Here is a 114,693-nt window from a genome sequence, read left to right on the forward strand (position 1 = left end):
GACTATCCGATTCGCGGCGACGCGAAGATGGACGGCCTCGCACTGTTCGACTGGCTGCACGCCGCACACCCGAAGGTCGGGATCGTCGCGCTGGTCGGGAACGAGAGTCCGGTGCTTTTCCGCTCGATCCTGGCGAAGGGCAGCGCGAGCCTCGTCAGCAAATTCGACGAAGTCGGTCATATCGTCACCGCGATCCATTCGAGCTACAGCGGCGGGCGCTATCAGTCGCCGCTCGTCCGGCGTGCGCTCGACTCGGTCGCCGAGCCCGACCATCCGCCGGTGAAACTGTCGACGCGCGAGATCGAGGTCATACGCCTTTATCTGGCAGGCCTGCCGATCAAGACGATCGCGCTGCGGTTGAACAAGGGCAAGCAGACGGTCAGCGCGCAGAAGATCAGCGCGATGAAGAAGCTTGGCGTGACCAACGACATCGAGCTCGTGCAGCGGGCGGCCGGGATGGGATTCGGCGGTATCGACGCCGTGAGGCGGCTCGGCGGGGCGGGGTAAGCGCGGAAGAAGCCGGGAGAAGCGGGAAGAGGCGGGGAAGAAGCGAGGACGCGCCCCGAACCGCGCAGCGGCCGGCCGCGCATTGCCGGCCCGTCGCGCGAGCTCCGTCGGCATCGGGCGGATGCCGACGGACGAGGCGATGTCAGGCCGGCAACGCGAAACGCGTGACGGCGTCGCGCAGCGCTTCGGCCTGGTCGCGCAGCGAATGCGCGGCCGCCGCGGCTTGTTCGACGAGAGCCGCGTTCTGCTGCGTGACCTGGTCCATCTCGCCCACCGCGCGATTCACCTGCTCGATGCCCGCGCTCTGCTCGCGCGACGCATGGCTGATCTCGTCGAGGATCTCGCTCACGCGCCGCACCGACTGCACGATCTCGGCCATCGTCTCGCCCGCATGCGTGACGAGCGTCGCGCCGTGCTCGACGGTTTCGTTCGACGACACGATCAGCGACTTGATCTCCTTCGCGGCCGTGGCCGAGCGTTGCGCGAGCGAGCGCACCTCGGCGGCGACCACCGCGAAGCCGCGGCCCTGTTCGCCCGCGCGCGCCGCTTCGACGGCCGCGTTCAGCGCGAGGATGTTGGTCTGGAACGCAATCCCGTCGATCACGCCGATGATGTCGCCGATCTTGTGCGAGCGGCCGGTGATCTCGTTCATCGTGCGCACCACATCGTCGACCACCGCGCTGCCGCGCGTCGCGACCTGCGCGGCCTGGCCCGCGAGCGTCGCGGCCTGGGCGGCGCTGTCCGCGTTCTGCTTCACGTTCGCGGTCATCTGGTCCATGCTCGATGCGGTCTGCACGAGCGCGGCCGCCTGTTCCTCGGTGCGCTGCGACAGATCGGTGTTGCCCGATGCGATCTCGCTCGCGCCGACGTTGATGTTCTCCGTGCCCGTGCGCACGCGCGACACCATGTCGATCAGCCCGCTCTGCATCGTATGCAGTGCATGCAGCAGACTGCCGCGATCGTCGTGCTTCACGTCCACGCGCGCGGTCAGGTCGCCCTGCGCGATACGCCGCGCGGCATCGAGCGCCACTTCGAGCTCGCCGCCGAGGTTCGCGCGCACGCTCTTCAGCACGAGCACCATCACGACGGTCGAGATCGCGCCGAGCACGGCCGTTATCGCGAGCCAGCGGCCGACGCTCGCGAGCACGGCCGAACGCACGTCGTTCATGTACATGCCCGTCACGAGATACCAGTCCCACGGTGCGAAGCGCTGCACCGCGCTGGTCTTGTCCTGCGGCTTGTCGGCGCCAGGCTTCGGCCACAGATATTCGACGAAACCCTTGCCGCCATCCATGTTGCCGGCCTTTACGATTTCGACGAACAGGTGCTTGCCGTTCGGATCGGTGAAATTCGACACGTCCTTGCCGTTCAGCTCGGTCTTGATCGGATGCATCACGATCACCGGCTTCGAATCGTTGATCGAAATGTAGCCGTCGGCGCCGTAGCGCATCGCGGCGATCGCCTCGAGCGCCTTCTGCTTCGCGTCGGCTTCCGGCAGCACGTTCTGTTGCGACAGCTTGTAGTAATGGTCGGCGACGTTCGTCGCCTGCGCGACCAGCGACGCAAGCTGGTCGCGGCGGTCCGTGATCATCGACGCGCGCGTCTGCCACGCGCCCACGCCGGCGATCACGAGCAGGCCGAGCCACAGGATGACGATCATCGAGGCGAGTTTCTGGTTCAGGGAAAGGGTGCGCATGGGTAGTGAGGTCGGTCGGTCGAACAAGCGCGCCGGAACGGCGTGACGGGATAACTCTTTGACGGCGCGAAGCCGACGTTGGCGTAGACGGGTAATCCCTTAGAAAGGCGGCGACGCGATACCGGCGAGGGCGGTGCGGGTATCTATGCATATACATATGCGGCATCGCTATACTGTCGGGCGATGGCGATAGCACGTCGTGCCCCGACGGTCGGGCGAGCGGCGGCGGCATCGCACGAACCCGAAAGGAGGCAACGATGCGAATTCTGGTGGTGGGGGCCGGCGCGGTCGGCGGATACTTCGGCGGCCGGCTCGCGGCGGCGGGGCGCGATGTGACGTTCCTGGTACGCGAGGCCCGCGCGGCCGCGCTCGCGCGCGACGGGCTCCAGATCCGCAGCCCGCGCGGCGACCTGACGCTCGCGAACGTACGGACGCTGCGCGCGGGCGATGCGGCCGCGCCGTTCGACCTGGTGCTGCTGAGCTGCAAGGCTTACAGCCTCGACGAGGCGATTGCATCGTTCGCACCGTTCGTCGGGCCGTCGACGCTGATCCTGCCGATGCTCAACGGGATGCGTCATCTCGACGTGCTGCGCGACCGGTTCGGTGCCGGCCAGGTGCTGGGCGGCCTGTGCGTGATCGCGGCGACGCTCGATCGCGAGCAGCGGATCGTGCACCTGAACGACACGGCAGGGCTGTCGTTCGGCGAACTGGCCGGCGGCGAATCGGCGCGTGTGCGCGCGGTGGCCGACGTGTTCGACGGCGCGGGTTTCGACGCGACGCTCAGCGACGACATCGTCGCGCGGATGTGGGACAAGTGGGTGTTCCTCGCCACGCTCGCGGCGAGCACGTCGCTGTTTCGCGGTTCGGTCGGCGACATTCTCGCCGCGCCGGATGGCCGGCACCTGCTCGAGACGATGCTCGACGAAACCAGCGCGATCGCCGCGCACAACGGTTACCGGCCCGATCCGGCCGCCGTCGAACGGATGCGGCGGATGGTTCTGACACCGTCGCCGCTGACCGCGTCGATGCTGCGCGACGTGGAAAACCGCGCACGGGTCGAAGCCGATCACGTGATCGGCGACCTGCTGGCGCGCCGCGACCCGCAGGCGGCGGATGCACTGTCGTTGCTGCGAATCGCGTACAACCACCTGAAGGCGTACGAGGTGCGTGTCGCGCGGGAAAGCGCGGCGGCGTAGCCGCGGCAGCGGCCGTCGACGCCCGGCCGGCGGCCGTTCCGCAGTGCGCACCTGCCCGCCGTCGACGCCCGGCCGCTCGGGTGCCGCACTGCACAATTTTGCGTTTCGTGTCCCTTTTCACGCGTAACGCGCAAAAAAGTATCGAAAATCAGGCGTAAAGTTGGTGGAGCCGCGCACGCGATCGACCTACATTGCTTCCCATGCGACCGGTCGCGTTGCCGCACGACTCCCGCGGCGAACGAGGCGAACCGCCGAACGGCCCGGCCAGCGAGACATGGGAATGGAGACGCCAGCATGATGCATCCCGATCTGGAAGTGGTCGACGTGCGACGCGACGAGTCGTTCAAGGTCTGGTCGCACGGCTATCCGTACCGCACGATCCGCTGGCATTTCCATCCCGAATTCGAGCTGCACCTGATCGTCGCGACACGCGGCAAGTATTTCGTCGGCGACCACATCGGCTCGTTCGGCCCCGGCCATCTCGTGCTGCTTGGCCCGAACCTGCCGCACAACTGGGTCAGCGACATGGCCGAGGGCGAAACCGTCGAGCGCCGCAATCTGGTGATCCAGTTCGATCCGTCGTTCGTGCGCCGCTGCATGGACGCGTTTCCCGAATGCCGCGACGCGCAGGCGCTGCTCGACGACGCGCGGCGCGGCGTGGGCTTCGACGACGACACGAGCGCCGCGATCGCGCCGCTGTTCGACGAATTGCTGGGCGCGCGCGGGATGCGCCGCATCGCGCTGTTCATGACGATCCTCGAGCGGCTGTGCGGCGCGGCCGAACGCACGCTGCTCGCGAGCCCCGCGTACGACCAGGCGCACGTGACGCCGACGCGGCTCAGCCACGCGCTGTCGTACATCGGCAAGAACCTCGCGTCCGAGCTGCGCGAATCCGATCTCGCGCAGCTGACCGGGCAGAGCGTCAGCGCATTCTCGCGCGCGTTCCATCGTCATACCGGCTTGCCGTTCGTCCAGTACGTGAACCGGCTGCGAATCGAATCGGCCTGCCAGATGCTGCTCGCCGACGATGCGAACATCACCGACATCTGCTTCCAGGCCGGCTTCAACAACGTGTCCAACTTCAACCGCCAGTTCCGCGCGGTGAAGGGCATGGCACCGTCCGAGTTTCGCGCGCTGCAACGGTTGAATGCACGCAGCCGCGAGCTCGCGCTGCACGCGCCGCTCACCGGCAATCCGACGCCGCCGCGCGTGGTCACACCCGGACCGCACGGGCTCGTGCCGCAGCCCGGATGATCGCCGGGCGTTCGCCCGCCTGACTTTTCCTGCCGTTTCACCAGGCCGATCGCGCCGTTCGCGTCGCGAGGGGCCCGCTCACCCACGAAAAAACCGCACATAACCGGAGACACCGTCATGACGCACGCATCGCCCGCTTCATCCCGCCGCCGCGCCGCCCGCCTCGCGGCCGTCGCCGCGGCCGCCGTCGCAGCCTGGTTCCCGATAGTCACGCACGCGGCGCCGCTGCGGATCGGCATGACCTTCCAGGAGCTGAACAACCCGTATTTCGTGACGATGCAGAAGGCGTTGAACGACGCGGCCGCGTCGATCGGCGCGCAGGTCGTCGTGACGGACGCGCATCACGACGTCAGCAAGCAGGTGAGCGACGTCGAGGACATGCTGCAGAAGAAGATCGACATCCTGCTCGTGAATCCGACCGATTCGACCGGCATCCAGTCGGCGATCACGCAGGCGAAGAAGGCCGGCGCCGTGGTCGTGGCCGTCGACGCGAACGCGAACGGCCCGGTCGATTCGTTCGTCGGCTCGAAGAATTACGACGCGGGCGTGATGTCGTGCGAATACCTGGCGAAGGCGATCGGCGGCAGCGGCGAAGTGGCGATCCTCGACGGCATCCCGGTCGTGCCGATTCTCGAGCGCGTGCGTGGCTGCAAGGCCGGCCTCGCGAAATTCCCGAACGTGAAGCTGGTCGACACGCAGAACGGCAAGCAGGAACGCGCGACCGCGTTGTCGGTGACGGAGAACATGATCTCCGCGCATCCGAACCTGAAGGGCATCTTCAGCGTGAACGACGGCGGGTCGATGGGCGCGCTCGCGGCGATCGAGGGATCGGGCAAGGACATCAAGCTGACGAGCGTCGACGGCGCGCCCGAGGCGATCGCCGCGATCCAGAAACCGAACTCGAAGTTCATCGAGACGACCGCGCAGTTCCCCGCCGACCAGGTGCGCATCGCGCTCGGCATCGCGATCGCGCGCAAGTGGGGCGCGACGGTGCCGAAGGCGATTCCGGTCGACGTGAAGGTCGTCGATCGCGGCAACGCGAAGGGATTCAGCTGGTGAGCGATGCGAGGCGCGACGTGAAGAGCGGCGGCCCGGCCGACGTCCTTCGCACGGAGAAGCCGATGGATACGATACTGACGCTCAGTCACATCACGAAAAGCTTTCCGGGCGTGAAGGCGTTGTCGGACATTCACCTCGAGATCGCGCGCGGCGAGATTCATGCGCTGCTCGGCGAGAACGGAGCCGGCAAGTCGACGCTGATGAAGATCCTCTGCGGGATCCACCAGCCGGATACCGGCACGATCGAGATCGACGGCAGCGCGCGGCATTTCGCGAGTTATCACGACGCGGTCGCGGCCGGTATCGGCATCGTGTTTCAGGAATTCAGCCTGATTCCGCATCTCGATGCCGTCGACAACCTGTTCCTCGGCCGCGAGCTGCGCACCCGCTGGGGCGTGCGCGATCGCGCGCGGATGCGGCGCGTCGCGGCCGGCATCTTCGCGCGGCTCGGCGTGACGATCGATCTCGACGCGCCGCTGCGTACGCTGTCGGTCGCGCAACAGCAGTTCGTCGAGATCGGCAAGGCACTGTCGCTCGACGCGCGAATCCTGATCCTCGACGAGCCGACCGCCACCCTCACGCCGGCCGAGGCCGAGCACCTTTTCTCGATCATGCGCGAGCTGAAGCGGCAGGGTGTCGCGATGATCTTCATCTCGCATCACCTCGACGAGATCTTCGCGGTGTGCGATCGCATCACGGTGCTGCGCGACGGCCAGTATGTCGCGACCACCGACGTCGCGCGCACGGATGTCGAGCAACTGGTGCGAATGATGGTCGGCCGCCGGCTCGAAAGCAGTTTCCCGCCGAAGCCGCCGCGCGCCGCCGATGCGCCCGCCGTGCTCGAAGTCGACGCGCTGCAGATCGAGCGCGACGGCCCGGTCAACCGCTTCGCGCTGCATGCGGGCGAGATCCTGGGCTTCGCGGGGCTGGTCGGCTCGGGCCGCACGGAGACCGCGCTCGCGGTGATCGGCGCGACGCGCGCATACCGCAAGGAAGTGCGCGTGCGCGGCGCGGCGGCGAAGCTCGCCGATCCGGCCGACGCGCTGCGCGCGGGCATCGGCCTGCTGCCGGAGAGCCGCAAGACGGAAGGGCTCGTGACGTCGTTCTCGATTCGCGACAACATCTCGCTGAACAATCTCGGCAAGTACCGCTCGATGCGCTGGCTGATCGATCGTCGCGGCGAAGCGCGCACGACGCACGACGTGATGCGGCGCGTCGGCGTGAAGGCGCCGTCGATTCACACCGAGGTCGCGACGCTGTCGGGCGGCAACCAGCAGAAGGTCGTGATCGCGCGCTGGCTCAATCACCACGCGACGGTGCTGATCTTCGACGAGCCGACACGCGGCATCGACGTCGGTGCGAAAGCAGAAATCTACGGGCTGATGCGCGAACTCACCGCGCGCGGCTACGCCATCATCATGATCTCGTCCGAGCTGCCGGAGATCGTCGGCATGTGCGACCGCGTCGCCGTGTTCCGGCAGGGCCGCATCGAAGCGACGCTCGAAGGCGACGAGATCGATCCCGACACGGTCATGACCCATGCCACGGCCGGCACGCGAGGAGCGATCCATGAACCTGCCTGATTCTTCTTCCCCGTCTTCCCCGACACTCGCGGCCGCGGCCGGAAACGGCGATGCGCCGCCGCCGCGCGCGACGTGGACGCAATTGCGGCGTTCGACGCTGTTCTATCCGCTCGTCGGGCTGATCGTCGTGTGCATCGCGATGATGATCGCGAGCCCGAGCTTCCTGTCCGCCGCGAACCTGGAGAACGTGCTGCGCCAGGTGTCGATCAACGCGATCATCGCGGTCGGCATGACGTGCGTGATCCTGACCGGCGGGATCGACCTGTCGGTCGGCTCGGTCATGGCGCTGTCCGGCACGCTCGCGGCGGGTTTGATGGTCGCCGGCGTGAATGCGGTCGCAGCGCTCGCGATCGGCATCGCGGTGGGCTTCGGGTTCGGCTTCCTGAACGGCGTGTTCGTCGCGTTCGCGGGGATGCCGCCGATCATCGTCACGCTCGCGACGATGGGCATCGCGCGCGGCCTCGCGCTGATCTATACGGGCGGCTATCCGATCGACGGGCTGCCCGACTGGGTCGCGTTCTTCGGCAGCGGCAAGGTGCTCGGCATCCAGGCGCCGGTGCTGATCATGCTGGCCGTCTATGCGATCGCGTGGCTGCTGCTCGATCGCATGCCGTTCGGCCGCTACGTGTATGCGATCGGCGGCAACGAGCAGGCGACGCGGCTCACCGGCGTGCGCGTCGCACGCGTGAAGCTGATCGTCTACACGCTGGCCGGGCTCACGTCGGCGCTTGCCGCGATCGTGCTGACCGGGCGCCTGATGAGCGGGCAGCCGAATGCCGGGGTCGGCTTCGAGCTCGATGCGATTGCGGCCGTCGTGATGGGCGGCACGTCGATCTCTGGCGGGCGCGGCGCGATTCTCGGCACGCTGGTCGGTGCGCTGCTGCTCGGCGTGCTCAACAACGGTCTGAACATGATCGGCGTGAACCCGTATGTGCAGAACGTGATCAAAGGCGGAATCATCCTGCTCGCGATCTACATCAGCCGAGAACGGTCGCGGTAACGATTCATTCATCAGCCATCCGAATCATCAACGGAAGAGACAACTCATGACGACACCCGAAGCCCAGCCGCGCATGACCGCGGTGGTTTGCCACGGCCCCGAGGACTATCGCGTCGAGCAGGTCGCGAAGCCGCGCGCGGGCGCGAACGAGCTCGTGATCCGCATCGCCGCGTGCGGGATCTGCGCGAGCGATTGCAAGTGCTACACGGGCGCGAAGATGTTCTGGGGCGGCCCGAGCCCGTGGGTCAAGGCGCCGGTGATTCCCGGCCACGAATTCTTCGGCTACGTGGAGGCGCTCGGCGACGGCGCGGCCGAGCATTTCGGCGTCGCGCAGGGCGACCGCGTGATCGCCGAGCAGATCGTGCCGTGCGGGAAGTGCCGCTACTGCAAGTCGGGCCAATACTGGATGTGCGAGGTGCACAACATCTTCGGCTTCCAGCGCGAGGTCGCCGACGGCGGGATGGCCGAGTACATGCGCATTCCGCCGACCGCGATCGTGCACCGGATTCCGCTGGGCGTGTCGCTCGAGGATGCGGCGATCATCGAGCCGCTGTCGTGCGCGATCCATACCGTGAATCGCGGCGACATTCAGCTCGACGACGTCGTCGTGATCGCGGGCGCGGGCCCGCTCGGCCTGATGATGACGCAGGTCGCGCACCTGAAGACGCCGAAGAAGCTCGTCGTGATCGACCTGATCGACGAGCGGCTCGAACTTGCGCGTCAATACGGCGCGGACGTCACCATCAATCCGACGCGCGACGATGCGCGCGAGATCGTTCGCGCGCTGACCGACGGCTATGGATGCGACGTGTACATCGAGACGACCGGCGCGCCGGTCGGCGTGAACCAGGGGCTGGAGCTGATCCGCAAGCTCGGCCGTTTCGTCGAGTTCAGCGTGTTCGGCGAGGACACGACCGCAGACTGGTCGATCATCGGCGATCGCAAGGAGCTCGACGTGCGCGGCGCGCATCTGGGGCCGTATTGCTACCCGATCGCGATCGACCTGCTCGCGCGCGGGCTCGTCACGTCGAAAGGCATCGTCACGCACGGCTTCGCGCTGGAGGAATGGGACGATGCGATCCGCGTCGCGAAGTCGCCCGAATCGATCAAGGTGCTGCTGAAGCCGGCGCGTTGACCTGCGCTCGTGCGATCTCTCACCGGAGACATCATGGAATACGTGATAGGCGTCGACATCGGCACGCAGAGCACCAAGGCGCTGCTCGTCGATCGGCAGGGCGCGGTCGTCGCGCGGCGCTCGGCCGGCTACCAGCCCGACACGCCGCGCCCGCTGTGGGCCGAGCAGTGGCCGCAGGTGTGGTTCGATGCGGTGCTCGAGTGCATCGCGGGCTGCGTGAGCGATGCGCGCGCGCACGGCGTGCCGGCCGATGCGATCCGCGCCGTGTGCGTGAGCGGCCTGTACGGCGGCTCCGGCATTCCGGTCGACAGCGACATGCGGCCGTTGCACCCGTGCCTGATCTGGATGGACCGGCGCGCGACCGCGGCGGTCGACTGGGTGAACGAGAACGTGAACGTCGAGCGGCTGCGCGTGATCACGGGCAATGGCGTCGACAGCTACTACGGGTTCACGAAGATGCTGTGGCTGCGCGAGCAGCGCCCGGACGTATGGGCGAACGTGCGATATTTCCTGCCGCCGAACGCATACGTGATCTATCTGCTGACCGGCGAAGTCGCGGTCGACCACAGTTCGGCCGGCAACATCGGCGGCGTGTACGACGTCGCACGCCGCGAGTGGTCCGACGATGCCCTCGACATGCTCGGTATCCCGGCGACGATGATGCCCGAGCGGCTCGTCGAATCCACTGACGTCGTCGGCGGGCTGCTGTCGCAATGGACGGAACGGCTCGGCCTGCCGGGCGGCACGCCGATCGTCGCGGGCGGCGTGGATGCGGCCGTCGCGACCTTCGCGGCCGGCGCGACGCGCACCGGCCAGCATGTCGCGATGATCGGCACCAGCATGTGCTGGGGCTACGTAAACCAGCACGTCGATGCGCGGCACGGGCTCGTCAGCATGCCCCACGTGTTCAATGGTCAGCGCGACCTGTACGTGTTCGGCGGCGCGATCACCGCCGGTGCATCGGTCGCATGGTTCCGCGATCAGTTCTGTCACGCGGAGATCGATGCGGCGCGATTGCTGCCGCACGGCGATCCGCACGTGCTGCTCGAGGAAGCGGCCGAAGGCGTGCCGCCCGGCGCGGACGGCGTGCTGTTCCTGCCGTACCTGATGGGCGAACGCAGCCCGGTGTGGGACGCGAAGGCGAGCGGCGCATTCGTCGGGCTGAGCCTCGCGCACACGCGCGCGCATCTGTATCGCGCGGTGCTCGAAGGCGTCGCGTTCGCGCTGCGGCACAACATCGAGGCCGGCCGGCAGGGCGCGGTGGCACTGGACGACCGGTTGATCGTCGTCGGCGGTGCCGCGCATTCGGCGCTGTGGATGCAGATCATCGCGGACGTGACGGGTTTTCCGGTATGGACGATCGAGCAGGACGTCGAGGCGGCGATGGGCGCCGCGCTGCTCGCGGGCGTCGGCGCGGGGCTGGTGTCGCGCGGCGACGCGCAGGGCGGCTGGGTCACGCTCGTCGAACGCGCGCGGCCCGATGCCGCGCGCGCGAATGCGTATGCGGCGCGCTTTGCGCTCTATACGGCGTCGTATCCGGCGCTCAAGCCGATCATGCACGAACTGCGCACCTCATCATGAAGACACGATTCGATTTCAGCAGTGCGCGGGTGCTCGTCACCGGTGCGTCGAGCGGGATCGGGCGCGCGTGCGCGGTTGCGCTGGCTCATGCTGGCGCGCGGGTCGTCGCGGCCGGGCGCGATGCGGCCGCGCTCGAATCGCTGGCCGGCGAGATTGCATGCGAAACGTTGCGCATCGATATCGGCGGCGACGAACACGCGATCGATGCAGCGCTCGCCGCGCACGACGCGTTCGACGGGCTCGTCAACTGCGCGGGAGTCGCGTCGCTCGAACCGGCGCTCGAGGTCAGCGCGGCGCACTTCGATCGCGTGATGGCCGTCAATGCGCGCGGCGCGGCGCTGGTCGCACGGGCCGTCGCGCGGAAGATGATCGAACGCGCGGGGCGAGACGCGGCACGCGCGCGGGGCAGCATCGTCAACGTGTCGAGCCAGGCCGCGCTCGTCGGCCTGCCCGCGCATCTGAGCTATTGCGCGTCGAAGGCGGCGCTCGATGCGATGACGCGCGTGCTCTGCATCGAACTCGGCGCACACGGGATTCGCGTGAACAGCGTGAACCCGACCGTGACGCTCACGCCCATGGCGCAGTTCGCGTGGAGCGAGCCGGAGAAGCGTGCACCGATGCTCGCGGCGATTCCGCTCGGGCGTTTCGCGGAGCCGGACGAGGTGGTCGAGCCGATCCTGTTCCTGCTCAGCGATGCGGCGTCGATGATCAGCGGCATATCGCTGCCGATCGATGGCGGGTATACAGCGCGATAGCGGGTGCTCGCGGCGGGGCTCGCAGCGGCGCCGGCACCGGCGCCGGCACGGCACGCGGCTGTCGCTGCCGGGCCGAATGCGGAAGCAGGTCCGAGGGCGCGGGCGGTGGCCGGCTAGACCGGGTCCTTGCTCGGCGGTCCGTCGGGCTGCTGCGGGTTGTCGTGAGGATGCCCCGGCGGCGGTGGTGACAGTGGATCGTCTTCCGGATCGCGGTTCGGGTCGGCCGGGGGCTCGGGCATCGGGGTCGTGTGGTCCATGAGGAACTCGCGCAATGCGTGGTGGCGGTGGCGCGGCGGGTGCGCCTCGTCTCCGTTATAGGCAATCGGGCGCGTGTTTGCAGCGCGATTCTCGTGGCCGCATGCGGATTGCCGCCGACATGCGCGCCTTCGCAGGTATCGTGCCGGGCCGCGCGAAGCCGCGCATTCACGATGCGCGATGCGGCTTGCGCGTGTCGATGTCAGCGTAGATCCGCGGGCGTGTCGACGTCGCGCAGGATGCCGGGATCGTCGACGGCGAGCAGGTTGACCGGCGCGCTTGCGAACAACGCACGGGCACCCGTATCGCCGTCGAGCGCGGCCAGCGCGTCGTAATGGTGCGCGGCGAAGCCGACCGGATGACCGCGTACGCCGCGATGGACGGGGGCGACGATCGATGCGTCGTCGGCGTCGAGCGCGCGCGTGACGGCTTCGTACGTGGATGCCGCGATCCAGGGCATGTCGCCGAGCGCGACCAGCCAGCCGGTTGCTTCGGGCGTCGCGCGGACGCCGGCCGCAAGGCTCGCGCCCATCCCGCGCGTCGCATCGGGCGCATAGACGACCTGGCAACCGGCTTCGTTCAGCAGAATCGCGAGTTTTTCCGCGCCGGGACGCACGACGGCGATCACGTCGGCCGTGGCCGCGGCGAGGCGACGCGCGGCCGCGACCGCAACCGGCGTGCCGTCGGGAAGCAGCGCGAGCAGCTTGCTGTGCAGACCGCTTGGGTCGAAGCGTTGACCGAGACCGCCGGCGAGCAGGACGCCGGTGGCGAGTGACGCATAGGACATCGGCGCGGGGGGAGGGAGGCAGGTGGCCCGATTGTGCGGGAGCGAACGGGGATCGGCAAGTGCGGATGTTACCGATGCGGGGCGTCGTCGTCGGAAAGAATGTCGGCGGGGGCGTTCGTCGGCGAAGGTTTCCTCGACGGGGCGTCATGTCGCGGCGATTCAACCTGCGTCACGGCCCAATGGCGGTCGCCGGACGACCCATGCCAACCATTCCGACGGGTAATCGATGAAACCGGCACCGGTGCATGCGGTGCACGGCGCGTGGTCGGTCATCAGCGATTTCGTTAGACGAATGCCGGCACGCGGGGAGGGGGCGATGGCCCAAGCACATGCACATCGCGCGTGATCGCCGCGACTACGCATCCGCCCACTTCCGCAACAGGTTGTGATAAATCCCCGTCAGCGAAATGACCATCGGATCCTGCGCGCCTTTTTCCGCCGACAGCGCCTGAATCTGCGTATCGAGCTGAAACAGCAGCGTGCGGTCGCCATCGTCGCGCACCATGCTCTGAATCCAGAAGAACGACGCGACGCGTTCGCCACGCGTGACCGGCGTCACATGATGCAGGCTCGACGCCGGATACAGCACGAGATCGCCCGCCGGCAGCTTCGCGCGATGCACGCCGTAGGTGTCTTCCACGCAGAGCTCGCCGCCGTCGTACGCGTGCGGTTCCTCGAGAAACAACGTAGCCGACAGGTCGCTGCGCACGCGAAAATCCGTGCCGCGCAGCAGCCGGATCGCGTTGTCGACATGCGTGCCGAACGTCTCGCCGCCTCCGTAGCGGTTGAACAACGGCGGAAACACCTTCAGCGGCAGCGCCGCCGAGAAGAACAGCGGATGCCGCGCCAGCGCGTCCTGGATCGCATCGCCGACCGCGCGCGCGACCGGCGAGCCTTCCGGCAATTGCCGGTTGCGTTTCGCGAGTGCGGACTGCGCGCCGGACGTCGCGTTGCCGTCGATCCAGTCGGCGGCATCGAGCATCTCGCGGCATTGCGCGACCTGTGCGTGGGTCAGCACGCCCGGGATATGAATCATCATGATTCGGATTCCATACCGTGAGACGGCAACTGCATGGCCGCCGTGCGTAACGCATCGAGCGGCGACGATGCGAGATACGCGCGCATCTTCGCGACGAACGCGGGAGTGGCGGTGGCCGGCACGCGCGCGAGCCAGACGAGGGCTTCGTCGACGCGCCCGCGATCGGCGAGCAGCCGCGCGTAGTTGAACTGGCCGCGAAAATCGCCTGCCTCGGCGGCGCGACGATAGTGGTCGAATGCGGCATCGACATCGACGGCCACGACCCAGCCGTCCTCGTAGAAGCCGCCGATCAGGTTGATCGATTTCGCATGGCCGAGCGCGGCGGCGCGGCGAAACCAGTCGAGCGCGGCGGCGCGATCCTCGTCGACGCCGTTGCCGAGCGCGAGCGCCGTCGCATAGTTGTACATGCCCCAGTCGAGCCCGGCCTGCGCGGCGAGCCGGTACCAGTAGACCGCCACCGGCGCGCACGCGGCCGTGCCCCAGCCGAGTTCGTAGCACCGGCCCAGCATGTTCATCGCCATCGGGTGGCCGGCTCGCGCCGCATGCCGGAACCAGCCGAATGCGGCGGCCGGATCGCGCGCGACGCCGTGCCCGTCCAGCAGGTACTGGCCGTAGACGGCCTGCGCATCGACGATACCGTTGTCGGCGGCTGCCGCGACCCACGCGGCAGCGCGCTCGGGCGGCCCGGCGAGGATGTCGGCGAATGCGCGCGGCGACACCGACGCGAGCGCCTTCAGCGAGACGGTCTCCATCGATCAGTAGCGCGCGTTCAGCGTAACGAACGCCGAGCGGCCCGGCGCGATCGACGCGTAGTGCGCCGGGTACGCCTGATCGAAGTACGTGCGGTTGAACAGATTGTTCACGTTCAGCTGCAAGTCGAGCTTCTTGTTGATCCGGTATTGCGCCATCGCATCGAAGCGCCAGTACGACGGCACCGCGCGCAGGTTCGCGGGATCGCCGAACACTTCCGACATGTAGAACGCGCCGCCGCCGACGGTGAATTTCGGCGTCACGTCGTAGTTCGACCACATCGTCAGGCTGTGCTTCGGCGTATTGGGGAACCGGTGGCCGTTGTTCGCGGCATCCTTGCCGTTGTCGCGCAGTTCGCTCTTCATGTACGTATAGCCGCCGAATACCTGCCACTGCTTCGTGATCTGCCCGGCGACACCGAGCTCGAGACCCTGAACGCGCTTGTTGCCGACCATCGCGTACTGATTGTTCGGCAGCGTCACGCGCGCATTCGTCGTGTCGATCTGGAACAGCGCGGCGGTGAGCGACAGCTTGTCGTCGAGCACGTTCCACTTCGTGCCGACCTCGACGCTGCGGTTTTTCTCGGGCGACAGCTGATCGGCGTTCGAGCCGACGCCGCCGCGGCCCGGCGTGAGCGACTGCGTTTCGCTGCCTTCGCCGAGCAGCATGCCGGCCGGCGTCGACGACGTCGCATACGACGCGTAGATGCTGCCGTTTTGCGCGGGCTTGAACACGAGGCCGGCCTGCCAGTTCACGAGCGTGTCGTCGCGCGTGTAGGTCTTGCCGCCGTTCGCCCGGGTGTCGGTGAAGCGGGTCGAGTAGTCATCGACGCGCACGCCGGCATTCACTTGCCAGCGCGGCGTGAGCTCGATCGTGTCGAAACCGTAGATCGACTTGGTCGTGGTGCGCGCATGCGCATAGTCGTTGTTGCGCGTGATGGAGCCGGCCCACGGATCGTTCGGGTTCGGCGACCACAGGCTCGTGCAGTTGTAGCCGGACGGCGCGCCGATGCCTTGCTGGCAGATCGTGCCCTTGTCGGTCGCGACGGTGTACGAATCGCGCTTGCCCCATTCGCGCGACAGCTCGATGCCGGTCGTGAAGCTGTGCTTGAACGGGCCGGTGCGGAATTCGCCGAACAGTTCGGTCAGGTTCGCGAGGCTGTTGATCGAGCTGTTGCGGTTGTTGTTGCGACGCCAGACCTTGCCGTTGACCACGTTGCCCTGGCTGTCGTCGGGCTGCGTCCAGATGTAGTCCTGGGTCGATTCCGTGTAGCGCGTGGTGTTGCGCACCGTCAGGTTCGGCGTGATGTCGTGCTCGATCCTGATCGTGCTGATGTCGGATGTGGTCTTGCGGAAGTCGCGGTCGACCAGGCCGTAGAAGTTGTGGCGATCGACGGGTGCCGGATAGATCGTGTCGACGTTCGCGGGCTTGTTCGACGTCGTGTAGAAGTACGGAATGCCGCCATCGGGCATGTCGTCGGTGGACAAGTGGTAGTAGCTCGCGGTCACGCGCGTCGGCGTGCCGAGACCGAACGCGATCGACGGCGCGACGCCCCAGCGCTCGTTGTTGACGGCGTCGCGGCCGGCGACGTCGTTGTTGTGGCTCATCAGGTTCAGGCGGAATGCGGCGTGATCGGCGAACTGCCAGTTGCCGTCGGCGGTGAAGCGGCGATAGCGGTCCGTGCCGAGGCCGGCGCTCGCGGCGGCCGTCGTGCCGAGATGCGGCGTTTTCGTGATCAGGTTGATGCTGCCGCCCGCGCCGCCGCGGCCGCCATATGCGCCATCGGAGCCCTTGGTGATCTCGACGCGCTCGGTGTTGAAGATCTCGCGAGTAGTCGCGCCGGTGTCGCGCATTCCGTCGACGAACATGCTGCCTTGCGTGTCGTAGCCGCGGATGAACGGACGATCGCCGAGCGGGTTGCCGCCTTCGCCCGCACCGAACGTGATGCCGGGCACGGTGCGCAGCGCTTCGGTCAGCGTAGCCGCGCCGCTGTTCTGGATCAGCTCCTGCGGGATCACGGTCACGGACTTCGGCGTGTCGACGAGGGGCGCGGTGAATTTCGCGGATGCGGAAAAGTCGGCCTTGTAGCTGTGCTCGGCCTTGCCCTGAACTTCGATCGGCGCGAGATGGTCTTCGGTTCCGACTGGCGCGGCCGGCGGCGTGCCGTCGGCGAACGCAGGGCTCGCGGCGAGCACGCTGCAGAGGGTGGTGAATTTGCCGAGTTTCAGCTCTTCAGGACGGGACTTCATGGTGCGCTTCGACCTCGCGGTGTGGTCCCGGGAACGACGCGCTACGGAAATGTGCATGCCGCCGGGAATTATTACGATTTGTTTTCAGCCGGCATTCTATGTAATTTTTTGGTGAATGAGAAGCGTTCTTGTTCGCGTTTGTGATGGGAATGTTGACGAATGTTGCAGAGGGTTTGAGGGCTCGTGGGGCGGGGCGGGATGGCCGAATGGCCGAGTATGAAGGGCGTGGCGGGCCGATTACAGTGGCGGAATCTCATTCGTCGAAAGTGACAGCGGAGTGCTAAGATGACTGCATTGAAAGCAATCTCGGTGAGGCGCATCATGCCCGTGATCACAGTTCGAAATTTGTCCGACGAGGTGCATCGCGCGCTTCGAATCCGGGCGGCGCAACATGGCCGCAGCACCGAAGCCGAGGTGCGCGACATTCTGGAGCAGGCCGTCCGGCCAGACGGGCGGCCGAGGCTCGGAACGTTGTTGGCCGAGATCGGGCGGGAGGCCGGCGGTATCGATTTCGAGATTCAGCGCGACAGATCGCGCACCGATCCGATGAGCTTCGAATGATCCTGGTCGACACCAACGTCATTTCCGAGCCGTTGCGGCGCGAGCCGAGCGGGGCGGTGATCGAATGGCTCGACGCGCAGATCGTCGAGACGTTGTTTCTTTCCGCGATCAGTCTCGCGGAAATGCGATTCGGCGTGGCAGCGTTGCCGGAAGGGCGCAGGCGGGACTGGCTGGAGCAAAGCATCGAGCAGCGCGTCCTGCCGCTGTTTCGCGGCCGGATCCTGCCGTTCGACGATGCCGCCAGTAAGGCGTATGCGAGCCTTCGCGCGAAGGCTCGTGCGGCAGGCCACGCGCTGGCACCGGCCGATGGCTTTATCGCCGCGACGGCCGAGGCGAACGGCTTGATCGTCGCCACGCGCGACGTCGCGCCGTTCGAAGCGGCAGGCCTGCGCGTGATCGATCCGTGGGCCGGCTGACGCGGGCCGCCCGCTCCCGAATCATCCGCATCGACAATGAAAAACGCGCCGTGCAAGGCGGCGCGTTGCGCATGTCGCGTTTGAGTGCGACGCCGGATGCGCGTCAATCGATCCCGTGAAACACCGCGTCCTCCGGGCCGAGGTACGCCGGCGGGCGCCACGTCGCGTCGCGCATCGAATGCTGAACCAGGTTCTCGACGCCGAGCAACACCGCGAAGATTGCCATCCGCACCGGAATGCCGTTGTCGGTCTGCCGGAAGATCGCGAGCCGCGGATCGCGGTTCAGGTCGACCGACAGGTCGTTCGCGCCGGGCCGGCTGTCGCGCGGCAGCGGGTGCATGATCAGCGTGTCGGGCTTGCAGACGGAGTCGACGAGCGCCTGGTTGATCTGGAAATCCGGCGTGTAGCCTTCGAACGACTCGTCGGTGAAGCGCTCCTTCTGGATCCGCGTTGCATAGACGACGTCCGCGCCGCGCAGCCCGGCCGCGAGATCGTTCGTCTGCTCGATCACGTGGCCGTTCGTCGCGATCTGGTCGATGATGTACGCGGGCATTTCAAGCGTCGGCGGCGACACGAGCGTGAACTTCAGCCCGCGGTACAACGCGAGCAGCTTGGCGAGCGAGTGCACGGTGCGGCCGTATTTCAGGTCGCCGACGAGCGCGATATGCGCGCCGTCGACAATCTTGCCGAGCCGCGAGAACTCGCGCTGGATCGTATAGAGATCGAGGAGTGCCTGGCTCGGGTGCTCGCCCGGGCCGTCGCCGCCGTTGATCACCGGCAGGTTGGTCGCGCGCGCGAACTCGGCGACCGAGCCTTTCTCCGGGTGGCGGATCACGAGCGCGTCGACGTAGCCGGCCATCACGCGGCTCGTGTCGTAGATCGATTCGCCCTTGGCCATCGACGAGAACGTGAAGCCGGTGGTGTCGCATACCGAGCCGCCGAGCCGGCAGAAGGCCGCGCCGAACGACACGCGCGTGCGCGTGCTGGCCTCGAAGAACAGGTTGCCGAGCACGGCACCTTCAAGTACACGCGAGATCTTGTGGCGGCGCGCGATCGGCTGCATCACGTCGGCGACGCGGAACAGTGCCTCGACCGAATCCCGCGAGAACTGGTCCACGGAAATCAGTTGCGGCTTGCTTTCGAACAGGAATTGCTTCGCGAGCCCCTGCTTTTCTACGCTTTGCGTATAGTCCGTGCCTTCCGGTGCCGGGCGGTCGACGATTTCGGACACGAAGCGCTCGACGATCTCGGGCATGCCGCGCGATTCCTGCGAGTCGTCGGGCAACAGCCACGTATCCAGTGCACGTCGGCTTACGCCGATGCGGTTCGCGAACGCTTCGCGGGTCATGTTGAGGCGGCGCATCGCGTCGCGCAGGAAGGCTTGCTGGGGAACGGTCATCGGCGGCACCTGAGGGAAAATATACGCGATGCGTATATTAGTTCGCGCGTGGCCGAAGTCAAGGGAAATCTGCGCGACGGCGCCTGTGGCCGGCGCCAGGCGGGGCGGCCGATACTGGCGCGCGGCCGCTGTCTCCGTATAATCAGGTCAGGCCCCGTGTCCTGCACGCCGCAGGGCGCCACGCCGCATACGATTCGCCCGGTCGGGCATGTTGACTCGAAGGAGAATGAGAATGACGCGTACGATTGCTGCAGTGCTGCTGGTGGTGACCGCCGCGCTCGCCGGTTGCAATACCGTTGCAGGCATGGGGCAGGACATTTCGAAGGGTGGCCAGGCAATTAGTGATACGGCCGAGAAGGCCAAGTAAGCCACCGGGTTCCGGAATGCGGAAGGCGCCGGGCGTCCCACGATCGCGGGACGGCCCGGCGCCTTTTTTTCATGGTGCGCGATGCGGCGGCGTCAGGCGCTTTCCACGAACGCGTAACGGCCGTCGATCTTGCGCGGCGTGAACCAGCCGAAGTCCGGGAACAGCCGGTTGCGCACGAACCACACGTAACCGACCAGGATGATCGTGACCGCGAGGGTCGGCAGCGCGGCCGACGGATCGCGACCGAGATCGGCGATCGTCTTCGGCAGTTGCAGCAGCGACAGAACGATGAACGCGTGATACGCGCCCACGCGATGCGTCGCGAAGCCCCAGATGAACAGCAGCGACAACGGTACCGTCAGGCCGAGGAACAGCATCGCGGCGCCGGCGCCGAGTCCCTCGGCCCGGAGCAGATAGGCGAGCGCGAGGCTGATCAACAACTGCGCGATGCCAAGCGCGATCAGCACCCGCGTATGCACCTTGTTCTTCCTGCACAGTTCGGGGTCGGGGCGCGACGCGATCAGGCGCGCGAGCACGCGATCCTTGAGGCCCTGTCCGGCCAGCTCGGCCAGCACGTCGGCTTTCCTCGTGCCCGCGGACAGCAGCGCCGCGATTCTTGTTCTGGCTTCCTTCTTGTTCATGGCGATGCGAATTGTTGTTCGATGGTTGTCAAATGGCCCGGCCACGCGAATATTGCATCTTGCGCGACGGTACGCAACGATTTTGCCGCGTGCGGACACATTCCTACAGTCGTCGCCGATCGACGAACGGATTAGCCATCGAGACAACCGGCTGACGTGACACGTGCCGGCGGCTCGCGTCGTCGTGTCGCGCCTACCAGCATTCCCGCGACGACGAGTGCGATGCCGAGCAGTTGCGCGCCGCCGAGCGTTTCGCCGAACAGCGCGACCGCGAACAGCACGGCCGAGACCGGCGCGACCGCCGTGAACAGCGCGGCTTCGGTGCCGCTCGTGCGCGCCGAACCCGCGTACCAGCACAGATAGCCGAGCACGGTCGGCACCAGCGCGTAGTACGCGATCGCCGACACCGCGCCGATGTTCCAGCCGGTCGCCAGCGCATGCCATTCGAACGCGGCCGGCACCAGCGCGAGCACGAAGCCGAGGCCCGACATCGCCGTCGACAGCGCGAGCGGCGGCAACGGCGCCGACAGCCGCCGGTTGAGCAGGATGAACACGGCCTCGCAGGCGACGGCGGCCAGCACCAGCGTGTCGCCGGCGAGCGTCCGGAGCGACGGCATGGCCTGGTCCGGCGCGAACGTGACGAACAGCACGCCGGCGGTCGCCAGCGCGGCCGCGCACCAGTCGCGCGGCGTCTGCCGCTCGCGCAGCACGACCGCCGCGATCAGCGTCGACATCGCCGGCAGCGTGCCGAGCATCACGCCCGCATCGACGGGCGACGACAGCTTCGTGCCGCTGATCAGCAGCACCGTGTAGCCGACCCCGCCCGCCGCAGCCTGCACGACCAGCAGCACGGCGTCGCGAATGGAGACCCGCGGCCATCGCATTCGCTGCGCACGCATCAGCGCGAGCAGCAGCGGCGTTGCGATCAGGAAGCGCAGCGCGGTGGCCGCGAACGGCGGCAGGCCGCCGGCCGCGAGGCGGCTCGCGACGACGGTGCTGCCGACCCCTGCCATTGCAGCGGCGAGATAGAGATAGCCGATCAGTCGTGTCTTCATGTGCCGCATCGTCGCGTGCGGCGGCGCGGGCGTCTTGAACGAAATTGCAGCGGCGTCGGCGAGCAACACGCGTGAGCCGGAACGGCAATGTGCTGGAGGGCGCGGCCTGATCGTTCGCGCGCGTCATCGGAAGACGTCGCCGCCGAACGGTGACGATCGGACATCGTCGTGCCGCGGGTGCCACGCCGCGATGGTGGCGCTCGTCAGCCGGCCTGCGTGAATCGTCCGGGCGTGATCCCGAACTGGCGCGCGAAGGCGCGCGTCAGGTGGCTCTGGTCGGCAAAACCGGCTTCGGCCGCGGCATCCGCGATCGGCCGGCCATTCGCGAGCAGTGCGCGCGCGAGCCGCGTGCGCGACTGCATCAGGTACGCATGCGGTGTGATGCCGAGTTCGCGCGCGAATCCGCGCAATAACTGGAAGCGGCTCACGCCGCTCAGGCCGGCGAGTTCCGCCAGCGACACGGGTGCGGCCGGTGCGGCATCGAGCCGCTCACGCGCCACACGGATCGCCGGTGCGACGCCCGCGGGCGGCAACGCGCGATTCGAGTGCCGCGCAAGCAGCCCGGCGACCAGGGTCACGAGCGCTTCGTCGCGGGCGAGCGGCAGCGTGTCGCTAGCGACGATCCGTGCATGCAGCCGGCCGAACGCGGCCGCGAGCCGCGCGTCGCGCACGGCCGGATGCGCGAGCTCGACACCACCGAGGCCTTCTTCCGCCGCGACGCCCGCGACCAGTGCGGGCGCGAGGTACAGCATCCGCCAGCGCCGGCCCGCACCCGTTTCGATCGGCATGCCGTCGTGCATCTCGCCCGGATTGACCATGATCGCGTCGCCGGCCAGCGCGTCGACCTGCCCGCGCCCGCTCCAGGACCGGTGCGCGCCGCTGACGATCACGCCGATCCCGAATTCGTCGTGCGCGTGCCGCGGAAACACGCGGTCGGACTCGAGACTGATTGCCTCGATGCCTTCATCGGTGCGTCGGTAATGGGTGACACGGTGCATGGGCGCTCCTCGGGCCGGCAGCGGCGCGGATCACGTGCACTTTAGCGCGTTCCGGCGCCGCGCGCCCTTCATCCTTTTGGCCGATACCGCGCGGCGCGCGCAGCCCGCACCATGTGCACATGAGCAGCGTACATGGCCCGCCGGGCCTGAAGCTGCGCGGGAGACGGCAGGTGGAACGACAGGATCCGGTATTCATTCAGGTTGGCGCGCTCGCGGACGGCTTCGCGCCGGACGCGAACGTCCTCGCGCCCGTGGACGCGCTCGTCGGGCGCTCGCTGGCCCTCGACGACGCATCGGGCGCATGGCGCGTCTATACGTTCGAGGCCGGCGCGCTGCAATGGCGCGACGCTGCGACCGGCGAGGGCGGCCGTGCGCGTTGCCGTGTCACGCGGCTGCGCGACGATCTGTATTTCGTCGACTACATCGACCCGGCAGCACGCGCGACGTCGGTCAGTCTCGTGATCGACGTCGGGCAGGGCGTGTGGACCTCGGTGATCGGCACGCTGCCGACGGAAACCGAGACGCGCGTCGACGCGTTCACGCGCGTCGCACGCGGGCTGCCGCTGACGGGTGTCGATGCGACGTTCCGGCACGGCACCGTCGGCGGTCATGCACGGCCGGGCCCGCTGCACGGGCCCACGCGCGAACTGATCGGCAAGCGCACGATGTACCGCTACAGCCCGACCGAATGCTACGAGCACATCTACCTGAACGAGAACTTCTATGCATGGCAGTGTCTGCAGGGTGTCGAAGACGGGCTGGCCGACGTAGACCGCTGCCATTACTTCAAGCTCGCCGAGCAGTTGTACCTGTTCGTATGGCGCGAGAAGGTGGTGCCGACGCTCGGGGTCGTGCTGATCGACCTCGCGCAACGCAAGACGGACGGCAAGATCTTCGGATACCAGGGCGGCGATTTCGGCACGCTGTCGAACTTCCCGGTCGGCGCGCATGCGCAGGTGCTGAACGAAACCGTGCATCCGCTCGCCGGCGAGGCGCAGCGATGAACGCCGTGCCGGGCAGCGGCCGCCTGCGTGCGGATTTCAGCGGGCACGTCGTGCTCGTCACCGGTGCCGCGCAGGGAATCGGCGCGGCAATCGCGCGCCGTTTCGCGCAATCCGGTGCATGCGTCGCGCTCGCCGATCTCAACGTCGATGCCGCTGCCGCGCAGGCGGACGCGCTCGTCCGCGCGGGCGGCGATGCGCGCGCGTATCGCGTCGACGCCGCGAGCCGCGACGCGCTCGTCGCGCTCGTCGCGGCGGTCGAGCGCGACGGCGGCCGGCTCGACGTCGTCGTTCACAACGCCGCGTACTTCCCGCTGACTCCGTTCGAGCAGATCGATGCGCCGGTGCTCGAGCGCACGCTGTCGGTCAACCTGTCGGCGCTGTTCTGGCTCGCCCAGGCCGCGCTGCCGGCATTCGAGCGTGCAGGCGCCGGGCGGTTGCTCGTCACGTCGTCGGTGACCGGGCCGCGCGTCGTCTATCCGGGGCTCGCGCACTACGCGGCGTCGAAGGCAGGCGTGAACGGCTTCATTCGCGCAGCAGCGCTCGAGCTCGCGCGCCGCAACGTGACGGTCAACGGCGTCGAGCCGGGGATGATCCGCACGCCGGCCGCCGGCAATCTCGGCGATGCATCGGTCGCCGCGCAGATCGCGCGCGACATTCCGCTCGCGCGAATGGGCGAGCCGGAGGACATCGCCAGCGCGATGTTGTTTCTCGCATCGGCCGATGCGGCGTACATCACCGGGCAGACGATCGTCGTCGACGGCGGCGCGACGTTGCCGGAAAGCGGGGCCGTGCTGGGTGACGGGTAAGCGGGCGCGGGCGCGATCATGCGACCGGAGCGCCGAGCGTGTCGGCTGAACGGCAGCGCGACACGCGCGCGGTCGCGCCTACAGCCAGCCGTTATGAATGAACTCGACGATCGAATACCGGCGCGGTTCGAGTGCGTGCTGCCGGACGGCCTCGACGATCCGCGACACGCCGTCCGCGTAGGGCGACGCGCCATACACGCGGGATTCGAATTGCAGGCTGCATGCGCCGTCCTCGATGCGGATCCGGTGGAACGCATGGCGGCCGAGCTGATCGTCGGGAATCTGCAACGCGTCGCGTTGCTCGGCCGGGTCGCGTACGGAATGGATGTCGTGTGCCGGAACGCCGAGCGAGCGTCCGATACCGACCGCGGTGCCGGGCACGGATGTCTTGGTGGCCTGGTGCGATTCCGTCACGCTGATGTGGCAATCGCGAAACAGATGGCCGCTGGTTTCCAGCATGCTCATGAACTTGAGCATCAGGATGTTCGTGTTCGGACAGAGCACGACGGGGAAGTCGTGCGCGCCGGTTTCGAGGTCGGAGCCGGTGGACAGCTCGACGAGCGGCGAACCCGTTGCACGGCAGAATTCGATCGCGGCAGGCAGTTCGCGGCCCGATCCGGCGTGAACGACGATCGAACGTTCGTCGCCCCGTGCCGGGTCCGACCAGGCCATCACGCGACAGGTTGCCGGGTCGAGTCGGTGCGAGCCGAGCAGTTCGGTTGCCAGCTTGCCGGTGCCAACGACGAGTACTTGCATGGGGTAGAAGACGGGTTGAGGTTCGGGTTTCGATACGGAACGGTCGTGGGCCGTTCAAGCGCCCGGCGCGATCGCGGCGCACGGCGCGGCGCACCGTGATCGCGCATTATGCCCGGCCACGTCCGGTCATGCCTGGCGTGAAGCGCATGACCGGACGCGGCGGATCAACCGCGCAACTTCGTCGATGATCACGCATCCGTCGCAGCACACGGAGCAGCGCGAACGGCGCTACGCTGTCGAAACGCCGGCCGGGCACGTCCGTGTCGCGGCCGGCCGCGCACCGAACCGCGTATCATCCACCTCCCTTCGACCCAGGAGAGCACATCGATGGAACACGACCTGAAAGGCAAGGCAGTCGCGATCACCGGCGGATTCGGCCATCTCGGCGTCGCGACAGCCGCGTGGCTCGGCCAGCACGGCGCTCGCGTCGCGCTGATCGGCCGTGGCGCGGCGCCGGACGCGCAGGCGTTGCCCGGCGTACCGGCCGATGCGCTGCGCATCGGCGGCATCGATCTCGTCGATCCGCACGCAGCTGCGCGCGCGCTCGACAGCGTGAATCGCGAATTCGGCCGCGTCGACGCGCTGCTGAACATTGCAGGCGCGTTCGTGTGGCAGACGATTGCCGACGGCGACGCGGCCACGTGGGACCGCATGTACGACTTGAACGTGAAGACGGCGCTGAATGCGTCGAAGGCCGCGCTGCCGTACCTGGTGGCGAGCCCGGCGGGCCGCATCGTCAACATCGGCGCGGGCGCGGCGTTCAAGGCCGGCGCGGGAATGGGCGCGTATGCGGCCGCGAAGGCTGGCGTCGCCCGACTCACCGAGGCGCTGGCGGCGGAACTGCTCGATCGCGGCGTGACCGTGAACGCGCTGTTGCCGAGCATCATCGACACGCCGCCGAACCGCGCGGACATGCCTGATGCGGATTTCACGCGCTGGGTCCGGCCCGAACAGATCGCCGCGACGATCGGGTTCCTGCTGTCGGCTCACGCGCAGGCGATCACCGGCGCATCGATTCCCGTGAGCGGTCGCGTGGCATAGCGGATGGCGGGCGAGCGCCGTCGATTACGATGCGCGAGCATGCGGCATCTCGCACGCGGAATTGCCGCGATCGCCGCGGTTTCGATCAGCGCTGCGCACGGCCGTCTGCCTGCATGCGACAGCTCGTCACCGTATACTGAGCGTTCGCCATCATGTGACTGAAGCCGTGACCAAGCCTGCCTGCACGGATACGCTCGCCGACGATCCGCGTCCGACCCCGCCCGAACAACCCGAACTGGAAGACTGCTGCAACAGCGGCTGCTCGCCGTGCGTGTTCGACCTGTACGATGAAGCGCTGGCGCGCTATCGCGTCGAGCTGGCCGAATGGGAAGCGCGACACGCGCAACACAAGCATCACGAATGAGCCTGAGGCCCGCAAGCGGCCACCCGTGCCCTGATTGACCACCGGCGATGTTTTATCGGACTCGTGTGGTTATGCGCCGGCCCGCACCCGACGATGCAGCGGCCCCAGTGCGGCCGACAACGCGACGCACGCGAGCAGCACGGCCGTCAGCGCCCACATCGCCGTCCTGAACCCTTGCACGTAGTCGAGCGCCTGCGGTTGCGCGCCGAGCCGCGCGAAGAACAGCCCGCCGAGTGTCGCCGCCCCGCCGGCCGCGCCGATCTGCAACATCGTGCTGACCATGCCCGACGCGACCCCGGCGCGTGCCGCGTCGACTTCCGCGAGTACGATCCGCACGACCGACGGCAGCACGAGGCCTTGCCCGACGCCGATCGCCGCGATGCCCGCGTAAAAGCCCGGGCCGGGCGCGTGTTCGCCGGCCAGTGCGGCGGCGGTCGCGACGCCGGCCGCGAGCATCGCGAAGCCGAGCGTGAGCACGCGGTGACCGCCGAGCCGGCCGACGAGGCGCGGCATCAGCAGCGGGCTCGCGAGGAAGCCGATGCCGAGCGGCAGGATCGCCAGCCCCGACTCGAGCGGCGACCAGTTCAGGCAGCCCTGCAGATAGATCCCGTAGCTGAGGAAAAGCGCGCTCAGCATGTAGAACAGGAATGCGAGCGCGAGCCCGAGCGCGACGACCGGGTTGCGCAGCAGGCGCACGTCGAGCAGCGGGTCGAGGCCGCCGGCGAGCCGGCGCGCTTCGACCGCCAGCAGCGCGCCGAGCATCGGCAGCGCGCCGGCAGCGCACGCGACCATCCACAGCGGCCAGCCCGCCTCGCGTCCGTGCGTGAGCGGATAGACGAGCATCAGCAGGAACAGCGACAGCAGCACCGTGCCGGGCACGTCGATGCGCTGCCCGCGCGGCGTCCGGCTTTCCGGGATGAAGCGCCAGCTGCCGAGCAGCGCGAGGATGCCGATCGGCACGTTGACCAGGAAGATCGCGCGCCAGCCGAGCCCGAACGGATGCAGGCTGATCAATGCGCCGCCGCCCAGCTGGCCGATCACGGCCGCGAGGCCGAACACGAAACCGTAGAAACCCATCACGCGCACCTGCTCGTGCGGGCTGAACACGCTGCGGATCGTCGCGAGCACCTGCGGCGCGAGGATCGCGGCGAACAGGCCCTGCAGCACGCGGCCACCGACCAGCACCGCGCCGCTGCCGGCGAGCCCGCACAGCGCCGATGCGACCACGAAGCCGGCCATCCCGATCATGAACATCCGCTTGCGGCCGTACAGGTCGCCCAGACGCCCGCCGGTGATCTGAACGACCGCGTTCGCGCACGCATAGGCCGACACGACGAGCTGCAGCTCGGCCGGTCGTGCGCCGATGCCGTCGCGAATGGCCGGCAGCGCGAGATTCACGATGAAGTAGTCGAGCGGCGGCAGAATGGCGCCGACCAGCAGGACGACGAGCGCCCAGCCGTGATGGCTGCGCGGCGGTGCCGCGGCGGCCGAGCCGGCCGGCGCGCAATGGGCAAGGGTGTTGTCGGTCATGAACGAAAGTCCGGAAGAATGAGGGCCGTAACGCATGTCGGGACCCGTTGAACCCATATTCTGTGGATTGTCTATGGTTCGGAAAAGCGGGAATTGGTGGTAGCATCCATCGGGTTATTCGATGGATGGAGGCGCGATGCGCGGTTTCGATCTGGATCAGTTGCGCACATTCGCGGCGGTGGCGGATGCGGGCAGCCTTACGGCGGCCGCGCCATTGCTGCATCTGTCACAGTCGACGGTGAGCGAGCAGGTGCGCAAGCTCGAATCGCGCGCCGGGGTGCCGCTGTTCGTGCGCAGCAAGCGCGGCGTGGAGCCGACCCCGGCCGGCACACGCTTGCTGCAGCATGCGCGGCGCATCGTTGCATTGAACGAGGCCGCGTTCGACGAAGTTCGCGGTCAGGCGATCAAGGGCGAGTTGCGCGTCGCGATCACCGATTACTACCGGACGCATGAAGTCGCGGGCCTGCTCGCGCGGTTGCGGGAGTGCTACCCGCAACTGAGCCTGCACGTGAGCGCGATGAAGAGCGCGGAAATCGAAGCCGCGCACGCGCGCGGACAGATCGATCTGGGCGTCGTGATGAACCTGTCGAGCGGTCCGTTCCGGCCCGCATCGGCCGATACGCGCTGGGTGCTGCGGCGCGAGCCGCTGTCGTGGGTCGCGTCGCCGTTGCTCGCCGAGCAATTGCCCGAGCCGTTGCCGCTCGTGCTGTTGCCGGACGACTGCATGATGCATCAGATCGCCGTGCGCTCGCTCGACGAGCAGCATGTGCCGTACGTGCTCGTGCACAGCGCGTCGGGCGTCGCCGGGCTTCAGTCGATGCTGGCGGCGGGGCTTGGCGTCGGCTGTCTGTGCGCATCGGCGATCGGCGAGGGCCTCGTGCGGCTCGGCACGAAATACCGGCTGCCGGCGCTGCCGGACGCCGTGTTCTCGCTGACGCCGCCGATGCCGGGCGAACGCGAGACGGTCACGCAGGCGCGCGAGGTGCTGTCGCGGCAGTTGCTGATGTGAAGCAGGCATGCGCGTCGGCGCGCATGCACGTATTCGACGGGAGTCGGTACCGATGAAAATATCGAGAGATTTCGGAATCGTCGTTCGACGCGCGGCGCTGGCCGAGAAAGCGGTCGACCTGTCCGCGGTCATGCGCGAATTCAATTTCGCCGGCTGTTTCGACGAGTCGGACCGGCTGGTGTCGCTCGGCCCGTTTTTCGGCGGCGATGCTGCCGATGCGTGCATGAGGTCGCTCGAGCGGCTCGGGCTCGTCTACTTCGACGACTTCTTCATCGTCGAGCAAACGTATCCCGGCTGGTGCGAGGTGGAAGCGTTCTGAACGTTGCGTAGCGGGGGGCGATACGCATGAACGACGAACTGAAAGACGAGATGGCCGCGCGGCTGCAGCATGCGCTCGAGCGCGTGACCGACGAACGCACGCTGATTCATTTCCTGCGCGTGCTCGGCCATGACTGGCACAAGGAGCGCCAGCTCGACGCCGACGTGCCGCCGTCGCCGTTCGCGGCCGCCGCGCTCGGCTGGGAAAACCGCTCGATCGGCGAGTACCTGGAGGCAATGGTCGACTGGGCCGAGGCGTCCGAAGACGGGCTGCGCGGCTACGACCCGCCCAACAACCCGTGGCGACGCATGGCCGACATCCTCCTCGCGGGCAAGAACCACGAATAGCGCGCGTCGCGACGATGCGCGTGCGCGCGGTTGCGGACGGCCTAGTCGGCCGTCCCTTCGGCATACGCGCGCAGCCCGTTCGCCACCGCGTCGAACACGGCCCTGCATCGCGGGCTCGCCCGCAGATCCTCGTGCATGACCACCCAGGTTTCCAGTTTCATCGCCGGCCCGTCCGGCAGCACGCGCACGAGCCGCGCGTCGCGCTGCGCGAGCCGGTTCTGGCAGAAGCCGATCCCGTAGCCCGCGCGAATCATCGCGAGCTGCGCGAGATTGCTGTCGGTGCGCAACGCGAACGCATCGCGCTTCCACAGCGGCATCGCGCGCCCCGCCGAGCGGATGAACGGCGTCACCGTATCGAAGCCGATCAGCGCGTGATGCGCGAGTTCGTCCGTCGACGACGGCGTGCCGTTGCGTGCCAGGTAGTCGTCACGCGCATGCAGCGCGACGTCGATCTCGCCGATGCGCCGCGCGACGAGCGCTTCCTGCGCGGGCGGCGCCATTCGCACCGCGATGTCGGCCTCGCGATTCAGGATGTCCTGGATGCGGTCGGTCGGCACCAGTTCGATGACGAGCCCCGGATGGTCGCGCCGCAACTGCGCGAGCATCGACGGCAGCACCTCGACCGCGATCACGTCGCTGGCCGAGATCCGCACGGTGCCGCGCACGCCCGCGCCGTGGCTCGCGGCCGCGCGCTCGAACGCGGCCGCCGCGCTGCGCAGCGCCTCGGCGTGGCCGCGCAGCGCCAGCGCCGCCTCGGTCGGCAGCAGCCCCGACGGCGAGCGCGTGAACAGCGTCTGGCCGAACGCGGCCTCGAGCGCCGCGACGTGCCGGCCGGCCGTCGGCTGCGTGATGCCGAGCGCGCGCGCAGCGCCCGACAGCGAGCCTTCCGTGAGCACGGCGAGGAAGGTGCGATAGCGTTCCCAGTTCAGATCGGCGGTCATACATAAATGTATAGCCGATCGGTTGAGTTCGGCAATTCCTTATCAGGCCGCCGCGCGCCAGAATGCGTGCAGACAACGGTTCATTCACGGAGAACGGCCATGACGGTGAACGCAGGTGGAACGCAACGACAGGCGCTCGTGCTCGGCGCGAGCGGGGGCATCGGCGGCGAGGTCGCGCGTCAGTTGCGCGATGCCGGCTGGCAGGTGCGCGCGCTCAAGCGCGGGCTCGATGCCGGCACGGTGGAGCGCGACGGGATCGCGTGGCTGCGCGGCGACGCGCTCGACCGCGACGCGGTGGTCCGCGCGGCGCGCGGCTGCAGCGTGATCGTGCACGCGGTGAACCCGCCCGGCTATCGGAACTGGTCGACGCAGGTATTGCCGATGCTCGACAACACGATCGCGGCGGCGACGGCGGAGCAGGCGACCGTCGTGCTGCCGGGGACGATCTACAACTACGGCCCCGATGCGTTTCCCGTGTTGCGCGAAGAGGCGCCGCAGCGTCCGGTGACGCGCAAGGGCGCGATTCGCGTCGAGATGGAGCGGCGGTTGCAGGCGGCAACCGCGCACGGCGTCCGCACGATCATCGTGCGGGCCGGCGACTTCTTCGGAGCGCACGCGGGCAACAACTGGTTCGGGCAGGGGCTCGTCAAGGCCGGCCGGCCCGTGGCGGCCATCAACGTGCCGGGCCGGCCGGGCGTCGGCCATCAGTGGGCGTACCTGCCGGACGTCGCACGCACGATGGTCGAGCTGCTGGAGCGACGCGACACGCTGGAGCCGTTCGCGCGCTTCCATCTCGGCGGGCACTGGGACGCGGACGGCACGCAGATGGCGCAGGCCGTGCGGCGCGTCGCGCAGCGGCACGGGATGCAGCCGACGGTGCGGCGATTCCCGTGGTGGCTCGTGTGGGCCGCGGCACCGTTCGTCACGACGATGCGCGAGATGCGCGAAATGCGCTATCTGTGGCGTGAGCCGCTCCGGATGGACAACGCGCGGGTGACGGCGGTATTGGGCCACGAGCCGTTGACACCGCTCGATACGGCCGTGGAGGCGACGCTGGCCGGGCTGGGTTGTCTGCGATAACGTCGAGCGGCGCACGTGGAGGGCGGGCCTGCATGCGGTTCATGCCCTTGTCCGCCTGCGCCGCGCGCCAACATCCATCACGCAACGATCGGCAACACCTCGACCGCATATCGATGCCGAAGACTGCGCCCGAGCACCGGATCGTGCAGTTCCATCTCGAACGCGTCGCCGTCGCCCATCGCGGCGATTGCGCCGTGCACGGCGACCGTGCCGCCGAACATCGCGCAGCGCGCGGGCATCGTGCGTCGGTCGTCGAAGCGCTGCCACAGCGCATCGGGCGCAAGCAGCCCGCTGACGGCGCCGTGCTGATACGCGACGCGTTCGCCGCCGGGCTTGATCAGCCATGAGCGCATCTCGATCGCGTCCCAGTGATCGGCGACGTCCGCATGGCGCCATGCGTCGCGGCCGAGCGGTTTCGCGCATATCTGCTTCGACACCGCGACGCCGTAGGCTTCGACTTCCCGATCCGTATGATCTGAACCGACCGTCACCAGCGTACCGAGCGGGCTGTCGATCAGCACGCACTCGATCTCGCCGCCCGAGCGCGCGCCGAGCACGCCGATCGACGGCGCCTGCGTGAGCAGCGCGGACGACACGCGGTAGAAGCACGGCGTGGTCGACGGCGGCGCGACGCCGAGCGCCGCGAGCTCGTCGATGTGCGCGCGGATCGCGTCCGGGTCGCGGCCGGCCCAGCCGGCGATCACGACGCGTTCGATCTCGACGTCGACCCGGGCCGGCGCGCCGTGCGCGGGCATCACGTTGAACGACAGGGCTTGCATGCGGGTATCCGTTTGAAGTGCGAATGAACGGGACGATCGGCGGGGAGGCTCAATCCGCGAGTGGACGGTGCGCGGTCTCGCGCGCGGCGAGCAGTGCGATCGACGTGACGACGAGCGACGCGGTGACGTACAGCGACACGGCCGTCGTCGTTCCGGTCTGGCGGAACAGCGTCGCGATCACGAGCGGCGCGAAGCCGCCGCCGACGATGCCGGCGAGCGTGTAGGCCAGCGACGAGCCCGCATAACGCACGCGCGTCGGGAACTGCTCGGTGACGAACGCGCCTTGCGGGCCGTACATCACCGCATGGATCACGAGGCCGATCGCAACCGCCGCGACGATCGCGCCCGGCCGCGCGGAATCGAGCATCGTGAAGAACGCGAACGCCCACACGATCCCGGCCATCGCGCCGGCCAGATACACGGGGCGGCGTCCGAAGCGGTCCGACAGCGCGCCGAAGAACGGCACAGCGAGCGCATTGCAGGCCGTGCCGACCATCACGGCCGTCAGCGCGAGCGGACGCGACAGGTGCAGCACGGTCGTCACGTAGGTCAGCGTGAACACGACGATCAGCGCGTACAGCACGTCGGAGCCGATCCGCGAGCCGCCGGCGATCAGCAGGCGCCGCCAGTGGCACTTCAGCACTTCGGCGACGGGCACCTCGGCGGTCGCGTGCGATTGCGCGAGTTGCTCGAACTGCGGCGTTTCGTCGACGCCGCGCCGCAGCCAGAAACCGAACACGACGAGCAGCGCACTGGCCGCGAACGGCACGCGCCAGCCCCAGGCCAGGAAGTTTTCCGACGTGGTCGACAGCGTGACGAGCGCGATGCAGCCCGTGCCGAGCAGCGTGCCGAACGACGGGCCGATCTGTGTCCACGACGCGGACAGCCCGCGCCGTTTCTGGTCGCCGTGCTCGACCGACAGCAGCACCGCACCGGCCCATTCGCCGCCGAGCGCGACGCCCTGCACGAAGCGCAGCGCGACGAGCAGGATCGGGCTCAGGATGCCGGCCTGCGCATAGGTCGGCAGCGCGCCCATCAGCGCGGTCGTCACGCCCATCAGCACGAGCGTGAGCATCAGCACGGCGCGGCGGCCGATGCGGTCGCCGAGGTTGCCGAACACGAAGCCGCCGAGCGGACGCGACACGTAGCCGACCGCATACGTCGAGAACGCGAGGATCGTGCCGGCCAGCGGATCGACCGACGGAAAGAACAGATGGTTGAACACGAGCGCGGCGAGCGTGTTGTAGATCGTGAAGTCGTACCACTCGAGCGACGTGCCGATCATGCTCGCGGTCGCGAGTCGGCTGTTGCGGACGCGGCGGGGCGCGTGGGCGGCGGGCTGGGCGAGAGTGCTCATGGTGTCGGGCATGTCGTTAAGGATGACGGAATGACGCGCGTGCCGGTGACGGACGTCGCGGCTGAAGGCGAAGCCGGCGTTCAGGCGGACAGCGCGGTGGTTGCCGCGTTCGTTTCGGCATCGCGACCTGCGGGCGGCAGCGGCGCGGCGGCGCGCCACAGCAGGTCGAAGGTGCGTACGTCGTCGTGACCGGCGATGGCGGTGGCGACGCGGCGCGTGGCCGCCGCATCGCTGCCCTCGATCAGCACGAGCGCGTCGGCGGCCGCACGCGCGCCCGCATCGGCGCCGATCGGCGCGGACAGCTCGGACACGGTGCGGAACAGCCGTGCCGCATGAATGCCGGCTTCGCTCAGCACCGCGTCGAAGCGCTCGCGCAGGTGCGGCACGTCGATGCGTTCGGGCGGCAGCACGAACAGCGCGAGATGCGTGCCTTCGCCGTCGCCGGCCTCGATCGTCAGTTCGCCGACGCGCCGCTGCGTGCCCGTCATCCGTTCGAAATTCGCGAGCGACCACGCGGTCTGCTTCGTGAATGCGCGCCGATATGCGTCGCCGCGGAACACGTCGAGCGTGTCCGTCACGTACAGCGCGAGGTACTTGCGCGGGCCGCCGTCGGTCGCGCGAAACCGTCGCGCATGCGTGAAGCCGGGAATCGCGACACGCTCCTGCATGTGCTCGCGGTCGTACCACGCGTTGAAATCGGCTTCGTGCGCGGGGTCGATGTCCGTCCAGACGCAGAGCTGGCCGTGTGGAAGGGAAGTGCGGGTCATTGCGGGTTCCTCGTGACGGGTGTGTCTGGAACCGCAGTGTCCCGAAGACGGGCTGCGCCCGTCCAACAAGAAAACAAATTCGCGGTGAACAGGTTTTCTTATGAGCGGGGCGGACGGCGCTTCGCCGGGGTGGCCGGCGGTGCGGATTTCGGCATGCGTTTTGCGGCCGGGGGTCGATTCTTTTTCGCCGGGCGGGCGGGGGATTTGTCGACGATGTCGGCTTCGGCTTCGGCTTCGGCTTCGGCTTCGGTCCTGGCCGTTGCCGACGCGGCGGGCTTCGCATGACTGGAAACCGTCGGCATCGCGCGCGCCACTTCGCTCGCCAGTTCGGCGATGCGGGCGGCGACCGGCAGGCCCTGCGTGCGATACGACGCGACGAGCGGCAGCGCGGGGAAGTCGGGTTCGACGTCGAGCAGTTCGAGCGAGCCTTCCTGCAGTTCGCGCCCGATGATCGCGGGCGGCAGCGCGGCCACGCCGAAGCCGTCGGCGACGAGCCGGATCATCGCGGCGACCGACGTGATGCAGTTGATGCTGGCCGGCCGTTCGACGGCCGCGAACAGCCGCTCGATCGTGGCGTGAGGCCCCGAATGACGCGAGAAGCTGATGATCGGATACGCGGCAAGCCGCGCGACGTCGAGCCGTTCGCCGCCGAGGCCGAGACGCGGGCTCGCCGCCCAGCGCACCGGGAATTCGCACAGCGGCAGATTCGTGAAGTCGGGGCCCGGCACCGGGTCGGTCTGCAGGATCAGGTCGACGCCGTCGGTGCTCATCAGGCGGACCAGGTGCAGCGTCGTGTCGCTCGTGATTTCGACGTCGAGGCGCGGATAGCGCTCGCGCAATTGCGCCATCAGCGCCGGAAACCAGCTGTGCACGATCGACTCGATCACGCCGATCCGGATCAGGCCCGCGTCGCTCGCCGCGTCGATGTCGCGCCGCATCTCGCTGTCGAGCCGCACGATCCGCTCCGCGTACGCGAGCATGCGCCGGCCCGCGGGCGTGAGCGTGGCCGAGCGCGTGTTGCGGTCGAACAGACGCACGTCGAACGCCTCTTCCAGCGACGCGATGCGGCTCGACACGGCCGCCTGCGTCGTATGCAGTTTCTCGGCGGTGAGCCGGAAGTTCTCCAGCTTCGCGAGCCAGACGAAGGTTTCAAGAAACCGGATGTTCATCGCATTCCGAGCGGTGAGGCAGTGCCGCGCGGGGGCGGCGGGATCGGACGATGTTAGCGGATTTCCGGAGCGGCAGAAGTGGGCAGTGTCTGCCCGGGCGCCGGCCGCCGGCCGGCGGTACGCACGTGCTCGACGTTGCGCGGCCGTCTGCAATGCGACGTCACGCGGGCTTCGTGTGTCCGGGCATCACAAGCTCTCGAACGCGAGCGTCGGCACATCGACGACCGTCGCGCCGCCGTCGGCCACGAGTGTTGCGCCGGTCACGAACGATGCGTCGGGCGAGGCCAGGAACGCGCACACGGCCGCGATCTCGTCGGGATCGGCCGCGCGCCGCAACGGCACGTCGGCACTGACGCGCGCGTAGGCGCCGTCGAGCGTGTCGCCGTACGCGGACATCAGCGGTTCCATTTCCGCATCGGCCATCGGCGTGCGCACCCAGCCCGGGCACACCGCGTTCGCGCGCACGCCGTGCGGGCCGTAGTCGCGTGCGAGCGAACGCGCGAGCCCGAGCAGCGCATGCTTGCCGACCGTATAGCCACATACGCCGGGGCCGGCCGCCAGCGCGGCGATCGATGCGACGAGCACGATGCTGCCGCGCCGCGCGATCAGGTCGGGCAGGCACGCGCGCGCGCTGACGAACGCGGTGTCGAGGTTCGCATGCATCGCGTCGCGCCATTGCGCGTCGTCGGTTTCGTCCGCGCGGCCGAGACCGTGGCCGCCCGCGCATGCGACGAGCGCATCGACCGGGCCGAGCCGTGCGGCGATCTCGGGCACGAAACGGGTCCAGTCGTCCGTGCTCGCGGCGTCGCCGGCGAGCGCGAAGCCGCCCGTCTCGACGGCTAGCGCGTCGAGCGGCGCCCGACGCCGCCCGATCAGCACGACGCTGTCGCCGCGGGCGGCGAAGCGGCGCGCGCACGCGGCGCCGATGCCGGTGCCTGCGCCGGTGATTACGATCGTGCGGGGTTGCGGGGGTGCCATGTCGTTCTCCGGAAGAGCATCGTTTCCGGTCACTTTAGGGCGTGCCGACGCACTGCGGTATCCGCCGAAAGGATGAACGGGAACCGGCCGAACGGTCGAGGGCGGTATCCCGCACCGGGTCGCTCGGTAGGTCGCGATCATTTTGCAAAGGCTGACGATGTTCGGCGCCGAATCGCTCTATCCTCCGTATTTTTGCGATAAGTCGCAAAAGCCCGGCAAAATGGCGCGGGCGCGCCCGCGCATCGATGCGTGGCGCGGCGGCCGGCCGATTCCGTCGTGCAAGCGGAGCGGCAGGCGGCAGGATCGGCGTGCGAACGCGCCCGGTCCGGATGCATCGCGTCTGCCGATGGTGCAGTACGCGGTGGCGGATCGCCCGGTCGCGCGTCGCGCGGTCGGACCATCGACAAGAACAGGGAGGGGCCGGCAATGAGGCTGGACGACGAAAGAGAAAGCGTAAACGTCGAGGATCGACGCGGCGGCGGGTTTGGCGGCGGGCGCGCGACGATCGGCATCGGCACGATCGTGGTCGCGCTGGCCGCATCGTATTTCTTCGGGATCGACCCGCGCGTCGTGCTCGAGGGCGCGTCCGCGCTGCAGGGCCGGCAGCAGCAGGCGCAGCCCGCGCCCTCGCAGCACCAGGGCGCGCCGGCGAACGATCCGGGCGCCGTGTTCACGCGCAAGGTGCTCGGCAATATCGAGCGCACGTGGACGGACGTCTTCAATACCCAACTGCATGCGCAGTACCAGCCGCCGAAGCTCGTGATGTTCACGAACTCGACACCGACCGCATGCGGCACCGGTCAGACTGCGATGGGGCCGTTCTACTGTCCGGGTGACCGCAATGTGTACATCGATCTCGGCTTCTACGACGAACTGCGCAAGCGGTTCGGCGCGGGCGGCGATTTCGCGCAGGCGTACGTGATCGCGCACGAAGTCGGCCATCATGTGCAGAACCTGCTCGGCATTTCGGACAAGGTCGATGCCGCGCGCCGCCGTTCGAGCGAAGCGCGCTCGAACGCGCTGTCGGTGCGGATGGAGCTGCAGGCCGACTGCTTCGCCGGCGTGTGGGCGAACAACGCGCAGCGCGCGAACCAGCGGCTGATGGAGCCCGGCGATTTCGAACATGGGCTGAAGGCGGCCGCCGCGATCGGCGACGACCGGCTGCAGCAGCAAGGGCAGGGCTACGTCGTGCCGGAGAGTTTCACGCACGGCACCAGCGAACAGCGCGTGTATTGGCTGCGGCGCGGGATGGAATCGGGAGAAGTGAGCGCCTGCGATACGTTCGCCGCGAACGCGCACTGACGCGTACGGGGGCTTCGCCACGCTTGCGTCGCGAGGCTGCGCGTACAGGCACTTGCGCGCAATTCGCCGATCGTTCTGAATCGCGCGCGATTTGCGTGCGCGATCTGTCACACGGCACGATTGCTGTTGCTGTTGCTGTTGCTGTCGCCGTTGCAGACCGCCGACCCGTCGACCCGTCGCCCCGCCGAGCATGCGGCTGCCGGCGGGGCGATCGCCGATTCACGACGCCGTCGCGATACGGCGAGCGGGATCCTTCCGCCACGCGCGGACGAATTGCCGATTTGTGCTCACCGGCCCATTTCGGCGCCGGTACGCTGGCCCGAACTTCGACGCGTTCGGCCGCCGGCCGCTCTCATCATGCCGACCTCACCCGTTCCCGCCGATCACGAAGCCGCCGACTGGCAGCGCGCGCTGCGCGCGTGCGTCGAAGCGTTCGACGCGTTTGCGAGCCCGTCCGCGATCGTGTTCTACCGGCTCGACCTGAGCGGAGAGCCGGCCGATTTCGAGCTGTTCGGCATGCCCGAGTCGATGCATCGCACCTACATCGCGCGCTACCGGATGCTCGATCCGCTGCACCCGTCGCGCTGCGCGGCCGGCGCTCAGGCGGTCGTGACGCTCGCTTCCCAATTGCCTGACGAAAGACGCGATGCGTCCGCGTACTGGACCCGTTTCCTGCGGCGGCACGATGTCGCCGACGTCGTCGAAATCTGGCTGCGCGACGACGCGGGGCGGACGGTCGGTGCGTTTTCGCTGCTGCGCTTCGGCAAGAGCGACGCGGGCGGCGACTTGGGCAACGGCACGGCGGGCCGGTTCGCGCCGGGCGAGATCGACGCGCTGGCACGGCTGCAACCGGTCGCCGAGGCCGCGCTGGCCCCGTTGCTGCGCGCGCGGCGCGGGATACACCGGATCGGTTGCGACGAGCGGCTGACGTATCGCGAGGAGCAGATCGCCCGCCTCGTGCGCGACGGCCGCTCGAACAAGGAGATCGCGCGCGATCTCGCGCTCGGCCAGCCGACCATAAAGACGCATCTGATGCGCATGTACCGGAAGCTCGGCGTGTCGAACCGAACCGGGCTGGTCGGCGCGCTGTTCCTGTAGTTTTTTCCGCACCCGGACCCGGACCCGCACCCGCACCCGGACCCGGACCCGCACCCGGACCCGCACCCGCACCCGCACCCGCACCCGCACCCGCACCCGCACCCGTACCGCGTCCGCACCGCGTCCGAGCCCGAGCCCGAGCCCGAGCCCGAGCCCGAGCCCGCGCGATTCATCCGACGATAACGCAACCCTCGCACGCCGCCATTCCACATTCCGGAAGTCACCCGCGTTCCGGTCCCGCACGCGGTTGCCAATTTGCGCTCACCGGGCGCGATCCCTCGTCGATACAGTGGTTCGACACCCGCATGCCGGAGCGCACGCGGCCCAACCACGACAATCATCGAGACGCCCATGAGCACCACGAACTTCGTCGCCGTCAGCGACACCGTGCGCACCTTCGTCGCACGCGACTTCGGCCTCTTCATCGACGGTCAAATGCAGCCCGCGCACGCGGGCGCGCGCCTCGACGTGTACGACCCGGCGACGGGCGAGCGGCTCGCGACGGTCGCCGACGCCGACGCGCACGACGTCGAACGCGCGGTCGCCAGCGCAAAGCATGCATTCGACACGCGCGTGTGGAGCGGGCTGCGTCCCGCCGACCGCGAACGCATCCTGCTGAAGCTCGCGGAGCTGATCGAAGCCGACGCCGAAACGCTCGCGCAGCTCGAAACGCTGAACCAGGGCAAGTCGATCCACGTATCGCGCGCGATCGAGGTCGGTGCGAGCGTCGAATACGCGCGCTACATGGCAGGCTGGGCGACCAAGATCACCGGCCAGACGCTCGACGTGTCGATCCCGTTCCCGCCCGGCGCGCGCTATACAGCGTATACGCGCAAGGAGCCGGTCGGCGTGGTCGCGGCGATCGTGCCGTGGAATTTCCCGCTGATGATTGCGGTGTGGAAGCTGGTGCCGGCGCTCGCGGCCGGCTGCACGATTGTGCTGAAGCCGTCGCCGGAAACGCCGCTCACCGCGCTGCGCCTGGCCGAACTCGCCCGCGACGCCGGCGTGCCGCCAGGCGTGTTCAATGTCGTCACCGGCGGGCGCGCATGCGGCGCCGCGCTGTCGAGCCACCCGTCGATCGCGAAGATCTCGTTCACGGGTTCGACTGCGACCGGCAAGCTGGTCGGCGCGGCGGCGGTGCAGAACATGACGCGCTTCTCGCTCGAGCTCGGCGGCAAGAACCCGATCGTGATGCTCGACGACGTCGACGTCGCGCAGGCGCTCGACGGCGTCGCGGCCGGTGCGTTCTTCAACCAGGGGCAGGTGTGCGCGGCCGCGTCGCGCATCTACGTGCACCGCAGCAAGTTCGCGCAGCTCGCGGACGGCCTCGCGGGCGTCGCACAGTCGATGAAGCTCGGCGCGGGCCTCGACACCACCGCGCAGATCAACCCGCTCGTCTCCGCGCACCATCGCGACAAGGTCGTCCAGCACATCGAGGGCGCGCGCCGCGCGGGCCTCACCTTCCTCGCGGGCGGCACGCCGGCCGACGACCTGCCCGGCTACTACGTGAAGCCCGCCGTGATCGCCGATCCGCATCCCGACAGCGCGATCGTGCGCGACGAGGTGTTCGGCCCGGTGATCGTCGTCGTGCCGTTCGACGATGCGGCCGACGCCGTGCGACTCGCGAACGCGTCACCGTACGGCCTCGCCGCGAGCATCTGGAGCAACGACCTGAAACGCGTGATGAACCTCGTGCCGCAGATCGAGGCCGGCACCGTATGGGTGAACTGCCACATTCCGCTCGATCCGTCGATGCCGTTCGGCGGCTACAAGCAGTCGGGCATCGGCCGCGAGTTCGGCCAGTACGCGATCGAGGGCTTCACCGAAACCAAATCCGTGTGCATCGCGCACTGACGCGCGGCGCCCGTTCCGAACACGCGACAACCGCGAACGATCCGAAAGTGGAGAATGCAATGAGCTACAACGAAGCAAAATTCTGGCACCCGATGCTGCACCCGAACGAAATGAAACAGCGCAAGCCGATCCGCATCGTGCGCGGCGACGGCTGCTACGTGTTCGATGAAACCGGCAAGCAGCTGGTCGACGGCGTCGCGGGGCTATGGAACGTGAACGTCGGGCACAACCGCCAGGAAGTGAAGGATGCGATCGTGCGCCAGCTCGACGAGCTCGAATACTTCCAGCTGTTCGACGGCATCTCGCATCCGCGCGCGGAAGAGCTGTCGAAGAAGCTGATCGACATGCTGGAGCCGGAGGGGATGCGGCGCGTGCTGTACAGCTCGGGCGGCTCCGATTCGATCGAGACCGCGCTGAAGATCGCGCGCCAGTACTGGAAGGTGCGCGGTCAGGCCGACCGCACGAAGTTCATCTCGTTGAAGCAGGGCTATCACGGCACGCACTTCGGCGGCGCGTCGGTGAACGGCAATACCGTGTTCCGCCGCAATTACGAACCGAACCTGCCCGGCTGCTTCCACGTCGAGACGCCGTGGCTGTATCGCAATCCGTTCACGCAGGACCCGGAGGAGCTCGGCCGGATCTGCGCGGAAATGCTGGAGCGCGAGATCCAGTTCCAGAGCCCCGACACGGTCGCGGCGTTCATCGCCGAGCCGGTGCAGGGCGCGGGCGGCGTGATCGTGCCGCCGGCCAACTACTGGCCGCTCGTGCGCGAGGTCTGCGACCGCTACGGCGTGCTGCTGATCGCCGACGAAGTCGTGACGGGCTTCGGCCGCAGCGGCAGCCTGTTCGGCAGCCGCGGCTGGGGCGTGCGCCCGGACATCATGTGTCTCGCGAAAGGGATCTCGTCCGGCTACGTGCCGCTCGGCGCGACGGCCGTGAACGCGCGGATCGAGGACGCGTTCGCCGCGAATGCCGACTTCGGCGGCGCGATCATGCACGGTTACACGTATGCCGGGCACCCGGTCGCATGCGCGGCTGCGATCGCCAGCCTCGACATCGTCGTGAAGGAAGACCTGCCGGCGAACGCGGCGAAGCAGGGCGCGTATCTGCTCGAAGCGCTGCGGTCGTTCCCCGAACGCTTCGCGGCGGTCGGCGAGGTGCGCGGCAAGGGTTTGATGCTCGCGCTCGATCTCGTCGCGAACAAGCAGACCCGCGAGCCGATCGACCCGCTTTCCGGCTATGCGAACGCGGTTGCGGAAGTGGCGCGCGAGCACGGTGTGCTGGTGCGCCCGGTCGGCACGAAGATCATCCTGTCGCCGCCGCTCGTGATCCAGCGCGAGCAGCTCGACAGGATCGTCGGCGCGCTCGCGGCGGGCTTCGAGGCCGTGCCATTCGCGTGAGTCCGTGACGCGGGCATCGCACGACGCGGAACCGGCGGTGGAGGGCGGGATTACCCGCTCTTCACCGCCGGTTTGCCGATTTGCGCTATGAACGGATTATTTTGCCTGCGTATTTTTTCGACATCGGATCAGCGTTGGATCGACAGGGGCCGGGCGGCGCAGCGCTGAAGCGCCGCCCCGGCCGACCGCGAAGCACGGAACGGAGCGGGCGCCGCAGCGCCGGCGACGGCCTGAAACAGGGAAGGAGACGAAGATGTCGGGATGGTCTGGAGTGACCGGCGCCTCGGGCGATACGCCCGCCGGTGCGTCGGCTGAAGCAGGCGGCGGCACGGTGCTGAAGGCGGGCGCGGTCGGTTTTCCGACCGCGCTGGCGAGCGCCGTCGGCCTCATCATGGCGAGCCCGGTGATCCTCACCGCGACGTCCGGCTTCGGCATGGGCGGCTGGGCGTTCGCGGTCGCGATGATCATCGCGTTCGTGATGATGCAGGCGCAGGCGACGACCTTCTCCGAAGCCGCCGCGATGTTGCCGACCGCCGGCTCGGTTTACGATTACCTGTCGTGCGGGCTCGGCCGCTTCTGGGCGATCACCGGCACGATTTCCGCGTATTTCCTCGTGCACGTGTTCGCCGGCACGGCGGAGACGATTCTCAGCGGCATCATGGCGCTCGTGAATTTCGAGTCGCTGAACGCCGCGTTCGAGAAGCACAACAGTTCGTGGCTCGTCGGCGTCGGGCTCGTCGTCACGTTCGCGATCACCAACATCATCGGCATCAAGGTGTTCAGCAAGCTCGAGATCGTGCTGACGGCCGGCATGTGGCTGTCGCTGATGATCTTCGGCATCCTCGGGCTCGCCGCCGCGCCGGCCGTGCATCTCGACGGCTGGTTCGGCGGCTCGGAAGTCGGCACGTCGGTGCCGGCCGTGCTGTCGCTGGTCGGGATGGCGATGTTCATGTTCGTCGGCTGCGAATTCGTCACGCCGCTCGCGCCGGAAATGAAGGCGCCGGGCCGCACGATCCCGCGCGCGATGGCGCTCGGCCTCGTCGGCGTCGCGATCTGCATGTTCCTGTACGGCGCGGCGATCCGGCGCCAGGTCGCGAACGTGCCGGTGAGCGCCGACGGCCTCACGCATCTGCTCGACACGCCCGGCGCGATTCCCGCGTTCGCGCTGCAGGTGCTCGGGCCCTTTGGCCGCGTGTGGTTCGGCATCGCGTTCCTGTGCGCGGGCGCCGCGACGATCAACACGCTGATGGCCGGGCTGCCGCGCATCCTGTACGGGATGGCGATCGACGGTGCGCTGCCGCGCTGCTTCGCGTATCTGCATCCGCGCTTCAAGACGCCGGTGGTCGGCATCGTCGCGTCGGCGATCGTGCCGATCTTCCATGCGTGGCTGATCAACGGCAACCTCGACAGCATCCTGCACCTCGTGCTCGCCGCGACCTGCGCATGGGGCACCGCGTATCTGCTCGTCACCGCGTCGGTCGTGATGCTGCGCATCCGTCGCCCGGACCTGCCGCGCCCGTATCGCTCGCCGCTGTTTCCGCTGCCGCAGATCGTGTCGAGCGTCGGCATCGTGCTCGCGATCTGGTACATCACGCCGCCCGGCATGAACGCGCGCGACATCTACGTGCCGTTCGGCGCGATGCTCGGGCTCACCGCGCTGTACGCGCTGTTCTGGACGGTCGTCGTGCAGCGCCGGCACCCGTTCAAAGCGGTGCCGGTCGAGGAAGTGCTGCGCAACGAGCACGTCGCATCGTGAGGCTCGCCTTCGCCCGGTGGCGCACGGCGCCCGACGCACCGCCGCCCGGCCATCGGCCGGGCGCCGTCGCCGCGCGCGTGCTGGCGGACCTCGGCGCGGTACGCGATGCGAACGGCGGCGCTGCCGAGACCCGGGCCCGCCTGCCGAACGGCGCGCACGTGAGCATCGACGAACGCGTCGATCGCCAGTTCCTGATGCACACGGTCAACGTGCGGGTGTCGGTCGACACGGGCGGCCCGGCCGCGGAAGGTCATGCGCGCTTGCTGCAGACCGGCTGGCTGCGGCGCACCGGCATCGCGGCCGCGCCCGCGCCCGGCTGCGACCCCGCATTCGTGCGGGCGGTGGCCGCGCTCGTCGCCGATTCGGCCCTTGCCGGCGCGCTGCGCCCGCTGCATCTGACCGACTGCACGATCGCCGCCCGCGACGGGCGATGGACGCTCGCCGTCGTGCCGTTCGGCGGCAGCGAGATCGTGAACCGGATGCCGTCGTTTCGCCGTTATGTCCGCTTGACCGGCGAGCAGGCCAGCGCGCTGTCGGCGGCCTGCCTCGCGTTCGAAACTGCACTGCGCGGAATTTTGCGCGGGTAAGCTGTGCCGTTGCGCGCCGTTGCGCGCGCAATGTGGATTCAGGGTTTCACCGGAGATGCCGATGCTGTTCGAGTCACGCTCACACGAAGACGTGCACGACCACGGGCTCGCGATCGCGGGTTGGCATCAGGTCTACCGCCAGATGACGCCGGGCCGGTTCAGAGGCACCGTCACGCAGGTCCTGTACGACGACTTCCACTTCTTTCGCGAGACGACCAACCGGCGAGTCGCGCAAACCGGCGTCGCGCCGGCCGGGCGCACGTCGCTCGCGGTGCCGCTGTCGCTGCCGCTCGCCGGCACGTTCCAGGGCCAGCCGGTCGACGGCTATGCGCTGCTCGCGCTGCACGCCGGCGAGGATTTCGAATTCCATACGCCGGAAGGGATGGGTCTCGTCGGGATCAGCGCCGCGTCGGACATGATCGACGAGCTCTGCGAAGCGGAGTTCGGCGCGGCCGGCGTGCGCAAGCTGCGGCACGTCACGCGGCTGTCGGACGCCCAAGGCGTCGCGCTCGGCGCGCGGCTGTCGTCGCTGATCGACGATGCGCAGCGCAACCCCGGCTGCCTCGAATACGCAGCCACGCGCAAGATGTTCCGCGACGCGATGCTCGGCATGTTCCTCGATGCGCTCGACCAGGGCATCGGTGTCGAGCGCCGCGACATCACGCACGCGACCTACAGCGATATCGTCAGCCGTTGCGAGAAACACCTGCGCGAGCGGCCCGAGGAACCCGTCACCGTGCTCGAATTGTGCCGTGCGCTGCGCTGCAGCCGCCGCACGCTTCAGACGAGCTTCCAGCGTGTCGCCGACGTCACGCCCGTCGGCTATCTGCGCACGATCCGGCTGAACGCGGTGCGGCGCCTGCTGCGCACGACCTCGGCACAGCAGCTCGGCGTCGGCGAGGCCGCCGCAAGCTGGGGCTTCACCCATCTCGGTTATTTCGCACGCGAGTATCGCGACCTGTTCGGCGAGCTGCCGTCGCAAACGTTGCGTCCCGAATGACGTTCGCGCACCGCGCCGGTGCGACTGCCGACGCGAGCTGCCGCATGTCGTCCGCTCGCTGCACGGTTTGCTGATTTGGGATAGAGGTCCGGAATTTTCGCTGGATAGAGTCCTGTCACCCATATCGACAACACCATCGATCTGCACTGCGAATCGATGACATCAGAGGGGCGGGACATGAAGATCGGACGAAGACTGGCGGCGGCCGCGGCCACGCTGGGTTGCATGCACGCACATGCGCAAACCTCCGGCAGCGTGACGCTGTACGGCACCGTTGACACCGGCATCATCTATTCGACGAACCAGCAGTTCACGCGCGCCGACGGCAGCACGGGCAGCGGCCATGCGTGGCAGATGGGCGGCGGCAACCTCGTGCCGTCCCGCTTCGGATTCCAGGGCGCCGAGCCGCTCGGCGGCGGGCTCGACGCGGTGTTTTCACTCGAGCAGCAATTCCTGTCCGCGAACGGGCAGGCACTGCAGGGCGGCACCGCGTTCAGCCGGCAGGCGTGGGTCGGGCTGCGCCAGGATTCGATCGGCACGCTCGGCCTCGGCCGGCAATACGATTCGTACACCGACATGCTCGGCGCTTATGTATCGAGCAACAACTGGGCGACGCCGTACGGCTCGCATCTCGGCGACGTCGACAACCTCAATGCCGCGTTCAACTTCAACAACGCGGTGAAGTTCACCAGCGCGGACTTCAACGGCCTCACGTTCGGCGGCACGTTCAGCTTCGGCGGGCAGGCCGGCGACTTTTCCGCGAAGCGCGGCTATGCGGTCGCCGCGACCTACACGCGTGCGCCGGTCGCGTTCTCGGTCGGTTATCTCGACCTGCATCAACCGCTCGACGCGGCGCTCGGCGGCGCGAGCGGCTACATCGGCGACTTCGCGTGCAGCAATCCGGGCGCGATGTACTGCCTGCTCCAGGACGCAGGCTCGATGCGCGCGTTCGGCGCCGGCGGCTCGGTGACGCTCGGCGCGGCGACGGTCGCGCTGACCTACACGCACACGCGCCTCGGCGACAGCCGCTATTTCTCGACCGACGCGCAGCCACGCAAGCAGGCGTTCACGTTCGACATCGGCGAGCTGAACGTCACGTACATGTTCACACCCGCGCTGCAGGGCGGTGTCGCGTACATCTTCAATGCCGCGCACACGGACGGGCGCGGCACGACGCGCTTCCATCAGGTCAACGTCGGCACGAACTACAGCCTGTCGAAGCGCACGGCGCTGTACGCGGTCGCGATCGGCCAGATCGCGAGCGGCACGGGGCTCGGCAGCGATGCCAATGGAAATGCGGTGAACTACGCGCAGATTCCGGTGCTCGCCAACAGCAATTCCAGCCGGCAGCTCGCGGTGATGGCCGGGATTCGCGTGAATTTCTGACGGCGCGCATGTGGCGACGCGGTCGGAGCGGCCGGCTGCGATGGCCGGCCGGGTGCGCCGCGTGCCACAAATTCTTAACGATCGACGTGAACAATGGCGTTCGCTTCGGAGCGCCCGAAGCGACGCCCCGCGTTGCACACGTGTGCAACGCAAAGGCCGACCTGCCACCACGCCGATCGAGAGAGACCACATGACCCTGCTGAGCCGCCTGCGCGCGCTGTCTGCCGCCGTTGCGCTGTCCGTTGCCGCCTCGCACGCCTTCGCGGCGGATCTCGTCATCGCGGGCCGCGACGACATCTATGGCAAGGGGCTCGCCGACGCCGTCGCCGGCTTCATCAAGCTGCATCCGGGCACCGACATCGAGCTGCTCAAGCTGCCGAACGCGAACCTGTACCAGAAGCTGAAACTATCGATGCGCGAGGGCACCGGCACGTACGACCTCGTGATGATGGACGATACGTGGGCGCCCGAATTCATCGGCAACGGCTGGCTGAAGCCGCTGCCGGCCTCGCTCGCGGACGCCGATCTGGTGCCGTCGGCACTCGCGCTCGGCCGCAACGCGGCGGGCGCGTTGTACGCGCTGCCGATCGTCGGCAACGTCGAGATGTTCGCGTACCGGAAGGATCTGCTCGCCAAATACAAGCTGCAGCCGCCGCGCAACTGGGACGACGTGCTGAAGATTGCGCAGACCGTCGGCGGCGCGGACAAGAGCGTGTCGGGCGTCGTGTTCCGCGGCACCAAGGGCAACCCGGTCGTGACGGGCTTCCTGCCGATCCTGTGGGCGTATGGCGGCGACGTGTTCGACCGTGCCGGCAACGTGACGATCGATTCGCGCGAGTCGCAGGCCGCGCTGAAGACCTTTCTCGCGCTGAAGGCTGCCGCGCCGAAGGACGTCGACGTGTACGGCGCCGCCGAAGTGCGCGATGCGCTGCAGCGCGGCACGGCCGCGCAGTCGATCGAGGTGTGGCCGGCGTGGATTCCGGCGCTCGACGATCCGAAGCAGTCGCGCGTGGTCGGGCAGATCGCGCTGCAGCCGCCGCCGGAGCAGACGGCGGGCCCCGCGCCGATGCTCGGCATCTGGCAGATGGGCATTCCGAAGGATGCGCCGCACGCGAAGCTTGCGCAGGACTTCCTGGCCTACCTGAGTTCGCGCGACACGCAAACGCGTCTCGCCGGGATCGGCATTCCGCCGACGCGCCGCAGCGTGTTCGCCGATCCGGCCCTGGTGCGCCAGTACCGCTGGTATCCCGATCAGCTGAAGGCGCTCGAGGCCGGCCGTGCGCGTCCGCGCGTGAAGGACTGGCAGCAGGTCGAGAGCATTCTCGGCGACCAGCTGCAGCTCGCGCTGACCGGGCAGGCCGCGCCCGACGCCGCGCTGCGCCAGGCGCAGCAGAAGATCGCGCAGGCGATGGCCGCGGCCGGCAAGTGATGGCCTGCCGCCACATATCGTCCGGAATCCGCGCATGAAAGTCTTCGGCCGCAGCCTGCCGTTCGTCGCGCTGCTCGGGCCGGCGCTCCTGGTGCTGGCCGCGCTCGCGCTGTACCCCGTCGCGCAGGTGCTGATCGACTCGTTCTGCCGGGTCGACTACACGGCAGGCCGTCGCGCATTCGCGGGGCTCGCGAACTATCGCGCGGTGCTCGGCGACGACGCATTCGCGGCCGGCTTCGGCAACACGCTGCGCTTCACGATCGCGGCGTCGCTCGTCGAAGTCGCGCTCGGCTTCGGGCTCGCGCTGCTGTTCGTGCGCGCGTTTCCGGGGCGGCGCATCGCGTTGCCGCTCGCGATCCTGCCGATGATGCTGTCCACGCTCGTGTGCTCGGCGATCTGGCGCAACTGGCTGAATTTCGACGGCTTCCTCAACGCGCTGCTCGCCGCATTCGGCATCGAAGGCGTGCGCTGGCTGTCCGATCCGCATCTCGCGCTGTGGTCGCTCGCGCTCGTCGACGTGTGGCAATGGACGCCGATGGCGTTCCTGATCGTGCTGGCCGGGCTGCAATCCATTCCGCAGGAACTGTACGAAGCCGCGCGCACCGACGGCGCGAGCGAGTGGCAGTGCCTGCGCGACGTCACGCTGCCGCTCGCGGCGCCGCAGATCGGCCTCGCGCTGCTGCTGCGCTCGATCGATACGTTCAAGCTGTTCGACAAGGTCTATGCGCTGACGGGCGGCGGCCCCGGCAACGCGACGCAGACGCTGTCGACCTACATCTACGACACGGGCTTCCGCTTCTTCAACGTCGGGCCGGCGAGTGCCGCGTCGGTGCTGATGCTCGCGGCGTCCGCGCTGCTCGTTTCGGGGTACGTATGGCAGACGGTTCGCAAGCGGCGCGCATGACGGCGCGATCCACGGGCGTCGCGCACGCGCGGGCCGGCGCTGCATTCGGCCGCGCGGTGCCGTGGATTCTGCGCGTCGCCGCACTCGCGCTGTTGCTGCTGCCGTGCCTGTGGATGGCCGGCGCGGCGTTCATGCCGACGCTCGAACGCCTCGATCATCCATTGCGGATCGTGCCGGCCGCGCCGACGCTCGAGCATTTCGCGTCGGTGTGGTCGAACGGCATCGGCGCGCCGCTCGCCAATTCGCTCGTGGTCGGGTTCGGCACGACGCTGCTCGCGCTGACGCTCGCATTTCCAGCCGCGTACGCGCTCGTGCGGCTGCGGTTTCCGGCGCGGCTGGACGTGCTGTTCCTGATGCTCGTGCTCGCATTGAAGCTGATGCCGCCGATCACGATCGCGGTGCCGCTGTTCGCGCTCGCGAAGCGGCTGCATCTGCTCGATTCGACACTCGGGCTGATGCTCGCTTACCAGATCTACGCATTGCCGATGGCGATCTGGATGCTGCTCGCGTTCGTGCGCGACGTACCGCTCGAATACGAGGAGGCCGCATGCATCGACGGGGCGGGGCTCGCGCGTCGGCTCGTGCAGATCGTGCTGCCGCTGTGCGCGCCAGGGTTGATCGCGACCGCGATCTTCGTGTTTATCGCCGCGTGGAACGAGTTCCTGATCGCGCTGCTGTTCGTGTCGACGCCGAGCCGCTTCACGCTGCCGCTCGCGATTGCCGGCTACGTGACGGAGAACGGCATCGACTGGGGCGACCTGATGAGCGCGGGGTTGCTGGCGTCGTTGCCGACGCTTGCCGTGGCCGGCTACGTGCAGCGCTACCTGCTGCGCGGCTTCGCGGGCGGGCTCAAGTGACGCGGCGCGTTACGCGCAGCTGTGCCGGACCACGTGCGTAACCGGCACGACGCGCATGCGCGATGCGCCGTCGAACGTCTGGATCCGGTCGGCGAGCAGATCGACGGCCGCATGCGCGAGACCTTGCGTGTCCTGGCGCAGCGTCGTGAGCCGATAGGCGTCGTATTCGGCGGCGGGGATGTCGTCGAAGCCGATCACGCGCAGCTCGTCGGGTACGCGCAAGCCGAATGTGCCGCGGGCGGCGTCGATCACGCCGAGCGCGAGCAGGTCGGACGAGCAGAACACGCCGTCCGGGCGCTCGCCGGACGCGAACAATTGCCGTGCGGCGTCGATGCCGCACGCATGCGTGTCGGAGCGCGTATCGATCATGCGGGCGAGCGTCGCACCGAACGCGTCGCCGCGTTGCAGTGCCTGCTCGAACGCGTCCGACCGGGCGCGCGCGCTGTAGCTCGCGCTACGCGGCCCGACGAACGCGAGCCGGCGCGCGCCGGCGCGCACGAGTCGTTGCGCGGCATGGGCCGCGCCCGCCGCGTTGTCGCTGATGACGACATCCGCGCCCGGCAGGTTCGCTTCGCGATTGATCATCACGACCGGAATCCGATGATCGAGATACTGCCGCGCGACCGACAGCGGCGGCGACGCGGAGGTCATCACGAGGCCCGCGATCCGGTAGCTGAGCAGGCGTTCGAGCGATTGCCGGACCTGATGCGGATCGTCCGCATTGGTGACGAGCGGCGTGAACGCCCGTTGACCGAGCACCGCCATCAGGTCGGCCAGCAGCCGCGCGCGGAACGGATTCTCGAACCCGGCCGTCACGACACCGATCATGCTGCTGCGCTGCGTGATCATGTCGCGCGCGATCAGGTTGACCTGATAGCCCAGCGCACGCGCGGCCACCATCACGCGCTCGCGCGTTTCGGGTGCGATGCTCGCCGTCGGCGAGAACGCGCGCGACACCGCGGAGCGCGACACGCCGGCCCGCGCGGCGACATCCGATGCGGTCACCCACGTTTTTCTTTCCTTGTCAGTCATCGATTCATGATTCCTTCGCGACACGAAGCTTCCACGCCGCTGGCCGACTGGATGTCGGCGCTCGACGACGCGCGGCCGTTGCATACGCTGACCCTACCGGGCAGCCATGACACCTGTGCGTATACGGTCGACGATCCGCTCGTGCGCACGCAGCGCGCGCCGCTTGCCGAGCAGCTCGCGCACGGTGTGCGGCTGCTCGACATCCGCTGCCGGCACCGGTGCGATGCGTTCGACATCCATCACGGCGGGATCGCGCTCGGCATGTCGTTCGACGACGTGCTCGCGGACTGCACGCGTTTTCTCGATGCGCATCCGCGCGAGTGCATCGTGATGTCGGTGAAGGACGAATGGCCCGCGCACGCGTGCACGCGCAGCTTCGACGCGACGTTCGATGCGCATCGGACGCGGCACCCGCGGTTGCGCTGGCATGCGGGCGGCGCGCTGCCGGCGCTCGGCGACGTGCGCGGCGCGGTGGTGCTGTTGCGGCGATTCCGCAGCCGCCGGCCGCTGGGCATCGACCTGACCGCGTGGCCCGACAACGCGACGTTCACGATCGATCATCCGGATGCGGCGTTCGTGATCCAGGACGAATACCGCGTGCCCGTTGTCGGGTCGATCCACTACAAGTGGCGCGTGATAGATGCGCTGCTGACCGGCATGCCGTCACCGGACAGCGGCCGCTGGGCGATCAATTTCAGCAGCGGTACGGGAATGGGCGCGAATCCGTCGGTGGTCGCGCGCGGCGACGGCAGGGTGCAGGGCATTCACGCGCGGCTCGCGCAACGGTTGCGCGCGCAACGTGGCTCGTATGGCGCGATGCTGCTCGACTTCTGCGACGACGATGACTGGGCGCTGGTGCGCGCGCTGATCGAGTGCAACGATCACGTGCCCGAGGCGGGTAACGGGCGTCGGCTGGCCGGGTGCGGGTGAAGACGGGAAGGGCAGCCGCGTGGTGGAGCGTTGCGCGATCGGCATCCTGCGTGTTGATGTCGATGCGCGGCCAGCGGCGCGCGGCCTGCCTGCGTCAGCCTCTGCGCGGTGCGTGCCCTGATTCCCGCTTCCCGTGAAGATCGGCACGTTGCCGAATGTGTGACGAGCGGTCCATGTTGCGAATCGAGGCCGGTGGATAAGGTTGAGCCGTCCGTGGCAGGCGCGGTTCGATCGAGTCCGTCGCGGATGTCCGGACGTTTCCCGACTCGGCGGGAGGCGGCCGGCACCGTGTGCCCGGCATCGCGCCGGCCCATGAACGTCGTCGTGGAAAGCGGCACGGATTTGCCGCGAATGGTCCACGACGCAGGACTGCAAGGAGAGAGGTCATGGCAACGCTCGTCAACATCACGAAGGACACCCCGAACGCGGTGCAGATCTGGGGCTTTCACGGCCCGTGCAACGTCAGGGACGTCGCAGCGGCATTGAACACCATCGCGTCCGGATTGAGCGGTGACGGTCACACGATTCACATCATGTCGGGAACGCACGGCTATTGCGCGGGGCAGGTCGGTGCCGTCGCCACGCGCGAGCAGCGCTTCGCGGCGGAAGACCGCGCGCTGGCTTCGCCGAAGACGAAGGACAACAAGCCGGTCGCGCTCGCGGTACACGACTTCAATACCGCGAAGCTGCCCGCGCCGGATTACGTGACGGCGGCGATGGCGAAGCTGAACGGCGACATGCGCGCGATCGTGCAGGGCGACCCCGGCACCGCGACGTTCCTGCTCGCGTATTGCTGCAGCGCCGGGACACCGTAACGCGCCATGATGCGCCGACGGGCGGGCGTGGCGGTCCGCCCCGTTTCGCGATCCGCTTCGCGCGCCAACGTGAGAAACGCACGCCGAGCGTGTGTGCAAAGTTGTATTGCCAGAACGCCTGAATTCTCCTTCCGTCATACCTCTTGCAATAGTCCCAAAATGGGACTATGATTCATTGCATGCGAATCGTTGCCAAAAGAACCCTCGTAACCTTTATCGAGCGCCACGCGCAGTCCGAGCAGCAGTTGCTCGCGTGGTACGCGGAAGCCTCGAAGGCGAACTGGAAGACCCCGCAGGACATCAAGAACCAGTACGCGAACGCCAGCTTCGTCGGCCGGAATCGGGTGGTGTTCAACATCAAGGGCAACGACTTCCGGCTGATCGTCGCGGTCGCGTATCAGATCGGCGTCGTGTACGTGAAGTTTGTTGGAACGCATGCGGAATACGACAAGGCGGATGCAGCGACCGTGGAAATGGAGTAACGATATGGACATTCAACCGATTCGAACCGAGGCCGATTACGACGCCGCCCTGAAGGTGGTGTCCAAACTCGTCGACGCCGACCCGGCACCCGGCACGCCCGAAGGCGATCAACTGGAGATCCTCGCGATTCTCGTCGAGAAGTATGAAGCAGAGCATTTCCCGTTGCGCGCCCCGACGCCCGTCGAGGCGATCCGCTTTCGGATGCAGCAGGCCGGTCTGACAGTGGCCGACATGCGCCCGTACATCGGGAACAGCAACCGTGTGTACGAGGTGCTGAACGGGCGGCGAGAATTGAGTCTGGCCATGATTCGCAGGCTGCACGAGGGGCTGCACATTCCCGCCGACGTCCTGATTGGCACGTAAAGAAATGGCGCCAAGTGGCGCCATTGTCATGGGGGTCTTCTTGTCGTGGGATATCGTTTTGATCCCCGGTATCCCCTCGTCGGCGAGAAAGTCGCAGTACGCGTCGATGTCGACGGTCCAGGCGGCGCGCAGGAGCGCGCGCCGGGTCTAAATGGGCGCACGCACCGGTTTGCGGTTGCCGTGAGCTTCGCTTGCGACGTCGGCGCGTACACTGCAGCAGCACGACCGCGAAGCGCTTCAATGCTGGTGACTGGTTTTTTCTGCGTGGTGGATTACCGCGTGGCGATGACCACGGCGGCGCCCGCCATTGCGGCGGCGCTCGTGCGGTTTGCGATCTTGATCGCGCGCCGCGTGAGGATGAATTTACGTACGCGTGTTGCGACGAACGCCCACGCGCAATCGGCGGTGATCAGCACGGCCAGCATCGTACCGACGAGCTCGGCCCAGCCAATCACATTGACGTGCGTGAGGTCGATGATGGTGGGCAGCAGCGCAAGGTAGAAGAGAACGATCTTCGGATTCCCAAGGGTCACCAACGCGCCGGCCATGAACATGCGCCAACCGGAGCGGCCGCGCGGAATATCCTCTGTCGGCGAATCGGCCGGAGCGGCCCACATCCTCCATGCGAGGAACAACAGGTAGGCTGCACCGGCGAGCTTCAGGATGAAGAATCCGGCCGCGAACGTATGCGCGACGACGGCGAGGCCAGCAACCGCACACGTCAGCCACAGCGCCTCGCCGATCCACATCGCGGCGAGAAACGGCAGCACGTCGCGCACGCCGTTCGTCAGCACGCGCGCGACGAGCGCGGCGACGCTCGGGCCGGGCGTGCCGGCGGTGACGAGCAGGGCGAGGGCGAACACGGCGAGCGCGGACAGCGACATGGCGAACCTCGTGGGCAGGGCGTTCGAAACGTATGAAGTTTCGATTATAGTGACGGCCGTTCCTGCTTGTCTGCCTCGTCGTGATGACAGTATCGATCCGGATTCGTCCCGCCACGCGGGAAGACGCGGCCGCGATGGCCGCCGTGGAAGTGGCCGCCGCCCAGCGCTTTCGCGACATCGGCATGCCCGATATCGCCGACGGCGAGCCGACCGATGCGGCCGACGTGCGGATGCGCATCGACGACGGTCGCGCGTATGTCGCGACGGACGAAGCGGGGACGTGCGTGGGCTTTGCGTTCTACCGGCCGCTCGATGCGCGGCGGCTCTATCTGGAGGAGCTGGATGTCGCGCCGTCGCACGCCGGCCAGCGGATCGGCGCGCGCCTGATCGAACGGATCATGGCGCGCGCCGCGCAAGACGGCATCGCGGAGGTCGTGCTGTCGACGTTTCGCGATGCGCCGTGGAACGCGCCGTACTATGCGCGCCTCGGCTTCGACATCATCGACGACGCATCGCTCGACGACACGCTGCGCGCGATTCGCGCGCATCACGTTGCACGCGGTCTGGACGAGACGCAGCGCGTGTTCATGCGCGCGGACGTGCGCGCATGAGCGTGTGGCCGGCCGTCAGGCCGCGTCGCTGAGCGCCGGGTAGTCGGTGTAACCCGTTTCGCCCTTGGCGTAGAACGTTTCCGGCACCGGCTCGTTCAACGGCGCACCGAGCTCGAGGCGGCGCGGCAGGTCCGGGTTCGCGATGAACAGCTTGCCCCACGCGATCGCGTCGGCCTGGCCGCTCGCGAGCGTTTCCTGCGCCGATTCGAGCGTGAACTGCTCGTTCGCGATCAGCGGGCCGCCGAACGCTTCCTTCAGACGCGGGCTCAAATGGTCGCCCGAATACGATTCGCGCGTGAAGATGAACGCGATCTTGCGGCGGCCGAGTTCGCGCGCGACGTAACCGAACGTCGCGGCCGGATCGGAATCGCCCATCGTATGCGCGTCGCCGCGCGGCGCGAGATGCACGCCGACCCGGCCCGCGCCCCACACGTCGATCGCCGCGTCGACCACCTCGAGCAGCAGGCGCGCGCGGTTCTCGATCGGGCCGCCGTATGCGTCCGTGCGGTGGTTGGTGCTGTCCTGCAGGAACTGGTCGAGCAGGTAGCCGTTCGCGCCGTGGATCTCGACACCGTCGAACCCGGCCTTCTTCGCGTTCTCGGCACCGTTGCGGTACGCGGCGACGATGCCCGGAATTTCATCGAGTTCGAGCGCGCGCGGGGTCACGTACGGGCGCGGCGGGCGCACGAGACTCACGTGACCGCCCGCGGCGATTGCGCTCGGCGCGACCGGCAGGTCGCCGTTCAGGAACATCGGATCCGAAATCCGGCCGACGTGCCAGAGCTGCAGCACGATGCGGCCGCCGGCCGCGTGCACGGCCTGCGTCACGCGCTTCCAGCCTTCCACCTGCTCGTCGGACCAGATGCCCGGCGTGTCCGCGTAGCCGACGCCTTGGGGCGTGACCGAGGTCGCTTCGGTGATGATCAGACCGGCCGACGCGCGCTCGGCGTAATAGCGGGCCATCAGGTCGTTGGGCACGCGCGCGCTACCGGCGCGGGCACGGGTCAGCGGCGCCATCACGACGCGGTTCGGCAGGGTCAGGTCGCCGAGGGTAACGGGATCGAACAGGGTAGGCATGGCAGGTAAACCTCTTCAGAAAGGCGGGATGACCGCCGCGTCGTGCGCGGCGTGCGGCCCGCATGGCCTGGGTCAGAGTTCGCGGCGCAGGGCGTCGAGAAATGCGTCGATGACGGCCTCGTTGCGCCGGAAGAACGCCCACTGGCCGATCCGCGTCGACGTCACGAGGCCCGCGCGCTGCAACGTCGCCAAGTGCGCGGAGACGGTCGACTGCGACAGCCCGCAGCGCGCGTCGATCTGCCCGGCACAGACGCCGTGGTCATACGGCAGCGTCTGCTCCGGGAAATGCGCGCCCGGCGTTTTCAGCCAGACGAGGATTTCCCGGCGCACGGGGTTCGAAAGCGCTTTCAGGATCGCGTCGATGTCGAGTTCGGTCGGCATGGAAAGGTGTGGTGTTCGGGGCGTGCTGCTGGAAAACCGGTGCAAACGGGTATCGTCGATGGGCGAATCATATATCGTAAAAAGACGATATGTGTGAAGGCACTGACGCGAGTAGGGTTGTTGATGTGCTCTGGCACCGGCGCGTCACGCGCCCGCGTATTGGGCGAACAGCCAGCGGCGCATGGCCTCCAGCGCTTCCGAATGGGCGTTGGCTTGCGGAAAGACGACGTAAAACCCGAGCGACATCGGAAACGAAAAATCGAACACGCGGCGCAGCCGGCCTTCCGCGATATCGCGTTCGACGAGCGGCTCGCTGGTCAGCGCGATGCCTTGACCGGCGATGGCGGCGTCGATGGCGAGCAGCGACTGGCTGAACCGCGGCCCTTTCGTCGGATCGGTGCGCCCCGTTGCACCGAGCTTCCCGATGAATTCGGGCCACAGGTCGTGCGCGTCGTGCAACAGCGCATGCGTCGACAAGTCCGCCGGTGTGCGGATCGGCGGCGCGCCGTCGAGCAGTGCCGGGCTGGCGACCGCGAAGATGTCGAGCGGAAACAGCAACTGCGCGGACAGGCCGGCCGGGAACGGCGGCTTGCCGAGCCGGATCGCGATGTCGACGCCGTCGGCGCGGAACGACGCAAGACGTTCGTCGGCGATGACGCGAACCTCGATGTCGGGGTGCTGGCGGCCGAAGTCCGACAGGCGCGGGATCAGCCACTTCGACGCGAACGATGGCGTCGTGGTGACCGTCAGGACGCTGGGGCGCTGACCGAGGGCGTCCGTGGCATCGGCGATGATCTGCAGCGCGCGCTGGACCGACGAAAAATACTCGAGCCCTTCGCGCGTCAGCGCCAGGCCTCTGGGCATACGCCGGAACAGTTGAATTTCCACGACGTTCTCCAGATGCCTGACCTGCTGCGCCACCGCGCCCTGGGTCACGCCGAGTTCGTCGGCGGCCAGCCGGAAATTGAGGTGGCGCGCGGCGGCCTCGAACGCGCGAAGCGCATTGAGCGGCGGGAACCGGCGGGTACGCGACAGAGCCTTCATGCAGTAGAAAAACTACAGGGTATGTGGAGAAATCATCGTTCGACAACGCGATTATAGAGTCCTACAGTGGCGCTTCAGGACGAAGATCGCGGCGTTGAGCCGACCTATCCGGGAGAACAGCATGACTGTAGAGAAAGTGGCATTGGTGACGGCGGCCGGCAAGGGCATGGGCGCCGCGATCGCGCGGGATCTGGCGAGCAGCGGTTATCGCGTCGCGCTGATGTCGCCGTCCGGCAGCGCGACGGAGCTTGCCGGGGAACTCGGCGGCTTCGGCATGGCGGGCTCCGTCACCGAAGACGCCGACATCGAGCGCTTCGTGAGCGGCACGCTCGCGAAGTACGGCCGCATCGATGCGGTCGTCAACAACACCGGGCATCCGCCGAAGGGCGATCTGCTCGCGATCGAGGACGACAACTGGCACGCGGGGCTCGACCTGATCGTGCTCAACGTCGTTCGCGTGCTGCGCCGGGTGACGCCCGTCTTCCTGAAGCAGGGCGGCGGCGCGGTGGTCAACATCTCGAGCTTCGCTGCCGACGCACCCGAGCAGGCGATGCCGGTGTCGTCCGCGCTGCGCGCGGCGCTGAGTTCCGTTACGCGCCTGTACGCCGAGCGGTATGCGAAGGACAACATCCGCATCAACTCGGTGCTGCCCGGCTTCATCGACAGCTGGCCGGAGACGCCCGAGATCGTCGCGCGCATTCCGGTCGGCCGCTTCGGCAGGACGCAGGAGATCGCGCAGACGGTGACGTTCCTGCTGTCGGAAGGCGCCGGCTACATCACCGGGCAGAACATTCGGGTCGACGGCGGGATCGTGCGCGCACTGTAGGCGCAACGCGCGGCACGGCGGCCGCGGCGTCAGTTGTGCCGCTCGCCGATGCGGTTTTCTTCCGGACTCCAGACGCTGAGCCCTTCCGTCGGATCCATCGGCAGATCCCAGGGCCGCGCGGCGATCGCCTGCATCGTCGCGTCGAACCCGGCCTGCCGGCGGGCCGCGATACCGGCGGGTGTGAAATCGATGTCCTTCCACTGATCGTCGCCGTCGAGTCGCGGCGCCGCGAGCTTGATCACGTGCATCGTCGTCTGACAGCCCCACGCGGCGAGCGCTTTCACATCGGCCGTCGTGCGTTCCGCCTCCGGCAGCCGCATGACCAGTTCGCGGATCACGTGGCGCAGCCGGTGAATCTGCTGCTGCCGCGCGATGTTGCTGTCCGTGCGGCTCGCGTACTGAATGTCCTTCTGCCGCTCCGACACCTGCCAGATGCTTTGCGGCTCCGGCCCGACCGGGTTCCACATCTGCACCGAGAAGATGATCGAGCTGCGACGCGGTGCGTCGTCCAGCACGACCTCGACGGGCGTATTCGAATAGATGCCGCCGTCCCAGTAGGGCGTGCCGTCGACCCGCACGGCCGGGAACGCGGGCGGCAGCGCGCCGGAACTCATCACATGCTCGATGCCGAGCGGCCGGTCGCGCGAATCGAAATAGCGCATCGTGCCCGTGCACGCGTTGACCGCGCCGACGGTCAGCCGTGGCCGGCCGGCGTTCAGCAGGTCGAGGTCGACGAGCGACGCAAGCGTGTCGCGCAGCGGCTCGACCACGTAGTAAGACGCGCGCTCGACGCCGACTCGCGCAAGCGGCCCGAGCCACGCGGCGGGATTCGGCCGGAAGAATCCCGGCAGGCCCGCGCCGATGACGGCCAGTTCCGAGCCGATCTTGTCCCAGCTCGTCGGCAAGCCCGGCAGGTTCACGGCGGGCCGTTCGGTGACGTGGCGCCAGAATTCGCCCATCCGTTGCGCGCGATGGGCGGGCGCGTTGCCGGCGATCAGCGCCGCGTTGATCGCGCCGATCGACGTGCCGATGACCCAGTCGGGCTGGATGCCCGCCGCGTCCATCGCCTCGAATACGCCGAGCTGGTACGCGCCGAGTGCGCCGCCGCCCTGGAGCACGAGCACAACCTGGCCCGGCAGCGCCGGATGTGCGGGTTGACTTGCCGTCATCGCTTGCCTCGTGGTCGGTGACGGCCGGCGGGCGCCGGCCGGATGCAACCAGTGTAGGCGATGGTCGGGCGGCGGCCGCGCGGCTGGACGTTCGCGGGCCGTGCGGCGCGCTGCGTCATTCCACGGTGATGGTCTCCTTCATGTATGGATGAATCCCGCAGAACACCTTGTATACCCCGGGCTTGTCGAAACGGAACGAGTAGGTCTCGTCCTGGTCGAGCGCTTTCGAATGGAAGATGCCCGCGTCGTTGACGACGGTATGCGGTTCCGCGTCGAGGTTTTTCCACGTGACCGTCGTGCCGGCCTTGATCGTGGTCGACATCGGCGAAAACATGAAATTGCGGATCGTCACGAGCGGGCCGGCCGGGCTCTGCGCGAATGCGGCCGGCGGCGTGCCGGCAGCGGCCGCGCACAGGGTCAGCGCGGCCGCCAGCGTCGACGGTTTCAGGAAGGTCATGTCGGTCTCCTTGCGTATCAGTATCAGGCGAGCGTCGTGTCGTGCAGCGACGCGGCGACGGGATGGCCGGCGAAGTCGACGGTCGTCACGCCGAGCATCGCGGGCAGCCGGTCGTGCGGCACCGTGAGCGGCACCGGGCCCGGGCCGTTGCCGGCGGTCGGCTGCGGGAAGGCGGTAGAGCGCGCGGTGTGGAACGTCACGTTGCCCTCGACCTTCGACACGATCTGGTGGATGTGCCCGTTCAGCACGGTGACCGAGCCGAAGCGGCGCAGCAGCGCCATCGTCTGCGGTGCGTCGCCGGTGCCCCAGCCCCAGGGTTCGTAGATGGTCCACATCGGCATGTGCGAGAACACGACGATCGGCGTGCTCGACGATTGCCCCTTCAGGTCCTGCGCGAGCCACGCGAGTTGCTCGTCGCCGAAGCTGCCGAGCCCGTTGGGCTTGAAATGCATCACGTTGACGAGCGCGACGAAATGCACGCCCGCGTGATCGAAGCTGTAGTAGCCGCGGTTGTCGGACGCCTTGCCGAACCGGCTGAAATATTCGGCGCCGGAGCCGTCGGTCACGTCGTGCTCGCCGGGCACCGTATGCAGCTCGGGCACGCGCAACGCGGACAGCAGTTGCGACGCGTGGTCGAATTCCTCCGCCTTGGACAGATGCGTGATGTCGCCGGTGTGGATCGCAAGCGCGGGCGCGGCCGGCATTGCGTTGACCAGATCGATCGTTTGCCGAAGCGTGGCCGCGACATCGGGATTCGCGTCCTTGTTGAAGCCGATGTGCGTGTCGCTGACCTGCACGAACAGCGGCCGGCCCGCGTTCGCGGGGAGTGCGGCGCCGCTTTGCGCGAGCGCGAGATCGAACGGCGTGAGGATGCCGCCCGACAGCGTAAACAGCGTGCCGAGGCCGCCGAACGCCATGCATTGCAGGGCCTTGCGGCGCGACGGGCGGGTGGGAGTCGATGAAGACATGTGAGCCTCGCATTCGTATGACGGAACCGGACGGCCGGATCGTCCTGGAAGTAGCCGGCGCCTTCACGTGCCATACCGATGCGGCGACGGGTTTATTCCCGCTCTGGTGCGAGGCCGGACACGGCCGTTCGCGTCTTGCGCAGCGATGGCGGATCGCTTGCGGATGACCTGTCAATGTCCTGTAAGTGACACGTCACGTTTGCGTCATGTGCGCCCGATAGCCTGCGACACCGAATCACCTCTCCGGAGCCCCTCATGCCGAATCTCGCGGCAACGGAAATCAGTCGTGCGGGTCGTCGAAGCGCGCGTACCCTCAGCCTCGCGCTGTTCTTTCCGATCGTTGCCAGCGGCATCGTCCACGTCGGCGCCCAGCCGAGCGTGGATCACGGTCCGGTCCGGGCAAGCCTGATCCTGCCGTTCGTGCTGCTCGTCGTCGCTCCGTGGGCGGCACGGTACCGGGCGTTCCACAAGGTGTTCTGAGCCGCGCCGGCCGATGCCATACGCGGTCGCGCAGTGCGCGGCCGATCCCATCGATTTTCAATTCGACCAAGACGCTACCGATGGATATCAGTTTCTTCGATCCGAATCGCACCGCCAACGCGTCCGCGTGGCGCGTGCTGCCCAACCGCTGGGATGCGGTCGCGTTCCCGCTGATCATCGGCATACTCGCGATGGCGGTCGTCGGCTTCCACGAGACGATGGCGCCGATCGCCACGCTGCAGACGCAGAAGATCTCGCTCGATCCGTCGAACCTGCCCGAATACGCGTTGCGCACCACGTTGCGGATGCTCGCCGCGATGGTCGCGTCGCTCGCGTTCACGCTCGTCTACGGCACGCTTGCCGCGAAAAGCCGCCGCGCGGGCATGGTGCTGATCCCGATCCTCGACATCCTGCAGTCGGTGCCGGTGCTCGGCTACATCTCGTTTACGGTCACGTTCTTCCTCGCGCTGTTCCCGGGCCGCGTGCTCGGTGCCGAGCTTGCCGCGATCTTCGCGATCTTCACGAGCCAGGCGTGGAACATGACGTTCAGCTTCTACCAGTCGCTGCGCACGGTGCCGCGCGACCTGAGCGAGGTGTCGCGCGGCTTTCACCTGACGTCGTGGCAGCGCTTCTGGAAGCTCGAGGTGCCGTTCTCGATGCCGGGGCTGATCTGGAACATGATGATGTCGATGTCGGGCGGCTGGTTCTTCGTCGTTGCGTCGGAGGCCATTACCGTCGGCAACCAGACCATCACGCTGCCCGGGATCGGCGCGTATCTCGCGCAGGCGATTGCCGACAAGAACCTCGGCGCGGTGGGCTGGGTGATCGTCGCGATGTCGGTCGTGATTCTTGCGTACGATCAGTTCCTGTTCCGTCCGCTCGTCGCATGGGCCGACAAGTTCCGGATGGAGAACACCGCGTCGGGCGATGCGCCGCAATCCTGGCTGCTCGACATGCTGCGTCGCACGCACCTGATCCATCAGCTGCTCGTGCCGGCTGGCTGGCTGCTGTCGCAGGCCGCGCGGATTCCGCTGCGCGTGCCGTCGTTCGGCGGTGTCGGCGCCCGCGGCGCATCCGGCCGTGGCCCGTCGCGCGTCGGCGACATCGTCTGGGGCGCGTTCGTGATCCTGCTGACCGCATACGTCGCGTGGCGTGTCGTCAGCTTCGTGTCGACCGGCGTGACGATGAGCGAGGTCGGCCACGTGCTCACGCTCGGGCTGATCACGCTGCTGCGCGTGATCGTGCTGATCGCGATCGCATCGGTGGTCTGGGTGCCGCTCGGCGTGCTGATCGGGCTGCGCCCCGCGCTGGCCGAGAAGATCCAGCCGCTCGCGCAGTTCCTCGCCGCATTCCCGGCGAACCTGCTGTTCCCGGTGTTCGTGATCGCGATCGTTCACTTCCATCTGAATGCGGACATCTGGCTGTCGCCGCTGATCGTGCTCGGCACGCAGTGGTACATCCTGTTCAACGTGATCGCCGGCGCGATGTCCTACCCGAACGACTACAAGGAAGCGACGAAGAATTTTCGCATTCGCGGCTGGCAGTGGTGGCGGCAGGCGATGCTGCCGGGCATCTTCCCGTATTACGTGACCGGTGCGATCACCGCGTCGGGCGGCGCGTGGAACGCGAGCATCGTGTCCGAGTTCGTGCAGTGGGGCGACACGAAGGTCGTCGCGCACGGTCTGGGCTCGTATATCGCACAGATGACCGCCGCCGGCGACTTTCCGAAGATCATCCTGGGCATCGCCGTGATGTCCCTGTTCGTCACCTTGTTCAACCGTCTGCTGTGGCGTCCGATGTACGCCTATGCGGAATCCCGGCTCCGTCTCGATTGAGAGTAAGCGCGATGCAAAATTCGACCGTAATCAACGCCCCCGCCCAGACATCCCAGCCGCTTCAGCCACCGCGACTCGGCGAGGAAATCCTGCGCGTCGAACACGTGAACCGCGGCTTCAACAAGTCGCAGGGCGAACTGCTCGTGCTCGACGACGCAAACCTGTCGCTGCGCGAGGGCGAGATCGTCGGGCTGCTTGGCCGCTCGGGCTCGGGCAAGTCCACGCTGCTGCGAATCATTGCCGGGCTGATCGAGCCGACCGGCGGTGAAGTGACCTACCTCGGCAAGCCGCTGACCGGTCCGGCCGAAGGCGTCGCGATGGTGTTCCAGACCTTCGCGCTGTTCCCGTGGCTGACCGTGCTGCAGAACGTGGAAGCCGGTCTGGAAGCGCTCGGCGTCGGTGCGCGCGAGCGGCGCGAACGCGCGCTCGCCGCGATCGACCTGATCGGTCTGGACGGCTTCGAGAACGCGTATCCGCGCGAGCTGTCGGGCGGCATGCGCCAGCGCGTGGGCTTTGCGCGCGCGCTCGTGGTCGACCCGACGATCCTGCTGATGGACGAGCCGTTCTCCGCACTCGACGTGCTGACGGCTGAAACGCTGCGCACCGACCTGCTCGACCTGTGGACGCAAGGCCGCATGCCGATCAAGTCGGTGCTGATCGTCACGCACAACATCGAGGAAGCGGTGTTCATGTGCGACCGGATTCTGGTGCTCTCGTCGAACCCGGGCCGTGTGATCGCCGAGATCAAGGTGCCGTTCAAGCATCCGCGCAACCGGCTGGATCCGGATTTCCGCAAGCTCGTCGACGACATCTACGCGAAGATGACCGCGCGCCAGACCGGCGAGGCGACGAAGAAGGGGCTCGAGCTCGGCAGCTGGCTGCCGCAGGTGTCGACCAACCTGATGGCCGGCCTGATCGAGACGCTCGCGATGGCGCCGTATCACGGCCGCGCCGACATGCCGGAAATCGCGCGCACGCTGCATCTGGAGGTCGACGAACTATTCCCGATCGCGGAAGTGCTGCAGTATCTCGGCTTCGCAGACGTGCGCGAAGGCGACGTGTTCCTGACGCCGCCCGCGCGCGTGTTTGCCGAATTCGGCACGCAGGAGCGCAAGCTGATGTTCGCCGATCATCTGCTGAAGCATGTGCCGCTCGCCGCGCGAATCAGGAAGGTGTTGAACGAGCGGCCGGGCCATCGTGCGCCGCGCGTGCGCTTCGAGCAGGAGCTCGAGGATTTCCTGTCGGACGAGGCAGCCGAGGAAACACTCGACGCGGTGATCGATTGGGGCCGTTACGGCGAAGTCTTTTCGTACAACGACAAGACGGAAGTGTTCAGCCTCGAGGACGTGGAGAACTGATTCGGATGCAGACGACTGGGGTATGCGTTCGGCTCCGGCTCGAACGCGTGCCGCGGTTCGAAGCAGGAAGCCGGGGCATTTGCAGCGCGCCTGTCCCTGCTTTTTTCAGAAATCCATGGTTCTCGTGTCTCGGAATCGCAGCCTTGAGCCGATGCGCTGTTGCAAATTGGACACGTCATTTTTGAGATGGACGAGCGCTACGGTTGCGAGACAAATCGAGAATCGACGGTGACGCGAAATGTCAATTGGCGCTTCTGGAGGGTGCGAGACAGAGGCGACGAAAGAGACGGGAATATCGTTGCGGGGGCCACGATTATTCCTTTGAAGATGTATTCAAAGTGTCAACCGCTTCGGCTGTTTGAACGCGAGATATTGAGTGGCCTGTTTGATTTGCCGATTTCAGTTGAGTGATGGCCTGAAATCGTCGTGACAATAGTTAAGAAATTTTCCGTAATACTTCAGTTTCGGACACTGTGCGGGTAGGTGTTTCGATAAATTCCGGCGTGAAAGACCAACCATCACGCCGCTAACCAGTGAAGAATCGAGAAACCTCTGCAGCGTTGATTTCGGCGTTGGCGAGTGTTTCCGCGTGGGCGCAAGGCGTGCCGTCGCACGAGACCACGCCTGGCCCACAAATCCAGCGTCTGCAGCAACAGCAAGTCGAAGCCGCCAGGGCGTTGAATCCTCGTCCGAATGTACTGGCGCCGACGAGCGACAAGCCCTCGGCTGCCGGTATCACGAGCCTGCCGGTCGACACGCCGTGCTTTCCGATCAAGGAAATTGCACTGGAAGCCAATGCGTTCGGCTGGCTTGCCCGCATGCTGCAGCCGATCGTCGGACAGTGCGTCGGCAAAACGGCGCTCAAGCACATTCAGGACACGGCAAACAACGCATTGATCGAGCGCGGCTATGTGACGTCGCGCGTGCTTGTGCCGGCGCAATCGTTGCAATCGGGAACGTTGATGCTTCGCGTGGTTCCCGGGCGTATCAGCGACATCCGGACGGACACACCGACGATCGGCTGGATGCGCGCGGCGCTTCCGGTTTCGCGGGGCGCGTTGCTGAATCAGCGCGACATCGACCAGGGGCTCGAGAACCTGCGTCGTCTGCAATCGCAGTCCGACGCGACATTCGACATCGCTCCCGGCGCGCATCCGGGCGAGTCGGCGCTCGTGCTGCATCCGGGCACCGGCAAACGCTGGCATGCCGTCGTCGGCGCGGACAACGCCGGCATGGATTCCACGGGCAAGTACCAGCTGTCGGGCTCGTTCACGTTCGATTCGCCGCTGCACCTCTACGATCAATTGCAGATCGCCGGCACGACGAACGCGAATATCGGTACGTCCGACAAGGGCAGCCAGTCCGTATCGGCGAACTACAGCGTGCCGATCGGCCATGCGCTGTTGACGCTTGGTGCGAGCCGGTCGCGCTACAAGCAGACCGTCGCGGGATTCAGCGACCCGATCGAATACAGCGGTGTCCAGTCGCAACTTCAAGCGGGCCTGTCGGGCGTCATCTACCGTAACGCCCATGCACGTACCGAAATCCGCGGCAACCTGTTCCACAAGATCAGCCGCAACGCGATCGACGGCGTCGACGTCCCCGTGCAGCATCGCGACATCATCGGCTACGAGCTCGGTCTGTCGCATCGCCAGTACGTCGGAAGCGCGGTCATCGACGGTTCATTCGCGTGGCGCGCTTCGTTGCCGGGCCTGTCCGGCAACTCGGGCACGGTCGTCGGCGCGCCAGGTTTCGACGGCAAGACGGAAGTCGAACTGGCAAGCCTGAATGCGCAGATTCCTTTCACGATCGGCGATCGGACGTTCTCGTACCAGTTCGGCTGGAACATGCAGAACGCGCGTACGCCGCTGACGCCTTCCGACTATTTCACGATCGGCACGCGGTATGCCGTACGCGGCTTCGATCAACAACTGACGCTCGCCGCCGAAAGCGGCTGGATCGTTTCCAACGAAATCGGCTGGTACATGCCGACACAGATCGGCACACAAGCCGTTTATGGCGGCATCGATGCCGGGCGCGTGCGGGGGGCTGCCGCGCAGTATCTGCTTGGTGAAACGCTGGTGGGGGCCGTCGTCGGCGTACGCGGCAACCTCGCGCCGAAGAACGTGCTCGGCGCGGCACTGAACTACGACGTATCACTTGGCATGCCATTGTCGAAGCCTCATGGATTCCAGACGAGTTCGCCGACGTTTCTGTTCCAGGTCAGTACGTTGTTCTAATCAGTACGGTTGGGCCGGGCGTCCTGCAAGCAAGTCACGAGAGCCGGCCGCCTCCGAGATGCAGGCCGCAACCGGTCTGAAATGCAATCAATGACAAAACGATCATGAATTCCGGAATTTTTCGCTTGGTGTTCAGTGCCGTGCGCGGCATGTTGGTGGCAGTCGACGAAAACGCGTCGGCCAGTGCGGGCGGCCAGCGCTCGCGTATACGGCGTGCACGTCGCCCGGCAGCGGAGGATTCCGGGGTCTCGATCTGGTTTGCGGCGCGGGCAACGGCCTTTGCCGCGCTCTGTATGTTCGGCATGCAGCCGCTCGTGGTAAGCGCGCAGGCGACATTGCCGATCACGGCGGATCGTAGCGGCGGAGCGCATCCGGTCGTGGGCGTGTCGACGTCGGGGGTGCCGCTGGTCAACATCACGGCACCGAAGAACGGTGTTTCGTTGAACAGCTTCACGCAGTACAACGTGGGTTCGAAGGGCGTCGTGCTGGTCAACAGCGGGCAAAATTCACAGACCCGGCTTGCCGGTTGGGTGCAAGGCAACCCGTTCCTGGGTAACAACGCCGCTCGCGTGATCGTCAATCAGGTGACGTCGGGCAATCCGAGCCAGTTGCTCGGGCCGACGGAAATCGCCGGAAATCGCGCGAATCTCGTGGTCGCCAATCCCGCAGGGATCACCTGCGCGGGCTGCGGTTTCCTGAATGTTCCGCGCGTCACGCTGACGACCGGTGTGCCGACGTTCAATCCCGACGGCACGCTGGCGGGTTTCAATGTGACACAGGGGCAAATCGGCGTCGCTGGCACAGGGCTCGATGCCCACGGCAGCGCGATCGATCTGATCTCGCGTGCGATGACGATCAACGGTGAGGTCTGGGCGGATTCGATCAACGCCGTGGCCGGTGCGAACCATGTCGACTATGCGAGCGATGCCGTCCGGGCACAGGCGGGCACGGGCGCGACGCCGGGTGTGGCGATCGATGTACAGGCACTCGGAAGCATGTTTGCCAACAGCATCCGGATGATTGGCACGGAAGCCGGCGTCGGGGTTCGGGATGCAGGAGCGGTCACGTCGCTCACGGGCGACATACAGGTCTCGAGTAACGGCGACGTGACCATCGTTCCGAGCGCGCGTATCCAGTCCGCGGCCAATACGCGAATCGACGGCGCCGACGTGATTCAGCAGGGCACGATTGTCAGTACGCAGGGGACGGATCTGAACGCAGCCCGGGCGCTGTCCAATGCCGGAACGATTTCGTCCGGCGGCAATACGAAGCTCTCGGCGGCCACCTCGCTCGACAACAGCGGACACGTCTATGCGGGTGTGGATGCGGCGGGCGATCTGGTCGGCGGCGGCTCGATCTCGGCACGCGCCGCGAGCGTGACGAACCCTGGCACGCTGGCTGCTGGAGAAAACGTCGATCTGTTTGCGAGCGACGTGACGCTCGACCGCGGAATGGTCAGTGCAGGCAGCGCGATCAATGCGGCGGCTTCGGGCACGCTGTCGAACGTCGGCGGGACAATGAGCGGCCGGAATCTGACGCTGAATGCCGGGCAATTGGTCAACGACTCGGGCGCCATCGGTTCGCGGAATCTGGCGTCCGTGACGGCGCACGCGGTTTCGAACCGGGCAGGGACCTTGGCAGGCGATGTGCTGTCGTTGGATGCGTCCGGCGCGGTCGACAATACTCACGGGCAGATCGTGGCGCGCACGGTGAAGATTGCCGCAACGGACCTGACGAACATCGCCGGCGAGATCGGTACGTCGACGGGTGCGTTGTCGGTGACTGCAACCGGAAACGTGTCTAACGATAGCGGAAAGATCGCCGCAGGCGACGGCCTCACGCTCGCGGCAAATACGGTGTCGAATGCGCAAGGCCAGATCGGCACGCTGGCGGGCGACGCGTCGCTTGATATCGGGAAGTTGCTCGGGAACGCGAACGGAACGATTGCATCCGCACGCGACCTGTCCGTCCACGCGGCGCAACTCAACAACGCCGACGGAACGATCAGCGCACACGCTGCGCGGATACAGGCAACCGACATCGTCAATACCGACGGGCAGATCGGCACGACCGACGCGTTGACCGTGACGGCGGCCGGTGCGGTATTCAATCGATCCGGTGCCATCGTAGGCGGGAACGGATTTTCGTTGACCGCCGACAATGTCGAGAACGTGTCGGGCAAGCTCGGGTCAACGACCGGGGACACGGCGCTGCATGCAACACGCGCGGTGACGAATACTGGCGGCATCGTGAGTGCGGCAGGCGAATTGAACGTGCGCACCGACACGCTCTACAACGACAACGGTAGCGTCATCGCAAGGGCCAACGCGAAAATCCAGACGGGCGATCTGACCAACGCCGGCGGCGAGATCGGCTCGACGGCCGGCGACTTGTGGCTGACCGCGGCACGTGCCGTATCGAACGACAGCGGAAAACTTGTCGGCGCTTCCGGTGCAACGATAACGACGGGCATGCTGAGCAACCGCGCCGGGCAGATCGGTACGTCTTCGGGCGATACGACGTTGACTGTTTCGCAGGCGATCGACAATACCCACGGCAAGATTGCATCGGCTGGCGCATTGAACGCACAGGCGCACGCGTTCGACAATTCGCAGGGCACGATCTCAGCCGACACGTCGACATTCGATATTGCAGGTCGACTGACGAATGCCGGCGGCACGATTGGCACGACACATGATTTGACTATCGCCGCGCAATCGGTGGCGAACCAGGGCGGGACGATCGGCTCCGTGTCGGGCGGCTTGTCGATCCGGACCACGGGCACGACCGACAACACGGACGGGAAACTGCTGGCCTCGAGCGACATGATCCTGACGAATGCAGGGTTGCTGAACACCGGCGGCACAATCTCGGCAACGAACGTCGCACTGGAATCGGGACAGGGTGCGATCGTCAACGCGCTCGGAATGATGGCGGCCAGCCAGTCGCTGATCAGTCGATCGGCGGGTTTCGATAACCGGTCGGGTCTCGTACAGGCGACCGCGGCCATCGACATCGATACGCGGCGCGAGACGTTCGACAACGGCGTGCTCGCCGGTCAATCCGCAGGTGGTCAGGTGCTCGGTGGCGGCGTGGCGCTCACTGTCGGCACGCTGAGCAACGCAGGCGGCGCCGTTTCGTCGAGCGGTGCGGCGACCATCGACACGACCTCCGTGTTCAACGATGGCGGTGCGATGGTGGCGGACGGTGCACTGACTGTCCGGAGCGCGGGTGCCGTGTCGAACGTGGCGGGCCAGATCGGCGGCAACACCGACGTGCAAATCGCCGGCACGGTGGTCGACAATACGCACGGCGCGATGCATGCAAGCGGCACGCTGTCGGTGAATGCCGACACGATCCTCAATTCCCGGACGGTCGATTCGACGTTGCCGGAAACAGCTGGTGTACCGGGCATGGTCGCCGGCATGGAAGGCGCGAACGTGGCGCTGACTGCTACGCAGACGATCGACAATACTTCCGGCTCGATCCGCGCAGACAAGGATGCCAAGCTGGCCGCGCCGACGATCGACAATACATCGGGCAGCATCCAGTCGAAGGGCGAAGCAGCGTTGATTGCCTCGAACACGTTGATCAACAGCCAAGGCGACGTGAACGGTGGTCGGAAACTGACGGTCTCGACGGGCACGCTCGACAACGACGGCACGCTTCAATCGGCGGGCGACGTCAGCGTGACGACCCAGGGCGACCTGGCCAACAGTGGCCGGATCGTCGCAGGTCACGATCTGGAAACCGTTGTCGGCGGCGTACTTGAAAACAGCGGCACGCTATCGGCCGGCAACGTCGCCAACGTCACAGCCGGGTCCGTCCGGAACCGTGCGTCGGGCGAGATCATCGGTGGCAATGCGACGCATGTTCATGCGGACCGGTCGATAACGAACGAAGGTTTGATCGATGGCGGCGCAACAACAGTGAGTGCCGGTGACACCGTAACGAATGCGGGTGGCCGAATTTATGGCGATGCCGTTTCGGTGGCCGCCAATGCGGTGATCAACGACCGGAACGCTCTGGGCGTCGGCGGTGTGATCGCATCCCGTGGCGACCTCGACATCGGTGCACAGACATTCAGGAACCGGAACGATGCGCTCATCTATGCGAACAACGACATTCGCGTCGGCGGCGCGCTGGACGCGAATCATCGGGCAACCGGCAGCGCGCAGATCGCGACGAACGACGGCGCGCAGATCGACGCCGGCCGCGACATCACAATTGATGCAAACCGGTTTGAAAATCTGAATTCGAACTTCCAGGTTTCGACGGTCACGACCGACAGTGGCACACAGCTGTGGTATCAGGTGCCGGGCTCGACCGAGAAGATCGATCCGTCGACTGTGTATCTGTACCAGAAGAACAGCCACGAAATTCATCCGGGAACCGACTACCGATGGGCGCTGGACGACGACCAGAAGTTCATTCTTCTGCCGTCAACCAAATATCCGTTTGCCGAGTACGCGAAGTACACGATGAATGGTGTGGCCGGCAAGATCGACAATACGGCGTATGCAGCAAGCAATTTCGCCAGCGGGGACGTCGCGTCTCAGACCGGCGCGTACCGAACCGTGCCAGCTGACATCTGGGCGACGTTCGGTGTGACGCCGTCGCCGGATGCCAATTCGGCTTGGACGACGACCGGGCCGTTTTGGATGTCACCGGGCGTAGCACTGCTGACCGGTAGACGCAACGTCGGTAGTGACTGGTTTTCCATCAAGGCTCCCACGGAAGCTGATGTAACGGGTGCAAAACCGGATCCATTCGGTCCGCCGAGCCCGTCATGCGTGACGTCGACCAATGCCGCGTGTGCGCCTTTCCAGCAGTGGTACAAAGCGACCGTTGCCGCCTATCGGGATCTGAACCAGGCATTGGCCGGCTATAACGCGGACGTGTCGAGTCGGCTCGTGCAGACCTATACCGTCTACACGGTTGATGTGAAGTCGACCAAGGACGTGGTAACTGCTTCGCAACCCGGCACGATCACCGCTGGCCGGCACATTACGATCAACGCCATGTCCGGCGTCAACGACAAGAGCCAGATCGTAGCGGGGGACGGCAACAAATCGACGAACGTGCAGAACATCGGTGCGACCGGCACCGAAACGTTCATGGGATCGGGCCACGCCACCTATACCTGGGTCCAGTCGGGCGGCGCCTTCAGTGGTGACGAACGCGCGACCTCGACTACGAACTACTCGCCCGCTATTCCGCCCCAGACGATCGATCTTCCGGTAGTGCTGACCGATCCGAGCAAACCGTCCAATCCAGTCAAGAGCGTGGCGGCAGCGACGTCCGTTGCGCAGGGCGCAAGCGGCACGGGCGTGACGCCGGTGGCGGACAAGGATATCGGCGGCCAATGGTCGGTTGGCTCGGGCGTGTCCGGCGTCGACGAGGGGAAAGTATCGGCCGTGAAGGCGAATGTGGGCGATGTCGTCGTGCGCACGGTGACGCCGAACACGCGAGTGCCGAACAATGCGCTGTATCAGGTCACGCGCGACCCGGGCAGCCACTTCCTGATCGAGACGGACCCGCGCTTTACCGATTACCGGAACTGGCTGTCGAGCGACTCGATGCTCGATGCACTGAAGGTCGATCCGAGCACCGTCAGCAAGCGGATCGGCGATGGCTTCTACGAGCAGCAACTGATTCAGCAACAGATCATGCAGGCGACTGGCCAACGATTCGTCGGCGACTACACCGACAATCAGAGCCAATACAAAGCGCTGATCGCCAGCGGCGTGCAGGCCGGTCAGCAGTTCGGATTGAACGTCGGCACGGCGCTGACGGACGCGCAGATGGCCGCGCTCACGAGCGACATCGTATGGCTCGTCAGCCAGACGGTGACGTTGCCGGATGGCAGCGAACAGACGGTGCTCGTGCCGCAGGTCTATCTGCACGCGAACGCGGCGGATGTGACTGGCGAAGGCACGATCGTTTCCGGCAAGAACGTCACCATCGACTCGGATGGCGCGTACAAGAACGCCGGTACGATCGCGAGCCGCGATGTGACGATCATCCGCGCGGATTCGATCGAGAACCGCGGTACGGTCACGGGCGATACCGTGTCGGCCAGCGCGAAGAAGGATCTGCACAACCTCGGCGGATTGGTCCAGGGCAATGCGGTGGCATTGTCCGCGGGGCGCGATCTCGACCTGACGACCACTACGCGTTCGGCAACCACGAAGAGCGGGAGCGCGACCGGCATCGACCGGGTATCGACGATCAATGCCGGCACGCTGCAGGCAGTCGCGGGTCGCGATCTGAACGCCAATGCGGCCGCCATTGCGACGACCGGGGATGCGGGCCTCGCCGCAGGGAACGACGTGAACCTGAACGCAGTTCGTCAAAGCAGCGAGGACGCGGTCAAGTGGGACGATCGGAACCATGCCGAACATTCAGCATCCGCCGATACCGGAACCCGGATCGCGACGAGCGGCAACCTGTCGATCGTCGCCGGCCATGACGTCAATGCGACGGCAGCGTATGCGAACGCACAGGGCGCGATCGGCGTCAGTGCTGGGCACAACGTCAACCTGAATGCCGGCGAACAGAGCGCAAGTGCGAGCGACGAGCACTATCGCAAGGAAGGCGGTTTCCTTTCGTCGACGTCCACGCACACGATCGATTCGAGCAGCTACACCAAGGCGATCGGCACGACGCTGTCGGGCGACACGGTTGCGGTGCAGGCCGGCAACGATCTGACGGCGAACGCCGCAACGATCGCGGCAACCAACGACGTGAATCTTGCCGCTGGACGTGACCTGACGATCACGACGGCGGACACGGCATCGAGCGAATACCACTACAAGGACGTGAAGAAGTCCGGGCTCGGTAGCGCTGGCGCGGGGATCTCGTATGGCACGAATCAGACGATCGATACCAGCCGCGATACGGTGAAGGGTTCGCAGGGCAGCTTGATCGGCAGCACGGACGGCAGCGTTGCGTTGATGGCTGGCAACGCGCTCCACGTGACGGGTTCTGACATCGTCGCCGGCAAGGATGTGACAGGCATCGCGAAGGACGTGACGATCGACGCATCGCAGACGGATCGTCACCACGAAGAAACGCACGAGGTGAAGAGTTCGGGCTTCACGCTCGCGGTGAAGTCGCCGGTGATCGATGCGATCCAGAACGTGAATCAGCAGGTAAAGGGCGCCAGCGAAAGCCAGGACGGCCGCGCGGCAGCGCTGCATGCGATCGCGGCGGCCGGTGGCATGGCCGATCTGGTCGGCGCAACGGGTGCCATGACGAATGCGTTGAATGGTCCGACGGCCAAGCCCGAGGCGAAGGTCGAATTGAGTTTCGGTTCTTCGTACAGCAAGACGACGTTTACCGAGGACAGCACGCAGAACAACGGCAGCAGCGTGAAGGCGGGCGGCACGGCGGCGTTCGTCGCGACGGGCGACAAACACACCGGGCAAGGTAACGTGACAATCCAGGGATCGGACGTGACCGCGAACGATGTGCTGTTGCAGGCAGCGAACCGGGTCGATCTGATCAACAGCACGGACAATCACAGCACGCGCAGCACGAACGAGTCGAAGAGCGGGAGCGTGGGCGTGTCGTACGGCACGGGCGGGTTCGGCGTATCGGCAGCGATGGCACGCGCGCACGGCGATGCGAATTCGGACGCGGCGACGCAGAACAACACGCACATCAAGGCGGGCAACACGGCGACGATCGTCAGCGGCGGCGACACCCATATCGTCGGCGCGAACGTCGACGCGCACAAGGTGATCGCGAATGTCGGCGGCAATCTGAATATCGCATCGGTGCAGGATACGAGCCGCAGCGAAGCGCACCAGAGCAGCTCGGGTGGCGGGTTCAGTGTGAGCCAGGGCGGAGCCAGTGCAAGCGTGAGCATGCAGAGCGGGCATGCGAGCGGCAACTATGCGGGCGTGAACGAGCAGTCCGGTATCCAGGCCGGCGACGGCGGCTTCGATGTTACGGTCGCTGGCAATACGGACCTGAAGGGCGCTTATATCGGCAGCACGGCTACGCCTGACATTAACCAGCTGACGACCGGGACGCTGTCGTTCTCGGATATTCAGAACAGCTCCAGTTACGACGCGAGCAGTTTCGGGATCAGCGCGGGTGGCGGCGTCGGCAACGGCGGCAACAACTACGCGACGCACGGTCAGACGAGTGGAAAGAATACGGGCGGTGCGCTACCGCTGTACGTGAGCGAGAGCGACAGCAGCAACGCAACGACCAAGAGCGCGATCAGTGCGGGCAGTGTGACGATTACGGATACGGCAAACCAGAAGCAGGACGTGGCAACGCTGAATCGCGACACGTCGAACCTGAATGGGACGGTCAGCAAGACGCCGGATCTGCAGCAGGTGTTGAGCAACCAGTCGGATCTGATCAATGCGGCGCAGGCAGCGGCGGAGACGATTGCGAAGCAGATCGGCAGTTACGCGGACGGCAAGCGTGACGAGGCGCAGAGGAATGCCGACGGCACGACCGATCCTGTGCTCAAGGCGCAGTATCAACAGCAGGCGGACAGCTGGGCAGAGGGCGGCGGCAATCGTGTCGGACTGCATATCGCTGGCGGTGCGCTGACGGGCGGGCTGACCGGTGGTGGTTTGGGCGCGGTTGGCGGAGGTGCGGGTGCGGGCGTGTCGGCGCAACTGGCACCGCAGTTGAAGGAAATCGCGCAGTCGATCAAGGAGGCGGGGCCGACAGGTAACGAGAATGTTGACGAGTTGCTGGGTAACGTCGCCTCGAATCTGCTGGCTGGCGGAGCCGGTGCATTGGTTGGGGGCGGGACCGGTGCGTTGACGGGCGCTGCGGTGGATCGATTCAATCGGCAATTGCATCCAGAAGAGAAGACACTTGCAAGGCAACTGGCCGAAAAAAGCAACGGTAGATATACGCAAGTGCAGATCGAGGATCAGATGCGCATCATGGGTACGATGGCGAACGGCAAGTATGAATCCGGGGCGCCGTCGACATTGATTGGGGAAGTGCCTACGGACTCGGGAGCGAAGTGGATGTATGCGGGTTCGACGGAAGAGGGTAAGCCGATTTTGACGCAGATGACGGCGAAAGCCGACCCACAGATCCAGTCGTATATCTTGGCGAACTACAACGCTGCGTCGCCGGGGCAAGTACCCAGCTCATACCAATATGATCGGCCTGCGAACAATGGGGGGGCGTTGAGTGTAACAGGACCCTTTACGAGGCCGCCGAATCAGGCAGAGATCAACGATATACGAAATACGACGGCTGATGTGGCCGGTTTTGGTGCCACACAATTTGATCGACTATCGGCGTTGGCTACTGCCATATCCGTGATTGGATTGCCCGCCGGACAGATGGCGGTTGCGTCGGCGGCAGGCTCCTGGTTCTTGAATGGTGTTCAACAGGTAGCGCGGCCTAACTTTGGTGATTACGCTGTGTCCACTGCAATTGGTCAAGTAACAGGTGGGCTGGCAGGAAAGTATCCGTTGGTCGCTCCAATAATCAACGAATTTGGCAACGCAACTAGCAGTAGTTACCAGGCTCAGCAAGCAAAGGATTGGGTCAATCAGAATATGCAACACTTGATGAAAAAGATTAAATAAGATGAAGATACGATTTTTTGTTGACGGAAACATTGCCGGATGGGCGCAATTTGGCCTTATTTTGTTGGGAATTGCTATGGTTTACTGTGGTTTGGCTTTTAATTTTTTGCCAAATGCAATTGCAATTTTGCTAATCATTTTTGGGCTTCCAATTTCGGCTGTTGGAGGTTATGCATCACGCGCGAAGGCGCTTGGTCTTAAGCCGTTCGATAAAAGCTATAGGAAGGCACGCGACAGCTACAAGACGAAGGACGACGAAGAAAATCTGTCCAAGTAGAAACAATGACTAGGCCGCAGCGAGTTCGCTTCAATCGGCAATCGCATCAAGAAGAGAAGAAGTGGATCAGTGAAAAGGTAGCGGTATACGCGAAGAAATACGGTTTGACGGTGGAGCAGGCACATAACGAGTTGACGACACAGGCGAATTTGCAAGTACAGAATGGTTCGCCCGGTAGCTGGAACCAACGCGCGTATGACTTCTTGAAGCAGGCGCATGGGATGTTGCCTGCTGACGGCAACAGTGGACCGGGCTATATGTTCTACGCGACGCCGCAGCAGAAGGCGAATGTGGAGATATACGGGAAGTACTATCCGAATGGTGTAGGCATGAACGTACCGGACGGTCAGGCGATGGCTAACTCGGCAGGCCGGGACAAGGCATATCAGGACCTGTACGGAAAGCTCACGCTCGGCGCGGCAGCGGGTGCAGTGGGGATTGCGGTGGGTGGTCCGATAGCGGCGTTGCCGGGAGCGCCGATATTTAGTACGGGCGGGGTTTTGGGTTCTGGGGCGTTGGCGTCGCCGGTTGGGACGGGGACGATTAGTGCGGGGACCAATGCGGGAGCGCAGTACTACAAGGATGGGAAGGTCAACCCGGTTGATGTAGCCGGCGCGTTTGGGACGGGCGCGGCAGGTGCATACGGCGGGCTGCTGTGGAACGTCGGGGTGAACACGATTGGTGGTGCGACGACGACTGCGCTGAACAATATCTTGCAGGGCACGAACGACAGCATATCGTTTGGTAGTGCGGTTTCCGGTGTTGGCTCGGCATTCGGGTATGGCGCTGGTAAGGTCATGGGCGCCGGGATCAGTTCTTCCCTACGCCCAACGATCAATAGCTCGGGGTGGGCGGACGTTGGCACGTGGGCGGGAGCGTCTGGATGGAATCTTTTTAGACCCAATAATTTGCCAGTCATTGGTTCAGGTATTGCCGGAGGCTCCGGATCGGAGGCAGCGAATGCGGCAATGAACGGAATTAAGAGTCACGCGGAGCAGAAGAAATGATTCGCTTGGTGTACTTGTTGGTTTTGGCCTATACCCTATCGCTGCTATGTTTCGCTGCAGTAAAAGTCTCATCTGTCTTGATGGCGGAGGTTTTTTATGGTGGTAGCTATCGATGGGGGATTGATGACATACGATTTGTTCTGATTCGCGGTTCGCTAATGGCTTCGGTATTCGGCGTATTTGCCATAGCACAATACGTCAGGATAAGAATGCGATCTTAATTGAAGGATGAGCGTGGCGCGAGTCGGATTCACTGTTTATAGAGATCGCTTCAATCGGCAATTGCATCAAGACGCGCAATTCGACGAACGCGCGCTAGCAAAGAGACTTGCGGAAACGAGTAACGGCCGATACACGCAGGCGCAGATCCAAGATCAGATGCGAATCATGGGAGCCTCGATTGGATTGCATCACGAATCCGGTGCACCGGCGACTTTGGTTGGGCAAGTACCCACAGATAGCGGCGCGCAGTGGATCGGTGCGAAGCCGACGGCTAATGGAATAACGGTGTTGACACAAAAGACCGCGCAATCTGACCCACAGATCCAAGCCTGCATCCTTGACAATTACAACAAGGTGATGCCCGATGATGTGCCGAGTATGGTCACCTATGATGTACCGTCAAGCAATGTATGGGGATTTAACGTGAGCGGGCCCTTTACAAAGTTCGACCAGTCGGATCTGAACTATTTGAGAGACACGACGGCCGGTTTGGCGTCGATGGTTTCGACGAATGCGGGGCGGTTTAGCGCAGCAACTGGGGCTGCAGCTGAGATTCCATCCCCATATGCTCCAGGGTTTGCCAGCGCAACACTGGCTGGAACAGTCTTAGGGTTTGGTGCGAGCGTTGTCGAGCAGATTGTTAGGCCCAACCCCGTTGGGTTCAGCGTTGACAGTACAGTCGATCTTCTGTTGTATAGGGTTGCAGAAAAATTCCCGCTTTGGGGGCCTATGATCAATGAGATTGGGAATGGAATTAAAGATTCAAACTGGATCAATGAAATGAAGGATCAGGGTAAATCAAGAAAATGAAGAGAATTCGTATCATTTATGACGGAAATTTGAGTGGATGGTCGCGTACGGTGTTTTGTGTGGTGGGTGCTGGCATCGTTTATTGGAGCGTCCAGTATGCGAATTCAATCTTATTTATGTCGGTTGGATTGTTTCTTGTGGCAATCGGTGGCTATGCTAGTCGTGCTCGTATGTTAAAGATAAAGCCGTTCGATAGCAGTTACAAGAGAGCAAGAAAAGGCTACGAACCAAGAGGCGAGGGTGAAGAAAAAAACGATCGAAACAAAATTGAAAGGTGACGCCAGACATCGAGCACGTCATTGGCTATCAATGGAGGGTAATGTCAGGAAAAAGCGACAGCGTCTTAGGACCGGCAGTGAGTAGCGGAATCTTGTCGAGTTTGGGTTATGGCATTGGGAAGATCGGCGAATCTAGTCTCTATGGTGCGACAAGACCTACTTTAGCCAATGGTCAAAATTGGGCTGCGACTGGGGTATGGTCGAATAGCAGTTGGAATTTTCTCAATCAAAACAATCTTCCAGTTATATTTGGATCCGGTATCGGTGATCTTTGGTAGGGGTGTCAAATAAAGCATATGAGGCGACTAAGTCGAAGGGGTTGATTAATTAAATGAAGAGGCTTCCGGTATATTTTGTGCGTGGCTAATGGTTTGTTGGGCAATACTTGCTGTTGCATGGATCGTTGGTTTGTCAATTAACTGTATTTTTATTGGCGGGTGTTATGGTCGATTTGGCTTTTTTGATTTGGTGAGGTTGATCGACGTGAAAAGTGTCTTGGTTCGTGGAATTCTATGGTCGCTAGTATTTACGCTGTTTGCTTGGGCAAAGCTTCGTCGTGGCTAGTTGCGAAGGGGAATGGTAGTTTGCATTGTTAGCCGACGAAGGCAATTAATATGCTGGTGGGCCCGATTGCAAATGGTGGTGTGCAACTTGAGGGCAATCAGCTATTGACTGGACTAGCTTTGCGTTGGGAGGGCGACGGGGGCTGCGTCCAAGAGGATGATATGTGCTCCGGTGATTCCGACGGTGTGCGTTGACAGGCTCGGAGCTGCAAGGTCAAGACCTGAATGCGGCTGTCTTGCTGGTTTGGCTACGACATAAGGATTCGCACAGATTGAGCAGCCGGTTACCTATCCGAATCTAGATCCAAAGATTCCGGCTTTACTGCAAGGTGTGAGAAACCCTTGCCTGAAATTACTGGTGCTATCGCTGACTTCGTCGCTTAAGGTACGTCATATTTTGTGTCAAATAAGAGGAGATAAAGGTGCAAATTTTAAAATTAGAAAATTTTATCCGGGATGGTGGGTGGAGAGGGGCTTGCGCGCGCATGCTGGGAATTTTTATTGTATATCTCGGATTTATTTATATCCCGACTGCGGTTTATTTTTTGTCCGACAGTTTTGGTGTGCTCGGTATGTCTGGTGAGCAAATAAAAAAACACGAGGCGATTTTGTATGTTGTTAGAATTGGCGTTGTGTTAATAATTGTTGCGGAGATTTTGAGGATGCTAATTGTCACTATAAAAAATCGACGCTGATCACTTGCGTAATGTTGAATCGGTTCAATCGGCAGTTGCACGATAACGAGAAGAAGGCGATCGCGGAGAAGCGGTTGCCAGGCTCGGACCTATCCGTGATTTCGTGGGCGAGGCATAACGTGAGGCGTAAAAGTCTTGGATGCGCCAGTGAAGAGGAAAAGGCAAACTGTAGCGCTTCGGGCAGCGGCCCGCGGGCCGCTACCTGAACTGCCCAAGAAACTGCTGGTAACCGACGAAGGTGATTAATACAGTGATGAGCCTGATTGCAAGTAGAGGTGTGCGTCTCAAAGGCAATCGGCTATTGACTGGACTTGCTTTTTGTAGGGAGGCGCGAGCGGTGCTGCGTCCACCAGGATGATGTGTGCTCCGGTGTATGCTTTGCAATTCGCAAAATTCGAGGAAAAATCAGTGATTAAGCGATTGACCTTGCTAGCGATCCGTTTGTTTTTTATCTGGTTTTTCGCGTGTTCGGTTGCATGGATAGGTGGGGCATATATGTATGCATTTTTTAATTCGATAAGTTACTTTCCTGGGTGGTATGATGTGAAATCAATAATTAAAATTTCTTCTGTAATAAGTGCAGTATTTATAATTGTTGTCTGCGTCAGTGTACGTTGGTAGTCAAATATAAATTAGAATTTTCTGAGCTCGTCATTTTTTGCGAGCGTTGATGGCGTTGATGGCGTTGATGGCGTTGATGGCGTTGATGACGGCAGTAGGTGGCGTTTCGCTTCGCATTCGTCTACGCGCATCGGCAATCCCGCGCATGTCGGCGATCACGAACGCGACGATCAAGCTGCTGTGCTTCACGGCGAGCTATCTGTCACAAGAGGCAGGATGTGGCATCGCTGAATTGCGACACGTCGAACCTGAATGGCGCGATCATCAATGACGTGTGGCAGGCAGTGGTAGATAAAGGATGAACTGGCGCAGGTTGTATGCGAGTCTGCAAATCTGGATCAAGGTTGGCATGGTTTCGTTTGCTACTGCTGGCTGCAATACGACTACGCAAGGCCGGAATGCTGAGCGACGATCCTGAGAAATTCGGTCCATGGTTCAGTTCCGACCTGAAGCAGTGAATCTCCTCACTCCGGCAAATCCCACTGATTCCCATCCTGCTCGTTCCCACCCGTACTAAGCCGCTCGATCTTCTCCATCCGCTGCCGCGCCAGTTCCGGAAGCCGGTTCGTCACGCCGATCACCAGCGCCTCTGCGAGCGCGAGCGCCGGCACGTTGGTCTGCAGCATCGCGAACGGGCGTCCCTGGATCCGCAGCACGATTTCGGCGAATGCGCTGATCGGGGAGCGCCATTCGTCGGTGATCAGCAGCACCCGCACGCCGAGTTGATGCGCGGCCTGCGCGAACCGGACGCTGTCCTTCTGATAACGTCGGAAATCGAAAATGACGAGCACGTCGCCGGCGCCCATGTCAGTCAGCGAGACCGACGCGAGATGCACGTTCGGTTCGACGTATTGCACATGCGGGCGCGCATACGCGAGCGTGAAGGAAAACAGCGATGCGAGCGGCGCGGTATAACGCCCGCCGCCGCAGAACACGCGGATATCCGGATTGGCCAGCAGCGTCACCGCGTCGTCGAATGCCGCCGCATCGAGTCCTTCGATCGTGGTGGCGAGCGATTGCGAAAGGCGCTGGAAGATTGCCGCATGGCTGTCGCGCATGCCCGATTCCGAGTGAAACGCATCCATCCGCGCGAGCGGCGAATTCATCGCCGTGTCGATTTCGTCGTGCAGCGCCTGTTGAAACGACGAGTAGTTCGGAAAGCCGATCCGCACGACGAAGCGAAACACGGTCGGGTCGCTGACTTCGGCCTGCTTCGCGAAGCTCGCGATCGGCCCGAGCCCGAGGCTCGGATAACGCTCGAGCAGCGCGTGCGCGACCTTCTGTTCCGACGGCGTGAAGCTATCCATCTGGGATAGCAGCAACGCCCTGATGCTTGTCCCCATCGGGCACTCCGGCTTGCTCGTAGCTGAATGAATGATGACGAACGGCAGACGGGCGTCTGCCGGCGACTCCATGCATGTTAGCCGATCGACGGGCCGCAATTCGCATGAGATCAAAGATTAGAGGGACGTATCACTCGTGGCATCTGACAGCCAATTATGTAATGAAACTAACATTTCTCTCGGTTGCGCTGCCCGTAATGTCGCGCATGAACTGAGTGATAACCCTAGGTTTTGACGCAAAAATGCCGGTGCTATGATCCCGGCCTCATCGGAATGTATTGTTCATTACATTCTGATCCACGGCGTCGACCGGCCTTCCGGGCGGCTCACGCACCCCGGCAAGGCCCGGTCATTCGTCTGGAGGATTCCGTCATGAGGCGGCTCGTCGTACTCACCCTGTTGTCGGCCCTGAGCGCGGGCGCGCTCGCCGCTTCGGAACCTGCGGTGGAAGCGAAGAACGGCATGGTCGTGTCGTCGCAGCACTTCGCGTCGCAGATCGGCGTCGACATCCTGAAGGAGGGCGGCAACGCGGTGGACGCCGCCGTGGCGGTCGGCTACGCGCAAGCGGTGACCAATCCGTGCTGCGGCAACATCGGCGGCGGCGGGTTCATGACCCTGCATCTGGCGGACGGCCGTGACCGCTTCATCAACTTCCGGGAAACCGCGCCGGCCGCGGCGTCGGCGAACATGTATCTCGATGCGAACGGCAACGTCATTCCGGACGACAGCCTGTACGGCTATCGCGCGGTCGGTGTGCCGGGCACGGTAGCGGGTCTCGACCTCGCGCAGCGCAAGTACGGCAAGCTGACACGCCGTCAGGTGATGGAGCCTGCAATCCGGCTCGCGCGCGACGGCTTCGTGCTGACGCGCGGCGACACGGACATCCTCGACACGACGATCGACCGCTTCAAGAAGGATCCGGAAGCGGCGCGCATCTTCCTGCGCCCGGACGGCACGCCGCTGCAGCCGGGCGACCGCCTCGTGCAGAAGGATCTGGCGCGCACGCTCGAGCGCATCGCGGAGCATGGCCCCGACGCGTTCTATCACGGCGAGATTCCGAAGATCGTCGAAGCGGCCGCGAAGCGCGGCGGCGGGCTGATCACGGCGGCCGACTTCGCGTCGTATCGTGCGCAGGACATGGCGCCGCTGACCTGCACGTATCGCGGCTACGAGTTCGTGTCGGCGCCGCCGCCGAGCTCGGGCGGCGTGACGATGTGCGAGACGCTGAACGTGCTGGAAGGGTATGACCTGCGCAAGTTCGGCTACCAGTCGGCTTCGGTGGTCCACTACATGACCGAGGCGATGCGCCACGCGTACGAAGATCGCAACACGCTGCTGGGCGACCCGAACTTCATCGACAATCCGGTCGCGAAGCTGACGAGCAAGGCGTATGCGGCCGAGATCCGCAAGCAGATCAGCGGCGACACGGCGACGGCGTCGGTCGACGTGCAACCGGGTGTCGGCGTGCATGAAAAGCCGGAGACGACCCATTATTCGATCATCGACCGCGACGGCAACGCGGTGTCGACCACGTATACGGTCAACGGCCGCTTCGGCGCCGTGGTGATCGCGCCGGGCACGGGCTTTTTCCTGAACGACGAGATGGACGACTTCACCGTGAAGGTGGGCGCGCAGAACCTGTTCGGCCTCGTGCAGGGCACGCGCAACTCGATCGCGCCGGGCAAGCGCCCGCTGTCGTCGATGGCGCCGACGATCGTGAAGAAGGACGGCAAGGTGTTCATGGTGGTCGGCTCGCCGGGCGGCTCACGCATCATCACGATCACGCTGCAGACCGTGCTGAACGTGATCGACTACGGAATGACGCCGCAGGATGCGGTCGGGGCGCCGCGCATCCATCATCAATGGCTGCCCGACCAGGTGTATTACGAGACGCGCGGCCTGTCGCCCGACACGCTCGCGATCCTGCGCAACATGGGCTACAAGATGGTCGAGCAGACGCCGTGGGGCGCAGCCGAGCTGATCATGGTCGGCCTGCCCGGCACCGAGGCGGCGAGCCGTCAGAGTTCCGGCAACGACTCGTCGGTGTCCGGCAACGTACGCGTCGGCTACATCTACGGTGTCAACGATCCGCGCCGCCCGGCCGGTTCGGCCATCGGCTACTGACCTGGCCCGGCCCGACTCGCTCGCAACGCGCGCCGAGGCACGGCATCGGCGCGCGCATTTTCTTCTTTCAATCCTGCACCGTGCATAGAGTACCGTCATGAACAAGCGAATGTCTGCGGCAGTCTGGATCCTGCTCGCGATGGTGGCCGGCATCTTCATCGGCTACATGATCTACACGCAGTTTCCGGACAAGCAATCGGCGACCGAAATCGCCGGCTACATCTCCCTCGTGTCGGACGTGTTCCTGCGACTGATCAAGATGGTGATCGGCCCGCTGGTGTTCTCGACGCTGGTCGTCGGCATCGCGCACATGGGCGATGCATCGTCGGTGGGGCGCGTGTTCGTGAAGGCGTTCGGCTGGTTCGTCACCGCGTCGCTGATCTCGCTGCTGCTCGGGCTGCTGATGGCGAACCTGCTGCGTCCCGGCGAGAACCTCGGGCTGCCGCTGCCGGACATCGGCGCATCCGCGCATCTCGCGACGTCGAAATTCACGTTGAAGGATTTCGTCAGCCACATGGTGCCGAAGTCGATCGCCGAGGCGATGGCGAACAACGAGATCCTGCAGATCGTCGTGTTCTCGATGTTCTTCGGCGTTGCGCTGTCGGCGCTCGGCGAGCGCGGCAAGATCCTCGTCGCCGCGATCGATCAGCTGGCGCACGTGATGCTGAAGATCACCGGCTACGTGATGAAGCTCGCGCCGCTTGCGGTGCTGGCGGCGATGGCCGCGACCGTCGCGGTCAACGGGCTGTCGGTGCTGCTGAAGTTCGCGGTGTTCATGGGCGACTTCTACGTGAGCCTGTTCCTGTTGTGGAGCACGCTCGTGCTCGCCGGCCTGCTGTTCCTCGGCCGCCGCGTATTCAAGCTGCTGGTGCTGATCAAGGAAGCGTTCATGCTGTCGTTCGCGACGGCCAGCTCGGAAGCCGCATACCCGAAGATCCTCGACGCGCTCGACCGGTTCGGCGTGCGGCGCAAGATCTCGAGCTTCGTGATGCCGATGGGTTATTCGTTCAACCTCGACGGCTCGATGATGTACTGCACGTTCGCGTCGCTGTTCATCGCGCAGGCGTACAACATCCACCTGTCGCTCGGCACGCAAATCACGATGCTGCTGGTGCTGATGCTGACGTCGAAGGGGATGGCGGGCGTGCCGCGCGCATCGCTCGTCGTGATCGCGGCGACGCTGCACCAGTTCGATATCCCGGAAGCGGGGCTGTTGCTGATCCTCGGCGTCGACACGTTCCTCGACATGGGCCGCTCGGCCACCAATGCGGTGGGCAATTCGATCGCGAGTGCCGTGGTCGCGAAGTGGGAGGGCGAACTGATGTCGGAGTCCGAAGCGTTCGCGCATGCCGCGCATCTCGACGCGGAACTGGAGCGGCAGAACGGCGATCCGGCCTATGGCGCCGGTGGGGCGACGTCCGCTTAAGCGGCACACGCATCGTCGATGTACGTCGCCAGCACCATTGCGGCGGCGTTGCCCGGCGCCGAGCCGAGCAGTTGCGGCGCATAAACGCTGTCGCCGGGCGCGATCGGCTGCCCCGACAGCGCACAGACGCCGCGCTTGCGCGTCGTGAACAGCCGCCACTTCTGGTAACCGTAGTGGCCGGTGCACGCGTCGCGCCACGAAATCATCACAGTGTCGGCCGTGGGGCGCTCGAGCACGCTGATCGTCGGCTGGCTCGTCGCGTCCCACGACGGCAGGCGATCGCGTGTGATGGAGCGCCGCCGCGGTGCGGCCAATGAAACAGACGGCATGTCGAAGCTGCCGATCGCGGCGACCGTCTTGAGCCAGGCAATTGCACTGTTGCTCATCTTTATTTCCTTCGAAACGTTACGTGTTGACGCGACATGCGGCATCACGACAAGCGGATGCGCGGCTGCACGCAGCCGTTGATCCGTTCGGCGATCCACAGCAGCGTCGCCTTGGAAAATCCGTGCAGCGCCTGCTGGTGGCGCCGGTACAGCATCAGGTGGCTGAGTTGCGCGAAACGCCCCTGGATGAAGCCGCCGCGAAAGAAGCCGAATTGCCCGAGCGTGCCGAACGCGTCGTAATCGCTGATCGACACGAGCGCGCCGAAATCGTGGAACGCGAACGGCGGCAGCGGTTTGCCGTCGAGCCATGCCGGCAAGTGCTTCGCGAGATGCTCGGCCTGCTGGGCCGCGACCTGCGCGGTGGGCGGCAGCGGCCGCTCGTGGCCGTCGGGCTGCAGGCTCGCGCAATCGCCGATCGCGAACACGTGCTCGTCGGCCGTGGCCTGCAACGTGGGCCCGACCCGGATCTGGTTCGCGCGGTTCGTGTCGAGCCCGCCCAGCGCCTGCATGAAATCCGGCGCCTTCACGCCGGCCGCCCATACCATCAGATCTGCTTCCGCGAACGAGCTGTCGCCATAGTGAAACCCGTTCGCGTCGGCCGCCGTTACGCGCGTCGACGTCAGTACGCGAAAGCCGATCTGCTCGAGCCGCCGCTGCGCCGACGCGGAAATCCTCGGCGGAAACGCGGCGAGGATGCGCGGGCCGCTTTCGAGCAGCGTGAGCTGCAGCCGTTCACGCACCGTCTCGTCGCCGTACGCCTGCGCCACTTCCAGCAGTCGGCTCAATTCCGCTGCGAGCTCCACGCCCGTTGCGCCCGCACCGACGATCGCGACGCGTAACGACTCGTCGCGCGCGACGCTGCGAAACACGCGCATCCGCAATGCTTCGTTGAAGGTCTCGGCCTGTTGCTGGCTGTCGATGAAGTAGCAGTGCTCGCGCACGCCCGGCACGCCGAAATCGTTGGCCTGGCTGCCGAGCGCGAGGATCAGCACGTCGTATTCGAGTTCGCGCGCGTCGATCACCCGTTCGCCGCTCTGCGAGCGGATCTCGCCGAGTTGCACGCGGCGGCGCGCGCGATCGAGCCCCTTCAATTCGCCGGGCTGATACGTGTAGCCGTGATCGCGCGCATGGGCGAGAAAGATCACCTGCTGTTGCTGCACGTCGCGCGTGCCGGCGGCGATCGTGTGCAGCATCGGCTTCCAGACATGGGTCGGGCTGCGATCGACGACGGTGACCTGGGCACGCCCGGTGCGGCCGAGACGCTCGCCGAGGCGAGTCGCCAGCTGCAATCCGGCGATGCCGCCGCCGACGATCACGATGCGAGTACGGGTTGTCATGGATAAATCATCGAGTGATGAATAAGGTATGATCCTAGCGCTTCCCGGCTTCGCGTGTCAACGGAGCGGGGCAGGCAGCCCGGTTCGGCGATGCCGAGCCGGGGCCGGAACACCGGCATTCGATTCATTCAACGGGAGCAGGAAAACGTGGCTGAAGTTACTGAGCGCGCGCCGGCGAAGCGGCGTACGCGCGGGCGGCCGCTGGCGGAGGCGTCCGTCGGTCCGGACGTGATATTGCGTGCCGCGCGCCGCACGTTCGCGAAGCGCGGCTACGATGCGACGAGCGTGCGCGAGGTCGCGCGCGAACTGGGCATCGACGCGGCGCTGATCGCCCATCATTTCGGCACGAAGGAAACGTTGTGGCTGGCCGTCGTCGAGCAGATCGTCGATCTCGCGGAGCCGATGTTCGAAGCATTGCGCGCGCTGCGCACGTCATCATTGCCGCATCGCGAGCGCGTGCGGCGTGCGATCGAGCTGTGCGTCGATCACGAGTTCGACGAGCCCGACATGGGCATGTTCTTCTCGACCGCGGCGACCGAGCAGGGAGCGCGGCTCGACCGGCTGCAGGAGCGCCTCGTGCGGCCGTATTACGACGTGATGTTCCCGCTGCTGTCCGACGCCGTCGAGGCCGGTGCGATCCGCGCGGTCGATCCGAACGTGCTGTTCTTCATGATCGCAAGCGCGATCGGCATGACGGTGTCGTACAGTCACATGATGCTGGCATTCACGTCGCTGCCGACGCGGCGGGACGCGTTCCGGCAGTCCGTAATCGACGTCGCGTTCAATCTCGTCGGCGACTGAGTGCCGCGCGCGATGCGCGTGGTGGCGTGGCGGCAATCCGCTCCGGGTTGCTCACTGCGTGCCGCGCGTCATTCGACGCTCGTGGGCGGTTTATCACCGAGCCAGCGCCGCGCGCCGGGCCCGTTGCGGCCCGCGCGATCGTCGGGGTTGGCCAGCTTGCAGCGCTTCAACGACAGGCAGCCGCAACCGATGCACTCGTCGAGGTTGATGTAAAGCCGCTGCAGTTCCTCGATCCGGTTCGCGACGCGCTGCTTCCAGCCGCGCGACAGCCGCTGCCAGTCCTTGTTGGTCGGCGCGGTGTCTTCCGGCAGGCTCACGAGCTGTTCCGCGATCTCGTCGAGCGAATAGCCGATCTTCTGCGCGAACACGATGAACGCAATCAGCCGCAGCACCGCACGCGAATAGTGGCGATGGCTCGAGCCGTTGCGATGCGACCTGATGAGCCCGCGCTTCTCGTAGAAGCGCAACGTCGATGCCGGCACGCCGCTGCGCGCGGCCACTTCGCGAATCGACATCAGCGGCCATTGCGGCATTTCGTCGGTACTCATGACACCCTCCGGGAAAGCCAGCCTTGAAGTTGACTTCAACTTTCATGCTGCGCGGCAGTTTAACCCGTCGCGACGCGTCATGCTTTTCTCGTTCCTCCGCGCGACATCGTCTTCGCGCGCGGCCTGCGCATTGCCGGGCACCGAAACGAGGTCCGCTGGCGGCAGCGCCACGCCTCGCCTCGCCGTCGCACCTGCGTTGCATCGCACGCACCGCATGCGTGGCGCGGCAAGCGGCCGATTCCCCGCCGCGAAACATCGTTCCCCTTCGTCGTAAACGTCTCGAATGCGTAATATTTGCGCCGCCCGATCCGGTTTAGAGTGGCCGCAAATTGATGACGATGCGTCGTATGGCCGAAGTCGCAGGCCGTACCGATGCACCACAGGAGCTGGAGACAAATGGCTGAAGGCAGGATTACGCAAGTTGAATCGTTCGGTTTCGAGCGGATCCCCGACGCATCGCGCTATGCGCGTCCGATCGATCTGTTCCGGTTGCTGTTCGGCGGCTGTAATACGTTTTCCACGTCGGTGCTCGGCAGCTTCCCCGTGCTGGTCGGGCTGTCGTTCAAGGCGGGCGTGTGCGCGATCGTGCTCGGCGTGCTCGCCGGCACCTGTATCCTCGCGCCGATGAGCCTGTTCGGCCCGCGCAATGGGACGAGCGATCCCGTGTCGTCCGGCGCGCATTTCGGCATCCACGGCCGGATCGTCGGTTCGTTCCTTGCGCTGCTCACGTCGATCGCGTTCTTCTCGCTCGCGGTGTGGAGTTCCGGCGATGCGCTCGTGGGCGGCGCGCACAACTTGGTCGGCGTGCCGGTCAACGGCTTCACGCTTGGCGCTGCGTACATGGTGTTCGCGGTGCTCGTGCTGATCGTCTGCATCTACGGTTTTCGCTTCATGTTGTGGGTCAACAAGATCGCCGTGTGGGCAGCGAGCCTGTTGTTCGTCGCCGGCCTGTTCGCGTTTGCGGGGATGTTCGACATGAACTATGCCGGCACGCTGAGCCAGGGCAGTGCCGGTTTCTGGGCCGCGTTCGTCGGCGCGGTGCTGGTCGCGCTGAGCAACCCGGTGTCGTTCGCGTCGACGCTCGGCGACTGGGCACGCTACATCCCGCAACAGACGCCGAAGCGGCGCGTGATGGGCGTCGTGTTCGCCGCGCAGATCGCTACCTTCGTGCCGTTCTTCTTCGGCCTCGCGACCGCGACGATCATCGCGTCGAAGGCGCCCGCGTTCATCGCGTCGAACGACTACGTCGGCGGGCTGCTTGCCGTGTCGCCGCGCTGGTTCCTGCTGCCGATGTGCCTGATCGCGATCATTGGCGGGATGTCGACCGGCACGACCGCGCTGTACGGCACGGGCCTCGACGTATCGAGCATGTTCCCGCGCTTCCTGAACCGCGTGCGTGCGACGCTGCTGATCGGCACGATCGCGATCGCGTTCATCTTCGTCGGCCGCTTCTGGTTCAACCTCGTCGAAAGCGTCGCGACGTTCTCGACGCTGATCGACACGTTCAGCTGCCCGTGGATGGCGATCATGGTGATCGGTTACGTGACGCGCCGCGGCTTCTATCTCGCCGACGACCTGCAGGTGTTCAATCGCGGGCTGCGCGGCGGCCACTACTGGTTCACGCACGGCTGGAACCTCCGCGCGATGGGTGCGTGGCTGCCCGCGGCGTTCATCGGGCTGTCGTTCGTGAACCTGCCGGGGCAGTTCGTCGGGCCGCTCGGTAACCTCGCGGGCGGGCTGGATCTGAGCGTGCCCGTGTCGCTGCTGGTCGGTGGACTGCTTTATTTCGTGCTGCTGACGGTGCATCCGGAAGCGGAAGGCGTGTACGGTCCGAACGGGCGCTTCCTCGTGCGTGGCCCCAGGCAGGCGGCGGGCGGTGTCGGCGCGCCGGCGATTCAGCCGAAGGGCTCTTGAGCGCGGCACTGCGTGTCGTTTCGCTTCGGAATTCATCATGCCGCCACGCGGGAGAGCCGCCGGCGGCATGATTGTTTCCGCACGCGTGACGATCGGTGCGAATGACAGGCCGCCTGTACCCGGCTGCAAGCGGGAACGCGTGTCGGGCAGAGGCAGGCGCGTATCGCCTCCCGTACGGATCAGCGGAACGTGCTGGCCGCGAGCATCCCGCCGTCGACGATGAATTCCGAGCCCGTGCAATGCGCGGATTCGGCGGATACGAGAAACAGCACGTGGCTCGCCACTTCGCCCGGTTTGCCGATGCGCGCGATCGGCAGCCCGCTGTAGAGCGACGATGGATCGAAATCAGCGTATTCCGGCGGGCGCGCCGCCTCACGAAGAGCGTCGGCCGTGCACCGGCCCGGGCGATTCATCGCCAGGTACCGTCAACGTAGACCCACACCGGTCCCTGACGCCGCCAGTATCCGGGCACCCATCTGCGTCCGGGGCGGCGCGCGATCCAGCGTCCGGGCACCCATATATAGCGGCCGCGCTGCCAGCGCCAGTGGCCGTCGGTCCACACATAGCCGTGCGGCCGCGGTGGCGGTGGGCGGCGGTCATGCCGCAGTGCGGGAGGCGGAAAGCCCGGGCGGTCGGAATAAGAGGGCCTGCCCGGCCCGGGAGGCGGTCCTGGGGGCCGATATCCGGGCGGTGCGGATTGAGCCGAGGCGGTACGCAGCCAACCGCCGGTGACGGCGAGGGCGGCGGCCACTCCGATGGCGCGCAGTAGCGAGCGTCGATGCATGGCGGATCCTCTATCTAGTATGCGATCGGGCTGCCTTACATTAGCCCGCTGATCCCACTGCCGGGTTACGCGGGGCGTTAAGGCTGTTACGGCATGTCACGATGACCGCCGGGTAGCCGAGCGAACGCCATCGGTCCCGCGCCGCTGGCGCCGACTGCCCGATGGGGTCGCTACCACTGCACGGCCACGTGTTTACAGTTTGGTCGCAGCGGTTTAGGCCAACGGGGCCAATATTTGAGACTGATTCGGGTAAAAATTACCGATTTTGCGTGGCTCGATGGATTCCGCTTGTTGTTTCTATGCAACCGTCAAGACGATGACACGAAAGAATGGTGGGATGAAAGCCTCCAAAAAGCATCCGTCAATCGGTCAAAAAAATACGTTAAAACAAATACTTATAACGCGTACCCACTTTCATTATTTCTAGTTCTGGAAAAGCTTATTTCTTTATTTGCAGATCGCGCCCCTAGGGTACACCCCTAAACTCACGGTTCCCAAACGGGCAACTATCCGGGCGCGGCCAGAAGGACCGATGGCGTTCCCGGGCGGTTGCAGACCGTTTATGAACAAGGTCGCGAGACCTGCCTCTTTTTAGAAGGGAGCTCCACGAATGAACAAGACTCTGATCGTTGCAGCAGCTGCAGCATCGTTCGCTACCGTCGCTCACGCGCAAAGCAGCGTCACGCTGTACGGCGTGCTGGACGCAGGCATCACCTACACGAGCAACGTCCAGCCGGCACTCGGCCAAGCTGGCAAGTCGCGTTGGGCAATGGGTTCGGGCATCGACCAGAGCCGCTTCGGCCTGCGTGGTTCGGAAGACCTCGGTGGCGGCCTGAAGGCAATCTTCACGTTGGAAAGCGGCTTCAACATCGGTAACGGCAAGTTCGCGAACGGCAACGGCGGCATGTTCAACCGTCAAGCTTTCGTCGGCCTGTCGAGCCAGTACGGCACGGTCACGCTGGGTAAGCAATACGACGCAACGCAAGACTTCCTGGCGCCGCTGACGGCAACGGGCTCGTGGGGCGGCACGTACTTCGCGCACCCGCTGAACCTCGACCGCCTGAGCACGAACGGTGATGTCGCATCGAACAACACGATCAAGTTCACGAGCGCGAACTACGCTGGCCTGCAATTCGGTGGCACGTACTCGTTCTCGAACAACACGAACTTCGGCAACAACCGTGCGTACAGCGCAGGTGCTGCATACCAGTTCCAAGGCCTGAAGCTGGGTGCTGCATACTCGCAAGCTAACCTGGGTGACGGTACGAACGCAAACGGCGCAACGTCGTCGGCAATCGGCGGCATCGCTAGCCAAGGCCGCGTCCGCACGTACGGTGCTGCTGCTGCGTACGCATTCGGTCCGGCACAAGTCGGCGCTGCATGGACGCAAGCGCGTCTGGACAACAACGCAGTTGCTCTGGGCACGCTGCGTACCGACAACTACGAAGTCAACGCCAAGTACAACCTGACGCCGGCTCTCGGCCTGGGTGCTGCTTACACGTACACGAACGCGAAGATCAACAACGGCAGCACGCACTGGAACCAGTTCGGCCTGCAAGCTGACTACTCGCTGTCGAAGCGCACGGACGTCTACGCACAAGCTGTGTACCAGCGTGCAGCGAAGAACGGCATCGGCGCGTCGATCTACAACGGCGACAGCTTCGCGAACAACCTGCCGAGCTCGTCGATCAACCAAACCGCAGCAACGGTTGGTCTGCGTCACCGCTTCTAAGCGTGACGGCTGGGTAACCAGTCTCGCAGCATCGAAAAAGGCGCCTTCGGGCGCCTTTTTTTTCGACTGTGAAGTGCGTCGACGACAATCCGGATCGTGGAGGCGCAAAAAAAGCGAGGCACACCTCGCTTTTTCGCATTCGGGGCAGGTTGCGGTTTTCGATGGATCAGCGCGTATATTCGCCGTTGGCTTCCGGCTGGAACACGATCGCCGCGACCTTCATCAGTTTTTCGACGCCACTGGGTTGCAGCACCTTCACCAGCTGACCGCGTTGCGCGCCCAGCAGCGCCATGCCGACCGGCGAGAACACGTTCAGGCGTCCAAGTTCGAGATTGGCCGCATCCGGATAAACGATCGTCCAGGTGGTCTGTTCCTGGGACGCTTCGTCGAACAGCGTGATCTGCGAGTTCATCGTGACGACGTTTGCCTTGATGGCGTCGGGCTGCACGATGTCTGCGCGCTCGAGCAGCGTGTCGAGCATCGCCTGGAAGCGCGGGTTGTGCTCGGCGTGCTTCTCGAGACGAGCGACATCAAGTTCGGTCAACTGGTAAAGGCGTTGTTTCATGGCAGTTCTCCAAATGATCGGCATGGGGCAGGCGTGGCGTGCCTATGGGGATCGCCCGGAGCCTGTCTGACCTGGCTCCGGAAGGAGGCCGTGCCGTCAGATCAGGCGCCGGGCAGGGGCGAGCGGTGCCTGGGCCGTGCGTCGAAGGCAGAGGTGCGCCGGATGGCCGGCGTGCGCGCGCACGCCGGCGGGGCCGGACGGCGAAACCGAGGAAGGCGTGAGCGCGTGCATGGTGGATACGGTATCGACAGGCGAATAAAACCTTACGATTCTACAACACAACCTTCCGAATTGGTGATCGGGTTGTCGGCCTTTCGTCAGGCATTGTTGTGAAAATGATTTAAGTGATAGAGATCTTGCGTGACGAGAGCGGGCGATTTTTTCCGAAAATGCAACGCAGTATGTTCAAACCAAGGGTTTCCCCTTGGTATGGCGAGCACTACACTTGATCCATCGCTTCAGACAGTCTTGCCGGAAGCGACGCCAAAAGAGAACATATTTCGGAGGTCCATCATGAAGTCGATCATCTACGCAGCGATCGCTGCATCCGTCCTTGCCGCCCCGATCGCATCGTTCGCGCAGTCCGAGCAGGGCTTGACCCGCGACCAGGTGCGCGCCGAACTTGTGCAACTCGAACAGAACGGCTACAAGCCGCTCGCAAGCGATGCGCAATATCCGCAGAACATCCAGGCCGCGGAACAACGGATGCAACCGAACCAGCCGATGCTCGCCCAGGCCGACACGAGCGGCTACGGTGCGGTGGCGGCAGGCGCAGGCCAGTCGGGCCGCCGCATGACGCGTGAAGCGCCGAACCCCGTGAACTCCGTGTACTTCGGCAACTGAACATCCCCGGGTCTGCCCGAGCACAGCATGTGACCGACCGGACGCGCGCGACTCGCGCGCGTCTGCGTCAGCCGAGCAGAACCTCCGTCGCCGCATTCCGGCGGCTTTTCCGCCCAGACGCTCACGCGTTTGGGCCTTTTTTGCTGAGACGGGTCAGGCGGACGTGACCGTCGGCGTACCGTGGATATAGTGTTCGAGCTGGCTGATCGTGAACTGCTGGTCGGCAATCACGCTTTTCACGAGGTCGCCGATCGAGATCAGGCCGATGAGCTTGCCGTCCTGGAGGACGGGCAGGTGGCGCATCCGGTGTTCGGTCATCAGCGCCATGCACTCGTCGGTGGATTGCGACGGTTCGACGTAGCGCACCTTGGCCGTCATGATTTCCTCGACGCGGGTGGCTTTCGATGAACGGTCCTGCAGCACGACTTTGCGCGCGTAGTCGCGCTCGGTGACGATGCCCGCGATGTCGTCGCCGTCCATGACCAGCAACGCGCCGATTCCTTTTTCCGCCATCAGCTTGATGGCGTCGTAGACGAAATCGGCTTTCTTGACGGTGTAGATCGTGCGGCCGGAATCCGGCTTGGCTTTGAGAATTTGCGCGACGGTCGTGCTCATTTGCTTTCTCCGTGTGCGGGACGATGCAGGGAAGGCAGGGCGTGATGCGCGGCACCCGACGGGCCCAGTATAGCCGGGCCTGCTGCGGCAGTCGCGTGACGTTTCCAGATTAGCGGTAAACTCCGGTCACGCACTATCCACACAACTCCTACATTCCTGATCGTTTCGATTGAATTCATGATGTCTTCGCGTCCACAATCGCCCGCGCAGGGCAATGGCCAGGCCGACGAGTGCGTGACGCTCGTCGCCACCGCGTCGCTGCCCACGCGCTACGGTACGTTCACGTCATACGCGTTCCGCGTATCGGGCAGCGATGCCGAACATCTCGCGCTCGTGATGGGTGACGTCGCCGGCGATCAGTCCGTGTTGACGCGGCTTCATTCCGAATGCCTGACCGGCGACGTGTTCGGCTCCTACCGCTGCGATTGCGGCGAGCAACTCGATCTCGCGCTGCGTTACATCGCGGCGGAAGGTCGCGGCGTGCTGCTGTATCTGCGCGGTCACGAAGGGCGCGGCATCGGCCTGAGCAACAAGATCCGTGCGTATGCGTTGCAGGAGCAAGGGCGCGACACCGTCGAGGCGAATCTTGACCTCGGCTTGCCCGACGATGCCCGCGAATACGACTCGGCCGCAGCCATCCTGCGGATCCTCGGCGTGACGTCGGTGCGACTGATGAGCAACAATCCGAAGAAGTTCGACACGCTCGTGAAGCACGGCATTCCCGTCTGCGAACGTGTGGCGCTCGCGGTACCTGTACGCGAGGAAAACGAGCGTTACATCCGGACCAAGCAGGCGAAGTTCGGGCATTACTTCGAGGAAAACGAGTAGCGGAAACAAGGGGCTCCGCGGAGCCCCTTGATCCATCTGGTTTTCGCACGTCAGAGTAAAGGGTTTGAGCCGAAAGTTGCGTTTGTCAGATGCCTTGTCTGCATTTGACCAAATAGGCGAAAACTTGGCACTCTGGCGTAACATTTTTCTGCGCCAGACCGAAAAAGCTACGCTGCGGTCTCGGCCTACAACAAAAACCTACGCCGACCGCTGAAGAGATTCGACGCACGCACCTCGAGCAAGTTGCCTGCGGGCCAACACATGACCTTTGACGGATTCCCGGGCCTCCGCTTCCAGGCCAGCGAGAGCCGTCGTTCCTGGATCTACCGATACAAGTCCCCCCATCGAGAACGTTCCGGCCGCGTCGATAACCCGTGCTCAGGCGTTCGAATTCTTGGATTCTTATCGTGCCACGCCAGCGCTCGCTGCGCGCCTGCGCATGGGGCTGGGCGGAGCGTGGGACTATGCGATGGACGCTGGGAGGCTGCCTGATGGCACGCCGAACTGGTGGCGAATGATCCTGCGCGGCAAAGCGAGTGGTCTGTTGAAGGAGGTGCGCGCGGCCTAAAGTTTTTCTCAGTGCAATCTCCACGTGGTCAATGACCGTAGGTTCCGGATGTATCACCGTACCAAGACTCAATCAATTTTGTGATCGTGCCGCTGTGCCTTTTGTACAATTGCGGTTGAGGGTCGATTTGTCTTACCAATTCGAAAGACTGCGCAATAAAAAAGAAAGGTGTGCAGATGGACACGCATGACTTGGTTCGAGCAATACGAGGCGGTCTGATTCAGCAAGATCGCCTTCTTAAGCTCGACACGCCGTTAGGCAATGATGTGCTGCTTCCGCATCAGATGGTCGGTCAATCCCGTCTAGGGCGCCACTTCGAATTTGTTGTCGATGTTGTGTCGACTACATCGAGCGTTGAACTCAAGAAGCTCATAGCCCAGCCCGTGACGCTGTGGATTCAGCAGAGCGATGGGACATACGCGCCGCACAATGGCTATGTGCACACCGCGAGGCGCCTCGGTGCCGATGGGGGGTTAACGTTCCATCAGATCACGATGGCCTCGTGGATGCACTTCTTGCGATTTCGCCGCGATCAGAAAATATGGCAAGACAAGCCGGTTGACGCAATTATCACGGATGTTTTTAATGCACATCCCCAGGCACGCGGCTTCTACGAATTTCATCTTTCCCGGTCACTTCCTGCGCTGTCCTTCTGTCGTCAGGACGAGAGCGACTGGAATTTCGTTCACCGGCTTCTGGAATCGGAAGGACTATACGGCTACTGGAAGCACGACAGCGACGGCAAGGCCCATCGACTGATCATCACCGACCGCCTGACTGCGCTCGCTGAACCACGGCCGCTCACCTTCTCGCGTGCGGGAACCACCATTGCATCAGATGCGCTGACGCAATGGAGTGGCACACGTACACTGCAGAGCACCTCGCTGACGACACGCACGTTCGACTATAAGGACCCGTCGGGCGTCTTCAATGCAAAAGGTACGTCGTTGCCGACGATGCCGAATCAGGGTGAGTTGCCTGATCAGGCGGAGGTTTATCAGTACACCGGCGCCTATACGTTTCTGGCGCAGGAGAGAGGCGACACGCTTTCGAAGACACGCATCGAGGAGTGGGAATCGCGGTCGAAGCGCTTTCTTGGCATTGGCGGTTGGCGCGCCGCTGATGCGGGCAAACGTTTCACCTTGGACGCGCACCCCGATCACGATGGTGATCCGATCGAACAGCGCGAGTTTGCCGCAATTGCCGTGCGCTGGATCGTTCGAAACAACCTACCTATCACGCAAACTTCGGCGCGGATGCCCAATAGCCTCGACCTGGTAATCGCGGGATCCGGAATCGAGGATCTGAATGATGCTTCTCGTGTGTCGTCAGATATCGCCGGTTTCACGGGTGCCTATCAGGTCGAGATTGAAGCGCAAAGGACCACGGTACCGTTCCGGAGCCCGTTCGAACACGCCAAGCCGACGACGCACCTCGAAACAGCCATAGTTGTGGGACCGCAGAACGAAGAGGTCTATACGGACGAGTTGAACCGAATCAAGGTGCGCTTCATTTGGGATCGGATCAACGAGGGAAACGAGCGCGCATCGTGCTGGGTTCGGGTTGCGCAGTCGGATACCGGCAGCGGGTACGGTGCCGTTCATCCGCCGCGCGTCGGCGAAGAGGTGTTGATCGATTACGTCGGGGGGGACTGTGACCGCCCGATCGCGATCGCACGCGTCTACAATGGTGCGACGAAGCCGCAGTGGCACACGAATGGTTTGCTATCAGGCTATCGATCGAAGGAATTCGGCGGAGCCGGGTATAACCAGATGGTAATGGACGACTCGACTGGCCAAAACCGGGTGCAGCTTTTCAGTAGCCAAGCGAACTCTGCGCTTCATTTGGGTTATTTGATCCATCAAGCAGGCAATGCTCGTGGCGACTATCTGGGAAGTGGTTTCGATCTGCGGACGGACAATTACGGTGCCGTCCGCGCGAATCGTGGGCTCTACGTTACGACGTATCCGAAGACGATCGACAGTCAGCCGCTCGACGCCCGCGAAACACAACAGCAGTTGGTGCGGGCCGAGAGTTTGATCGAGTCACTGTCGGACGCGAGCACGGCCCATAATGCCGAGAATCTGCAGGCGGGGTATAACGCTCTCAAACAGCTGACCGACGCGACGCAGGAAGCTGCCACGGGTGCGGCGTCTGGCGGTCGCACCGCGGGCGGCGGTACAGGATCCGCGAATGTTTTCAAAGAGCCCGTTATGCTGTTCGGCAGCCCCTCAGGCATCGCGCTCTCGAGCAACGAATCGGCACACGTGTCCGCCGCCCAACACGTCAACATCGTAAGTGGTCAGAGTGCGCATCTCGCTGTCGGAAAATCGCTGGTCGCGAGTATCGCCGACAAGCTTAGCGTCTTCGTCCAGAGCGCGGGCATGAAGTTGTTTGCCGGCCGCGGCAAGATCGAGGTCCAGGCTCACTCGGACAACATCGAACTGACCGCGCAGAAGTCGGTGAAGGTGCAATCGACGACCGCGAAAGTTGAGGTTGCAGCAGACCAGGAGATCTTCCTTACTTCTGGCGGCGCTTACATCCGCATCGCAAATGGGGATATCCAGATCCACGCGCCAGGTAAGATCGATATCAAGGGTGCATCGCACAGTCTTGACGGGCCGACCGCACAAGGCTACGTGCTCCCTAGCCTACCCCATGCGGGCGATGCACCCCGATATCACGAGCAGTTCCACTTGGTCGATGACGACGGCGAGACCGTATTGCCACACACACGGTATGAAATTGAGAGCGAGTCGGGGAAGAAGTGGAGCGGCTACAGTGACGCAGATGGCTTTACACAGCACATCTACACTGAACAGCCGGAGTCTCTATCTCTGACGGTCTATATGGAGGTCGATGATGACGACGAAGAAGAAGCGTAAGACTGTGAAGCGCCATGTGAGGCACGCGTCGACGACCGATGCTGATCAGAAGTCGTTAACGAAAGCGGTCATTCAGAACGACGCTGGCGATTGGGTACGGCCGGCAACGGGCGACAAGTTTTACATCGACGAAACAGCGAAATTTCCTTCGATCACGTTCGAAATCAAGACCACCGAGCCGCCACCTTATCAGTGGAAGTGGACGATCCTCTGGGACGCCCAAGTTAGTCCGTTTCGCGCGTCGGGTAAGCGTGGCAAGAAGGTTAGATCATTCTCAGAGACCGGCTCATTCACGAGCAGTGATACGTCGTGGGAAGCGAAGCTCAATGACAAAATCCTTGGAGGGAAGCTGTCTGTCGAAGTCAAGGCGGGTAGCACCGACTTCCGGCGGACCGTGTTCGTCCTCGGTAAGAATCCGTCGAAGGATGACGTGCTTGCGTATCTGAAGCAGATTCCGAACACCATTGGTTTTGACTTGATCCTAGAGCAAGAGAGCCACTTCAAGAATTTTTGGGATACTGACAATGAGCCGGTGGTCGCGGGCGACAAAGGTTTCGGTATGACTCAGATGACCCATCCGTCGCCGACGTATGAGCAGGTGTGGAGCTGGAAAGAGAACATGAAAGCGGGAACGTCGCTGTTTCAGCAAAAGCAGAGGGATGCGATCTCCAGCTTCAAGGGGCATCCATACACTGAGGACCAGTTAAAACACGAGACCTTCACAAGATGGAACGGCGGCAGCTACTATCAGTGGAACGCGAAAACGCAGCAGCTCGAGCGTCAAGATATGCTATGTGACTCGCAAACTGGCAATATCGGCTGGAACCCTGCCGATCCCACAAACGCGGGCAAGACAGAAGCAGAGTTGCATGAGCGCGACAAGGACGAGTACAAAAAAATGAAGGCTGGTCAGAGCAAGGACCATCGATGGACCTATTCAGGTATTTGTTATGCCGATCACATTCTCGGAAACTAAGTGGTGGTTGTGTGCGGCGGCGCTTTCGATTGCCGCAAGCGCGTTCGCAGAGACCGCAGCACCCAACTCGATCCGGCTATCAAATGGCCGTGAGATGCAACAAGACGGTAAGCACTTGGTCGAGGTTGATGTTGGACACCACCGCTCAGCGACGGTGCAATTGCCGCCGGCACTTCGTCGGGCCGTAGCTTCCGCATCGAGTATTGGGTTCCCATCGGCGAGCTCGAAGGTCGTCGACGGGAAGGAATTCGTATTGGTTGTTGTGAATCAGTCGTCCAGCAACAATCCGATGGGCTTCTGCGGCTCGGGAGAGGAGGGTACTCTCTACGTTCTCCAAATGAAGGGAAATGTCGCCGCCTCAAAGTATGCGATGCCCGTGCAAAGCTGTTTGAATAGCGTGTCGCTCGACACTGACGTGAACAATCGCTCACCGTACCTTGCGATCGAATGGCTCGACGGCTCGCCCGGTTTCAAGGTTGCATGGACCAATATCGACGATGCTGGTCCCGCCACCCGAGAATATCGTTACAACGGCAGTACATTCGTCGAAAGCAAGAAGTAGTTTTTGCCGAGACCGGCTTGCAAAATTTCTATGACTTCGTCGGCACTGAGCGGGGTAGCATGGTCGGGTCGTCGAGCTCACTTGCAATCAGGCGTCGTACCTCTGAAAGTTGTGCGGTTGCTGCGAGATTGCGCGCACGGCCCGGCGCATCCCGAGCCTCTTCACATCCCGATCACGGTAGAACCCGCCATTGAAGATCGAAACCGAACGTTTGACGTTGCGCCGCTGGCGATCGGACGATGCCGGTGCGCTGGCTGCGATACATGCGGATCCCGACGTGACCGCGTGGCTCGCGCGCGGCCCGATGTCCGTCGATGAGGCGGAAGCCACCATCGCGCGCTTCGAAGCGCATTTCGATGCGAACGGTTTCGGTGTGTGGGCGATCGAGCGTCGTGCGGATGGCGCGCTGATCGGACTCTGCGGTCTGTCGCGCGAACTTCACGACGAGCATCCGATGGCACCGTGTGTCGAGATCGTATGGCGCCTGGCCCGCTCAACGTGGGGGCATGGTTACACGAGTGAAGCGGCCACCGCGGTATTGGCCGACGGATTCGGGCGGATCGGCCTCGGCGAAATCTTCGCATGGACGGCCGCCGCCAACCAGCGATCGCGACAGGTCGCACAGCGGCTCGGGATGGCGCGGCAGCCGACGCGCGATTTTGATCATCCTGCGCTCCCGGAGGGACACGCACTGCGGCAGCACGTGGTGTACGTCACGCACGCAACGATCGCTCATCTCGACGGTCGCGTCAGCACATGACGGTGTGGGCATGCCTGCCCGTGAACGTCACTCCGCGTTCTACAGCACGGCCGGCAGCACCTGCATCGTTGAATGTCCGTCCGGAGGCATCCCGTTGCGCATTGATCGACGTCACGCTCAATAAGCCCGTGCCGCGGCGCATGCGCATGCAGCTTCGAATGCCGGGCGATCATGCAGATGGCAGGCGCTCAACTCGTCGGCCGTCGGCGACTCACTGCACGCGACGGACAGCGCGTGAATTCGAAGCGATGGTCCAGCCCTTCGGAGCCGAACATTACGCCGGAAAAAGCGTTGTGATCGTCGAAGCCTGCGAGTGCCGATAGTTCGAACGCGTTGCGGGATATGCGTTCGGCCTTGGCGAGGATGGCGACGAGGCGGGCAATGACGACATCGGCTACGTACAAGCGCTTCGTTGATGAGAAACTACGCCGATGGCCACACGAGTGTACGCGTGCTGAATGTCAGGCCCTCTGATGCCGCCCTCATTAAATCGCGCAGGCAAGAAAAAGCCCGCTACTGGAGCGGGCTGAATCCATGTTTGGAGACATGGAGGAGACGGATGTAACTTTAAGGGAAAACCCGAGGGCTCGCAAGCCCTAGTTGTAATTGTGCAACGCAACGAAGCCGCCGCTTTCTCTCACAAACGAGCTTTCACATTCCGCCCGCTCGAGCATGTGCGGCAAGCGCACCGAACCGCTCCTGCGCAACCGGTACTGCATACTTGTCGCGCATTTCGGTCTCGATCCACGTGCATGCCTCGCGCGCGCAGTCGGTCAGCGCGTGCCGCGTCGCGTGTCCGTCGATCGCGTAGACGAAGCGCACGCCCACCTCGTCGTCGGCGACTTGCCGCTGCAGTTGCTTAAGCTGCAATTGCGGCCCGTGCCGTTGCGACAACGCGCACAGCTCGTCGAAGTGATATTCGAGCCAGTCGGCGAAGAACAACGCATCGCTGTGGCAGCGCAGACGGAACGCCGCACTCCGCGAAGGGCGCTGCGGGGTGCCGCCAACGGCCTGCGACTCGCCGGCGGGCGCCAGCGCCGCATCGACGGGCGCAAGCGGCTGCCCGATCTGCCGGTACGGTTCACGGTCGCGCAGCGCGTGCCACAGCAGCTCGTCGCCAGCGGCCCCGGACGGCTGCATCGTCAGGTCGTGCCGTCCGTCGCCGAGGGCGGCGACGTCGCGGATCACGAGACGCAGCGAGCAGAGCGGCTCGTCCGCTACCAGCAGCGTCGCCGCGCGCGGCAACCCGCACACGAGCGGGGCGGCGCCGGCCGCCCGGAACACGAGCCCGTGGCGATCGAGCCGCACGAGCGGCAGCGGCCGCGGAAACGACGGGTAGGCGACCGTGATGCGGGCGCCGCCGGCTCCCGTCAACCCGGGCATCATCGCGCGAAAGACCTGAGACTGGTCCAAGGTGGTTCTCCTTCGTTACGAAGCCGCCCGGCCGGACTACGCGCGTTCCGGCTCAGGCGGCGATGGCCTGCCGGGCGGCCCGTCCCGGCTCAATTCCAAGTGCGGCAAACGTTTGCGGATCGATGTCGATCCAGCACGCGACAACCAGACGGCCATCCACCTGCTTCGGGGGGCCTGCCCGGTGCGCGTGCACGCCGATCCGGCGGAACAACCTTTCCATGCTCGCGAACGTCACGCCGATCAGCTGCCGCGCGCCCAGCTGCGCCGCGCATTCGACGACCGCGGCGAGCATCGGACGCACGGCCCACTCGGCATTGCCCGCGCCGCCTTCGTCGCCGGTCGCCGCGAACCGCGACAGCTCCCAGACGGCCGCCGATTGGGGCAGCGCGACGTCGTCGGCGATCAGGTCGGCGAACAGCGACTTCAGCAAATACGGACGCGTGGTCGGCAACAGGCGCGCACATCCGCACACTTCGCCGCCGGCATTTCTCGCGAACACGTAGACGGTATCGTCGCGATCGAACTGGTCGCGCTCGAAACTTTCGTTCGCCGACGGGAGCGCCCAACCGAGCTGTTCGACGAACACGCGGCGCCGATAGCGCCCGAGATCCGCTGCAAGTTCGTGTGGCAACCGCCCTTCCTCGTGAACGAAGGTCCGCATGGTGTCCTCGGATCGGTACTTTGGTATGCACGCATTACATCGCGCGTCCCGATGCGGCGGTAACTAGTAACTCTTACAGGGTGGGGGCAGGCCGATACCATTCGACCGCTGGTATCGGTTTCTTGATCGACGGGATTGAAATACGGGCGGCTTTTGCTTATAAAGAGCGCCAGTCTTGCGGAAATGTCAGAGGAAAGCGCGGCCGGTTGTCACTGGAGCGTAGGACCGGCATGATAGGCGGCGTTGCGATCGAGCAACGACGCCGCGACCGCGGCCGGCCAGTCGACGTGCGCGAGCCGTGCGGCGAGCGCGGCGGCGGTGCGGAACATGCCGAGATCGGCGCCGGCGGCGTCGACGGCCATGATGTTGCTGCGAACGTCGCCGCCTGCAATCACGAACGTGCCCGTTGCGCGCTCGAGATACCAGTCCCAGCCGACCGTCAGGTATGCGACGCCGGCACTGGCCGGGCGATGCCATTCGGTGTAGCCGGCCAGGCGTGCGTCGATGGCGCTGTCGCGTAGTTCGGTGAGCAGCGATGCATCGAGGCCGCTCGCGACGTGGTCGAGGACGAGCGTGGCCAGCGCGCTTTCGGACAGGCGCACATAGCCGTCCGGAGACGGGCCGCGGACCGGATGCAACAAAGGTGAAGTCATGCGCGGAATGTATCAGCCCCGAACCGGTGCTGGCACCTGACAGGTATGACAGCGTAACGTTGTCGGAGAACGAATGGAACTGCGCTGGCAGGATGCCTACCAACAATTCAGCGCCGCGGAAGACGAGCAGCAGCTCTTCCAGCGGATCGCCGCCTATTCTAAACGCCTCGGCTTCGAATATTGCTGTTACGGCATTCGCGTGCCGCTGCCGGTGTCGAAGCCGGCCGTCGCGATCTTCAATACGTATCCGGATGGCTGGATGGCGCACTATCAGGCGCAGAACTACATCGAGATCGACTCGACGGTCCGCGACGGCGCGCTCAGCACCAACATGATCGTCTGGCCGGACGTCGACCGGATCGATCCATGCCCGTTGTGGCAGGACGCGCGCGACTACGGGCTGGCGGTGGGCGTTGCACAGTCGAGCTGGGCGGCGCGCGGCGCGTTCGGGCTGTTGAGCATCGCACGCCATGCGGACCGGCTCACGCCGGCCGAGATCAACATGCTCACGCTGCAGACCAACTGGCTCGCGAATCTTTCGCATTCGCTGATGAGCCGTTTCATGGTGCCGAAGCTGTCACCGGAGTCGAGCGTCACGCTGACCGCGCGCGAGCGGGAGGTGCTGTGCTGGACGGCCGAAGGCAAGACCGCATGCGAGATCGGCCAGATTCTCAGCATCTCGGAGCGCACGGTCAACTTCCACGTGAACAACATCCTCGAAAAGCTCGGCGCGACCAACAAGGTCCAGGCGGTCGTCAAGGCGATCGCGGCAGGACTCATCGATACGCCCTGACCGGGTGCCGGCCGCGCGGCGACCGTGCCGCGCCGGCCGCCGCCGCCGCTCATTCCATCATCGGCTCCGCTTCCTTCGCGGTCCAGCTCACGCTGGAAATGCTCTTCTCCATGCTCATCCGGCTCGCGATCTGCTCGAGCTTCTGCTGATCCTTCGGGTGCAGCTTCAGCGTCGCCGTCACTTTCAGCCGGTCTGGTTGCTCGGGCACGTCCTCGCTCGTCAGGCTCTGGAACGACAGCGGTTTCGCATACATCGAGTTCGACAGCAGCGTGCGGATGTGCACTTCGTCGGCGGCCAGGCAGATCACGGTGATCTGGTATTCGCGCACGAGATCGGCGTTCGACACGGGGGTCGCGTTGATCGCCTGGCTGACGCCGCGCAGCACCGTGTTGGTGAGCAGCACGACGCCCGTGCCGGCGAGCGCCGGCACGTAATGGCCGGACCCGGCCAGCACGCCGACGGCGGCCGAACACCACAGCGTCGCGGCCGTGTTGATGCCCTGGATCGAGCCCTTGTCGCGCATGATCACGCCGCCGCCGAGAAAGCCGACGCCCGACACGACGTAGGCGGCGATCTGCGTGACGCCGGCCACGCCGTTGCCGGTCAGCACGCCGAGCGTGACGAACAGGCAGGCGCCGCTCGCGACGAGCGTGATCGTGCGCAGGCCCGCCGTGCGTTGCCGCATCTGGCGTTCGAGGCCGATCGCGACGCCGCAGGCGAACGCAGTGAAAAGACGGAGTGCGAAATCGAGAGTCATGGTTGTCCTGCCGTGCCAAGTGCGCATGCCGGCCCGCGTCGCGGCGGCGCGAGGCCGAACGCGGCACGATGGCCGTCGTCGCGCGGTACTGTACCGCGCGAATGCGTCATTCAGTGTGAAACGGGGGGCGTGCGGGCTCGCGGAACGCGAGCCGCGGCAGGAGAACTGCGGCGGACAGGCGTTCAGGCGGCAAGCGGCGCACGCAACGAAGTGCTGCAACTGTCCACGATGGTTCCTGAAGGAAGAATGCGCGGCATTCTAGTAGGCCGCGCGCGCGGGCGTCAACCCGTCCGGTGCGCGGCCGCGAACGGCCGGCGCGGCACGGCGACGGTTACTGCGCCGTGCCGATCGTCCCCGTGGCGAGCGCGAGTGCGGCTGCGGCCGACAGCGCGCCCGCGTAGCTGTCGACTTCCGCGTTGCGGGCCGCGAGCAGCTGGCTTTGCGCGATCGTCGCATCGGTCACCGAGCCGACGCCGTTGCGATATGCGGTGAGCGCCGCGTCGTAGCTCGTCTGCGCGGCATCGACGAGCGCCTTCGCGGCGTCGTGCGACGCAAGGCTCGTCTGCACCGCGTTCTGCGCGGCGACGACCTGGCGCACCGCTTCCTCCTTGGTCCGCGTGAGGCGCTCGGACGCGCTTTGCGCATCGTTGCGCGCCTGCATCAGCACTGCCGAGCGCAGGCCGCCGTCGTACAACGGGATCGTCACGCCGACGAACACGCCGCCGCCATAGCGGCTGCCGTTCAGGTTGACGGTCGCCGCCTGGTCGCCGATCGCGGGCAGCGCGGTGATCGCCGTGCCGCCGCTTGCATAGGACGTCGACGCCGACAGGAAAATCTTCGGCATGAACGCGGCTTGCGCGGCCTTGATCTTCGCGCGGTTGGCTTGCTCGAGCGCATACGCGCCCTGCAGGTCGGGGCGGCGCGCGATCGCGTCCGACACGATCGCGTCCACCGACGAAGCGAGCGCGGGCGGCAGCGGGCGCTTGGGCAACTCGGCGATCGAAGGCTTCGACAGCGGCGAGATGCCGAGTGCGGAGACGAGCGCGAGGTAGCCGTCGCTTTCCGCGCCGTTCGCCTGCACGAGCGCGAGATTCGCCTGCGCGCGATTCTGCGTCGCCTGCGCGAGTTCGACGACGGTGCCGACGCCTTGCCTGAGCCGCGCGCGCGACGCCGCGAGGATCGCGTCGGCGTTCGCCAGGCCCTGCCGCGCGCTGGCCGCGCGCGAGCGGGCGGCTTCGTACCGGTAATACGCGACGGTCACGTCGTGAATCACCTGCTGGTGCACGGCCGTGAATGCGACATTCGACGCGATCGACGCCTGCTCGGCGGCCTCGACGCGCGCCGCGCGGCCACCGAAATCGAACAGCAGCCATTGCAGCGACAGCGCCGAGATCGTGCCGTGCACGGTCGTGTTGCTCGACGAGTCGCCGAGGATCGTCGACGTCGAGCCGTGCTTCGCCTGATATCCACCCATCGCGGTCGCGGACAGGTTCGGCAGATACGCGGTCTTCGCGATGCCGACCGCGAGCGCCGCGTTGCGCGCGTCGTTCCAGGCGATGCGGGTCAGCGGATTCGTCGATTCGGCGAGATCGATGAGCTCGGGCAGCGTATACGGATGCGTGGCATCGAGTGCGGCGGGCGGCGGAACCGACGCGAGCGCGGGGGAGGCCGGCAACGTGTAGTCGTGCGGCGCGCGCTGCGCGGACGCAAGCGGCGGGGCCGGCACGATGTCGCCGGCGGCCGACGTTTGCGGCTGCCACGGGCGGTCGGGCGCCTCTGGCGCGAGGTCGACCGAGGACGTGGCGCAACCGGTCAGCGCGATCGCGGTCGCAAGCGCGGCGGCGGCGATCGACGCGGCCGGCGGTTCAGGGACGCGCATGAGGGGCAGGCTCCTTCGGTGTGGCTTGACGCGCGGCGTCGGCAATATGCGCGAGCCGCGTGTCGATCAGGTTCAGCAGCGCGTCACGTGCGGGATCGGCGGAGGTGGCGGCCGGCACGGTCGCTGCGCGTGCCGTCGACGACGGTGGCGCCGAAGCGGCATCGCCAACCGGGGCGCCTTCGCGCGGTTCGACCACGCGCGCGAGCCGCGCATCGATCGCCGCATCGCCCGGCGCGCGTTCGGCGAGCAGGAACAGCGGGCCTTCGAGCGCGCCGAGTTCCGCAAGCGTGCGCCGCCGGGTCGCGAGCCACGTCGCGGCCGGGCGGACCCACGACGGTTCGTAGTGGATCAGCCCGAGTTCTTGCGCGATCGCGCCGTGACGCGCAAAGGCTTCTGCAGCGAGCGTGCGGCGTTCGGCGGGCTGCGCGACCTGCACGATACGGCGCCACTGGTCGCGCAGCGCGGCGAGTGCGACGTCGATCTGCTTGCCGATGCTGACGGGCCAGATGCGTGTGAACACGAGATATACGACGATGTTGCCGAGCAGGATGCCGATCGTGCGATCGCGCGCGAGCGTCAGGTCGAAGCCCGGGGCGGCGCCCTGGATCACGCACAGGAAGAATGCGAATGCGACCTGGAAGCCCGCATACGCGATGCGCGGCGAACCGAATGCGACCCACGCGGACAGCCAGGCGCCGGCGAATACGAGCGCCATCAGCTCGCCGATCGACGACAGTGCCGGCACGACGAACACGAGCGCCGCGGTGCCGATCAGCGCGCCGACAATGCAGCCGGCGATCCGCAGCGTGAGTTTCTCGACCGTCTCGGCCGTCGAGCCGAGCGACACCATGTAGCAGGTGATGAAGCACGTGTGGATGCCGGACCAGTCGAGCTGCGAATACAGCAGGTAGCAGAACATCGCCGCGACGGTCGTCTTCAGCGCGTAGCGGATGTGGTCGGGATTGGTGCGGGCGTCAGGCAGGAAGAAGCCGCCGCGCGGCGCGGGCGGTGCGGCGGGCGCCTTCGTCGGCGAAGCCGATGCATCGGTCGGGATTGCGGCCGGTGCATCCGGTGTCGCGGGCAGCGGCAGCGGCAGCGGGGGTGGCGGTTCGGCGAAATGCGTGATGGCCGCGTGCAGATCGGTCGCGACGACGCGCGCGAGCGGCGCCAGCGTATCGGCCGGCGGCAGTGCGAGCGTCACGTCGACCGGATAGCCGCCTTGCTCGAGGATGCCGGCCATCTCGTCGAGGATCGCAGCGGCCGGTTCCGCGAATGCGGCGGGCAGGCGAGCGTCCGGCTCGCGGTCGGCGAGCGCAACCGCCACGAGCAGCGCGGTGCTCGATGCGATGGCGTGTCGCAGCGCGGGCGCGTCGGTGGCCGGCGTCGATCCTTCGAGCGTCGACAGCTTCAGCCACGTGAGCATCTGCTTGTCGCCTTCGCGCAGGCTCGCTTCGAAGGCCGCGCGTGCGTCGTCGTCGTCGCGCAGCCGCCGCGCGGCGAGCCGCAGCCGTGTCGCGAGCTGCGCGAGCGCGAGCTTGCGCGGCGACGGCGCGATCAACAGGTTGACGACGATCGCGACGCCGACCGGAATCGCGACCATCAGCCACGCATAGAGCAGCGCGCGCGTCGCGGCTTCGCCGACCGGCGCGAGGCCGAGCTGGTCGAGCCCGAAGCCGACGATCATCGCGAGGATCGCGCCGATCGGGCGCAGCTTGCTGGCCGACGTCAGATACAGCAGCGCGACCGACAGCACGGCCATGCATGCGACGCGCAGCACCGAATAGTCGATGCTGAAGATCGCGACGCCGACCACGAGCGCGATCACGAGCGTGACGAGCAGCAGCATCGCGGCCGCGAGCACGACGCTCGTCACGCGATCGGCGCGATTCAGGAAGAACACGACGTAGGCGGAGATCGCGGCTTCCGGCGTGCCGTAGCCGCTCGTCACGAGCACGACGAGCGCGCAGATCAGCGCGACCCGCACGGCCATCGCGGCGCGGCCCGGAAACGGCGCGAGCAGTCGCAGGATTTCGCGCGGGCCGGGCGCGCGGACTTCAGCGGCAGGCTGAGCCATGCCGGACCTCGACGATCGCGCTCGCGCCGACTCGCACGAGCTTGCCGTCGGGTTCGTCGAGCTTCACGCGCACCGGGAAGCGCTGCGCGACGTGCACCCAGTTCACCGAGTTCTGCACGATCGGCAGCGCGCGCGGCAGGTTGATGCGGGCGCTGTCCGCGATGCCGGCGCCGATGCCGACGACCTTGCCCGTCAGCGGACGGCTGCGGTCGATCATCGAGTAGACCGTCGCGCAGTCGCCGACCGCGATGCGGTTCAACGACGTTTCGCGGAAGTTGCCGACGGCGAACCATTCGCTCGCATCGATCAGCGTGAAGATCGACTGGTTCGGCGTGAGCGTTTCGCCCGCGAGCACGGTCAGGCCCGTCACGAGCCCGTCGTGAGGCGCGCGCACGACCGTATCGTCGAGCGCGTGCTGCGCGCGGGCGAGTGCGGCTTCGCGTGCGTGGAGCGTGGCGATCGCGTCGGCTTCGTCGCCGATCGTCTGCGCGGACGCGCGCTGCTGTTCCTGGGCCTGCGCGAGCGACACGGCCGCGTCGCGCTGCCGGACCTTCGCCTGATCGAACTGCTGCGCGCTGACGTAGCCTTGCGCCGCCAGCGGCGCGAGCCGGTTCACGTCGCGCGTCGCGAGGTCGTAGTTTTGCGACGCACGTTTCACCTGCTCGGCGGCCACGGCCGCGTTCGAACGCTCGCCGATCAGCGACCGGCGGCGCGTGTCGAGCGACGCGCGTGCGAGCTCGAGATCGGCCTGCGCCTGCGCGACCGTCAGCCGGTACGGCACCGGATCGATTTCATACAGCACGTCGCCTTTCGCGACGCGCTGGTTTTCGTGGACCGCGAGCCGCACGATGCGTCCGCCGACGGGCGACGCGACGTGCACGACGTCGGCGTCGATCGACGCGTCGTCGGTGGACGGGTAGGCCGTCGTGCGGTGGTATGCGTACGCGAGCGCCGCGATGCCGAGCGCGACGATCGCCAGCGCGATCACGCGGCCTTTCGTGGAGGGGCGGGCGATGCCGGCGGCCTTCATGCGAACGGCCCCGTGCCGGCGAGCCACACGATCACGGCGACCACGAGGCCGATCGCGGTGCAGACGGCGAGCTGGTAGGGCACGGTGGCGGCCCAGCCGGTCGCGACGAACACGCGGTGCGCGACGATCGCGCCGATGATGCCGACGATCGCGCTGACGAGCCAGAGCGGGAAATACGCGCCGAACAGGACGTACGACGGTGCGCCGCGCGACGTGCAGCCTGCAAGCGGCAGGGCTGGCGCCAGTGTGGCGGCGGCACGCAGGGGCGCGCGCGACGTTGTTTTTCTCATGTGTGACGAGCTCGACGTTGGAGGTGAATGCCGGGCGCGGCGCAATGCGGTCCGTCGCCGCGACGACGATTCCGCGATACGGAGCCGATCATAAAACAGCGCGATGCGGACCGCCAGCGATGCCCCGCGTGCAGGCGGCTCGCAACGGGCGCGCGGCCGGCGCTTCGGGATGGTCGGTGACGATCGCGATTCTGCCAGCGACTGCGCTCGCAGGGTTGCCGACCCACTGCAAAAGATCGTCAGATGAAACCGGGCCGATACAGTTTGCATGCCGATGCAACGGGAATCGCCGATTCGAATGCCGGATTACAGCGCAAACGCGGATGAATCCGCATTCCGGCCGCGCCGTGCGTTTGCCGTGGCCGCGATCCGTCGTGCCGCCCGGTATCTGTGTACCATCGTGCGGATAGCGCGACGCGTGACGGAAACTGACGCCCGGTTTCGTCCGATGCGCGGCGCGGAAGCGGTAGCGGTACCGCAACGAGGATGAACGTTCCATGCGAAGTTTCTTTGTCCGGTTCATTGCGATCGGCGTGCTGTTCCACTTGTACGTCGGACTGCGGATCATTCCCGACGCCTTCGCGTCGCCGCTCGCGCGCACGCTCGCGGCGCTCGTGCTGGCGAGCTTCGTCGTGCTGATTCCGGTCGGCATGTTCTCGCGCCGCTTCGACGAAGGCTGGGCCGCGACGCTGGCCGGCTGGGCCGGCTCGCTCGCGATGGGTTTCTTTTCGTCGCTGCTGGTGCTGACGTTCCTGCGCGATCTGCTGCTGCTCGGCGTCGTTGCATGGCGGCATCTGGGGCATGACGGCGCCTGGAGCGGCGCGGCATCCGACACGGCGCTCGGCGTGCTGGCGGGCGCGGTGCTGGTCAGCGCGATCGGATTCGTCGGCGCACGCCGCACGGCGGCGGTCAAGCGCGTGTCGATTCCGGTCGACGGGCTGCCGGCCGCGCTCGACGGGCTGACGATCGTGCAACTGTCGGACATTCACGTCGGGCCGACGATCAAGCGGCCTTATATCGAGCGGATCGTGCGCACGGTCAATGGGCTCGACGCCGATCTCGTCGTCGTGACGGGCGACGTGGTCGACGGCCCGGTCAAGCGGCTGCGCGAGCACACGGCGCCGCTTGGCCGCATGCAGTCGCGGCACGGCAGCTTCCTCGTGACGGGCAACCACGAGTACTACGCCGGCGCGCATGCATGGATCGACGAGTTCCGGCGGATCGGGTTGAAGGTGCTGCTCAACGAGCATGTGCTGATCGAGCACGACGGCGCGCGCGCGGTGCTCGCGGGCGTCACCGACTTCACGGCGGGCGGGTTCGATCCCGCGCATCGCAGCGACCCCGGGCAGGCGCTGGCGGGCGCGCCGCACGACGTCGCCACGAAGATCCTGCTCGCGCACCAGCCGCGCAGCGCGGAAGCGGCGAGCCGCGCCGGTTTCACGGTCCAGCTGTCCGGCCATACGCACGGCGGCCAGTTTCTGCCGTGGCCGCCGTTCGTGCGCCTGCAACAGCCGGTGATCGGCGGGCTGAGCCGGTTCGGCGAAATGTGGCTCTACACCAGCCGCGGCACCGGCTACTGGGGGCCGCCGAACCGTTTCGGCGTGCCGTCCGAAATCACGCTGATCCGGCTGGCACGCGGCCGCTAGCGCGCGTCAGACGATGCGTGCGATATCGTCGAACTCGAAGCGCGGGCTGCGCGGGAACAGGCCGGCCGGATCGCCGTAGCCCAGATTCACGAGGAAGTTGGTACGGATCGCGGTGCCCGCGAAGAATTCGGCGTCGACCTTGGCGGCATCGAAGCCCGACATCGGGCCCGCGTCGAGGCCGAGCGCGCGGGCCGCGAGGATCAGGTACGCGCCCTGCAGCGACGAGTTGCGGAACGCCGTGGCTTCGATCAGCGCGTCGTTGCCGGCGAACCAGCTGCGCGCGTCGGCGTGCGGGAACAGGCGCGGCAGGTGCTCGTGGAACGCGAAGTCCATGCCGACGATCACGGTGACGGGCGCGGCCATCGTCTTCGCGAGATTGCCTTCGGACAGCGCCGGTTTCAGGCGCGCCTTCGCTTCCGGCGACTTGACGAACACGAAGCGCGCGGGGCTCGCGTTCGCCGACGTCGGGCCGAATTTCGTGAGGTCGATCAACCGGTGCAGCAGCGCGTCGTCGACGGGTTTGTCCTGCCATGCGTTGTGGGTGCGTGCGGTGAGGAACAGCTGATCGAGGGCGGAATCGGAGAGCGTCATGGTGGGTCCGTGAAGAAATCGGCCGGGTCGTGCCGGCCGGCATTGCGGAAGAACGCGGCGCCCCGGATAAGGGCGCGTTGCGATACGCCGCGATGATAGCGTGGCCCGCTGAAACGCACCGGCCTCGCGATCGGCGATTCGAAGCGCCCCAGCGCCCCAGCGCCCGGGCGTTCGGGCATGTGGCGCGACGGAATGACAGCGCATGGCGGCGCGCGTCGCCGTTGGCTACCATGCAGACATGCTTCGCCCGTCTCATTGACTCTTGCCCGATTCCGACATGTCGACGCCCGATCTTTTCGCCGATACGCCCGCGCCCGACGTGGACTGGTACCCGGGCTGGCTCGCGGCGGCCGACGCCGATCGTATGCTGGCCGCGCTGATCGACGAGGTTGCGTGGCGGCAGGACACGATCCGCACGCCGCGCGGGCGCATTCCGCTGCCGCGGCTCACCGCGTGGCAAGGCGAGCCGGACGCCGTCTACGTGTATTCGGGAATCCGCAACGTGCCCGCGCCGTGGACGCCGGCCGTGCTCGACCTGAAGCGCGCGGTCGAGGCGACCTGCGACGCGCGTTTCAACAGCGTGCTGCTCAATCGTTATCGCAACGGGCAGGACAGCCTCGGCTGGCATGCGGACAACGAGCCGGAGCTCGGCGACGCGCCGGTGATCGCGTCCGTCAGCCTCGGCGCGATGCGCGTGTTCGACTTGCGTCATCGCGCCACCGGCGTCGTGCATGCGTACCGGTTGACGCACGGCAGCCTGCTGGTGATGCGCGGCCGCACGCAGGCCGAATGGCAGCACCGC

At 65.6% G+C, this 114,693-nt stretch carries 105 protein-coding genes and 1 pseudogene (2 of these 106 cut by a window edge); 61 read left to right on the forward strand and 45 right to left on the reverse strand.

All coding sequences use genetic code 11. The features are described 5' to 3' along the window. Window positions 1–507: the 3' portion of a LuxR C-terminal-related transcriptional regulator gene (locus HW466_RS00275; protein WP_060348339.1), read on the forward strand. 171 nt of this gene lie to the left of the window's left edge; the window shows 507 of its 678 coding nt (coding positions 172–678); its start codon lies off the left edge, out of view; its stop codon occupies window positions 505–507. 142 nt (window positions 508–649) lie between these two features. Here HW466_RS00275 and HW466_RS00280 read toward each other — a convergent pair whose 3' ends face one another. Beyond that, window positions 650–2,203, reverse strand: coding sequence for a methyl-accepting chemotaxis protein (locus HW466_RS00280; protein WP_060348297.1), 1,554 nt, complete (start codon window positions 2,201–2,203; stop codon window positions 650–652). Between the two features lie 257 nt (window positions 2,204–2,460). On the opposite strand from HW466_RS00280, the gene panE reads away from it, so the two are divergent. From panE to HW466_RS00320, 8 genes are all read left to right on the forward strand, one after another. Further along, entirely contained in the window at window positions 2,461–3,399 is a 939-nt protein-coding gene (gene panE, locus HW466_RS00285; RefSeq protein WP_174906017.1) for a 2-dehydropantoate 2-reductase, read from the forward strand. Window positions 3,400–3,693: 294 nt separating this feature from the next. Beyond that, window positions 3,694–4,653, forward strand: coding sequence for an AraC family transcriptional regulator (locus HW466_RS00290; RefSeq protein ID WP_059506718.1), 960 nt, complete (start codon window positions 3,694–3,696; stop codon window positions 4,651–4,653). 117 nt (window positions 4,654–4,770) lie between these two features. Next, window positions 4,771–5,712 carry a substrate-binding domain-containing protein gene (locus tag HW466_RS00295; protein WP_151005719.1) on the forward strand — a complete coding sequence of 314 codons (942 nt, stop codon included), beginning with the start codon at window positions 4,771–4,773 and terminating at the stop codon, window positions 5,710–5,712. Continuing rightward, window positions 5,631–7,295, forward strand: a complete 1,665-nt coding sequence (locus HW466_RS00300) for a sugar ABC transporter ATP-binding protein (protein ID WP_244138210.1) — start codon at window positions 5,631–5,633, stop codon at window positions 7,293–7,295. Before HW466_RS00295 ends, HW466_RS00300 begins: the two co-directional genes overlap by 82 nt. Beyond that, a complete protein-coding gene (locus HW466_RS00305) occupies window positions 7,282–8,295 on the forward strand; it encodes an ABC transporter permease (RefSeq protein ID WP_059506721.1) in 1,014 nt (337 codons plus the stop codon). The genes HW466_RS00300 and HW466_RS00305 overlap by 14 nt, the downstream gene beginning before the upstream one ends. Window positions 8,296–8,341: 46 nt before the next feature. After that, window positions 8,342–9,430 carry an alcohol dehydrogenase catalytic domain-containing protein gene (locus HW466_RS00310; RefSeq protein ID WP_059950182.1) on the forward strand — a complete coding sequence of 363 codons (1,089 nt, stop codon included), beginning with the start codon at window positions 8,342–8,344 and terminating at the stop codon, window positions 9,428–9,430. A 33-nt stretch (window positions 9,431–9,463) separates the two neighbouring features. Continuing rightward, window positions 9,464–11,011: an FGGY-family carbohydrate kinase gene (locus tag HW466_RS00315; protein WP_174906016.1), complete on the forward strand. Its 1,548-nt coding sequence runs from the start codon at window positions 9,464–9,466 to the stop codon at window positions 11,009–11,011. Then, a complete protein-coding gene (locus tag HW466_RS00320) occupies window positions 11,008–11,766 on the forward strand; it encodes an SDR family oxidoreductase (RefSeq protein WP_059846518.1) in 759 nt (252 codons plus the stop codon). The genes HW466_RS00315 and HW466_RS00320 overlap by 4 nt, the downstream gene beginning before the upstream one ends. A gap of 457 nt (window positions 11,767–12,223) precedes the next feature. Here HW466_RS00320 and HW466_RS00325 read toward each other — a convergent pair whose 3' ends face one another. The 4 genes from HW466_RS00325 to HW466_RS00340 all read right to left on the reverse strand — a co-directional run bounded on the left by HW466_RS00325 (window position 12,224) and on the right by HW466_RS00340 (window position 16,846). Then, window positions 12,224–12,808 (reverse strand): nucleotidyltransferase family protein, encoded by a 585-nt coding sequence (locus tag HW466_RS00325; protein WP_059506727.1) that lies wholly within the window; start codon window positions 12,806–12,808, stop codon window positions 12,224–12,226. A gap of 355 nt (window positions 12,809–13,163) precedes the next feature. Continuing rightward, window positions 13,164–13,847 carry a Fe2+-dependent dioxygenase gene (locus HW466_RS00330; RefSeq protein WP_060348301.1) on the reverse strand — a complete coding sequence of 228 codons (684 nt, stop codon included), beginning with the start codon at window positions 13,845–13,847 and terminating at the stop codon, window positions 13,164–13,166. Next, window positions 13,844–14,599 (reverse strand): tetratricopeptide repeat protein, encoded by a 756-nt coding sequence (locus HW466_RS00335; RefSeq protein ID WP_060348302.1) that lies wholly within the window; start codon window positions 14,597–14,599, stop codon window positions 13,844–13,846. Before HW466_RS00335 ends, HW466_RS00330 begins: the two co-directional genes overlap by 4 nt. 3 nt (window positions 14,600–14,602) lie before the next feature. Next, the gene (locus HW466_RS00340; protein ID WP_151005313.1) at window positions 14,603–16,846 is read right to left on the reverse strand and encodes a TonB-dependent receptor; all 2,244 of its coding nucleotides are present in this window, start codon (window positions 16,844–16,846) and stop codon (window positions 14,603–14,605) included. Between the two features lie 321 nt (window positions 16,847–17,167). On the opposite strand from HW466_RS00340, the gene HW466_RS00345 reads away from it, so the two are divergent. Both HW466_RS00345 and HW466_RS00350 read left to right on the forward strand, forming a co-directional pair. After that, window positions 17,168–17,407 (forward strand): FitA-like ribbon-helix-helix domain-containing protein, encoded by a 240-nt coding sequence (locus HW466_RS00345; protein ID WP_059449606.1) that lies wholly within the window; start codon window positions 17,168–17,170, stop codon window positions 17,405–17,407. Then, entirely contained in the window at window positions 17,404–17,823 is a 420-nt protein-coding gene (locus HW466_RS00350; RefSeq protein ID WP_151005311.1) for a type II toxin-antitoxin system VapC family toxin, read from the forward strand. The genes HW466_RS00345 and HW466_RS00350 overlap by 4 nt, the downstream gene beginning before the upstream one ends. A 103-nt stretch (window positions 17,824–17,926) precedes the next feature. Here the strand turns inward: HW466_RS00350 and HW466_RS00355 are convergent, their stop codons facing one another. Beyond that, complete coding sequence (locus tag HW466_RS00355) at window positions 17,927–19,222, reverse strand: aspartate carbamoyltransferase (protein ID WP_151005309.1); 1,296 nt, start codon at window positions 19,220–19,222, stop codon at window positions 17,927–17,929. A 232-nt stretch (window positions 19,223–19,454) separates the two neighbouring features. Here HW466_RS00355 and HW466_RS00360 point away from each other — a divergent pair, with 232 nt between their 5' ends. Continuing rightward, window positions 19,455–19,589: an entericidin A/B family lipoprotein gene (locus HW466_RS00360; RefSeq protein WP_059449563.1), complete on the forward strand. Its 135-nt coding sequence runs from the start codon at window positions 19,455–19,457 to the stop codon at window positions 19,587–19,589. Between the two features lie 92 nt (window positions 19,590–19,681). Here HW466_RS00360 and HW466_RS00365 read toward each other — a convergent pair whose 3' ends face one another. The 3 genes from HW466_RS00365 to HW466_RS00375 all read right to left on the reverse strand — a co-directional run bounded on the left by HW466_RS00365 (window position 19,682) and on the right by HW466_RS00375 (window position 22,283). Continuing rightward, complete coding sequence (locus HW466_RS00365) at window positions 19,682–20,230, reverse strand: hypothetical protein (protein ID WP_059506731.1); 549 nt, start codon at window positions 20,228–20,230, stop codon at window positions 19,682–19,684. A 131-nt stretch (window positions 20,231–20,361) separates the two neighbouring features. After that, complete coding sequence (locus tag HW466_RS00370) at window positions 20,362–21,285, reverse strand: DMT family transporter (protein WP_174906015.1); 924 nt, start codon at window positions 21,283–21,285, stop codon at window positions 20,362–20,364. 203 nt (window positions 21,286–21,488) lie between these two features. Next, window positions 21,489–22,283, reverse strand: a complete 795-nt coding sequence (locus tag HW466_RS00375) for an AraC family transcriptional regulator (RefSeq protein WP_059769267.1) — start codon at window positions 22,281–22,283, stop codon at window positions 21,489–21,491. A gap of 170 nt (window positions 22,284–22,453) precedes the next feature. Between HW466_RS00375 and HW466_RS00380 the strand changes: the two genes are divergently transcribed. Both HW466_RS00380 and HW466_RS00385 read left to right on the forward strand, forming a co-directional pair. Further along, window positions 22,454–23,287: a molybdenum cofactor biosynthesis F family protein gene (locus HW466_RS00380; RefSeq protein ID WP_060271593.1), complete on the forward strand. Its 834-nt coding sequence runs from the start codon at window positions 22,454–22,456 to the stop codon at window positions 23,285–23,287. Continuing rightward, window positions 23,284–24,093 (forward strand): SDR family oxidoreductase, encoded by an 810-nt coding sequence (locus HW466_RS00385; protein WP_059978127.1) that lies wholly within the window; start codon window positions 23,284–23,286, stop codon window positions 24,091–24,093. Before HW466_RS00380 ends, HW466_RS00385 begins: the two co-directional genes overlap by 4 nt. Window positions 24,094–24,171: 78 nt before the next feature. Here the strand turns inward: HW466_RS00385 and HW466_RS00390 are convergent, their stop codons facing one another. Continuing rightward, window positions 24,172–24,849 carry a dihydrodipicolinate reductase C-terminal domain-containing protein gene (locus HW466_RS00390; RefSeq protein WP_059769273.1) on the reverse strand — a complete coding sequence of 226 codons (678 nt, stop codon included), beginning with the start codon at window positions 24,847–24,849 and terminating at the stop codon, window positions 24,172–24,174. A 327-nt stretch (window positions 24,850–25,176) separates the two neighbouring features. Here HW466_RS00390 and HW466_RS00395 point away from each other — a divergent pair, with 327 nt between their 5' ends. Together HW466_RS00395 and HW466_RS00400 are read left to right on the forward strand one after the other, a co-directional pair. Beyond that, window positions 25,177–25,890: an SDR family NAD(P)-dependent oxidoreductase gene (locus tag HW466_RS00395; RefSeq protein ID WP_059799746.1), complete on the forward strand. Its 714-nt coding sequence runs from the start codon at window positions 25,177–25,179 to the stop codon at window positions 25,888–25,890. Window positions 25,891–26,056: 166 nt separating this feature from the next. Further along, the gene (locus HW466_RS00400; RefSeq protein ID WP_151007121.1) at window positions 26,057–26,254 is read left to right on the forward strand and encodes an oxidoreductase-like domain-containing protein; all 198 of its coding nucleotides are present in this window, start codon (window positions 26,057–26,059) and stop codon (window positions 26,252–26,254) included. A gap of 69 nt (window positions 26,255–26,323) precedes the next feature. Here the strand turns inward: HW466_RS00400 and HW466_RS00405 are convergent, their stop codons facing one another. After that, complete coding sequence (locus tag HW466_RS00405) at window positions 26,324–27,784, reverse strand: MFS transporter (RefSeq protein WP_174906014.1); 1,461 nt, start codon at window positions 27,782–27,784, stop codon at window positions 26,324–26,326. Between the two features lie 136 nt (window positions 27,785–27,920). Here HW466_RS00405 and HW466_RS00410 point away from each other — a divergent pair, with 136 nt between their 5' ends. Genes HW466_RS00410 through HW466_RS00420 form a run of 3 tightly spaced genes read left to right on the forward strand, consistent with a single transcriptional unit; the run spans window position 27,921 to window position 29,459 of the window. Continuing rightward, a complete protein-coding gene (locus HW466_RS00410) occupies window positions 27,921–28,793 on the forward strand; it encodes a LysR family transcriptional regulator (protein WP_060348309.1) in 873 nt (290 codons plus the stop codon). A 7-nt stretch (window positions 28,794–28,800) separates the two neighbouring features. Beyond that, window positions 28,801–29,112, forward strand: coding sequence for a hypothetical protein (locus tag HW466_RS00415; protein ID WP_151006596.1), 312 nt, complete (start codon window positions 28,801–28,803; stop codon window positions 29,110–29,112). Window positions 29,113–29,138: 26 nt separating this feature from the next. Continuing rightward, window positions 29,139–29,459, forward strand: a complete 321-nt coding sequence (locus HW466_RS00420) for a DUF7660 family protein (protein ID WP_151006597.1) — start codon at window positions 29,139–29,141, stop codon at window positions 29,457–29,459. 41 nt (window positions 29,460–29,500) lie between these two features. On the opposite strand, the gene HW466_RS00425 is transcribed toward HW466_RS00420, so the two are convergent. Further along, window positions 29,501–30,400, reverse strand: a complete 900-nt coding sequence (locus tag HW466_RS00425) for a LysR family transcriptional regulator (RefSeq protein WP_059449574.1) — start codon at window positions 30,398–30,400, stop codon at window positions 29,501–29,503. Between the two features lie 99 nt (window positions 30,401–30,499). Between HW466_RS00425 and HW466_RS00430 the strand changes: the two genes are divergently transcribed. Beyond that, a complete protein-coding gene (locus HW466_RS00430; RefSeq protein ID WP_174905459.1) occupies window positions 30,500–31,480 on the forward strand; it encodes an NAD-dependent epimerase/dehydratase family protein in 981 nt (326 codons plus the stop codon). A 77-nt stretch (window positions 31,481–31,557) separates the two neighbouring features. Here the strand turns inward: HW466_RS00430 and HW466_RS00435 are convergent, their stop codons facing one another. The 5 genes from HW466_RS00435 to HW466_RS00455 form a co-directional block, all read right to left on the reverse strand. Further along, on the reverse strand, window positions 31,558–32,259 hold the full coding sequence (locus tag HW466_RS00435; protein ID WP_060348312.1) for a DUF2848 domain-containing protein: 702 nt from the start codon (window positions 32,257–32,259) through the stop codon (window positions 31,558–31,560). 49 nt (window positions 32,260–32,308) lie between these two features. Next, a complete protein-coding gene (locus tag HW466_RS00440) occupies window positions 32,309–33,628 on the reverse strand; it encodes an MFS transporter (protein WP_059544440.1) in 1,320 nt (439 codons plus the stop codon). 68 nt (window positions 33,629–33,696) lie between these two features. After that, on the reverse strand, window positions 33,697–34,383 hold the full coding sequence (locus HW466_RS00445; RefSeq protein ID WP_174905460.1) for a DUF4286 family protein: 687 nt from the start codon (window positions 34,381–34,383) through the stop codon (window positions 33,697–33,699). 98 nt (window positions 34,384–34,481) lie between these two features. Beyond that, window positions 34,482–35,552, reverse strand: a complete 1,071-nt coding sequence (locus HW466_RS00450; protein ID WP_151006430.1) for a LysR family transcriptional regulator — start codon at window positions 35,550–35,552, stop codon at window positions 34,482–34,484. Between the two features lie 186 nt (window positions 35,553–35,738). Next, window positions 35,739–36,530, reverse strand: a complete 792-nt coding sequence (locus tag HW466_RS00455) for an SDR family NAD(P)-dependent oxidoreductase (RefSeq protein ID WP_174905461.1) — start codon at window positions 36,528–36,530, stop codon at window positions 35,739–35,741. 426 nt (window positions 36,531–36,956) lie between these two features. On the opposite strand from HW466_RS00455, the gene ypfJ reads away from it, so the two are divergent. The 11 genes from ypfJ (at window position 36,957) to HW466_RS00510 (ending at window position 50,103) form a co-directional block, all read left to right on the forward strand. Further along, entirely contained in the window at window positions 36,957–37,832 is an 876-nt protein-coding gene (gene ypfJ, locus HW466_RS00460; protein WP_151006800.1) for a KPN_02809 family neutral zinc metallopeptidase, read from the forward strand. A 357-nt stretch (window positions 37,833–38,189) separates the two neighbouring features. Next, entirely contained in the window at window positions 38,190–38,930 is a 741-nt protein-coding gene (locus HW466_RS00465; RefSeq protein ID WP_059449581.1) for a helix-turn-helix transcriptional regulator, read from the forward strand. Between the two features lie 351 nt (window positions 38,931–39,281). Further along, on the forward strand, window positions 39,282–40,784 hold the full coding sequence (locus HW466_RS00470; protein ID WP_059544022.1) for an aldehyde dehydrogenase family protein: 1,503 nt from the start codon (window positions 39,282–39,284) through the stop codon (window positions 40,782–40,784). Between the two features lie 59 nt (window positions 40,785–40,843). Next, window positions 40,844–42,184, forward strand: a complete 1,341-nt coding sequence (locus HW466_RS00475) for an aspartate aminotransferase family protein (RefSeq protein ID WP_151004772.1) — start codon at window positions 40,844–40,846, stop codon at window positions 42,182–42,184. A 253-nt stretch (window positions 42,185–42,437) separates the two neighbouring features. Continuing rightward, complete coding sequence (locus tag HW466_RS00480; RefSeq protein WP_059544020.1) at window positions 42,438–43,940, forward strand: APC family permease; 1,503 nt, start codon at window positions 42,438–42,440, stop codon at window positions 43,938–43,940. Then, entirely contained in the window at window positions 43,937–44,527 is a 591-nt protein-coding gene (locus tag HW466_RS00485) for a DUF3156 family protein (protein WP_174905462.1), read from the forward strand. Before HW466_RS00480 ends, HW466_RS00485 begins: the two co-directional genes overlap by 4 nt. Before the next feature lie 61 nt (window positions 44,528–44,588). Next, window positions 44,589–45,527 (forward strand): helix-turn-helix domain-containing protein, encoded by a 939-nt coding sequence (locus HW466_RS00490; protein ID WP_059449585.1) that lies wholly within the window; start codon window positions 44,589–44,591, stop codon window positions 45,525–45,527. A 177-nt stretch (window positions 45,528–45,704) separates the two neighbouring features. Then, a complete protein-coding gene (locus HW466_RS00495) occupies window positions 45,705–46,913 on the forward strand; it encodes a porin (protein WP_059799760.1) in 1,209 nt (402 codons plus the stop codon). Window positions 46,914–47,103: 190 nt separating this feature from the next. After that, a complete protein-coding gene (locus HW466_RS00500) occupies window positions 47,104–48,342 on the forward strand; it encodes an ABC transporter substrate-binding protein (protein WP_151006069.1) in 1,239 nt (412 codons plus the stop codon). Between the two features lie 34 nt (window positions 48,343–48,376). Next, window positions 48,377–49,246, forward strand: coding sequence for a carbohydrate ABC transporter permease (locus HW466_RS00505; RefSeq protein ID WP_151006068.1), 870 nt, complete (start codon window positions 48,377–48,379; stop codon window positions 49,244–49,246). Then, window positions 49,243–50,103 (forward strand): carbohydrate ABC transporter permease, encoded by an 861-nt coding sequence (locus HW466_RS00510; protein WP_060348342.1) that lies wholly within the window; start codon window positions 49,243–49,245, stop codon window positions 50,101–50,103. The genes HW466_RS00505 and HW466_RS00510 overlap by 4 nt, the downstream gene beginning before the upstream one ends. Before the next feature lie 9 nt (window positions 50,104–50,112). On the opposite strand, the gene HW466_RS00515 is transcribed toward HW466_RS00510, so the two are convergent. Continuing rightward, window positions 50,113–51,135: a LacI family DNA-binding transcriptional regulator gene (locus tag HW466_RS00515; RefSeq protein ID WP_060348320.1), complete on the reverse strand. Its 1,023-nt coding sequence runs from the start codon at window positions 51,133–51,135 to the stop codon at window positions 50,113–50,115. A gap of 6 nt (window positions 51,136–51,141) precedes the next feature. Between HW466_RS00515 and HW466_RS00520 the strand changes: the two genes are divergently transcribed. The 4 genes from HW466_RS00520 (at window position 51,142) to HW466_RS00535 (ending at window position 53,726) form a co-directional block, all read left to right on the forward strand. Then, a complete protein-coding gene (locus HW466_RS00520) occupies window positions 51,142–52,065 on the forward strand; it encodes a phosphatidylinositol-specific phospholipase C (RefSeq protein WP_174905463.1) in 924 nt (307 codons plus the stop codon). 386 nt (window positions 52,066–52,451) lie between these two features. Beyond that, a complete protein-coding gene (locus tag HW466_RS00525) occupies window positions 52,452–52,880 on the forward strand; it encodes a hypothetical protein (protein WP_059769300.1) in 429 nt (142 codons plus the stop codon). Window positions 52,881–53,059: 179 nt separating this feature from the next. Beyond that, a complete protein-coding gene (locus tag HW466_RS00530) occupies window positions 53,060–53,362 on the forward strand; it encodes a type II toxin-antitoxin system HigB family toxin (protein WP_060348321.1) in 303 nt (100 codons plus the stop codon). A gap of 4 nt (window positions 53,363–53,366) precedes the next feature. Further along, on the forward strand, window positions 53,367–53,726 hold the full coding sequence (locus HW466_RS00535) for a helix-turn-helix domain-containing protein (RefSeq protein ID WP_060348322.1): 360 nt from the start codon (window positions 53,367–53,369) through the stop codon (window positions 53,724–53,726). A gap of 272 nt (window positions 53,727–53,998) precedes the next feature. On the opposite strand, the gene HW466_RS00540 is transcribed toward HW466_RS00535, so the two are convergent. Continuing rightward, complete coding sequence (locus HW466_RS00540; RefSeq protein ID WP_059506754.1) at window positions 53,999–54,610, reverse strand: LysE family translocator; 612 nt, start codon at window positions 54,608–54,610, stop codon at window positions 53,999–54,001. An 83-nt stretch (window positions 54,611–54,693) separates the two neighbouring features. On the opposite strand from HW466_RS00540, the gene HW466_RS00545 reads away from it, so the two are divergent. Next, a complete protein-coding gene (locus tag HW466_RS00545) occupies window positions 54,694–55,221 on the forward strand; it encodes a GNAT family N-acetyltransferase (protein ID WP_059506755.1) in 528 nt (175 codons plus the stop codon). 15 nt (window positions 55,222–55,236) lie between these two features. Here HW466_RS00545 and HW466_RS00550 read toward each other — a convergent pair whose 3' ends face one another. The 3 genes from HW466_RS00550 to gcvA all read right to left on the reverse strand — a co-directional run bounded on the left by HW466_RS00550 (window position 55,237) and on the right by gcvA (window position 57,723). After that, window positions 55,237–56,298 carry an alkene reductase gene (locus HW466_RS00550; RefSeq protein ID WP_059506756.1) on the reverse strand — a complete coding sequence of 354 codons (1,062 nt, stop codon included), beginning with the start codon at window positions 56,296–56,298 and terminating at the stop codon, window positions 55,237–55,239. Window positions 56,299–56,370: 72 nt separating this feature from the next. Further along, window positions 56,371–56,679, reverse strand: a complete 309-nt coding sequence (locus HW466_RS00555; protein WP_059449595.1) for an ArsR/SmtB family transcription factor — start codon at window positions 56,677–56,679, stop codon at window positions 56,371–56,373. 144 nt (window positions 56,680–56,823) lie between these two features. After that, window positions 56,824–57,723 (reverse strand): transcriptional regulator GcvA, encoded by a 900-nt coding sequence (gcvA, locus tag HW466_RS00560; protein WP_151002886.1) that lies wholly within the window; start codon window positions 57,721–57,723, stop codon window positions 56,824–56,826. Between the two features lie 121 nt (window positions 57,724–57,844). On the opposite strand from gcvA, the gene HW466_RS00565 reads away from it, so the two are divergent. Beyond that, window positions 57,845–58,549 carry an SDR family oxidoreductase gene (locus HW466_RS00565; protein WP_059449597.1) on the forward strand — a complete coding sequence of 235 codons (705 nt, stop codon included), beginning with the start codon at window positions 57,845–57,847 and terminating at the stop codon, window positions 58,547–58,549. Window positions 58,550–58,578: 29 nt separating this feature from the next. On the opposite strand, the gene HW466_RS00570 is transcribed toward HW466_RS00565, so the two are convergent. The 3 genes from HW466_RS00570 to HW466_RS00580 all read right to left on the reverse strand — a co-directional run bounded on the left by HW466_RS00570 (window position 58,579) and on the right by HW466_RS00580 (window position 61,143). After that, window positions 58,579–59,718 carry a patatin-like phospholipase family protein gene (locus HW466_RS00570; RefSeq protein ID WP_059449598.1) on the reverse strand — a complete coding sequence of 380 codons (1,140 nt, stop codon included), beginning with the start codon at window positions 59,716–59,718 and terminating at the stop codon, window positions 58,579–58,581. 115 nt (window positions 59,719–59,833) lie between these two features. Then, window positions 59,834–60,175 carry a cupredoxin domain-containing protein gene (locus HW466_RS00575; RefSeq protein ID WP_059449599.1) on the reverse strand — a complete coding sequence of 114 codons (342 nt, stop codon included), beginning with the start codon at window positions 60,173–60,175 and terminating at the stop codon, window positions 59,834–59,836. A 23-nt stretch (window positions 60,176–60,198) separates the two neighbouring features. Further along, entirely contained in the window at window positions 60,199–61,143 is a 945-nt protein-coding gene (locus HW466_RS00580; protein WP_059769308.1) for a metallophosphoesterase family protein, read from the reverse strand. A gap of 255 nt (window positions 61,144–61,398) precedes the next feature. On the opposite strand from HW466_RS00580, the gene HW466_RS00585 reads away from it, so the two are divergent. The 9 genes from HW466_RS00585 to HW466_RS00625 all read left to right on the forward strand — a co-directional run bounded on the left by HW466_RS00585 (window position 61,399) and on the right by HW466_RS00625 (window position 80,486). Continuing rightward, window positions 61,399–61,623, forward strand: coding sequence for a phosphate transporter (locus HW466_RS00585; RefSeq protein ID WP_151002888.1), 225 nt, complete (start codon window positions 61,399–61,401; stop codon window positions 61,621–61,623). An 80-nt stretch (window positions 61,624–61,703) separates the two neighbouring features. Then, window positions 61,704–63,458: an ABC transporter permease gene (locus HW466_RS00590; RefSeq protein WP_151002890.1), complete on the forward strand. Its 1,755-nt coding sequence runs from the start codon at window positions 61,704–61,706 to the stop codon at window positions 63,456–63,458. Window positions 63,459–63,469: 11 nt separating this feature from the next. Continuing rightward, on the forward strand, window positions 63,470–64,816 hold the full coding sequence (locus tag HW466_RS00595; protein WP_151002892.1) for an ABC transporter ATP-binding protein: 1,347 nt from the start codon (window positions 63,470–63,472) through the stop codon (window positions 64,814–64,816). Window positions 64,817–65,388: 572 nt separating this feature from the next. Then, on the forward strand, window positions 65,389–67,056 hold the full coding sequence (locus HW466_RS00600) for a ShlB/FhaC/HecB family hemolysin secretion/activation protein (RefSeq protein WP_151002894.1): 1,668 nt from the start codon (window positions 65,389–65,391) through the stop codon (window positions 67,054–67,056). A gap of 104 nt (window positions 67,057–67,160) precedes the next feature. Further along, the gene (locus HW466_RS00605) at window positions 67,161–76,634 is read left to right on the forward strand and encodes a two-partner secretion domain-containing protein (RefSeq protein WP_151002896.1); all 9,474 of its coding nucleotides are present in this window, start codon (window positions 67,161–67,163) and stop codon (window positions 76,632–76,634) included. A 1-nt stretch (window position 76,635) separates the two neighbouring features. Further along, entirely contained in the window at window positions 76,636–76,911 is a 276-nt protein-coding gene (locus tag HW466_RS00610; protein ID WP_151002898.1) for a hypothetical protein, read from the forward strand. 5 nt (window positions 76,912–76,916) lie between these two features. Then, a complete protein-coding gene (locus tag HW466_RS00615; protein ID WP_151002900.1) occupies window positions 76,917–77,918 on the forward strand; it encodes a hypothetical protein in 1,002 nt (333 codons plus the stop codon). A gap of 234 nt (window positions 77,919–78,152) precedes the next feature. Then, entirely contained in the window at window positions 78,153–78,950 is a 798-nt protein-coding gene (locus HW466_RS00620) for a hypothetical protein (protein WP_151002902.1), read from the forward strand. A 1,263-nt stretch (window positions 78,951–80,213) separates the two neighbouring features. After that, on the forward strand, window positions 80,214–80,486 hold the full coding sequence (locus HW466_RS00625; protein ID WP_151002906.1) for a hypothetical protein: 273 nt from the start codon (window positions 80,214–80,216) through the stop codon (window positions 80,484–80,486). A gap of 651 nt (window positions 80,487–81,137) precedes the next feature. On the opposite strand, the gene HW466_RS00630 is transcribed toward HW466_RS00625, so the two are convergent. Both HW466_RS00630 and HW466_RS00635 read right to left on the reverse strand, forming a co-directional pair. Further along, complete coding sequence (locus tag HW466_RS00630) at window positions 81,138–81,296, reverse strand: hypothetical protein (RefSeq protein ID WP_170296595.1); 159 nt, start codon at window positions 81,294–81,296, stop codon at window positions 81,138–81,140. Window positions 81,297–81,571: 275 nt separating this feature from the next. Further along, window positions 81,572–82,450, reverse strand: coding sequence for a MurR/RpiR family transcriptional regulator (locus tag HW466_RS00635; RefSeq protein ID WP_059451622.1), 879 nt, complete (start codon window positions 82,448–82,450; stop codon window positions 81,572–81,574). Window positions 82,451–82,822: 372 nt separating this feature from the next. Here HW466_RS00635 and ggt point away from each other — a divergent pair, with 372 nt between their 5' ends. Further along, complete coding sequence (gene ggt / locus HW466_RS00640) at window positions 82,823–84,574, forward strand: gamma-glutamyltransferase (protein WP_059545291.1); 1,752 nt, start codon at window positions 82,823–82,825, stop codon at window positions 84,572–84,574. Between the two features lie 97 nt (window positions 84,575–84,671). Next, window positions 84,672–86,000 (forward strand): dicarboxylate/amino acid:cation symporter, encoded by a 1,329-nt coding sequence (locus tag HW466_RS00645; protein ID WP_059845571.1) that lies wholly within the window; start codon window positions 84,672–84,674, stop codon window positions 85,998–86,000. On the opposite strand, the gene HW466_RS00650 is transcribed toward HW466_RS00645, so the two are convergent. Both HW466_RS00650 and HW466_RS00655 read right to left on the reverse strand, forming a co-directional pair. After that, window positions 85,997–86,386 carry a DUF3331 domain-containing protein gene (locus HW466_RS00650; protein ID WP_059792882.1) on the reverse strand — a complete coding sequence of 130 codons (390 nt, stop codon included), beginning with the start codon at window positions 86,384–86,386 and terminating at the stop codon, window positions 85,997–85,999. The genes HW466_RS00645 and HW466_RS00650 overlap by 4 nt on opposite strands. Before the next feature lie 44 nt (window positions 86,387–86,430). Continuing rightward, a complete protein-coding gene (locus tag HW466_RS00655) occupies window positions 86,431–87,723 on the reverse strand; it encodes an NAD(P)/FAD-dependent oxidoreductase (protein WP_151002908.1) in 1,293 nt (430 codons plus the stop codon). 147 nt (window positions 87,724–87,870) lie between these two features. Between HW466_RS00655 and HW466_RS00660 the strand changes: the two genes are divergently transcribed. Then, window positions 87,871–88,524, forward strand: coding sequence for a TetR/AcrR family transcriptional regulator (locus tag HW466_RS00660; RefSeq protein ID WP_059845575.1), 654 nt, complete (start codon window positions 87,871–87,873; stop codon window positions 88,522–88,524). Between the two features lie 68 nt (window positions 88,525–88,592). Here HW466_RS00660 and soxR read toward each other — a convergent pair whose 3' ends face one another. Then, window positions 88,593–89,072, reverse strand: coding sequence for a redox-sensitive transcriptional activator SoxR (soxR, locus tag HW466_RS00665; RefSeq protein WP_059774247.1), 480 nt, complete (start codon window positions 89,070–89,072; stop codon window positions 88,593–88,595). A 396-nt stretch (window positions 89,073–89,468) separates the two neighbouring features. On the opposite strand from soxR, the gene HW466_RS00670 reads away from it, so the two are divergent. Continuing rightward, a complete protein-coding gene (locus HW466_RS00670; protein WP_060022418.1) occupies window positions 89,469–90,986 on the forward strand; it encodes a purine-cytosine permease family protein in 1,518 nt (505 codons plus the stop codon). Window positions 90,987–91,165: 179 nt separating this feature from the next. Here HW466_RS00670 and HW466_RS00675 read toward each other — a convergent pair whose 3' ends face one another. Then, window positions 91,166–91,399, reverse strand: coding sequence for an SDR family oxidoreductase (locus HW466_RS00675; RefSeq protein ID WP_060347232.1), 234 nt, complete (start codon window positions 91,397–91,399; stop codon window positions 91,166–91,168). Continuing rightward, complete coding sequence (locus HW466_RS00680) at window positions 91,396–91,770, reverse strand: YXWGXW repeat-containing protein (RefSeq protein ID WP_081053111.1); 375 nt, start codon at window positions 91,768–91,770, stop codon at window positions 91,396–91,398. The genes HW466_RS00675 and HW466_RS00680 overlap by 4 nt, the downstream gene beginning before the upstream one ends. A 610-nt stretch (window positions 91,771–92,380) precedes the next feature. Between HW466_RS00680 and HW466_RS00685 the strand changes: the two genes are divergently transcribed. Next, the gene (locus HW466_RS00685) at window positions 92,381–93,502 is read left to right on the forward strand and encodes a porin (protein ID WP_059451674.1); all 1,122 of its coding nucleotides are present in this window, start codon (window positions 92,381–92,383) and stop codon (window positions 93,500–93,502) included. Window positions 93,503–93,668: 166 nt separating this feature from the next. Here the strand turns inward: HW466_RS00685 and HW466_RS00690 are convergent, their stop codons facing one another. Further along, window positions 93,669–94,067, reverse strand: a complete 399-nt coding sequence (locus HW466_RS00690; RefSeq protein ID WP_151002914.1) for a GreA/GreB family elongation factor — start codon at window positions 94,065–94,067, stop codon at window positions 93,669–93,671. A 513-nt stretch (window positions 94,068–94,580) separates the two neighbouring features. Here HW466_RS00690 and HW466_RS00695 point away from each other — a divergent pair. Beyond that, complete coding sequence (locus HW466_RS00695; protein ID WP_059451672.1) at window positions 94,581–94,910, forward strand: DUF4148 domain-containing protein; 330 nt, start codon at window positions 94,581–94,583, stop codon at window positions 94,908–94,910. Between the two features lie 153 nt (window positions 94,911–95,063). Here HW466_RS00695 and HW466_RS00700 read toward each other — a convergent pair whose 3' ends face one another. After that, the gene (locus tag HW466_RS00700) at window positions 95,064–95,525 is read right to left on the reverse strand and encodes a CBS domain-containing protein (RefSeq protein ID WP_059451671.1); all 462 of its coding nucleotides are present in this window, start codon (window positions 95,523–95,525) and stop codon (window positions 95,064–95,066) included. A 177-nt stretch (window positions 95,526–95,702) separates the two neighbouring features. On the opposite strand from HW466_RS00700, the gene ribA reads away from it, so the two are divergent. The 6 genes and pseudogenes from ribA to HW466_RS00725 all read left to right on the forward strand — a co-directional run bounded on the left by ribA (window position 95,703) and on the right by HW466_RS00725 (window position 102,104). Next, entirely contained in the window at window positions 95,703–96,353 is a 651-nt protein-coding gene (gene ribA / locus HW466_RS00705) for a GTP cyclohydrolase II (protein ID WP_059451670.1), read from the forward strand. A gap of 261 nt (window positions 96,354–96,614) precedes the next feature. Beyond that, window positions 96,615–96,885, forward strand: a pseudogene (locus tag HW466_RS31760) (hypothetical protein); the annotation flags it as partial. Between the two features lie 212 nt (window positions 96,886–97,097). Next, window positions 97,098–99,806: a type VI secretion system Vgr family protein gene (locus tag HW466_RS00710; RefSeq protein WP_151002916.1), complete on the forward strand. Its 2,709-nt coding sequence runs from the start codon at window positions 97,098–97,100 to the stop codon at window positions 99,804–99,806. Then, a complete protein-coding gene (locus HW466_RS00715; protein ID WP_151002918.1) occupies window positions 99,784–100,782 on the forward strand; it encodes a hypothetical protein in 999 nt (332 codons plus the stop codon). The genes HW466_RS00710 and HW466_RS00715 overlap by 23 nt, the downstream gene beginning before the upstream one ends. Further along, on the forward strand, window positions 100,757–101,344 hold the full coding sequence (locus HW466_RS00720; protein WP_151002920.1) for a hypothetical protein: 588 nt from the start codon (window positions 100,757–100,759) through the stop codon (window positions 101,342–101,344). Before HW466_RS00715 ends, HW466_RS00720 begins: the two co-directional genes overlap by 26 nt. A 190-nt stretch (window positions 101,345–101,534) precedes the next feature. Then, window positions 101,535–102,104: a GNAT family N-acetyltransferase gene (locus tag HW466_RS00725; RefSeq protein ID WP_060118241.1), complete on the forward strand. Its 570-nt coding sequence runs from the start codon at window positions 101,535–101,537 to the stop codon at window positions 102,102–102,104. A 188-nt stretch (window positions 102,105–102,292) separates the two neighbouring features. Here the strand turns inward: HW466_RS00725 and HW466_RS31765 are convergent, their stop codons facing one another. The 4 genes from HW466_RS31765 to HW466_RS00745 all read right to left on the reverse strand — a co-directional run bounded on the left by HW466_RS31765 (window position 102,293) and on the right by HW466_RS00745 (window position 104,831). Next, window positions 102,293–102,508, reverse strand: coding sequence for a hypothetical protein (locus tag HW466_RS31765; RefSeq protein ID WP_239005844.1), 216 nt, complete (start codon window positions 102,506–102,508; stop codon window positions 102,293–102,295). Between the two features lie 247 nt (window positions 102,509–102,755). Continuing rightward, window positions 102,756–103,517 carry a hypothetical protein gene (locus tag HW466_RS00735; RefSeq protein ID WP_174905464.1) on the reverse strand — a complete coding sequence of 254 codons (762 nt, stop codon included), beginning with the start codon at window positions 103,515–103,517 and terminating at the stop codon, window positions 102,756–102,758. A 52-nt stretch (window positions 103,518–103,569) separates the two neighbouring features. Further along, entirely contained in the window at window positions 103,570–104,178 is a 609-nt protein-coding gene (locus tag HW466_RS00740) for an acyl-homoserine-lactone synthase (RefSeq protein ID WP_059451668.1), read from the reverse strand. Window positions 104,179–104,387: 209 nt separating this feature from the next. Continuing rightward, on the reverse strand, window positions 104,388–104,831 hold the full coding sequence (locus HW466_RS00745) for a DUF4902 domain-containing protein (RefSeq protein WP_059792868.1): 444 nt from the start codon (window positions 104,829–104,831) through the stop codon (window positions 104,388–104,390). Window positions 104,832–104,904: 73 nt separating this feature from the next. On the opposite strand from HW466_RS00745, the gene HW466_RS00750 reads away from it, so the two are divergent. Continuing rightward, window positions 104,905–105,624, forward strand: a complete 720-nt coding sequence (locus HW466_RS00750) for an autoinducer binding domain-containing protein (protein WP_059451666.1) — start codon at window positions 104,905–104,907, stop codon at window positions 105,622–105,624. Between the two features lie 49 nt (window positions 105,625–105,673). Here the strand turns inward: HW466_RS00750 and HW466_RS00755 are convergent, their stop codons facing one another. The 6 genes from HW466_RS00755 to HW466_RS00780 all read right to left on the reverse strand — a co-directional run bounded on the left by HW466_RS00755 (window position 105,674) and on the right by HW466_RS00780 (window position 112,153). Then, window positions 105,674–106,381, reverse strand: a complete 708-nt coding sequence (locus HW466_RS00755; RefSeq protein ID WP_040140256.1) for an MgtC/SapB family protein — start codon at window positions 106,379–106,381, stop codon at window positions 105,674–105,676. A gap of 331 nt (window positions 106,382–106,712) precedes the next feature. Beyond that, window positions 106,713–108,260 carry a TolC family protein gene (locus HW466_RS00760; protein WP_174905465.1) on the reverse strand — a complete coding sequence of 516 codons (1,548 nt, stop codon included), beginning with the start codon at window positions 108,258–108,260 and terminating at the stop codon, window positions 106,713–106,715. Further along, window positions 108,247–110,334 (reverse strand): FUSC family protein, encoded by a 2,088-nt coding sequence (locus tag HW466_RS00765; protein WP_174905466.1) that lies wholly within the window; start codon window positions 110,332–110,334, stop codon window positions 108,247–108,249. Before HW466_RS00765 ends, HW466_RS00760 begins: the two co-directional genes overlap by 14 nt. Continuing rightward, a complete protein-coding gene (gene mdtN / locus HW466_RS00770; RefSeq protein ID WP_059507678.1) occupies window positions 110,315–111,364 on the reverse strand; it encodes a multidrug transporter subunit MdtN in 1,050 nt (349 codons plus the stop codon). Before mdtN ends, HW466_RS00765 begins: the two co-directional genes overlap by 20 nt. Next, a complete protein-coding gene (locus HW466_RS00775; RefSeq protein WP_059451662.1) occupies window positions 111,361–111,654 on the reverse strand; it encodes a hypothetical protein in 294 nt (97 codons plus the stop codon). Before HW466_RS00775 ends, mdtN begins: the two co-directional genes overlap by 4 nt. A gap of 88 nt (window positions 111,655–111,742) precedes the next feature. Continuing rightward, entirely contained in the window at window positions 111,743–112,153 is a 411-nt protein-coding gene (locus HW466_RS00780; RefSeq protein ID WP_174905467.1) for a hypothetical protein, read from the reverse strand. Between HW466_RS00780 and HW466_RS00785 the strand changes: the two genes are divergently transcribed. Then, the gene (locus HW466_RS00785) at window positions 112,152–113,300 is read left to right on the forward strand and encodes a metallophosphoesterase (RefSeq protein ID WP_151005127.1); all 1,149 of its coding nucleotides are present in this window, start codon (window positions 112,152–112,154) and stop codon (window positions 113,298–113,300) included. The two genes, HW466_RS00780 and HW466_RS00785, sit on opposite strands and share 2 nt — an antisense overlap. A gap of 6 nt (window positions 113,301–113,306) precedes the next feature. Here the strand turns inward: HW466_RS00785 and HW466_RS00790 are convergent, their stop codons facing one another. Further along, the gene (locus HW466_RS00790) at window positions 113,307–113,891 is read right to left on the reverse strand and encodes a malonic semialdehyde reductase (RefSeq protein WP_059507676.1); all 585 of its coding nucleotides are present in this window, start codon (window positions 113,889–113,891) and stop codon (window positions 113,307–113,309) included. Window positions 113,892–114,168: 277 nt separating this feature from the next. Between HW466_RS00790 and HW466_RS00795 the strand changes: the two genes are divergently transcribed. Next, window positions 114,169–114,693, forward strand: partial view of an alpha-ketoglutarate-dependent dioxygenase AlkB family protein gene (locus tag HW466_RS00795; protein ID WP_059451659.1) — the 5' portion only. It continues 81 nt past the right edge of the window; only the first 525 of its 606 coding nucleotides appear in the window; the start codon lies at window positions 114,169–114,171; its stop codon lies beyond the right edge, outside the window.

The organism is Burkholderia territorii (assembly GCF_902833055.1).
Lineage (GTDB): Bacteria > Pseudomonadota > Gammaproteobacteria > Burkholderiales > Burkholderiaceae > Burkholderia > Burkholderia territorii.

Coding starts and splice junctions, on each gene's coding strand:
- ypfJ (WP_151006800.1), top strand. CDS start 36,957: ATGAGGCTGGACGACGAAAGAGAAAGCGTAAACGTCGAGGATCGACGC.
- HW466_RS00425 (WP_059449574.1), bottom strand. CDS start 30,400: ATGACCGCCGATCTGAACTGGGAACGCTATCGCACCTTCCTCGCCGTG.
- HW466_RS00585 (WP_151002888.1), top strand. CDS start 61,399: ATGCCGAATCTCGCGGCAACGGAAATCAGTCGTGCGGGTCGTCGAAGC.
- HW466_RS00420 (WP_151006597.1), top strand. CDS start 29,139: ATGAACGACGAACTGAAAGACGAGATGGCCGCGCGGCTGCAGCATGCG.
- HW466_RS00375 (WP_059769267.1), bottom strand. CDS start 22,283: ATGCACCGTGTCACCCATTACCGACGCACCGATGAAGGCATCGAGGCA.
- HW466_RS00350 (WP_151005311.1), top strand. CDS start 17,404: ATGATCCTGGTCGACACCAACGTCATTTCCGAGCCGTTGCGGCGCGAG.
- HW466_RS00570 (WP_059449598.1), bottom strand. CDS start 59,718: ATGACGGCAAGTCAACCCGCACATCCGGCGCTGCCGGGCCAGGTTGTG.
- HW466_RS00450 (WP_151006430.1), bottom strand. CDS start 35,552: ATGAACATCCGGTTTCTTGAAACCTTCGTCTGGCTCGCGAAGCTGGAG.
- gcvA (WP_151002886.1), bottom strand. CDS start 57,723: ATGAAGGCTCTGTCGCGTACCCGCCGGTTCCCGCCGCTCAATGCGCTT.
- HW466_RS00480 (WP_059544020.1), top strand. CDS start 42,438: ATGTCGGGATGGTCTGGAGTGACCGGCGCCTCGGGCGATACGCCCGCC.
- HW466_RS00385 (WP_059978127.1), top strand. CDS start 23,284: ATGAACGCCGTGCCGGGCAGCGGCCGCCTGCGTGCGGATTTCAGCGGG.
- ggt (WP_059545291.1), top strand. CDS start 82,823: ATGAGGCGGCTCGTCGTACTCACCCTGTTGTCGGCCCTGAGCGCGGGC.
- HW466_RS00615 (WP_151002900.1), top strand. CDS start 76,917: ATGACTAGGCCGCAGCGAGTTCGCTTCAATCGGCAATCGCATCAAGAA.
- HW466_RS00320 (WP_059846518.1), top strand. CDS start 11,008: ATGAAGACACGATTCGATTTCAGCAGTGCGCGGGTGCTCGTCACCGGT.
- HW466_RS00610 (WP_151002898.1), top strand. CDS start 76,636: ATGAAGATACGATTTTTTGTTGACGGAAACATTGCCGGATGGGCGCAA.
- HW466_RS00765 (WP_174905466.1), bottom strand. CDS start 110,334: ATGGCTCAGCCTGCCGCTGAAGTCCGCGCGCCCGGCCCGCGCGAAATC.
- HW466_RS00580 (WP_059769308.1), bottom strand. CDS start 61,143: ATGTCTTCATCGACTCCCACCCGCCCGTCGCGCCGCAAGGCCCTGCAA.
- HW466_RS00455 (WP_174905461.1), bottom strand. CDS start 36,530: ATGGCACCCCCGCAACCCCGCACGATCGTAATCACCGGCGCAGGCACC.
- HW466_RS00590 (WP_151002890.1), top strand. CDS start 61,704: ATGGATATCAGTTTCTTCGATCCGAATCGCACCGCCAACGCGTCCGCG.
- HW466_RS00755 (WP_040140256.1), bottom strand. CDS start 106,381: ATGACTCTCGATTTCGCACTCCGTCTTTTCACTGCGTTCGCCTGCGGC.
- HW466_RS00355 (WP_151005309.1), bottom strand. CDS start 19,222: ATGACCGTTCCCCAGCAAGCCTTCCTGCGCGACGCGATGCGCCGCCTC.
- HW466_RS00745 (WP_059792868.1), bottom strand. CDS start 104,831: ATGACTTCACCTTTGTTGCATCCGGTCCGCGGCCCGTCTCCGGACGGC.
- HW466_RS00435 (WP_060348312.1), bottom strand. CDS start 32,259: ATGCAAGCCCTGTCGTTCAACGTGATGCCCGCGCACGGCGCGCCGGCC.
- HW466_RS00565 (WP_059449597.1), top strand. CDS start 57,845: ATGACTGTAGAGAAAGTGGCATTGGTGACGGCGGCCGGCAAGGGCATG.
- HW466_RS00370 (WP_174906015.1), bottom strand. CDS start 21,285: ATGAAGACACGACTGATCGGCTATCTCTATCTCGCCGCTGCAATGGCA.
- HW466_RS00670 (WP_060022418.1), top strand. CDS start 89,469: ATGGCTGAAGGCAGGATTACGCAAGTTGAATCGTTCGGTTTCGAGCGG.
- HW466_RS00305 (WP_059506721.1), top strand. CDS start 7,282: ATGAACCTGCCTGATTCTTCTTCCCCGTCTTCCCCGACACTCGCGGCC.
- HW466_RS00515 (WP_060348320.1), bottom strand. CDS start 51,135: ATGACTGACAAGGAAAGAAAAACGTGGGTGACCGCATCGGATGTCGCC.
- HW466_RS00540 (WP_059506754.1), bottom strand. CDS start 54,610: ATGTCGCTGTCCGCGCTCGCCGTGTTCGCCCTCGCCCTGCTCGTCACC.
- HW466_RS00650 (WP_059792882.1), bottom strand. CDS start 86,386: ATGAGCAACAGTGCAATTGCCTGGCTCAAGACGGTCGCCGCGATCGGC.
- HW466_RS00415 (WP_151006596.1), top strand. CDS start 28,801: ATGCGCGTCGGCGCGCATGCACGTATTCGACGGGAGTCGGTACCGATG.
- HW466_RS00390 (WP_059769273.1), bottom strand. CDS start 24,849: ATGCAAGTACTCGTCGTTGGCACCGGCAAGCTGGCAACCGAACTGCTC.
- HW466_RS00345 (WP_059449606.1), top strand. CDS start 17,168: ATGCCCGTGATCACAGTTCGAAATTTGTCCGACGAGGTGCATCGCGCG.
- HW466_RS00430 (WP_174905459.1), top strand. CDS start 30,500: ATGACGGTGAACGCAGGTGGAACGCAACGACAGGCGCTCGTGCTCGGC.
- HW466_RS00555 (WP_059449595.1), bottom strand. CDS start 56,679: ATGCCGACCGAACTCGACATCGACGCGATCCTGAAAGCGCTTTCGAAC.
- HW466_RS00310 (WP_059950182.1), top strand. CDS start 8,342: ATGACGACACCCGAAGCCCAGCCGCGCATGACCGCGGTGGTTTGCCAC.
- HW466_RS00715 (WP_151002918.1), top strand. CDS start 99,784: ATGACGACGAAGAAGAAGCGTAAGACTGTGAAGCGCCATGTGAGGCAC.
- HW466_RS00360 (WP_059449563.1), top strand. CDS start 19,455: ATGACGCGTACGATTGCTGCAGTGCTGCTGGTGGTGACCGCCGCGCTC.
- HW466_RS00760 (WP_174905465.1), bottom strand. CDS start 108,260: ATGCGCGTCCCTGAACCGCCGGCCGCGTCGATCGCCGCCGCCGCGCTT.
- HW466_RS00690 (WP_151002914.1), bottom strand. CDS start 94,067: ATGAAACAACGCCTTTACCAGTTGACCGAACTTGATGTCGCTCGTCTC.
- HW466_RS00470 (WP_059544022.1), top strand. CDS start 39,282: ATGAGCACCACGAACTTCGTCGCCGTCAGCGACACCGTGCGCACCTTC.
- HW466_RS00790 (WP_059507676.1), bottom strand. CDS start 113,891: ATGACGCTCTCCGATTCCGCCCTCGATCAGCTGTTCCTCACCGCACGC.
- HW466_RS00505 (WP_151006068.1), top strand. CDS start 48,377: ATGAAAGTCTTCGGCCGCAGCCTGCCGTTCGTCGCGCTGCTCGGGCCG.
- HW466_RS00325 (WP_059506727.1), bottom strand. CDS start 12,808: ATGTCCTATGCGTCACTCGCCACCGGCGTCCTGCTCGCCGGCGGTCTC.
- HW466_RS00405 (WP_174906014.1), bottom strand. CDS start 27,784: ATGACCGACAACACCCTTGCCCATTGCGCGCCGGCCGGCTCGGCCGCC.
- HW466_RS00680 (WP_081053111.1), bottom strand. CDS start 91,770: ATGCATCGACGCTCGCTACTGCGCGCCATCGGAGTGGCCGCCGCCCTC.
- HW466_RS00605 (WP_151002896.1), top strand. CDS start 67,161: ATGAATTCCGGAATTTTTCGCTTGGTGTTCAGTGCCGTGCGCGGCATG.
- soxR (WP_059774247.1), bottom strand. CDS start 89,072: ATGAGTACCGACGAAATGCCGCAATGGCCGCTGATGTCGATTCGCGAA.
- HW466_RS00685 (WP_059451674.1), top strand. CDS start 92,381: ATGAACAAGACTCTGATCGTTGCAGCAGCTGCAGCATCGTTCGCTACC.
- HW466_RS00410 (WP_060348309.1), top strand. CDS start 27,921: ATGCGCGGTTTCGATCTGGATCAGTTGCGCACATTCGCGGCGGTGGCG.
- ribA (WP_059451670.1), top strand. CDS start 95,703: ATGATGTCTTCGCGTCCACAATCGCCCGCGCAGGGCAATGGCCAGGCC.
- HW466_RS00495 (WP_059799760.1), top strand. CDS start 45,705: ATGAAGATCGGACGAAGACTGGCGGCGGCCGCGGCCACGCTGGGTTGC.
- HW466_RS00330 (WP_060348301.1), bottom strand. CDS start 13,847: ATGATGATTCATATCCCGGGCGTGCTGACCCACGCACAGGTCGCGCAA.
- HW466_RS00545 (WP_059506755.1), top strand. CDS start 54,694: ATGACAGTATCGATCCGGATTCGTCCCGCCACGCGGGAAGACGCGGCC.
- HW466_RS00490 (WP_059449585.1), top strand. CDS start 44,589: ATGCTGTTCGAGTCACGCTCACACGAAGACGTGCACGACCACGGGCTC.
- HW466_RS00525 (WP_059769300.1), top strand. CDS start 52,452: ATGGCAACGCTCGTCAACATCACGAAGGACACCCCGAACGCGGTGCAG.
- HW466_RS00440 (WP_059544440.1), bottom strand. CDS start 33,628: ATGCCCGACACCATGAGCACTCTCGCCCAGCCCGCCGCCCACGCGCCC.
- HW466_RS00340 (WP_151005313.1), bottom strand. CDS start 16,846: ATGAAGTCCCGTCCTGAAGAGCTGAAACTCGGCAAATTCACCACCCTC.
- panE (WP_174906017.1), top strand. CDS start 2,461: ATGCGAATTCTGGTGGTGGGGGCCGGCGCGGTCGGCGGATACTTCGGC.
- HW466_RS00335 (WP_060348302.1), bottom strand. CDS start 14,599: ATGGAGACCGTCTCGCTGAAGGCGCTCGCGTCGGTGTCGCCGCGCGCA.
- HW466_RS00775 (WP_059451662.1), bottom strand. CDS start 111,654: ATGAGAAAAACAACGTCGCGCGCGCCCCTGCGTGCCGCCGCCACACTG.
- HW466_RS00280 (WP_060348297.1), bottom strand. CDS start 2,203: ATGCGCACCCTTTCCCTGAACCAGAAACTCGCCTCGATGATCGTCATC.
- HW466_RS00655 (WP_151002908.1), bottom strand. CDS start 87,723: ATGACAACCCGTACTCGCATCGTGATCGTCGGCGGCGGCATCGCCGGA.
- HW466_RS00295 (WP_151005719.1), top strand. CDS start 4,771: ATGACGCACGCATCGCCCGCTTCATCCCGCCGCCGCGCCGCCCGCCTC.
- HW466_RS00695 (WP_059451672.1), top strand. CDS start 94,581: ATGAAGTCGATCATCTACGCAGCGATCGCTGCATCCGTCCTTGCCGCC.
- HW466_RS00510 (WP_060348342.1), top strand. CDS start 49,243: ATGACGGCGCGATCCACGGGCGTCGCGCACGCGCGGGCCGGCGCTGCA.
- HW466_RS00700 (WP_059451671.1), bottom strand. CDS start 95,525: ATGAGCACGACCGTCGCGCAAATTCTCAAAGCCAAGCCGGATTCCGGC.
- HW466_RS00365 (WP_059506731.1), bottom strand. CDS start 20,230: ATGAACAAGAAGGAAGCCAGAACAAGAATCGCGGCGCTGCTGTCCGCG.
- HW466_RS00710 (WP_151002916.1), top strand. CDS start 97,098: ATGGACACGCATGACTTGGTTCGAGCAATACGAGGCGGTCTGATTCAG.
- HW466_RS00535 (WP_060348322.1), top strand. CDS start 53,367: ATGGACATTCAACCGATTCGAACCGAGGCCGATTACGACGCCGCCCTG.
- HW466_RS00520 (WP_174905463.1), top strand. CDS start 51,142: ATGATTCCTTCGCGACACGAAGCTTCCACGCCGCTGGCCGACTGGATG.
- HW466_RS00575 (WP_059449599.1), bottom strand. CDS start 60,175: ATGACCTTCCTGAAACCGTCGACGCTGGCGGCCGCGCTGACCCTGTGC.
- HW466_RS00595 (WP_151002892.1), top strand. CDS start 63,470: ATGCAAAATTCGACCGTAATCAACGCCCCCGCCCAGACATCCCAGCCG.
- HW466_RS00740 (WP_059451668.1), bottom strand. CDS start 104,178: ATGCGGACCTTCGTTCACGAGGAAGGGCGGTTGCCACACGAACTTGCA.
- mdtN (WP_059507678.1), bottom strand. CDS start 111,364: ATGAAGGCCGCCGGCATCGCCCGCCCCTCCACGAAAGGCCGCGTGATC.
- HW466_RS00315 (WP_174906016.1), top strand. CDS start 9,464: ATGGAATACGTGATAGGCGTCGACATCGGCACGCAGAGCACCAAGGCG.
- HW466_RS00465 (WP_059449581.1), top strand. CDS start 38,190: ATGCCGACCTCACCCGTTCCCGCCGATCACGAAGCCGCCGACTGGCAG.
- HW466_RS00530 (WP_060348321.1), top strand. CDS start 53,060: ATGCGAATCGTTGCCAAAAGAACCCTCGTAACCTTTATCGAGCGCCAC.
- HW466_RS00500 (WP_151006069.1), top strand. CDS start 47,104: ATGACCCTGCTGAGCCGCCTGCGCGCGCTGTCTGCCGCCGTTGCGCTG.
- HW466_RS00750 (WP_059451666.1), top strand. CDS start 104,905: ATGGAACTGCGCTGGCAGGATGCCTACCAACAATTCAGCGCCGCGGAA.
- HW466_RS00395 (WP_059799746.1), top strand. CDS start 25,177: ATGGAACACGACCTGAAAGGCAAGGCAGTCGCGATCACCGGCGGATTC.
- HW466_RS00445 (WP_174905460.1), bottom strand. CDS start 34,383: ATGACCCGCACTTCCCTTCCACACGGCCAGCTCTGCGTCTGGACGGAC.
- HW466_RS00550 (WP_059506756.1), bottom strand. CDS start 56,298: ATGCCTACCCTGTTCGATCCCGTTACCCTCGGCGACCTGACCCTGCCG.
- HW466_RS00675 (WP_060347232.1), bottom strand. CDS start 91,399: ATGAATCGCCCGGGCCGGTGCACGGCCGACGCTCTTCGTGAGGCGGCG.
- HW466_RS00785 (WP_151005127.1), top strand. CDS start 112,152: ATGCGAAGTTTCTTTGTCCGGTTCATTGCGATCGGCGTGCTGTTCCAC.
- HW466_RS00780 (WP_174905467.1), bottom strand. CDS start 112,153: ATGGAACGTTCATCCTCGTTGCGGTACCGCTACCGCTTCCGCGCCGCG.
- HW466_RS00720 (WP_151002920.1), top strand. CDS start 100,757: ATGCCGATCACATTCTCGGAAACTAAGTGGTGGTTGTGTGCGGCGGCG.
- HW466_RS00635 (WP_059451622.1), bottom strand. CDS start 82,450: ATGGGGACAAGCATCAGGGCGTTGCTGCTATCCCAGATGGATAGCTTC.
- HW466_RS00475 (WP_151004772.1), top strand. CDS start 40,844: ATGAGCTACAACGAAGCAAAATTCTGGCACCCGATGCTGCACCCGAAC.
- HW466_RS00290 (WP_059506718.1), top strand. CDS start 3,694: ATGATGCATCCCGATCTGGAAGTGGTCGACGTGCGACGCGACGAGTCG.
- HW466_RS00645 (WP_059845571.1), top strand. CDS start 84,672: ATGAACAAGCGAATGTCTGCGGCAGTCTGGATCCTGCTCGCGATGGTG.